This window comes from Cellulomonas sp. Root485, from assembly GCF_001426705.1.
Taxonomy (GTDB): domain Bacteria; phylum Actinomycetota; class Actinomycetes; order Actinomycetales; family Cellulomonadaceae; genus Cellulomonas.
The window spans coordinates 618,585-733,927 of sequence record NZ_LMFC01000001.1 but is presented as its reverse complement, the minus strand read 5'-3'; the positions used below and the strand labels follow the sequence as shown (position 1 = coordinate 733,927).

97 protein-coding genes and 2 pseudogenes (2 of these 99 cut by a window edge) are annotated in these 115,343 nt (G+C 73.0%); 45 read left to right on the top strand and 54 right to left on the bottom strand.

Translation table 11 applies throughout. The features are described from left to right. Nucleotides 1–572 carry the 3' portion of a glycosyltransferase family 1 protein gene (locus tag ASD16_RS03485; protein ID WP_200942829.1) on the top strand. 544 nt of this gene lie to the left of the window's left edge, so the window shows 572 of its 1,116 coding nt (coding positions 545–1,116); its start codon lies beyond the left edge, outside the window; it ends in the stop codon at nt 570–572. Here ASD16_RS03485 and ASD16_RS03480 read toward each other — a convergent pair. The 6 genes and pseudogenes from ASD16_RS03480 to ASD16_RS03460 all read right to left on the bottom strand — a co-directional run bounded on the left by ASD16_RS03480 (nt 551) and on the right by ASD16_RS03460 (nt 6,338). Then, complete coding sequence (locus ASD16_RS03480) at nt 551–1,630, bottom strand: glycosyltransferase family 1 protein (RefSeq protein ID WP_200942826.1); 1,080 nt, start codon at nt 1,628–1,630, stop codon at nt 551–553. The two genes, ASD16_RS03485 and ASD16_RS03480, sit on opposite strands and share 22 nt — an antisense overlap. Further along, nucleotides 1,623–3,014 (bottom strand): glycosyltransferase family 4 protein, encoded by a 1,392-nt coding sequence (locus tag ASD16_RS03475; protein ID WP_082570569.1) that lies wholly within the window; start codon nt 3,012–3,014, stop codon nt 1,623–1,625. The genes ASD16_RS03480 and ASD16_RS03475 overlap by 8 nt, the downstream gene beginning before the upstream one ends. Further along, a complete protein-coding gene (locus ASD16_RS03470) occupies nt 3,011–4,207 on the bottom strand; it encodes a glycosyltransferase family 4 protein (protein WP_055912853.1) in 1,197 nt (398 codons plus the stop codon). Before ASD16_RS03470 ends, ASD16_RS03475 begins: the two co-directional genes overlap by 4 nt. Next, nucleotides 4,204–4,602 (bottom strand): annotated as a pseudogene (locus ASD16_RS22425) (Wzt carbohydrate-binding domain-containing protein); the annotation flags it as partial. The pseudogene ASD16_RS22425 and the gene ASD16_RS03470, both read right to left, overlap by 4 nt. A 146-nt stretch (nt 4,603–4,748) precedes the next feature. Next, a pseudogene (locus ASD16_RS22420) lies at nt 4,749–5,307 on the bottom strand (ABC transporter ATP-binding protein); the annotation flags it as partial. A gap of 77 nt (nt 5,308–5,384) precedes the next feature. Next, nucleotides 5,385–6,338 carry an ABC transporter permease gene (locus ASD16_RS03460; RefSeq protein WP_055912846.1) on the bottom strand — a complete coding sequence of 318 codons (954 nt, stop codon included), beginning with the start codon at nt 6,336–6,338 and terminating at the stop codon, nt 5,385–5,387. A gap of 133 nt (nt 6,339–6,471) precedes the next feature. Between ASD16_RS03460 and ASD16_RS03455 the strand changes: the two genes are divergently transcribed. The 5 genes from ASD16_RS03455 to ASD16_RS03435 are packed head-to-tail and all read left to right on the top strand — an operon-like array spanning nt 6,472 to nt 11,480. Beyond that, the gene (locus tag ASD16_RS03455) at nt 6,472–7,482 is read left to right on the top strand and encodes a glycosyltransferase family 4 protein (protein WP_055912843.1); all 1,011 of its coding nucleotides are present in this window, start codon (nt 6,472–6,474) and stop codon (nt 7,480–7,482) included. Beyond that, complete coding sequence (locus ASD16_RS21915; RefSeq protein WP_055912840.1) at nt 7,479–8,339, top strand: hypothetical protein; 861 nt, start codon at nt 7,479–7,481, stop codon at nt 8,337–8,339. Before ASD16_RS03455 ends, ASD16_RS21915 begins: the two co-directional genes overlap by 4 nt. Then, the gene (locus tag ASD16_RS03445; protein ID WP_055912836.1) at nt 8,336–9,655 is read left to right on the top strand and encodes a class I SAM-dependent methyltransferase; all 1,320 of its coding nucleotides are present in this window, start codon (nt 8,336–8,338) and stop codon (nt 9,653–9,655) included. Before ASD16_RS21915 ends, ASD16_RS03445 begins: the two co-directional genes overlap by 4 nt. A 26-nt stretch (nt 9,656–9,681) precedes the next feature. Further along, on the top strand, nt 9,682–10,143 hold the full coding sequence (locus ASD16_RS03440; RefSeq protein WP_055912833.1) for a hypothetical protein: 462 nt from the start codon (nt 9,682–9,684) through the stop codon (nt 10,141–10,143). Continuing rightward, a complete protein-coding gene (locus tag ASD16_RS03435) occupies nt 10,140–11,480 on the top strand; it encodes a hypothetical protein (RefSeq protein ID WP_055912829.1) in 1,341 nt (446 codons plus the stop codon). The genes ASD16_RS03440 and ASD16_RS03435 overlap by 4 nt, the downstream gene beginning before the upstream one ends. A 7-nt stretch (nt 11,481–11,487) precedes the next feature. Here ASD16_RS03435 and ASD16_RS03430 read toward each other — a convergent pair whose 3' ends face one another. The 3 genes from ASD16_RS03430 to ASD16_RS03420 all read right to left on the bottom strand — a co-directional run bounded on the left by ASD16_RS03430 (nt 11,488) and on the right by ASD16_RS03420 (nt 20,551). Further along, nucleotides 11,488–14,820 carry a hypothetical protein gene (locus ASD16_RS03430; protein WP_055912826.1) on the bottom strand — a complete coding sequence of 1,111 codons (3,333 nt, stop codon included), beginning with the start codon at nt 14,818–14,820 and terminating at the stop codon, nt 11,488–11,490. 111 nt (nt 14,821–14,931) lie between these two features. Then, nucleotides 14,932–17,178, bottom strand: a complete 2,247-nt coding sequence (locus tag ASD16_RS03425; RefSeq protein WP_157453775.1) for a hypothetical protein — start codon at nt 17,176–17,178, stop codon at nt 14,932–14,934. 118 nt (nt 17,179–17,296) lie between these two features. After that, a complete protein-coding gene (locus ASD16_RS03420; RefSeq protein ID WP_055912820.1) occupies nt 17,297–20,551 on the bottom strand; it encodes an N-acetylmuramoyl-L-alanine amidase in 3,255 nt (1,084 codons plus the stop codon). Between the two features lie 115 nt (nt 20,552–20,666). Here ASD16_RS03420 and rfbD point away from each other — a divergent pair, with 115 nt between their 5' ends. Then, nucleotides 20,667–21,518: a dTDP-4-dehydrorhamnose reductase gene (rfbD, locus tag ASD16_RS03415; protein WP_055915643.1), complete on the top strand. Its 852-nt coding sequence runs from the start codon at nt 20,667–20,669 to the stop codon at nt 21,516–21,518. 18 nt (nt 21,519–21,536) lie between these two features. Here the strand turns inward: rfbD and ASD16_RS03410 are convergent, their stop codons facing one another. Both ASD16_RS03410 and ASD16_RS03405 read right to left on the bottom strand, forming a co-directional pair. Further along, nucleotides 21,537–22,400 (bottom strand): glycosyltransferase family A protein, encoded by an 864-nt coding sequence (locus ASD16_RS03410; protein ID WP_055912818.1) that lies wholly within the window; start codon nt 22,398–22,400, stop codon nt 21,537–21,539. Beyond that, on the bottom strand, nt 22,397–22,987 hold the full coding sequence (locus ASD16_RS03405) for a GtrA family protein (protein WP_235523092.1): 591 nt from the start codon (nt 22,985–22,987) through the stop codon (nt 22,397–22,399). The genes ASD16_RS03410 and ASD16_RS03405 overlap by 4 nt, the downstream gene beginning before the upstream one ends. Before the next feature lie 74 nt (nt 22,988–23,061). On the opposite strand from ASD16_RS03405, the gene ASD16_RS03400 reads away from it, so the two are divergent. From ASD16_RS03400 to rfbB, 3 genes are read left to right on the top strand one after another with little or no spacing between them, the layout of a single operon-like run. Next, a complete protein-coding gene (locus tag ASD16_RS03400) occupies nt 23,062–24,078 on the top strand; it encodes a glycosyltransferase (protein ID WP_235523091.1) in 1,017 nt (338 codons plus the stop codon). After that, nucleotides 24,075–25,016: an NAD-dependent epimerase/dehydratase family protein gene (locus tag ASD16_RS03395; RefSeq protein WP_055912815.1), complete on the top strand. Its 942-nt coding sequence runs from the start codon at nt 24,075–24,077 to the stop codon at nt 25,014–25,016. The genes ASD16_RS03400 and ASD16_RS03395 overlap by 4 nt, the downstream gene beginning before the upstream one ends. A 37-nt stretch (nt 25,017–25,053) precedes the next feature. Next, the gene (gene rfbB, locus ASD16_RS03390) at nt 25,054–26,049 is read left to right on the top strand and encodes a dTDP-glucose 4,6-dehydratase (RefSeq protein ID WP_055912812.1); all 996 of its coding nucleotides are present in this window, start codon (nt 25,054–25,056) and stop codon (nt 26,047–26,049) included. A 54-nt stretch (nt 26,050–26,103) separates the two neighbouring features. On the opposite strand, the gene ASD16_RS03385 is transcribed toward rfbB, so the two are convergent. Continuing rightward, nucleotides 26,104–27,924 (bottom strand): hypothetical protein, encoded by a 1,821-nt coding sequence (locus tag ASD16_RS03385; RefSeq protein ID WP_055912809.1) that lies wholly within the window; start codon nt 27,922–27,924, stop codon nt 26,104–26,106. Nucleotides 27,925–28,172: 248 nt separating this feature from the next. Here ASD16_RS03385 and ASD16_RS03380 point away from each other — a divergent pair, with 248 nt between their 5' ends. Together ASD16_RS03380 and ASD16_RS03370 are read left to right on the top strand one after the other, a co-directional pair. Then, nucleotides 28,173–29,423, top strand: a complete 1,251-nt coding sequence (locus tag ASD16_RS03380; RefSeq protein WP_235523090.1) for an LCP family protein — start codon at nt 28,173–28,175, stop codon at nt 29,421–29,423. A gap of 3 nt (nt 29,424–29,426) precedes the next feature. After that, nucleotides 29,427–30,821 carry an LCP family protein gene (locus ASD16_RS03370; RefSeq protein ID WP_082570568.1) on the top strand — a complete coding sequence of 465 codons (1,395 nt, stop codon included), beginning with the start codon at nt 29,427–29,429 and terminating at the stop codon, nt 30,819–30,821. Nucleotides 30,822–30,834: 13 nt separating this feature from the next. Here ASD16_RS03370 and ASD16_RS03365 read toward each other — a convergent pair whose 3' ends face one another. The 3 genes from ASD16_RS03365 to ASD16_RS03355 all read right to left on the bottom strand — a co-directional run bounded on the left by ASD16_RS03365 (nt 30,835) and on the right by ASD16_RS03355 (nt 33,825). After that, nucleotides 30,835–31,956 (bottom strand): acyltransferase, encoded by a 1,122-nt coding sequence (locus ASD16_RS03365; protein ID WP_055912800.1) that lies wholly within the window; start codon nt 31,954–31,956, stop codon nt 30,835–30,837. 71 nt (nt 31,957–32,027) lie between these two features. Continuing rightward, nucleotides 32,028–32,567 carry a 5-(carboxyamino)imidazole ribonucleotide mutase gene (gene purE / locus ASD16_RS03360; protein WP_055912797.1) on the bottom strand — a complete coding sequence of 180 codons (540 nt, stop codon included), beginning with the start codon at nt 32,565–32,567 and terminating at the stop codon, nt 32,028–32,030. A gap of 91 nt (nt 32,568–32,658) precedes the next feature. After that, nucleotides 32,659–33,825, bottom strand: coding sequence for a 5-(carboxyamino)imidazole ribonucleotide synthase (locus tag ASD16_RS03355; protein WP_055915636.1), 1,167 nt, complete (start codon nt 33,823–33,825; stop codon nt 32,659–32,661). Nucleotides 33,826–33,948: 123 nt separating this feature from the next. Here ASD16_RS03355 and ASD16_RS03350 point away from each other — a divergent pair, with 123 nt between their 5' ends. Beyond that, nucleotides 33,949–34,458 carry a GtrA family protein gene (locus tag ASD16_RS03350; RefSeq protein ID WP_055912794.1) on the top strand — a complete coding sequence of 170 codons (510 nt, stop codon included), beginning with the start codon at nt 33,949–33,951 and terminating at the stop codon, nt 34,456–34,458. A gap of 4 nt (nt 34,459–34,462) precedes the next feature. Here ASD16_RS03350 and ASD16_RS03345 read toward each other — a convergent pair whose 3' ends face one another. After that, complete coding sequence (locus ASD16_RS03345; protein WP_055912791.1) at nt 34,463–35,785, bottom strand: ATP-binding protein; 1,323 nt, start codon at nt 35,783–35,785, stop codon at nt 34,463–34,465. A gap of 3 nt (nt 35,786–35,788) precedes the next feature. Further along, nucleotides 35,789–36,487 carry a response regulator transcription factor gene (locus tag ASD16_RS03340; protein ID WP_055912788.1) on the bottom strand — a complete coding sequence of 233 codons (699 nt, stop codon included), beginning with the start codon at nt 36,485–36,487 and terminating at the stop codon, nt 35,789–35,791. 154 nt (nt 36,488–36,641) lie between these two features. Between ASD16_RS03340 and ASD16_RS03335 the strand changes: the two genes are divergently transcribed. The 5 genes from ASD16_RS03335 (at nt 36,642) to ASD16_RS03315 (ending at nt 45,976) form a co-directional block, all read left to right on the top strand. Further along, entirely contained in the window at nt 36,642–37,976 is a 1,335-nt protein-coding gene (locus tag ASD16_RS03335) for a sensor histidine kinase (protein WP_055912785.1), read from the top strand. Then, the gene (locus ASD16_RS03330) at nt 37,973–38,689 is read left to right on the top strand and encodes a response regulator transcription factor (RefSeq protein WP_055912782.1); all 717 of its coding nucleotides are present in this window, start codon (nt 37,973–37,975) and stop codon (nt 38,687–38,689) included. The genes ASD16_RS03335 and ASD16_RS03330 overlap by 4 nt, the downstream gene beginning before the upstream one ends. Before the next feature lie 104 nt (nt 38,690–38,793). Next, the gene (locus ASD16_RS03325) at nt 38,794–39,594 is read left to right on the top strand and encodes an ABC transporter ATP-binding protein (RefSeq protein WP_082570567.1); all 801 of its coding nucleotides are present in this window, start codon (nt 38,794–38,796) and stop codon (nt 39,592–39,594) included. 23 nt (nt 39,595–39,617) lie between these two features. Then, entirely contained in the window at nt 39,618–42,185 is a 2,568-nt protein-coding gene (locus ASD16_RS03320) for an ABC transporter permease (protein ID WP_235523089.1), read from the top strand. 110 nt (nt 42,186–42,295) lie between these two features. Continuing rightward, nucleotides 42,296–45,976, top strand: coding sequence for an FtsK/SpoIIIE domain-containing protein (locus tag ASD16_RS03315; protein WP_055912776.1), 3,681 nt, complete (start codon nt 42,296–42,298; stop codon nt 45,974–45,976). On the opposite strand, the gene ASD16_RS03310 is transcribed toward ASD16_RS03315, so the two are convergent. Next, a complete protein-coding gene (locus ASD16_RS03310; RefSeq protein ID WP_055912774.1) occupies nt 45,958–46,353 on the bottom strand; it encodes a hypothetical protein in 396 nt (131 codons plus the stop codon). The genes ASD16_RS03315 and ASD16_RS03310 overlap by 19 nt on opposite strands. 396 nt (nt 46,354–46,749) lie before the next feature. Here ASD16_RS03310 and ASD16_RS03305 point away from each other — a divergent pair, with 396 nt between their 5' ends. Further along, a complete protein-coding gene (locus ASD16_RS03305; protein WP_055912771.1) occupies nt 46,750–46,998 on the top strand; it encodes a WhiB family transcriptional regulator in 249 nt (82 codons plus the stop codon). Between the two features lie 157 nt (nt 46,999–47,155). On the opposite strand, the gene ASD16_RS03300 is transcribed toward ASD16_RS03305, so the two are convergent. Next, nucleotides 47,156–48,637: a sensor histidine kinase gene (locus ASD16_RS03300; RefSeq protein ID WP_055915632.1), complete on the bottom strand. Its 1,482-nt coding sequence runs from the start codon at nt 48,635–48,637 to the stop codon at nt 47,156–47,158. A 100-nt stretch (nt 48,638–48,737) separates the two neighbouring features. Here ASD16_RS03300 and ASD16_RS03295 point away from each other — a divergent pair, with 100 nt between their 5' ends. The 5 genes from ASD16_RS03295 (at nt 48,738) to ASD16_RS03275 (ending at nt 54,066) form a co-directional block, all read left to right on the top strand. Further along, complete coding sequence (locus ASD16_RS03295; RefSeq protein WP_055912768.1) at nt 48,738–49,268, top strand: DUF2505 domain-containing protein; 531 nt, start codon at nt 48,738–48,740, stop codon at nt 49,266–49,268. A gap of 287 nt (nt 49,269–49,555) precedes the next feature. Beyond that, nucleotides 49,556–50,857: an ABC transporter substrate-binding protein gene (locus tag ASD16_RS03290; protein WP_235523088.1), complete on the top strand. Its 1,302-nt coding sequence runs from the start codon at nt 49,556–49,558 to the stop codon at nt 50,855–50,857. Nucleotides 50,858–50,945: 88 nt separating this feature from the next. Next, nucleotides 50,946–51,953: a carbohydrate ABC transporter permease gene (locus ASD16_RS03285; protein ID WP_055912765.1), complete on the top strand. Its 1,008-nt coding sequence runs from the start codon at nt 50,946–50,948 to the stop codon at nt 51,951–51,953. Continuing rightward, nucleotides 51,950–52,864 carry a carbohydrate ABC transporter permease gene (locus ASD16_RS03280; protein WP_055912764.1) on the top strand — a complete coding sequence of 305 codons (915 nt, stop codon included), beginning with the start codon at nt 51,950–51,952 and terminating at the stop codon, nt 52,862–52,864. The genes ASD16_RS03285 and ASD16_RS03280 overlap by 4 nt, the downstream gene beginning before the upstream one ends. 161 nt (nt 52,865–53,025) lie before the next feature. Next, the gene (locus ASD16_RS03275; RefSeq protein ID WP_055912761.1) at nt 53,026–54,066 is read left to right on the top strand and encodes a LacI family DNA-binding transcriptional regulator; all 1,041 of its coding nucleotides are present in this window, start codon (nt 53,026–53,028) and stop codon (nt 54,064–54,066) included. A 64-nt stretch (nt 54,067–54,130) separates the two neighbouring features. Here the strand turns inward: ASD16_RS03275 and ASD16_RS03270 are convergent, their stop codons facing one another. Continuing rightward, nucleotides 54,131–57,412, bottom strand: coding sequence for a bifunctional proline dehydrogenase/L-glutamate gamma-semialdehyde dehydrogenase (locus ASD16_RS03270; protein WP_055912759.1), 3,282 nt, complete (start codon nt 57,410–57,412; stop codon nt 54,131–54,133). Nucleotides 57,413–57,631: 219 nt separating this feature from the next. On the opposite strand from ASD16_RS03270, the gene ASD16_RS03265 reads away from it, so the two are divergent. From ASD16_RS03265 to ASD16_RS03255, 3 genes are all read left to right on the top strand, one after another. Beyond that, the gene (locus tag ASD16_RS03265; RefSeq protein ID WP_055912756.1) at nt 57,632–58,057 is read left to right on the top strand and encodes a hypothetical protein; all 426 of its coding nucleotides are present in this window, start codon (nt 57,632–57,634) and stop codon (nt 58,055–58,057) included. 92 nt (nt 58,058–58,149) lie between these two features. Then, nucleotides 58,150–59,421: a Glu/Leu/Phe/Val dehydrogenase gene (locus ASD16_RS03260; RefSeq protein ID WP_055912753.1), complete on the top strand. Its 1,272-nt coding sequence runs from the start codon at nt 58,150–58,152 to the stop codon at nt 59,419–59,421. A gap of 42 nt (nt 59,422–59,463) precedes the next feature. Further along, nucleotides 59,464–60,516, top strand: coding sequence for an LLM class flavin-dependent oxidoreductase (locus ASD16_RS03255; RefSeq protein WP_055912750.1), 1,053 nt, complete (start codon nt 59,464–59,466; stop codon nt 60,514–60,516). Here ASD16_RS03255 and ASD16_RS03250 read toward each other — a convergent pair whose 3' ends face one another. From ASD16_RS03250 to ASD16_RS03210, 9 genes are all read right to left on the bottom strand, one after another. Next, nucleotides 60,517–61,014, bottom strand: a complete 498-nt coding sequence (locus tag ASD16_RS03250; protein ID WP_055912744.1) for a GNAT family N-acetyltransferase — start codon at nt 61,012–61,014, stop codon at nt 60,517–60,519. A 2-nt stretch (nt 61,015–61,016) separates the two neighbouring features. Further along, nucleotides 61,017–61,373, bottom strand: a complete 357-nt coding sequence (locus ASD16_RS03245) for an META domain-containing protein (protein ID WP_055912741.1) — start codon at nt 61,371–61,373, stop codon at nt 61,017–61,019. A 21-nt stretch (nt 61,374–61,394) separates the two neighbouring features. Beyond that, entirely contained in the window at nt 61,395–62,087 is a 693-nt protein-coding gene (gene hemQ / locus ASD16_RS03240; RefSeq protein WP_055912739.1) for a hydrogen peroxide-dependent heme synthase, read from the bottom strand. Nucleotides 62,088–62,112: 25 nt separating this feature from the next. Beyond that, a complete protein-coding gene (locus ASD16_RS03235) occupies nt 62,113–63,306 on the bottom strand; it encodes a ferrochelatase (protein ID WP_235523087.1) in 1,194 nt (397 codons plus the stop codon). A 90-nt stretch (nt 63,307–63,396) separates the two neighbouring features. Then, on the bottom strand, nt 63,397–64,365 hold the full coding sequence (locus ASD16_RS03230; protein ID WP_369817898.1) for a carbohydrate ABC transporter permease: 969 nt from the start codon (nt 64,363–64,365) through the stop codon (nt 63,397–63,399). After that, entirely contained in the window at nt 64,362–65,291 is a 930-nt protein-coding gene (locus ASD16_RS03225) for a carbohydrate ABC transporter permease (RefSeq protein WP_055912736.1), read from the bottom strand. Before ASD16_RS03225 ends, ASD16_RS03230 begins: the two co-directional genes overlap by 4 nt. A 115-nt stretch (nt 65,292–65,406) precedes the next feature. After that, complete coding sequence (locus tag ASD16_RS03220; RefSeq protein ID WP_055912733.1) at nt 65,407–66,801, bottom strand: ABC transporter substrate-binding protein; 1,395 nt, start codon at nt 66,799–66,801, stop codon at nt 65,407–65,409. A gap of 75 nt (nt 66,802–66,876) precedes the next feature. Continuing rightward, a complete protein-coding gene (locus ASD16_RS03215) occupies nt 66,877–68,562 on the bottom strand; it encodes a glycoside hydrolase family 13 protein (protein ID WP_055915624.1) in 1,686 nt (561 codons plus the stop codon). 207 nt (nt 68,563–68,769) lie between these two features. Continuing rightward, nucleotides 68,770–69,798 (bottom strand): LacI family DNA-binding transcriptional regulator, encoded by a 1,029-nt coding sequence (locus tag ASD16_RS03210; RefSeq protein WP_055912730.1) that lies wholly within the window; start codon nt 69,796–69,798, stop codon nt 68,770–68,772. A gap of 171 nt (nt 69,799–69,969) precedes the next feature. Here ASD16_RS03210 and ASD16_RS03205 point away from each other — a divergent pair, with 171 nt between their 5' ends. After that, nucleotides 69,970–70,830: a serine/threonine-protein kinase gene (locus tag ASD16_RS03205; RefSeq protein ID WP_055912727.1), complete on the top strand. Its 861-nt coding sequence runs from the start codon at nt 69,970–69,972 to the stop codon at nt 70,828–70,830. Here ASD16_RS03205 and ASD16_RS03200 read toward each other — a convergent pair. Continuing rightward, complete coding sequence (locus tag ASD16_RS03200) at nt 70,819–71,304, bottom strand: MarR family winged helix-turn-helix transcriptional regulator (protein WP_055912724.1); 486 nt, start codon at nt 71,302–71,304, stop codon at nt 70,819–70,821. The two genes, ASD16_RS03205 and ASD16_RS03200, sit on opposite strands and share 12 nt — an antisense overlap. Before the next feature lie 193 nt (nt 71,305–71,497). Here ASD16_RS03200 and ASD16_RS03195 point away from each other — a divergent pair, with 193 nt between their 5' ends. From ASD16_RS03195 to ASD16_RS03180, 4 genes are all read left to right on the top strand, one after another. Further along, on the top strand, nt 71,498–72,994 hold the full coding sequence (locus ASD16_RS03195) for an endo-1,4-beta-xylanase (protein ID WP_055912721.1): 1,497 nt from the start codon (nt 71,498–71,500) through the stop codon (nt 72,992–72,994). A gap of 67 nt (nt 72,995–73,061) precedes the next feature. Further along, nucleotides 73,062–73,637 carry an NYN domain-containing protein gene (locus ASD16_RS03190; protein ID WP_055912718.1) on the top strand — a complete coding sequence of 192 codons (576 nt, stop codon included), beginning with the start codon at nt 73,062–73,064 and terminating at the stop codon, nt 73,635–73,637. 249 nt (nt 73,638–73,886) lie between these two features. After that, nucleotides 73,887–74,558 carry a hypothetical protein gene (locus ASD16_RS03185; RefSeq protein WP_055912716.1) on the top strand — a complete coding sequence of 224 codons (672 nt, stop codon included), beginning with the start codon at nt 73,887–73,889 and terminating at the stop codon, nt 74,556–74,558. A 1-nt stretch (nt 74,559) separates the two neighbouring features. Further along, nucleotides 74,560–76,812, top strand: a complete 2,253-nt coding sequence (locus tag ASD16_RS03180; RefSeq protein WP_055912713.1) for a hypothetical protein — start codon at nt 74,560–74,562, stop codon at nt 76,810–76,812. A 50-nt stretch (nt 76,813–76,862) separates the two neighbouring features. On the opposite strand, the gene ASD16_RS03175 is transcribed toward ASD16_RS03180, so the two are convergent. The 6 genes from ASD16_RS03175 to nirB all read right to left on the bottom strand — a co-directional run bounded on the left by ASD16_RS03175 (nt 76,863) and on the right by nirB (nt 83,765). Continuing rightward, nucleotides 76,863–77,618, bottom strand: a complete 756-nt coding sequence (locus ASD16_RS03175) for an alpha/beta hydrolase (protein WP_055912710.1) — start codon at nt 77,616–77,618, stop codon at nt 76,863–76,865. A gap of 64 nt (nt 77,619–77,682) precedes the next feature. Continuing rightward, nucleotides 77,683–78,423 (bottom strand): sirohydrochlorin chelatase, encoded by a 741-nt coding sequence (locus tag ASD16_RS03170; protein WP_082570566.1) that lies wholly within the window; start codon nt 78,421–78,423, stop codon nt 77,683–77,685. Continuing rightward, nucleotides 78,423–79,538, bottom strand: coding sequence for a uroporphyrinogen-III synthase (locus tag ASD16_RS03165; protein ID WP_055912707.1), 1,116 nt, complete (start codon nt 79,536–79,538; stop codon nt 78,423–78,425). The genes ASD16_RS03170 and ASD16_RS03165 overlap by 1 nt, the downstream gene beginning before the upstream one ends. Continuing rightward, on the bottom strand, nt 79,535–80,797 hold the full coding sequence (cobA, locus tag ASD16_RS03160; RefSeq protein ID WP_082570684.1) for a uroporphyrinogen-III C-methyltransferase: 1,263 nt from the start codon (nt 80,795–80,797) through the stop codon (nt 79,535–79,537). Before cobA ends, ASD16_RS03165 begins: the two co-directional genes overlap by 4 nt. 5 nt (nt 80,798–80,802) lie before the next feature. Further along, on the bottom strand, nt 80,803–81,177 hold the full coding sequence (gene nirD / locus ASD16_RS03155; RefSeq protein ID WP_055912700.1) for a nitrite reductase small subunit NirD: 375 nt from the start codon (nt 81,175–81,177) through the stop codon (nt 80,803–80,805). Next, a complete protein-coding gene (gene nirB / locus ASD16_RS03150) occupies nt 81,174–83,765 on the bottom strand; it encodes a nitrite reductase large subunit NirB (protein ID WP_055912697.1) in 2,592 nt (863 codons plus the stop codon). Before nirB ends, nirD begins: the two co-directional genes overlap by 4 nt. Before the next feature lie 134 nt (nt 83,766–83,899). Between nirB and ASD16_RS03145 the strand changes: the two genes are divergently transcribed. The 3 genes from ASD16_RS03145 (at nt 83,900) to ASD16_RS03135 (ending at nt 86,638) form a co-directional block, all read left to right on the top strand. Then, on the top strand, nt 83,900–84,433 hold the full coding sequence (locus ASD16_RS03145; protein ID WP_055912694.1) for a DUF1697 domain-containing protein: 534 nt from the start codon (nt 83,900–83,902) through the stop codon (nt 84,431–84,433). 13 nt (nt 84,434–84,446) lie between these two features. Continuing rightward, nucleotides 84,447–84,893, top strand: a complete 447-nt coding sequence (locus ASD16_RS03140) for an HIT family protein (protein ID WP_055912691.1) — start codon at nt 84,447–84,449, stop codon at nt 84,891–84,893. 218 nt (nt 84,894–85,111) lie between these two features. After that, nucleotides 85,112–86,638: a molybdopterin-dependent oxidoreductase gene (locus ASD16_RS03135; protein WP_055912689.1), complete on the top strand. Its 1,527-nt coding sequence runs from the start codon at nt 85,112–85,114 to the stop codon at nt 86,636–86,638. Between the two features lie 7 nt (nt 86,639–86,645). On the opposite strand, the gene ASD16_RS03130 is transcribed toward ASD16_RS03135, so the two are convergent. The 6 genes from ASD16_RS03130 to ASD16_RS03105 all read right to left on the bottom strand — a co-directional run bounded on the left by ASD16_RS03130 (nt 86,646) and on the right by ASD16_RS03105 (nt 95,279). Then, nucleotides 86,646–90,764, bottom strand: coding sequence for a bifunctional nitrate reductase/sulfite reductase flavoprotein subunit alpha (locus ASD16_RS03130; protein ID WP_055912686.1), 4,119 nt, complete (start codon nt 90,762–90,764; stop codon nt 86,646–86,648). A 2-nt stretch (nt 90,765–90,766) separates the two neighbouring features. Next, on the bottom strand, nt 90,767–92,128 hold the full coding sequence (locus tag ASD16_RS03125; RefSeq protein ID WP_055912683.1) for an MFS transporter: 1,362 nt from the start codon (nt 92,126–92,128) through the stop codon (nt 90,767–90,769). 130 nt (nt 92,129–92,258) lie between these two features. Continuing rightward, a complete protein-coding gene (locus tag ASD16_RS03120) occupies nt 92,259–93,311 on the bottom strand; it encodes an ABC transporter ATP-binding protein (protein ID WP_082570683.1) in 1,053 nt (350 codons plus the stop codon). Next, entirely contained in the window at nt 93,308–94,111 is an 804-nt protein-coding gene (locus tag ASD16_RS03115) for an ABC transporter permease (RefSeq protein ID WP_055912677.1), read from the bottom strand. The genes ASD16_RS03120 and ASD16_RS03115 overlap by 4 nt, the downstream gene beginning before the upstream one ends. Next, nucleotides 94,108–94,878 carry a molybdate ABC transporter substrate-binding protein gene (gene modA / locus ASD16_RS03110; protein WP_055912675.1) on the bottom strand — a complete coding sequence of 257 codons (771 nt, stop codon included), beginning with the start codon at nt 94,876–94,878 and terminating at the stop codon, nt 94,108–94,110. The genes ASD16_RS03115 and modA overlap by 4 nt, the downstream gene beginning before the upstream one ends. Then, complete coding sequence (locus ASD16_RS03105) at nt 94,875–95,279, bottom strand: molybdopterin-binding protein (RefSeq protein WP_157453772.1); 405 nt, start codon at nt 95,277–95,279, stop codon at nt 94,875–94,877. Before ASD16_RS03105 ends, modA begins: the two co-directional genes overlap by 4 nt. A 99-nt stretch (nt 95,280–95,378) precedes the next feature. On the opposite strand from ASD16_RS03105, the gene ppk2 reads away from it, so the two are divergent. Together ppk2 and nhaA are read left to right on the top strand one after the other, a co-directional pair. Further along, on the top strand, nt 95,379–96,224 hold the full coding sequence (gene ppk2 / locus ASD16_RS03100; protein ID WP_055912669.1) for a polyphosphate kinase 2: 846 nt from the start codon (nt 95,379–95,381) through the stop codon (nt 96,222–96,224). Nucleotides 96,225–96,288: 64 nt separating this feature from the next. Further along, nucleotides 96,289–97,665 carry a Na+/H+ antiporter NhaA gene (gene nhaA, locus ASD16_RS03095; protein WP_055912666.1) on the top strand — a complete coding sequence of 459 codons (1,377 nt, stop codon included), beginning with the start codon at nt 96,289–96,291 and terminating at the stop codon, nt 97,663–97,665. Between the two features lie 18 nt (nt 97,666–97,683). Here nhaA and ASD16_RS03090 read toward each other — a convergent pair whose 3' ends face one another. Genes ASD16_RS03090 through ASD16_RS03080 form a run of 3 tightly spaced genes read right to left on the bottom strand, consistent with a single transcriptional unit; the run spans nt 97,684 to nt 100,929 of the window. After that, complete coding sequence (locus ASD16_RS03090) at nt 97,684–98,079, bottom strand: hypothetical protein (protein WP_235523085.1); 396 nt, start codon at nt 98,077–98,079, stop codon at nt 97,684–97,686. Continuing rightward, the gene (locus ASD16_RS03085) at nt 98,072–98,257 is read right to left on the bottom strand and encodes an SHOCT domain-containing protein (RefSeq protein WP_055912660.1); all 186 of its coding nucleotides are present in this window, start codon (nt 98,255–98,257) and stop codon (nt 98,072–98,074) included. Before ASD16_RS03085 ends, ASD16_RS03090 begins: the two co-directional genes overlap by 8 nt. Nucleotides 98,258–98,316: 59 nt before the next feature. Then, nucleotides 98,317–100,929, bottom strand: coding sequence for a LuxR C-terminal-related transcriptional regulator (locus ASD16_RS03080; RefSeq protein WP_055912657.1), 2,613 nt, complete (start codon nt 100,927–100,929; stop codon nt 98,317–98,319). Nucleotides 100,930–101,122: 193 nt separating this feature from the next. Here ASD16_RS03080 and ASD16_RS03075 point away from each other — a divergent pair, with 193 nt between their 5' ends. The 3 genes from ASD16_RS03075 (at nt 101,123) to ASD16_RS03065 (ending at nt 104,315) form a co-directional block, all read left to right on the top strand. Next, the gene (locus ASD16_RS03075) at nt 101,123–102,550 is read left to right on the top strand and encodes an anaerobic C4-dicarboxylate transporter family protein (RefSeq protein WP_055912654.1); all 1,428 of its coding nucleotides are present in this window, start codon (nt 101,123–101,125) and stop codon (nt 102,548–102,550) included. A 29-nt stretch (nt 102,551–102,579) separates the two neighbouring features. Continuing rightward, nucleotides 102,580–103,926, top strand: a complete 1,347-nt coding sequence (locus ASD16_RS03070; RefSeq protein WP_055912651.1) for a M20/M25/M40 family metallo-hydrolase — start codon at nt 102,580–102,582, stop codon at nt 103,924–103,926. Between the two features lie 107 nt (nt 103,927–104,033). Then, nucleotides 104,034–104,315: an isoamylase early set domain-containing protein gene (locus tag ASD16_RS03065; RefSeq protein WP_055915620.1), complete on the top strand. Its 282-nt coding sequence runs from the start codon at nt 104,034–104,036 to the stop codon at nt 104,313–104,315. A gap of 21 nt (nt 104,316–104,336) precedes the next feature. On the opposite strand, the gene ASD16_RS03060 is transcribed toward ASD16_RS03065, so the two are convergent. From ASD16_RS03060 to ASD16_RS03040, 5 genes are read right to left on the bottom strand one after another with little or no spacing between them, the layout of a single operon-like run. Further along, a complete protein-coding gene (locus ASD16_RS03060; RefSeq protein WP_055912648.1) occupies nt 104,337–106,055 on the bottom strand; it encodes a threonine/serine exporter family protein in 1,719 nt (572 codons plus the stop codon). Continuing rightward, complete coding sequence (locus tag ASD16_RS03055; RefSeq protein ID WP_055912645.1) at nt 106,052–106,477, bottom strand: SRPBCC domain-containing protein; 426 nt, start codon at nt 106,475–106,477, stop codon at nt 106,052–106,054. Before ASD16_RS03055 ends, ASD16_RS03060 begins: the two co-directional genes overlap by 4 nt. Next, entirely contained in the window at nt 106,477–107,265 is a 789-nt protein-coding gene (locus ASD16_RS03050) for an SDR family oxidoreductase (RefSeq protein WP_055912642.1), read from the bottom strand. Before ASD16_RS03050 ends, ASD16_RS03055 begins: the two co-directional genes overlap by 1 nt. Then, the gene (locus ASD16_RS03045; RefSeq protein WP_055912639.1) at nt 107,262–107,759 is read right to left on the bottom strand and encodes a thioredoxin domain-containing protein; all 498 of its coding nucleotides are present in this window, start codon (nt 107,757–107,759) and stop codon (nt 107,262–107,264) included. Before ASD16_RS03045 ends, ASD16_RS03050 begins: the two co-directional genes overlap by 4 nt. Before the next feature lie 18 nt (nt 107,760–107,777). Next, nucleotides 107,778–108,803 carry an NAD-dependent epimerase/dehydratase family protein gene (locus ASD16_RS03040; protein ID WP_055912636.1) on the bottom strand — a complete coding sequence of 342 codons (1,026 nt, stop codon included), beginning with the start codon at nt 108,801–108,803 and terminating at the stop codon, nt 107,778–107,780. 81 nt (nt 108,804–108,884) lie between these two features. Here ASD16_RS03040 and ASD16_RS03035 point away from each other — a divergent pair, with 81 nt between their 5' ends. The 4 genes from ASD16_RS03035 to ASD16_RS03020 are packed head-to-tail and all read left to right on the top strand — an operon-like array spanning nt 108,885 to nt 111,316. Beyond that, a complete protein-coding gene (locus ASD16_RS03035; RefSeq protein ID WP_055912634.1) occupies nt 108,885–109,343 on the top strand; it encodes a hypothetical protein in 459 nt (152 codons plus the stop codon). Continuing rightward, nucleotides 109,340–110,569, top strand: coding sequence for an NRAMP family divalent metal transporter (locus ASD16_RS03030; protein ID WP_055912631.1), 1,230 nt, complete (start codon nt 109,340–109,342; stop codon nt 110,567–110,569). The genes ASD16_RS03035 and ASD16_RS03030 overlap by 4 nt, the downstream gene beginning before the upstream one ends. Beyond that, the gene (locus tag ASD16_RS03025) at nt 110,566–110,958 is read left to right on the top strand and encodes a hypothetical protein (protein WP_055912627.1); all 393 of its coding nucleotides are present in this window, start codon (nt 110,566–110,568) and stop codon (nt 110,956–110,958) included. The genes ASD16_RS03030 and ASD16_RS03025 overlap by 4 nt, the downstream gene beginning before the upstream one ends. Further along, a complete protein-coding gene (locus ASD16_RS03020; RefSeq protein WP_055912622.1) occupies nt 110,945–111,316 on the top strand; it encodes a hypothetical protein in 372 nt (123 codons plus the stop codon). The genes ASD16_RS03025 and ASD16_RS03020 overlap by 14 nt, the downstream gene beginning before the upstream one ends. Before the next feature lie 3 nt (nt 111,317–111,319). On the opposite strand, the gene ASD16_RS03015 is transcribed toward ASD16_RS03020, so the two are convergent. The 4 genes from ASD16_RS03015 to ASD16_RS03000 form a co-directional block, all read right to left on the bottom strand. Beyond that, nucleotides 111,320–112,477 carry a serine hydrolase gene (locus tag ASD16_RS03015; protein WP_082570564.1) on the bottom strand — a complete coding sequence of 386 codons (1,158 nt, stop codon included), beginning with the start codon at nt 112,475–112,477 and terminating at the stop codon, nt 111,320–111,322. 80 nt (nt 112,478–112,557) lie between these two features. After that, complete coding sequence (locus ASD16_RS03010) at nt 112,558–113,109, bottom strand: methylated-DNA--[protein]-cysteine S-methyltransferase (protein ID WP_055915616.1); 552 nt, start codon at nt 113,107–113,109, stop codon at nt 112,558–112,560. 91 nt (nt 113,110–113,200) lie between these two features. Further along, nucleotides 113,201–114,019 (bottom strand): ABC transporter permease, encoded by an 819-nt coding sequence (locus ASD16_RS03005; protein WP_055912619.1) that lies wholly within the window; start codon nt 114,017–114,019, stop codon nt 113,201–113,203. Further along, entirely contained in the window at nt 114,016–115,011 is a 996-nt protein-coding gene (locus tag ASD16_RS03000) for an ATP-binding cassette domain-containing protein (protein WP_055915614.1), read from the bottom strand. The genes ASD16_RS03005 and ASD16_RS03000 overlap by 4 nt, the downstream gene beginning before the upstream one ends. Before the next feature lie 87 nt (nt 115,012–115,098). On the opposite strand from ASD16_RS03000, the gene ASD16_RS02995 reads away from it, so the two are divergent. Further along, nucleotides 115,099–115,343, top strand: partial view of a YafY family protein gene (locus ASD16_RS02995; RefSeq protein ID WP_055912617.1) — the beginning only. The gene runs 709 nt beyond the window's last position; 245 of the gene's 954 nt are visible here — the first part of the coding sequence; its start codon is at nt 115,099–115,101; the stop codon falls past the right edge of the window.

Here is a 115,343-nt window from a genome sequence, read left to right as displayed (position 1 = left end):
CGCAGGACGTCGCCGACTTCCGGACCCGGCACGGCCTCGACAGGCCCTACGTCCTGTGGACCGGGACGGTCGAGCCCCGCAAGAACCTCCCCGCGGTGCTCGCGGGCTACGCACTGCTGCGACGTACCCGGCCCGACGTCGACCTGGTGCTGGTGGGCCCGAGCGGGTGGGGGGACGTCGACGTCCCCACCGGCGCATCGGTGCACCGCCTGGGGATGCTGTCGCGCGTCGACCTGGCGCGGGCCTACGCCGGAGCCGCGGTGTTCTGCTTCCCGTCCCTGCGCGAGGGCTTCGGCCTGCCCGTGCTCGAGGCCATGTCGGTCGGCGTGCCGGTCGTGACGTCGGCGGGCACGTCGTGCGCCGAGGTCGCCGGGGACGCGGGGCTCCTCGTCGACCCGCGCGACCACCAGGCACTCGCCGCAGCGCTCGAGACTGCCTGCGGACCCGCCGGGCCAGGGCTCGCGGCGGCCTCACGGGCGCGGGCGGCCGAGTTCTCCTGGACGGCGACCGCCGAGCAGACGCTCGAGGTGTACCGGAGCGTGGCGGACCGTCAGCGGGCGGCGACGGCCTGACGGTAGGCCCCGACGGTCGCGTCGACGCAGCGGTCCCAGGTGAACGTCGTCGCCCACCGCCGGCCCGCCGCGGGGTCGTGTGCTGCGATCGTGCCGAGCGCGTGCGCCCAGGCGTCGACGTCGGTCGGCGGGACGGGCCGGACGTGGTCGCCGCCGACCTCGCGCAGCACGGCGATGTCGCTGCAGACGACGGGCGTACCCGCCGCGAGCGCCTCCAGCACCGGCAGACCGAAGCCCTCGTACAGGGACGGCATCGCGAGCGCGCGGGCGCCGGCGACCAGACCGCGCACCTCGGCGCCGGACAGGTGCGGGAGCACCACGGTGCCGGGGCCGGGCGACAGGTCGTCCCAGCCCGACGCGCCGACCAGGACGAGCCCGAGCGTGCCCCCGGCCGCGCGGTAGGCGGAGAACGCCGCGAGCAGCGTCGAGAGGTTCTTGCGCGGCTCCCGGGTGCCGACGAAGACGACGTACTCGTCCGGCAGGCCGAGCGCACGGGCCCGCACCGGGTCCAGCGGCGCGGCGTCGAACCACTCGCGCGCGACCCCCAGGGGTGTCACCACCACCCGGTCGGGGGCGACGCGATAGTGCTCGACCACCTCGTCACGGACCGCGGCCGACGGCGTGACGACGACGTCCGCGTACCGCAGCCCGCGCGGGACGAGGCTCCGGTACTGGCGGGACGCGGCCGCGACCAGCTCCGGGAACCGCTCGTAGCTGAGGTCGTGGATCATCACGACGCCCGCCGCACCCGTCGGAGGCATGACGAAGTTGGTGCCGTGGAAGACGTCGTGCCGCCCGGCGAGCCACTCGACCCTCGGCACGGGCGTGCGGAGCCACGAGGCCCGCAGCAGCCGGGCGGGGACCGCGCGGTGGCGCCACCCGACGGCAGACGGAAGACCCTCCGGACGTCGCGCGCGCCCGGAGAACGCCGTCAGGTCCAGCTGCACGTCCGCGCGCTCGGCAAGACCCGCCACGACATGGTGGACGTACGTGCCCACCCCGGTGCGCGCCCCGACCAGCGGGGTGGCGTCGAGGCCGACCCGCAGCGGATCAGCCACCCGGCCGGCTCTCCGGCGCCGGCGTCGGACCGTCCTGGCCGGCCTCCGAGGCGCGCTCGACCGACTCGACGGACGCGCGACGCACCGCGTTGAGCTGGTCCACCACCGGCTGCACCTGCCACGCCGTCACCTTCCGCACGACCTTGCGCACGAGCACGCGCAGGCCACGACCGTGCCCCGGGTCGGGCAGGTGGACGTCGCCCAGCCGGCGCAGCGGCGCGGAGACCGCACCCGTGCCCACGACCGTCGAGACCTCGTGGTGGTCCCCCATCGGCACGGCGTGCCCCCGACGACGGGCCGCACGGAGCACCACCTGCTCCTGGATCGCGGTGCGCCCGGCGGCCGCCGTGGGCCACGGCTGCACCTCGACCACGGCCTCGGCACCGCCGCCCGCCTCGCGGCGCATCGCCGCACGCAGGCCGGCGTCGTCGTCGACGATCGTGACACCGTCCTCCTCGTGCGCCTGCTCGACCAGGGCACCGACCCGGGTGGCGATGACGCGCCGGCCGAACAGCAGGGCCCGCTCCATGACGCTGGAGGACCAGATCTCGCGGTACGGCAGGACCACGACGTCGGACGCGACGATCCAGCGGTCGAACAGCTCGTCGCTGACGAAGCCCAGGTGCACGTGCGCGCCGGGGATGCGGGCCGCGAGACCCTCGAGGTCATCGGCGTAGCGGACGAACGCGGGGTCCTCGACGCGCACCGAGCCGACGACGTCGAGCCGCACGCCGCCGCGCCCCATGCCCGAGAACGCCCGGACGGCGCGGTCGAAGCCCTTGTGCGGCTGGATGAAGCCGATCGACAGGAACACCGTGGCGTCCTGCGCGATGCCGAGGCTCGCCCGGGCCTGCGCCTGGTCGAGCGGGGTGTGCGGGACGAACGTGGCGCCGGGGTCGACCACCCGGATGTGGGAGGACTGCACGCCGAACGCCTCGCGGAACGAGTCGACCTCGCTCTGGGAGTGCACGCTGATCTGGTCGACCCGCCGCCACAGCTGACGCGTGATCAGGGCCGCCGGGCTGGTGCCGCGGCCGTACCGGTAGTCGACCTCGTGCACGACGACCTCGACCCGCTTGGCACGGGCGAACGCGGCGCTCAGGGCCAGCCCGACTGCGGCGCGGTCCGACTGCCCGGCGCCCGGCGGGTAGAAGAAGTCCGGGTGGAACTGCACGATCACGAGGTCGTAGCCGACGACGCGCTTGGCCAGCGCCAGCGCCCCTCGCGGCCCGACCAGGTCGAGGTGGTAGTGCGCGGCCGACGGGCCCGGCGAGAGCACCTCGACGTCGTGGCCCTCGCGGCGCAGCGCAGCCACCTGTTGCTGCGCGTACGCGGCGATGCCGTCGCGCAGCGGCGGGTAGGGCGAGACCATCAGGATCCTCATGCGTCGACCCCCGTCCACGCCTCGATCTGCGCCTCGACCGCGTCGAGCACGGTCTCCCACTGGTAGTGGGACAGCACGTACTCACGGCCGCTGACGGCCAGGGCCGCGGCCTCCTCGGGAGCCTCGGCGACGAAGCGCAGCGCCTCCTCGAGCTCGAGGGCGTCGTCGTACGTCAGACCCGCGCCGGAGCGCTCGCAGTGCCACTTCACGACGTCGCTGCCCCCGTTGGCGATGACGGGCGTGCCCGCCAGCCAGGCCTCCATGATCGTGCGCGAGAACGCCTCGAACCGGCTGGGCTGGATGTAGGCGTCCGCGGCCGCGAACGCGTTGTCGCGCTCGTCGTCGTCGAGGAAGCCGACGTCGATCACCTTGCCCTCGAACCCGGCCGGCGGCCGGACCTCGCCGCCACCCATCGTGACCAGCGTGAACGGGAACTGCCCGCGCGCATCGATGTCCGCGAGGATCTCGAGCAGCTCGTCCCAGCCCTTCGCGCCCTCGCGACGGCCGGCGTACAGGAGGAACCGGCCCTCGATGCCGTAGCGCTCGCGGAAGCCCTCCGGGTCGTACGACGCCGGCACCTCGACGCCGCAGCCGACCACCTTGTGCGGGGCCAGCTTCGACGTGATGCGCTCGGCGAGGTCCTGCTCGGGGTCGGACTGGAACAGCAGTCCCGCGCTCCCCGTGAAGACCGGCTGGAACAGCTCGAGATACGCGTAGGGCTCGTCGTGCAGGCACGTCCACAGCACGCTCTTGTGCGGCACGATCTGCGAGCACGCGAACGTCACCCAGAACGGGTAGGGCGTGAACACGAACGCCCGGTACTCGTCCGAGCTGTCGAGGATGTAGTGGTACAGGTCGGGGGCCCGCATGCCGGAGTTCATCCAGCGCTGCTGCTCGGAGATGGTCAGCGGGTCACCCGTGAGGATCCGGTGCTCCAGGGCTCCTCGCTCGGGCAGGGCGTCGCCGTCCACCGTGAACCGGCGCACCGGCATGCCGTCCTCGACGGTGACGCCGGGCTCGGTCTCGTTCTTCCACGTGTGGTGGTCGAGGGCCGTCGTCGTGAGGATCTCGACGTCCCAGCCGCGCTTCTGCAGACCGAACGCCATGTGGCGCAGCACGATCTCCGCGCCGCCGACGATCCGGTCGCCGTAGCGCGCCGGGACGAACGCGACCTTGCCCTGCCGGCGGCTCATGACGCCGCCCCGGCGGAGAACCGCGGGGCGAGGTGGACGACGCCCACCTCGGAGGCCGTCGTGCGCACCCGGACGACCGCGGCACGGTCGACGCGGTGCCACTCCGCCCCCCGCTGCGGGTGCACCGCGGCGGTCACGTAGTACTGGCCCTCGACCACCGGCAGCCGGTCGACTGCGAACTCGACCCAGTGCTTGCCGTTCGCGGGCGGGACCGTGATCCCGAGCATGTGCGTGTTCGTGCCGTACACCAGCCGCTCCATGTTGTCGGTGAGCGCGAGTCCCACCACGTAGTCGTCGATGGGTTCGTGTGCCTCGATGCCGATGCGGAACCGGACGGGCTGGTCCGGGCCGATGGCCAGGAGCGGCGCACCGTCGGGGTCCGTCACCTGCACGTCGGTGATGCTCGCGGGGCTCTCGGTCGCGTCGTCGAGGAGCTCGGCGGCGACCTCGTCGTTCGCGTCCCGGAACGCCCGGATGATCTCGACGGACGTGCCCTGCAGGATCGAGTGGCCGTGGTCGAGCATGACGGCGTGGTCGCACATCTCGCGCACCTGGTCCAGCGAGTGGGTGACCAGCACGATGGTGCGCCCCTCCCCCTGGAACTGCCGGATCCGCTCGATGCACTTGCGCTGGAACGGCTCGTCGCCGACCGCGAGAACCTCGTCCACCAGCAGGATGTCAGGGTCGACGTGCACCGCGACGGCGAACGCGAGCCGGACGTACATGCCGCTCGAGTAGAACTTCACCTGGGTGTCGATGAACTCCTCGATGCCGGAGAAGTCGACGATCGCGTCGAAGTACTGCTCCGTCTGCTTCTTCGTCAGGCCGAGCAGGGAGGCGTTGAGGAACACGTTCTCGCGACCGGTGAGGTCGCCGTGGAAGCCCGCTCCCAGCTCGAGCAGTGCCGCGAGCCGGCCGCGCCGCTCGACGATGCCCGCCGACGGCGTCAGCACGCCGCCGATGACCTTCAGGAGCGTGCTCTTGCCGGAGCCGTTGTGCCCGACCAGGCCGATGGTCGACCCCTCGGCCACCGTGAGGTCGATGTCCTTGAGCGCCCAGAAGCTGGTCTCGTTGTCCTTCGAGGCGCGCCGGTTGACCAGCCGCTCCTTGAGGCTCTTGTCGTTGCGCAGCCGGAACTGCTTGGAGACGCCCTGCAGGCGGATGATGTCGCTCACGGTCACAGCTCCTGTGCGAAGTTGCCCTGGGCCCGAGCGAACACGCGCTGGGCGAACCACAGGAGGAGGAGGCTGACGGCGCTGATGATCACGAGCCGCAGCGCCAGCGGACCGTCGTAGTAGAACGGTGCACCCTGCTCGGTCAGCCCGCCCGGCCACAGCGCCCGCTGGAACGCGAGCACCACGTTCGCCATCGGGTTGAGCATGTACACGTCGAAGAGCCACGGGACGCCGGCGTCGGTCAGCGTGGACTGCACCTTCGTCCAGTCGTAGACGATCGGCGTCATCCAGAACCACAGGAGCAGGCCGACCTCGACCAGGTACTGCACGTCGCGCAGGAACACGTTCGCCGCGGCGAGCATGAGGCCGAGCGCCGTCGCGAACAGGATCAGGGTGATCAGCGCGAGCGGGACGAGGAGCAGGTTGCTCGGTGCCGGCCAGGAGCCGGTCACCACGTAGGCGCCCAGCAGGACCACCAGCTGGACCGCGAAGTTCACCGAGGAGGCGCCCACCACCGAGAGCGGGAACAGCTCGCGCGGCATGTACACCTTCTTGACCAGGCCCGCGTTGCTGATGATCGAGCCGGTCGACCCGCCGATGATGTCGGTGAACAGGGACCACGCCAGCAGGCCGGTGAAGAGGTAGACGCCGAACTCGGGGATCACCTTGCCGGAGCCGAGGAAGAAGCCGATCGCGACCGAGTACACGAGCAGCTGCAGCAGCGGGCGGACGAGGGTCCAGAAGAAGCCGAGGAACGAGTCCTTGTACTTGACCTTGAGCTCCTTGCGGACCAGGTTGCCCAGGAGCTCGCGGTACTGCACGACCTCCCTGACGTCCGCCCAGAAGCCGTGGAACCAGCGCGCCTGCGAGAACACCCGCGTCATCTCACCGGTCACGTGCCGGCGCTGGTCCTCCGGCGCGGCGTCGGCACCCAACGCCTGCTCGAGTCCGCTCATCGCGCGTTCCTGCAGTTGCTCACGAACGTCAGAGCGTACCGGGACCGCCGCGGTCACGGCTCCGGGCGACCGCTCGCGGGACGGCTAGCATGTAGCGCGCCGCCACCCCCGACCGGAACGAGGAACCACCCCGATGGATGTGATCGTGTGCGGCGCCCAGGTGCCCTTCGTGCGCGGAGGGGCTGAGCTGGCCACAGCGAACCTCGTCCGCGCGCTGCAGGAGAACGGGCACCGCGCCGAGCTGGTCCACCTCCCGACGGCGTGGGAGAAGGAGCGCGTGTTCGACGCCCCGCTCGCGTGGCGGATGCTGCCGCTCGACGCGGACGCTGTCATCGCCACGAACTTCCCCTCGTACTACGCGCGCCACCACCGCAAGATCGTGTGGCTCTTCCACCAGCACCGTGGCGCCTACGACGGTGCCGACGCCGCCTGGTCGGACATGGGCCTGGACGACGAGTCGCTCGAGATCCAGCGGCAGCTGACCGAGTGGGACACGAACGCGCTGCTCGAGGCGCAGCGGATCCACACCATCTCCGACGTGGTCGCGGACCGTCTCGCCCGGTACAACGGCCTCACGGGCACCACGCTCTACCACCCCCCGCCCCTCTCGGACGAGCTCCGGGTCGGCGAGTACGGCGACTACGTGTTCACGCCCACCCGGCTCGAGGCCAACAAGCGCCCCGAGCGGATCGTCGCCGCGATGCCCCACGTGAGCTCCGGCATCCGTGCGATCGTCGCCGGCCGTGGCTCGATGTCGGCGGAGCTGCACAAGGCGGTCGAGCGCGACGACCTGGCCGACCGCGTCGAGCTGCCGGGCTTCGTGCCCGACGACGCGCTCGTCGACCTCTTCGCGGACTCGCTCGGGGTCATCTACGACCCCCACGACGAGGACTACGGCTACGTCACGCTGCAGGCGTTCCTCGCCGGCAAGCCCGTCATCACCTCGCACGACGCCGGCGGAGTCCTCGAGTGGGTCGAGGACGGCGTCACCGGCATCGTGACCGACGGCACCCCGCAGGGCCTCGCCGACGCGATCGACAGGCTGGCGTCCGACAAGGCGGCAGCCGCGGAGATGGGCATGGAAGGTCGGCGGCGGGTCGCCCAGCTGTCCTGGCCGTCCGTCGTCGAGCAGCTCCTCGCATGAACCGACTCCGTATCGGTATCGCCACCCGTGCTCCGGTCGGTGACGACCTGCGGGCCGCCCTCACCCGGCTCGCGGAACGTGCCGATGTCAGGGCCGTGGTGGACGGTGGCCGGTTCGACACCGTGGTCCGGACCGCCGAGGCGCCCGGACCCTACGGCGAGCGCACGACCGTCTGGGTCGACGCCGACACGGACCTGACCGCACCCGCCGTCGCGGCGGCCGTGGTCGTCCTCGCGGCGCCGGCCGTCGCCCGCGAGGTGCGGACCCGCGTCACGGCACCCGTCCTCGCGCTCGGGCCGCAGGAGGCCCACACCAGCGCCCGCCCCGTCGCCCCGTTCACGCGCTCGCGGATCCGTCGCGCGCGTGGGCTGCAGGACGCGACCGCGGTCGCCCGACACGTCGCCGGTCAGTGGTCCTGGGACCACCAGCCGGTCGACGAGAGCGCGGCGGGTTCCGCCGCGGCTCTCGCCAGCGTCCTCGTGACGGACGACGCCACGACAGCCGTGCTCGGCGCGGCATGGGGGGCTCCCGTCGTGGCCCCGGTGGAGCTCGCTCGCGAGCTCGACCTTCCCCTCCCGAAGGAGAGAGCGTCAGCCACCCCGGACGAGGAGGCGGAGCGGCTGCTGGCCGACCCCGCCGCGCTCGCCCGGCACGCCCAGGGCTGTCACGCGCTGTACGCGCGCGAGCACAGCCCGGACCGGGCCGTCCTGCAGCTCGAGGAGATCCTCGGCTCCGCAGGTCGGCACCGGCCGCGGGACGGCTTCGCCCAACCCCTCGATCTCCTCGGCACACCCACGGACAGTGCTGTCCGGCTCCGCGCGAGCGGTGTGCTCGACACCCTCAGGAGTCCGTCATGACGCTCCCCCCCGAGCTCCGTTCCGACGCGACGCAGGTGCTGCGTCCCGCAGCAGCCGACCAGCAGCCCGTCGCTGACCCCCGTCCGGTCACAGCACCCACGCCGACCGCCCGCCAGTCGATCAAGCGCCGCGTGCGCTCCTCCGTCGGGCGCGTCGCGCGTCCGGCCCTGAACAAGATCGGGCCGGTGATCGAGCGCGCCCAGCGCGGCACCGAGACCCAGCGGCACGCTCTCGACGCGGCGAACCGGCGCATCGACGAGCTGGAGCGACGGCTCTTCGACCAGGCAGGGCAGCGGGTCGACCTGGCGCTCATGCAGCAGCGGCTGGAGTCGAACGAGATCAACCAGACGCTGCAGAAGGCCGACTTCGGCGACGTGCTCCGCCGGTTCGAGGCGCTCGGCGCCGCGATCGCGCCCGGTGCGGGCATCGACGCCGCCGCCGTCCGCCTGGCCGAGCAGCGCGAGCAGCTGCACTCGCTCGACCGCCGGCTGCGCGTGCTCGACTCGCGCGTGAACACCGCGCTCGTCGCGCCGCAGGGCGCTCCCCCTCTGCCCACCGCAGCACCCGCTGCGACACCCGCCGTCACCACCAGCGTCGAGCCCGCGGTGGCCGCACCCGACGTCGAGAAGCACTCGGCCGGGTTCGACTACGTCGGCTTCGAGGGACGCTTCCGCGGCGAGCCCGACGAGATCCTGCGTGTCCAGCGCGAGCGCTACATCCCGATCCTCACCGGCCACGGCCCGGTCGTGGACATCGGGTGCGGGCGCGGCGAGCTCCTCGACGCACTGCGCGAGGCCGGCATCGACGGCATCGGGGTCGAGCCCGAGCCCGGGATGGCCGCCGAGGCACGCGCGCGCGGGCTCGTCGTCGAGCAGACGGACGCCCTGGGCTTCCTCCGCGCGCAGGAGCCCGACTCGCTCGGTGCGGTGTTCTCCGCGCACGTGCTCGAGCACCTCGAGCTCGACTACCTGCTCGAGTTCATCCAGCTGTCGCTGTCCCGCCTCCGGCCCGGCGGCGTGTTCGTCGCGGAGACCCCGAACCCGGCGTCGCTCATCGTGCTCGGCAACAGCTACATCCTCGACCCGACGCACGTGTGGCCCCTGCACCCGTCGCTCACGTCCTTCCTGTGCGAGAGCGCCGGCTTCCGCGACATCCACCTCGCGTTCCACGCCCCGGCGACGGGGTACCACCTGCCCAAGGCGGAGCCGCAGCTCGGCGACCTGGCCCGCGTCGTGAACGAGGGCTTCAGCCGCCTGAACGACGTGCTCTTCGGGCCGCAGGACTACACGATCGTCGCCACCAAGGCCGCAAGCTGAACGCGCACCGCGGGACGGCCGCGCTGGTGCTCGCCGGCGTCCTCGTCGCCGTCGTGGGAGCCTGCACGGCCGGAGACCCCACGAGCACGCCCAGCAGCACCGCCCCGAGCGCCTCGTCGACCGCGCAGCCCGGAGAGACCACCGACCCGGGCCCGGAGCCGTCGAGCACGCCCACCGAGCCGGACGCCTCCGACCCGCCGGCCGACCCGAGCGCCGTCCCCGTCCTGGCCGCCGCGTCCCTCGAGGCGGACGGCGTGGAGATGTCCGGGTACGTCCAGGGCGTGATCGTCGACGACGGCACCTGCCGCTACGAGCTCACCGGTCCCGGCGGCACCACGAGCGTCACCACGCGCTCGCTGGCCGACGCGAGCGTCACCACCTGCCCGTGGGGAACGATCTCGGCCGCGGACCTCGCACCCGGCACCTACGAGGCGCGCCTCGTGTGGGAGTCGGAGGCATCGCAGCCGCTCACCGTCACGATCCCGTGACTCCGGAGCGACAGGCGACGGTCGACCCGGCGCTCGACCAGGGCGCGCCCCCGCAGGACCCGCACCGCTCACGCACCCGCGCGGCGCTGGCCTTCCTCGACGCGCAGCGCACCGCCGTGCTGGCGACCGCGACGTTGTGGATCGCGCTGATCACGGTCGCTCCGGTGGCGACGTCGCCGTACCGCTCCGACGACAAGACGAACCACCTGATCCCGAGCGAGGTGGCCGGCGACACCGCCCTGGACACGCTGCAGGGGTACTACCGCGTGTTCCGCGAGACCATGAGCTGGTGGATCACCCACGAAGGGCGCTTCTTCCCGGGGTCCACGCTCTGGACCTTCACCGTCTTCACCGTCTTCCCCACGCTCGCGTCCTACAAGGTCTTCATCGCCCTGCTGTGCCTGACGATGCTTGCCCTGACCGCCCTCGTCGCCGCCGTGCTGACCCGCAACGCCCTCGTGGTGCCCGTCGCCGTGGTCGCCCTCGGCTCGACGGTCACGATGCGGGCGTGGTTCGACCCCCTCGACTCGTTCTCGGGCGTGGTGATCCTGAGCATCTGTCTCGCCCTGGGCGCCACGCTGCTCCTCCTGCGCGGCACGGGGTGGCCGTCGATCGCGGTCGCCATCGCCATGTGGGCGTACGCGCTGATGACCTACGAGGTCGTGATCACCTTCACCCCGGTGCTGTGCCTGGTGGTGTGGTGGAGCCGTCGGTCCTGGAGCCGCGCCACCGCACTGCTCTGGCCGACGGCTGTCGTGGGTGCGGTCGTCGCGGTGCTGCGGAGCCGGGTGGAGACGCCCGTCGGCAACGCCTACGTGATCAACCTCGAGCCCTGGCGGGTGCTGGTCACCTACGTCAAGCAGGCCAGCAGCTCGCTCCCCCTGTCGCAGGTCTGGTACCCCGGGGCCGTGGCTCCTCCGTCGTTCGACCCGTACCTGACGCTGCTCATGGTGGTAGTGGTCGGGATCCCCGCGGCGGTGCTCCTCCTGTGCGTCGTGCGGGCACGGCCTGTACTGACCTGGCCCTCGCTCGTCGTGGTCGCCTTCCTCGGCGCGGCGCTCTGGCTGGCGCCTCCCGTGCTCGTGGCCATCAGCCTCGGCTGGCAGAACGAGCTCCCACCCGGCCAGGGCTACGTCAGCGTCGCGTGGGGCTACGTGGGCCTCGCCCTGCTGGCCACGAGCGCCTGGTCGGCGCTCGCCAAGCTCCACCTCGACCGCCCGTCACGTACGCGTGCCGTGCTGCTCGTCGTCGGGTCCGCCGTGCTGGTACTCCTCTGCGCGGCGACCCTCGCCGAGAGCATCACCATCGCGCGCTCCGCCGTCGTCGCGATCGGCTGAACCTCGATCAGACCGCTGCACCCAGCGGCAGGGTGTCCAGCACGGCCTGCTCGAGCGTGGCGATGACGACCGGGCCGCCTCCGGCCAACGCGTACACGGTGCTCATGCTGGTCACCGGTCGGCGCTGCCCACCCGAGGCCAGGTAGATCGTCGCCGACCCCGGGGACCGGACGAACAGCGGCCCGGTGTGCATCGCGGCCGTCCGCGGCAGCCCCGCGCAGGTCGACGGGTCGGTGACCACGAACGGCAGACCGGTCGCGGCCGCGGCGCCCGCGGACAGCGGCCGCAGGGAGCCGCCCGTCCCGACGTAGGCCTGCCCACCGCACGACCACAGCGTGCCGAGCTGGCCCGAGGCGGTGGTGTAGCCCGTGAGCGACGCCGCGGGCACCTCGGCGTAGGCACCCGCACCGAGCTCGGCGAGCACCGTGAACGAGGGCACGTGCCGGAGCGTCGACGCACCGTCCACGAGGTACAGGTCCGGACCGGCCACCGACTTCACGACTCGACCGGGCGTGAGGACCGCCGACCCTTCGGGCAGCGCGTCGAGCACGGACTGCTCGACGGTCGCGATGACGACCGGACCGCCGGCGGCGAGCGTGTAGACGGTGTCCATGCTCGTGATCGGACGGCGCTGGCCGCCTGCCGCGAGGTACAGGGCCGGGGACTGCGCGGAGCGGACGAACAGCGGGCCGGTCAACGTCGCCGTCGAGCGCGGCACGGCAGCGCACGTCATGGGGTCCATCGTCACGAACGGCAGCCCGGTGGCGTCGGCGGCGGCGGACGACAGCGGTCGCAGCGCGCCACCGGCACCGACGTACCGCTGGGCACCACACGCCCAGAGCGTGCCGAGCTGGCCGGTCGCAACCGTGTAGCCCGACAGGGACGCCGCGGGCACCTCGGTGTACCCCGAGACGCCCAGCTCCGTGAGCACGGCGAACGACGGCACGTGCCGGAGCGTGCCCGGCCCGTCGACGAGGTAGATGTCGGATGCTGCGCTCGACTTCACGGCCCTGCCCGGTTCGAGCACCGGTGCACCGAGCGGGAGGGCGGCGAGCGCGGCCGGCTCGAGCGTCGCGACGACCACCGGCGCACCGGCCGCCAGGCCGTAGACGGTGGTCATGCTGCTCACCGCGCGGCGCTTGCCGCCCGAGGCCCAGAAGAGCTCGGGCGACTGTGCCGAGCGCACGAAGACCGGTCCCGTGATCTCCGCGGTCGAGCGCGGGAGCGCCGCGCACGTCAGCGCGTCCGTGGGGACGAACGGCAGGCCGCTGGCGGTGGCGGCGGCGCTGGAGATCGGCCGCAGCGCGCCGCCGATCCCCACATAGTTCTGGGACCCGCACGACCACAGCGTGCCGAGCTCGCCCGCCGCGACGGCGTACCCGGTGAGCGACGCGGCAGGCACCTCGGTGTACCCGCCGACGCCGAGCTCGGACATCACCGAGAACGACGGGACGTGCCGGCGCGAGCCGAGCCCGTCGACGAGATACAGGTCGGGGGCCGTCGTCGACTTCACCACCTTGCCCGGGGTGAGCACGGGTGCACCCTGCGGGACGGCGTCGAGCACGGACTGCTCGAGGACCACGACAGTCACGGGCGCCCCCGCCGCGAGGGCGTACACGGTCTCCATGCTGGCGACGGGCCGGCGGGTGCCGGCGGTCGCGTAGAAGAGCGCAGACGACTGCGCGGAGCGGACGAAGATCGGCCCGGTCGTGGTCGTCGGCGCGAGCGCGGACAGGACCGGGGCCGAGACCACCGGTCCCGTGACCGAGGTCGGCAGCTCCGTGCCCAGGCGTACCGCACCCGTCCCCGTGAGCCCGTACCGGGTGCCGTCCGCGCCGCGCACGACGCCGGGCAGCGGGGTACCGCTGGTGGCGATCGCGGCGACGCTGCGGGTGTCGAACGTCCGCGTGGGCAGGACCCGGGTCAGGGCGGTCGCCGCGAGCATCGCGGCGCTGACCGGGGTGGACCCGGCGGCGTCGACGAGGACGCCGGCACCCGTCGACCCGTTGCGCACCAGCACACCCGGCCGGACCAGCGGCGCGTCGATCGGCAGGTCAGCGCCGGCGGCGTCGTTGAGGTGCGTGGTGGGCGTCGTCGGCGCGACGGGTGCGAGCGCCAGGGAGGCCGCGTCGAAGACCTCGCGGCGCTTGCCGTCGTGCACGTAGAACCAGGAGCCCTCGACCGTCGTGTACGACTGCGAGAGCACGCCGCCCGGCCGGAAGCGCGACATCTGGGAGTCGGAGAGCACGAGGGAGCCGTAGTTGGCGCACGACGTCCCCCAGTCCACGAGCATCGCGCAGTCGGGCACCGAGAAGAGCCATCCGCGGTCGAACAGGGAGATCGCCCCGTTGCGGTCACGGATGAACCTGCCGAGAGCGACGCCCGTGGGCCGCATGTCGAGCACGGACTGGGAGACGACGGCGATGCCGCCCAGGTCGCTCAGCGACTCGAGGATCACCGGGTTCTGCACCTGGTGCTTGCCGTCGACGGTGAGCAGGTAGACCGTCGGGTCGTTCGCCGCCTTGACCAGGTTGGCGCCGAACTGCGTCGACCCGAACCAGTCGCTGTACTCGCGGAAGAAGTTGCGGTTGCCGTACGACGAGCACGAGTCGCCGGTGGTGTACATGTTCGCCAGCGCCGAGCCGTTGGGCTGGTACGGCGTGTACGTGTAGAGGCCCGCCGTCGCCTGGTTCTCGATGTAGACGGGGCTGCTGCCGCACCGCGCGGAGTCCGGGTGGAAGAGGACGTTGACGGTGCGTCCGACGCGGTAGGTGTAGTTCTGCGGGTTCGCGGCGTAGCGCTTGAACTGCCGCGCTGCGCGGTAGACCTGGTTGAAGAAGCCGTAGTACTGGGCGTCGCACGGCGCGGTGTCCGGGCACGCGAAGCCCGTCGCGGACCGGTAGCGCGCGTCCGTGGGTGCCGTCGCGGTGACCAGGCCCTGCTCCTTCTGCAGGAGGACGAGCAGCACCTTCTGGCTGATCCCGCAGGCCGCACCCACGCGCGCGATGACCTGCGCCGCCGTCTCCTGCGCACGGCCCGAGTAGGCGTTGCAGAGGTTGGCCTCCGCGGGCTGGTCCGTCGTCGCGGTGACGTAGTCCTTCAGGCAGGTGTAGCCCGCGGTGCACGTCGGCCGCTTGATGTTGAGGAACGCCTGGACGTCGCCCTCGCTCATGGCGGCGCCGTCGAAGAAGAGCGCGTCGCTGATGATGTTCCCGGGCCGGAAGTCGCTCGCCGCCGCGGCGGCGGACGGTGGCGCGGTGGCGACGTCGGCCGCCACGAGCCCGCCGGTGAGCAGGGCGACGACGACGGCCGTCGCTGTCCACCACGAACCCCGCGCCATCTTCGAGACCTCCGTCGCGCCCACGCCCCCGGGCGTGCGCCGGTGCGCAGGCAGGCTACCCCGAAAGCAACAGCGCACCCAGGACCCCGGGTCAGGCGGGTCGGCGTGGCCTCAGCCGGCGGGCGGCGCCAGGACGGGACGGTCGAGCAGGGTCGCGCTCACCCCGAGCAGCTGGACCGGTGAGGTGTCCTGCGGGTCCACGTGCTCCACGTGCACGGTCGAGGCGCCGGACGGGGCCTCGATGGTCACGTCGACGAGCTCGCCCGGACCGGCCTCGACAGACTCGCCGTCCCACGTCACCCGCACGGGGGCACCCTCCGGTGCGACCGTGAACGTGAGCCGGACGCGCGCCGTCGAGTCCCGCGCGTTGTCGAGCAGGATGTCGAGGGTTCCCCCGGGGCCCACCCAGAGGTTGCGGTCGCCAGCGGTGCCGACCTGGACCTTCTCGCCGGGGTACGGGAGCGTCGGGCGCAGGATGCCGTCCGCGGCCTGGTCGACGGTCTCCTGACCGTCGCGGGCGACGAGCTCGGCCCGCAGGGGGCGCAGGTCGTACATCTCGTAGCGCCCGTCGGCACTGACGACCGCGGGCTCACCGACGACCGTGCGCCACGCGTCCGACACGTCGGCCGCCGTCTCGCCGAGCGCCTGGCGGTCGAGCACGACCCCTGCCGCGTCGGCTGCCGCGAGCTGCACGGCCGACGACGACGCGTCCTGCGGGTCGACCGCGACCATCCAGTCGCTGACGGCGCGGCCCTTGATCCCGCCCCCGGTCCAGCGCAGCGTGTCCGAGTGCAGGAACGGGCGCAGCTGGTCGGAGTCGAGGACGCCGTTGACCGGTGGTGTCTCGGGGAAGCCCGCACGCGGCAGCTGCGCGACCATCGCCCCGGGACCGAGCTCGGCCTCGACGTCCGCGACCCAGGCCGCGTCGGCAGCGAAGGCCGCCTGGTTGGCCGCGTGGTCAGGACGGCGGATCGGAGCGACCTGGTCGACGACCCCGACGAGCACGACGAGACCGGTGACGACCGCCGCGACGACGGTCGCGGTCCGCGCGCCGGAGCGGCGGGCGAGCCACTCGCGGGCGCCGTCGAGCATGAGGCCCACGGCGGCGAGCGTCAGCAGGGAGATGACGATCGCCATCCGGTTCCACCCGCGCACCGCGGGCGAGAGGAAGGAGATGAGGGTCGCGAGCCCTCCGACCGTGGAGAAGAGCAGAGCGATCAGGGTGATGCCGGCCAGCTCGACCAGGGTGGTGAGCCGCCAGCCGACACGCACGACGCTGTCCCTGGGCCGCAGCACCGCCAGCACCGCGATCGCGAGGAGCGCCACGAGGCCGGCAGCACCGACGGCACCCAGGACCGGCTGCTCCGACGCCAGCGGGTAGTTCGCGTCGTACCAGTCGCGCACGGACGCCAGGAAGGGGACCGCGTGACCGGGCTGAGGCAGGAGGAGCGAGGTGATCTTGAGCGCGTAGAACTCCGCGTCGCCCGCCGGACGGACCAGCGACCCCACGCTCTCCCCGTGCGTCGCGGCCCAGACGAGGTCCGGCAGCATGTTCGCGACCATGAACCCCAGGAACGCGACGCCCGCCGCCACCGCGCCGACCAGCCGGCGCCACTGCCGGCGGTGCACGAAGGCCGCGATCCCGCAGACGCCCAGGAGCACGACGGTGAACACGCCGTAGTACGAGGCGCCGGACGACACGAGCGCGGCGATGGCGACCGTCGCGACGGCCGGGCTGGTGACGACCGCGCGCACGCTCCCCCGGTTCAGGGTCCACAGGGGCTGGCCGCGCAGCACCCGCACCACGAGGATCAGACCGAGCGGCACCGGGTAGTACGACGCGAGGAACAGGTGGTCCTCGCCGCGCATGAAGTGGTACGGCGCCAGGGCGAACAGGATGGCCATCCCGGCCGACGAGATCCGGCCGAGGCGGACGGTGCGGAAGAACACCATGGCGGTCAGCGCTGCCAGCGGGAAGCCCAGCAGGAAGTAGACGTTGAGCGTGACGGCCCAGTCCTGGAGCACCCAGCCCATCATCTTCATGATGAGCAGGTGCAGGTTGTCGGCCGCCGGGTAGTCGTGATAGCTCTGCCCCGCCGGTGCACCGAGCAGCGGCTCGTGCTCGTACCACCCGGTGCCCAACGTGGTCTTGACGTGCGCGGACACCGCGATCGCGTCGCCGTAGTACCGGAAGGGCACGTGCAGGTCCGCCAGCCACAGGCGCTGCGCCCAGGCGGTGAAGCCGATGGTGCCCACCACGGCCGCGAGGTAGGCCAGGACGCTGCGTCCACGGTCGCCGAGCCACCAGCTGCGGCGCGGCGGCGCGTCGACGAGCGCGGCACCTGCGGGACCGCTCACCTCGACGTTGTGAACGGTGGACACGACAGCCTCACTCCAAGCGATCCGGTGACGAGCAGGTGCGAGCGTACCGTCCGGCCCCGGGCTCCCGTGCCTCGGGTCGTCCTCCGACCGGGCGTCAGGCGGTGGCCCCCACAGGCACGAGGTCGAGCGCTGCCTGCGGCACGACGGCCACGACGACCCCCGCCCCCGCGGCGATCGCGTACACGCGGTCCATGGTCGCCACCGGCCGACGCGTCCCGCCCGTGAGCCAGTAGAGCGCCGCGGAGGTGGTCGAGCGCACGAACACCGGCCCACCCCACGCTCCGCCGCGCGGTGCCCGGGCCAGCGTCAGGGCGTCGACCGCGCTGGCCGGCGCACCCGCCGAGGTGACCAGGCCCGCCGCGACCGGCGACATCCGCCCTCCGATCGCCACGTAGTCCTGCCCCGAGCTGCGCCACAGGGTGCCCAGCGGCCGGGCGGCCACCGTGTAGCCAGTGATCGCCGACGCGGGGACCTCCGTGAACGTCGTCGGCAGGCCGACCGCCTGCGCGACCTCGAACGACGGCAGGTGCACGAGCCCGGCGAGGCCGTCGACGACGTACACGGGCGCGGCACCGGCGACCTTGACCAGGGATCCGGGCGCGCCCACGAGAGTCTGTCCCGCGGGCACGGACGTGAGGCTCGCCGCGGGCACCTCGGCGAGGACGAACCGCGAGCCGGCGAGGGCGTAGGCGATGTCCATCGTCGGCACCGGGCGCTTGATCCCGCCCGCGAGCACGAAGAGCGCGGACGAGCCCGTGGCCCGGACGAACACCGGCCCGGTCCACCCGGGGCCACCGAGGGTGTGCGCGCAGGTCAGCGGGTCCATGACGGTCGCGGGCGTCCCGCCCGAGGCGACGACTCCCGCGGGGATCGGGGTCATCCTCCCGTCGAGAGCGACGGCGTCCTGCGCGCCGCAGCGCCAGATCGTCCCGAGCGGCTGGGAGGCGACGGCGTACCCGGTCACCGAGGCGGACGGCACCTCGCTGTACGACGTCGGCAGACCGGTGGCGCGGGCCATCTCGAAGGACGGCAGGTGCACCAGCCGCGAGAGCCCGTCGACGACGTACACCGACGGCGCTCCCGCCACCTTCACCAGCGTGGCCGGAGCCAGGAGGGACGGACCGGGGGTCACCGCGTCGAGGGCGGCCTGCGGCACGAGCGCGACGACGAGCGGCGCGCCGGCTGCGAGGGCATAGGCGACCTCCATCGTCGGCACCGGTCGCTTGACGCCTCCGGCCAGGACGAAGAGCGCGGACGACTCGACGGACCGCACGAACAGCGGGTTCACCGGTCCGCCGGGTGCGAGCGCCGCGATCAGGGACGCATCGACCGCGATGCCCGGGTCTCCCGGCACCTGGTCGGCGGCCAGCACCACCGAGCCGCCCATGGTCAGGGCGACGCGCCGCCCGTCCGGTGCGCGCAGGACCCCCGTCAGGTCGCCGCGGGGAGCGGGCAGCAGGGCGATGCTCGCGGCGTCGAGCTGGCGCAGCGGCAGCGCCTGACCGATCCGCGCCGTCGAGATGTAGGCCGCCGACATGCGCAGCCCCGACGTGCGGTCGAGCAGGACGCCGGACCCGTTCCCGCGAGCCTGGACCACGATCCCGGTGCGCACGATCGGGGCACCGAGCGGCAGGCGGTCGGCGACGGTCTCGCCGAGCGGCACGGAGGCACCGTTCGGTTGGATCGGTGACGCCTGCAGTGCGGTGCCGTCGGCGATCTCGTACCGGGTGCCCGCCGACACCACGAACTGGCGGCCCGTCGGTGTCCAGAACGCGGTGGACAGGTCCGGACCGCGTCCGAGCAGCGCGACCATCGGGTCCGGGAGCCCCATCGTCGAGAAGTCCGCACAGCTGGCTCCCCACGCGGCGAGCTCGTCGCAGTCCCCCGCCCGGTACAGCGTGCCGCGGTCGAACAGGTCGATCTCACCCTGCTGGTCGCGCACGAAGCGCCCCAGCCCGACCCCGGTGGTCCGGGCGTCGAGCGCCCCCTGCCCCACCACCGCGACCGGCCCCAGCGGCCAGAGCGCCGCCAGGACCTCGGGGTCCGCCACCTTGTACTTGTAGTGCGCCGTGACCAGGTACACCGCGGGGTTGTCCGGCGACTTGACCAGGTTCGCGCCCAGCCCGCTGGGCCCGTACCGGTCCCAGTAGCTCCGCGCGAGACCACGGATCTGGTCCATGTACTGGTAGCCGATGTCACCGGGGCACGCGGTGAGCCCGACGTCCCGGTGCGCGAAGATCGTCGGGAGGTTCACCGTGGTCCCTGCGGCGTACCGGGAGTTCTCCCCACCCAGCGTCGTGTAGGAGACCCGACCGGTCGGGTCGACGCCGTACGCGCCGAGCCGCCACGCCGCGACCCGGGCGACCGCGTCGATCATCGCGCCCGACGGCGCCTGCGACGTGTAGTTGCCGAGCATCGAGATGCCCACCGTCGCGGTGTTGAAACCGCCGGCGTGGACACCGATCACGGACCGGGTCAGCGAGCTCTCGCGGCCCTCGTAGATGTTGCCCCACTTGTCGACGACGAAGTTGTAGCCGATGTCGCACCAGCCGCGGGACTCGATGTGGAACCGCTGGTCGTTGCGCAGGGCCTGCATCGCCTCGGCGACCGAGCCGTAGTCCCCGTCGGCGGTGTGGTGCACGACGGCGCCGACCAGCCGCGAGGCGACGTCGGGCGTGCAGGCCGGCGCCCGCGCGCCCCACGCGGCACGGCTGACGATCGCGGGCTGCGACGAGACCGCCGTGGGGAGCACCGCGGCGCCCAGCATCTTCTGCCCGGCCGGCGCGGACGCTCCCCGCCCGCCGGTCGGCAGCGCCGCCGCCACGAGGTCGGAGCCCACGAGCGAGACCGAGAGGTCGTCCGGGTCGCCGGCGCCGGCCGCGAGCGACACCTGCACCGCGTCGGCATCACCGACGAAGAGCGAGTCGGTGCCGTCCCGCAGGGCCCGCCGGTCCTCGACGGTTCCGTTGTCCGGGGCCTCGTCCGCCGTCTCGAGCGGCATCCACTCGCTCCAGGTGTCCCCCGAGCGCGTCCGGACCTGCGCGTCGACGTCCGCCGCAGCGGTGCCCTCGACCCACGTGATGCCGACGGTCTGGAAGACGTCCGCCTCGATGACGTCGCTCACGACGCGCGCGGGCTCGTCCACCGACGCGTCGACCGACGGGAGCGGCGTGGTCACCTCCACCGGCACCTCGTCGACCGACACCTCCGGCGGGGCTGGTGCCGCGAGCACGGAGGATGCTGACGCGACGGAAGAGGCAGGTGCGGCGACCGCCGTCTGCGCGGGCAGCAGCCCGCAGCCGACCACGGCGAGCGCGACGACGGTGGCACGGGCTGTCTGGGCGAGCATCCGTCCAGGATCACCTGTCCGCCGCCATGGGCACAGGCCGACGCGCCGCCAGGCCCGACTCCGGTCACGGTGGCGACCGTCGGGCGGTCCCCGCTCGTGCACGTACTCTGTGCGGGTGCGATGGCTGGTGACCGGCGCGGCCGGCATGCTCGGGTCCGATGTGGTGGATGTCCTGACGGCTCGAGGGGAGACCGTCACGACGACCGACCGCCGCTCGCTGGACGTCACGGACGCCGACGCGGTCGAGCGGGCGGTCTCCGGTCACGACGTGATCGTGAACTGCGCCGCCTGGACGGCCGTGGACGACGCCGAGGCTCGGGAGCCCGAGGCGTTCGCGACGAACGCCCTGGCCGCGGGCTACGTCGCCCGCGCCGCGCGGATCCACAGCGCGACCCTCGTCCACGTCTCGACCGACTACGTCGTCGACGGCACCGCCGGGCACCCCATCCCCGAGGACGCCGTGCCCCGCCCGCTGTCCGCGTACGGGCGCACCAAGCTCGCCGGGGAGTGGGCCGTGCGGGCCGAGGCCCCCGGCCGCCACCTCATCCTGCGCACCGCGTGGCTCTACGGTGCCGGCGGGCCGTGCTTCCCGAAGACGATCCTGCGTGTCGCCCGCGAGCGCGGCGCCCTCTCGGTGGTCGACGACCAGGTCGGCCAGCCCACCTGGACGCACGACGTGGCCACGCAGGCCGTGCAGGCGGTCCTCGACGGTGTCCCGTCAGGGACCTACCACGCCACGTCGGCCGGGCAGGCGTCCTGGTACGAGTTCGCGCGCGCGGTGGTCGAGGCCGGCGGCCTGGACCCCGACATCGTCAGCCCCAGCACCAGCGGCACGCTCGACCGCGCAGCCCGGCGGCCCGCCTGGTCGGTCCTGGACCACGCCGCGAGCACCAGCGCCGGCCTGGCACCGATCGCCGACTGGCGCGAGCGCTGGCAGCAGGCGTCCGCCGCGGTGCTCGCAGTCTGACTCAGGCGTCGGGCTTACTCAGGCGTCGCTGGTCGCGGCGCTCGGTGCGGGCGCGCTCATGCGCCGGCCGAGCCACGCGTAGGCGAGCCGGCGGCGCAGCGCGGCCACCCGGGCCATGACGTTCCCGACGGTGACGTCGAGCCGTGACACGACCTCGGGGTGCGCCTCGTGCACCCGGGCGTGGAACTGCGCCGCCTGCCCGCTCTGCTCGTCGGTGAGCCGCACGCTCCACTGGCTGGCGCTGACCCGGAAGCCCGCGAGCGTCTCGGGCACCGCGACGAACGTCCCGCGCACCAGGGCGTGCGCGTAGGTGCCGAGGTCGATGTAGTACGGCTGGCGGTCGTCCCACCAGCCCACCTGCTCGAGCGTCTCGCGCCGCATCATCACGCACATCGGCTCGCCGAAGATGTTGCCGCCGGCCAGGATCGACTTGCGCAGCGCCTTCGCGCCGGACATCTCCCCCTGCAGGCGACCGAGGCCGCGCCCCTTGACCAGCACGGTCCCGTGGGCGTCGACGATGTCCCGGCGTGAGGCGACGACCTCCGCGCGGGGGTGCGCGCGGAACTGCTCGACCTGGCGCTCGAGCATCTGCGGGTACAGCACGTCGTCGCCGCAGACGAGCTTGATGAGCTCGCCGGTCGCGGCCTTGCTCACGGCGTCCCAGTTGGCCTTCGCTCCCCCGCCGGCGGGGGTGCGCAGCAGGCGTACCCGGGGGTCGTCGGCGAACTCCTGCAGCACGTCCCACGTGGCGTCGCTGGACGCGTGGTCCGCGACGATGAGCTCGAAGTCGGTGTACGTCTGGGCGAGCACCGAGCGCACGGTCTCGCCGACGAAGTCCGCGTTGTTGTAGGCCGGGACGACGACGGACACGGTGGGGGTCATGCCACACCCTCTCGAGGTGACGCGCTCTCGGGCGCGGTGATCGGGGCGCCGGGGGCGCCACCGGGGACGACGGGCGGGTTCGGTGCGACAGCCTCTTCCTCAGCGGCGTGCTTGCGACGGAACGAGAAGTCGCGGTGCCCGAAGTAGCTGATCAGCGCTGTCACGCAGGTCACCAGCAGCTGCGCCGGGATGGGCTGCAGACCGAGCACCTGGACCACGAACGGCAGGGCGAGCGCGTTGATCCCGAGCGCGCTGAGGTTCACCAGCTCGAACCGCCACAGGTCCAGCCACACGTGCCCCCGCACGCGGAAGACGAACCGCCGGTAGAGCACGAAGGCGGTGAGCACGGCGCACACGTGCGCGCACAGCAGGCTCAGCATGTAGGTGTACTGGCCGAACGTGTCGCCCAGCAGGGACTGGAACAGGATGAACCACGCGGTGCCCATCAGCGTGTTGATCCCGCCGACGATGAGGAAGGCGACCCGGCGATCGCGGACCAGCCGGAACAGCGGGCCGAGGTCGCCGTGCATGCCCGCCGGGGGTTCCGTCTCCGGTCCGGTCGGGTCTGCGGACGTGTTCTCCTGCACCCTGCTCTCTTCCTGTGGACCGGCGCTCGAGGGGACGTCCCTGGGCGCAACGCCCCACGACTATAGTCGTTGCAGTGACGAACCCCTCCGTGTCCCCCCTGTCGACGACGCACCGGATCTCGGTCGTCGTCCCCGTGTACCAGGGCGCGCAGACCCTCGCCGAGGTGGTCTCCGAGCTCGAGCCGCTCACCGACGAGTTCGGCACGACGGACGGGCACCGAGCGGTGATCGCCGAGGTCCTCCTGGTCCACGACCACGGACCGGACGGGTCCCCCGCGGTGATGCGCGAGCTCGCCGAGAAGCACTCCTGGGTCCGCACCATCTGGCTGAGCCGCAACTACGGGCAGCACGCGGCGACGCTCGCGGGCATGGCGTCCAGCGGCGGCGACTGGGTGCTGACCATGGACGAGGACGGCCAGCACGATCCCGCGTACATCGGTGACCTCCTCGACGCGGCGATGCGTCAGCAGGCGTCCGTCGTCTACGCCCAGCCGACCAACCCGCCCCCCCACGGCGCGTTCCGGAACGCCGCCTCCCGCGGAGCGAAGCGGCTGATCGAGATCGGCCTGGGCGGCACGGACACCTCGAAGTACCAGAGCTATCGGCTGGTCCTGGGCGAGGTGGCACGCAGCACGGCGGCGTTCGCCGGAGCCGGCGTCTACCTCGACGTGGCGCTCAGCTGGGTCGCCGGCGAGGCCGGCACGTGCCCGGTGGAGTCGCGCCAGGAGCTCGGCCGCGCGTCGGGCTACTCGACGCGGCGGCTCCTGTCGCACTTCTGGCGCATGGTCCTGTCCAGCGGCACCCGCGGGCTGCGCGCCGTGAGCTTTCTCGGCGTGACGTTCGCCACCGTCGGCCTCCTGTTCGCGCTCGGGCTCGCGGTCATGCGCCTGGCGGGCGGCGAGGCCCTCCCCGCCGGGTGGACCTCGATCATCGTCGTGGTCCTGATCGGCACCGGCGCGATCCTGTTCTCGCTGGGTGTGATCGCGGAGTACATCGGCGTGGCCGTCAACATGGCCATGGGCAAGCCCGCCTACCTCATGGTCAGCGACCCGGGCGCCGGCCCGCTCGGCCGTCAGCCCTCGACCCGGTGACCACCGGGCACGCGCTCGTCGTCGGCGGCGGAGGTCTGCTCGGCACGGCCGTCCGGCGCGCCCTGCAGGCCCGGGGCACGACGGTCACGCACCCGCTCGTCCCGTGGTCCGACCCGGAGCGAGCGGTCGACGCCCTCGCCTCCGCCGCCGAGCGCGTCGACGCGGACTCCGACGGCGACTGGTCGCTCGTGTGGTGCGCGGGCGCCGGGGTGGTCGGCGCGACGCCCGAGATCCTCGACGCCGAGGTGGCCACGATCGCCGGGCTCGTCGACCGGCTGCTGGCGTCCGCCCCGCCCCGCCGCACCTTCTTCGCCTCGTCGGCGGGCGCCGTGTACAGCGGGAGCGACCTGCCCCCGTTCACCGAGGACTCGGTGCCCGTCCCCCTCGGTGGCTACGGCCACGCGAAGCTGCGCGCCGAGGCCGAGGTCGGCCGGCTGGCCGCCGTCAGCCGCGTGGTGGTCGGCCGCATCTCCAACCTGTACGGCCCCGGCCAGGACCTGGCCAAGAACCAGGGCCTGATCTCGCGACTCTGCCTGTCCAACCTGCTGCACGAGCCCGTCGGCGTGTACGTCTCGCTGGACACGATCCGCGACTACGTGTTCGTGGACGACTGCGCCGCCCTCGTCTGCGACGCGCTGGACCGCGTCGAGCAGGAGGAGCCCGGCCGCGTGGTCGTCAAGATCCTGGCGTCGCAGCAGGCCGCGTCGATCGCGCACCTGCTGGGCGAGTGCCGACGGGTCTTCGGCCGCAAGGTGCTGGTCCGGATGGCCTCGTCGCCCCTGGCCACCCAGCAGGCCCGCGACCTCCGGCTGCGCTCCGTGGTCTGGCCCGAGCTCGACCGTCGGTCGATGACGACCCTCGTGCACGGCATCCACGCCACGTCCCAGAGCCTGCTCGCGGGGCTGGGCGAATACGCCCGGGCGAACCCCGGCCGATAGACTCGCTCGTCATCCCACGCCTCGGAGGTAACTCGTCGTGCATCTGCTCGTGACCGGCGGCGCCGGCTTCATCGGCTCCAACTTCGTTCACCAGACCGTCCGCGAGCGTCCCGACGTCCGGGTCACCGTGCTCGACGCGCTGACCTACGCGGGCGACGAGCGCAGCCTCGACCCCGTCGACGGGAAGGTCGTCTTCGCCAAGGGCGACATCGCGGACCCCGACATCGTCGACGCCTTGGTCAAGGACGTCGACCTGGTGGTGCACTTCGCGGCCGAGTCGCACAACGACAACTCGCTGCACGACCCGTGGCCCTTCGTGCGCACCAACGTCATCGGCACCTACCAGCTGCTCGAGGCGGTCCGCCGGCACGACGTCCGCTACCACCACATCTCGACCGACGAGGTCTACGGCGACCTCGAGCTGGACGACCCGGCCAAGTTCACGCCGGACACCCCGTACAACCCGTCGAGCCCGTACTCCTCGACGAAGGCCGCCTCCGACCTGCTGGTGCGCGCGTGGGCCCGCAGCTTCGGCGTCCGGGCCACCATCTCCAACTGCTCGAACAACTACGGCCCCTACCAGCACGTGGAGAAGTTCATCCCGCGGCAGATCACCAACGTGATCGACGGGGTCCGGCCGAAGCTGTACGGCTCGGGCGAGAACGTGCGCGACTGGATCCACGTCGAGGACCACAACAGCGCCGTCTGGGCGATCATCGAGCGCGGCCGCCTCGGCGAGACGTACCTCATCGGCGCCGACGGCGAGGAGAACAACAAGACCGTCGTCGAGACGATCCTGGAGATCATGGGCCAGTCGGCGGACGCCTACGACCTGGTCAGCGACCGCCCCGGCCACGACCTGCGCTACGCGATCGACTCCACCAAGCTGCGCGACGAGCTCGGCTGGGTCCCGCAGTACGAGAACTTCCGCGCGGGCCTCGAGGCCACGGTGGCCTGGTACCAGGCGAACGAGGCGTGGTGGCGTCCGCAGAAGGACGCGACCGAGGCGAAGTACGCGCAGCTCGGACGCTGACCTCCCCACCCTGCACGACGACGGGCCCGGCCATCTGGCCGGGCCCTTCTCGTGCTACTCGTCGAGCTTCCACAGCTCCCAGCTGCCCGCGCCCTCGACGTCTCGCGCCGCCACGCGGTGGGCGTCGAGACCCTCGGTGAGGTCGGTCTCGCAGGACGTGTCGACCAGGAGCCAGCGGATGCCGGCACGCATGGCCGCCGCCTGGTCCAGGTTGCCCGGCGCGCGGGCGTTGATCGCGATGTCGAGGTCGTCCTTGTTGTCGGGCCACGCCAGGCCCTTGTTGTAGTACCCGACCGGGCCACCCCACGTCGACTTGAAGATCATGGGGTCCACACAGGCGTCCGGGAGCACCAGGCCGCCGTCGGTCTCGTCCGCGAGGTCGACCTGGGCCTGGTAGCCGGGTCCGTCGAGCGGGATGTACCCCGCCGCGCTGACGGAGGACCGGAAGAGCCGGAAGTCGTAGCTCCACACGCCCGCGACGACCACGACGAGCGCAAGACCGCCGATCACGGCGAGACGTCCCGGACGTGACCACGGTCCGAGCACGGGCGCCGTCTGCTCCGGCTCGGCCGGCCGGTCCGCGAGACCCGGCTCCGCCGCACGTGAGCCGAGCGCCTCCGCGACGACCCACGCGAGCAGCGGGACGACCAGCGTGCCGATGATGACGTAGAGGTCGAGCCAGAACCGGTACGGCTCCTGGTTGGCACCCCACTTGTCGTTCGCGGCCAGGTACACCCAGAGCACCGCGAGCGCGGACGGCACTGCGACCCAGAGGACGCGTCGACGGCGGACGCCTGCGACGATCACGAGGACGATCGCGGGGATCACGGCGAGCGCTGCGAACACACCACCGCCGAGCGGGACCCCGAGCTGTGTCGACGAGGCCTCGCGGTACACCAGGAACGGGTCCTCGCCGGCGAGACCCAGCGCGGTCGCGGCGACCTGCGGCAGTGCGCCGAGCGCCACGAGGCCGACGCACCACAGAGCCCGCCAGCGCGTCGCGCGCAGCACGAGGAACACCCCGGGCAGCGCCGGGACCATGCCGTACACGAGGACCGCGAGCTGGCCGACCGCTTCCGCGACGAGCGGGCCGGTGGTGACCACCAGCACGAGCAGCACGCCGGTGAGTGCCAGCGCGCGCCACGACCGCGTGCGGACCAGCCCGACGGCCGCCGTCGCCGCGACGAGCGTGTAGCTCGTGGTGAGGAACGAGTAGGTCTGGATGTTCGCCAGGAGCCCGACCACCAGGCTCGCGACCAGCGCGACCGGCCACACGGCACGCTGCGGGACGCGACCCGCGGCGACCAGCAGCAGGGCGATCAGGGCCGTGCCACCGAACGAGAGGGCGACGGTCTCGCCGTTGAGCGTGTACAGCACGCCGAACGGCCCCCAGAGCACCGCGTGCGAGCTGAGCAGGTTCATCCACGACTCACCGCCGCTGAGCATCCAGCTGCCGGTGCCCAGCAGGAAGGGCACGAACCCGAGCACCCCGGTCCACCAGCGGCGGGTGAGCAGCACGCACGCGGTGCCGATCGCGCACACCAGCAGAACCTGCGCCGCGAGGCCCCCGAGCGTCCACATGGTCGCCGGGTCGGTGTTCGTCCAGCGTGCGACGGTGCCCAGCAGGAGGTACCAGCCGCGGGGGTAGTAGTTCGTGCCGGTCAGCGTGAACGGCTCGACGTCCCAGGCCTCCCCCTGCGACACGTTCCGCACGATCGACAGGTAGGCCAGCTGGTCGGACCAGAAGTAGTTCCGGAACGACGACAGGTTCCACCCGGGCCAGCGGAGCATCATCCCGGCCTGCAGGAGAAGGTGCAGGAGGGCGGCTACCAGGACGGAGAGCGTGGCGAGGGCGGCGCGGGCGCGGCTGGACACAGGGCGTCCCCTTCAATCGTTCAGGTGATCGGGCGCCCCGCGGTCCGGGCATGCACGGACACCGGGAGAAGCGGGCGCTCAGTGGCGCTGGAGCGCCTGCGGCCGCACTCTACAGGGATCCCTGCGACGTCCCTCGGCGCGTCCCAGGCCGGTCGACGCCCGCGTAGGACGCTGATCTGCACAGATCCTCCACGACGCCCCTGCGTGCGCTCCTCCGCACGAGCGGGTCGCTCTCCTACGATCGTCGCGTGACCTCCCGCCACGCTGCTGTTCAGCGCCCTCGTGCCGCCCGGCACTCCCGACGCCTGCGGACCCACGGCGTCCTGCGGGGGATCGCTCTCACGGTGGCGGCAGTCGTCGTCTTCGGCGCCAGCGGCGTCGCCGCGGTCGCGGCCAAGCTGAACGGCAACATGGACAAGGTCGACGTGTCGGCGCTGGTCGACCCGGTGGCGTCACCGACCAAGGAACCGGACCCCGACGACCCGAACGCCGGCCAGGCCGTCAACCTGCTGATCCTCGGCTCGGACCAGCGCGACGGCGTGAACGCCTCCATCGGCGGCGAGGCCGCGGGCATGCGCTCGGACACGACGATGGTGCTGCACATCTCGGCCGACCGGTCGCGCGTCGAGCTGGTCTCGATCCCGCGCGACTCCCTCGTCGACATCCCGTCGTGCACCATGACGAACGGCAAGACCACGCGGGCGACCCACGGCATGTTCAACTCGGCGTTCGCCACCGGCTGGGACAACGGCGGCGACATGACGTCCGCCGCGGCCTGCACGATCAACACGGTGCAGCAGAACACCGGTCTGACCATCAACCACTTCGTCGTCGTCGACTTCGCCGGGTTCCAGCAGATGGTCGACTCGATCGGCGGCGTGCCGATGTGCATCCCGACGGACATGAAGTCCGACCTGGCCGGCCTCGACCTCACGGCCGGCTTCCAGACGCTCGACGGCCCGACGGCGCTCGCCTACGCCCGTGCGCGCAAGGGGCAGGGCGTCGGGGACGGCTCCGACACCAACCGCATCGGCAACCAGCAGAAGCTCATCGCCGCCATGGTCCGCGAGGTGCTCTCGCGTGACGTGCTGACCAACCCGCAGAAGCTGCTGTCGTTCCTGAGCGCCGCGACGGGCTCCCTGACCGCGGACAGCGAGATGACGCTCGGCAACATGACCGGCCTCGCCTACAACCTTCGCAACATCAGCAGTGGCAACATCACCTTCATGACGATCCCGTTCGCTCCCGCGAAGTCGGACCCCAACCGCGTCGAGTGGACGTCCGAGGCCGACGCCGTCTGGTCGAACATGGTCAACGACCTCCCCGCCCTCGGTGAGGCCCCGACCCCGACCCCCACGGCGACGACGGAACCGCCCGCCCCGGGTGCCACGGCCACGACGCCCGTCGAGCCGGTGACGCCGGTGGAGCCCGCCCCGGTGGAGACGAAGAAGGCCGGTCACGAGGCGTTCAGCGTGGACGACACGACGGACGTCTGCTGAGGCATGGCTGCCGACGAGCGGACCTCCCGAACGCCACCCCCGAGCTTCGCGCCCGGGACGCCGGCGCGCCCCGTCCGTCCGGCGGACGCCCAGCCGATCGTGGTCGGCCGCCCCTCGCGCCCCACCGCGCCGCAGCGCACTCCCCGGCCGGCCCCGGGTGGGGACGCCCGGGCGTCCACGGGCCGCCCCCCGACGATCGCTCCCACCGCACCGTCCGCCCGGCCGCCGCGCACTGCGCAGCCCGTCGAGGTCTCCGGCCGTGACCCGAAGCAGGCAGGCCCGGCCGTACCGGCCGCCACGGCGCCCAGGTCGACGACCTCGCGGCCGGCGACGAGCCGCCCGCCGCAGCCGACGCGGCCGGCCGCCGCCCGCCAGGCCGCCGCTCGTCCGCCCGGGACGCCCACGGGACCCCGGACGCCGAGCGCGCCGGAGGCGGCGCCGGGAACGCGGCGCAACCGCAGGCTCCTGATCGGCGCGGTCGCCGTCGTGGTGCTCGGTGCCCTGCTCGTCTGGCCGATCGGTCTGACCCTCTGGGCGAACGGGAAGGTCCAGCACACCCCCGCGCTCAGCGGCGCCGCAGGCACCCCGGGCACCACCTACCTGCTCACCGGGTCGGACTCCCGCGCGGACGGCGGCATCGAGCAGGACGGCACCGAGGGCGCCCGCACCGACACGATCCTCCTGCTGCACGTGCCCGACAGCGGCCCCACGGCGCTCATCTCGCTCCCCCGTGACACGTATGTGGAGATCCCCGGGAACGGGTCCTCGAAGCTGAACGCCGCCTTCTCCTGGGGTGGTGCTCCGCTGCTCGTGCAGACGGTCGAGGGGCTCACCGGCCTGACCGTCGACCACTACGCCGAGATCGGCATGGCCGGCGTCGAGCAGATCGTCGACGCAGTCGGCGGCGTCAACCTCTGCTACGACGCCGAGGTCAACGACGTGGACTCGGGGATGGTGTGGACACCCGGGTGCCACGACGTCGACGGGACCCAGGCGCTCGCGTTCGCCCGGATGCGCAAGTCCGACCCGACCGGCGACGTCGGCCGGGCCCTGCGGCAGCGACAGCTGATCGGCGCCGTGATGTCGAAGGTGAAGCCCAGCCAGCTCGTCGCGCACCCCGGCCAGCAGGTCGCGCTGATCGACGCCGGCACCCGGGCGCTGACCGTGAGCGACGGCAGCGGCATCATCGACATGGCCCAGCTCGCGCTGGCGTTCCGCGCGGCCAACGGCGAGGGCGGGATCACGGGGACGCCCCCCATCGCCAGCATGGACTACCGGCCCGGGAACGGCGTCGGCTCCACCGTCCAGCTGGACCCCGAGACCACCCCCGCGTTCTGGGCTGCGATCCGGGACGGGTCCCTGCCCCCTGGGCCGGTCGGCGGAGTGCCGGGCACCTGAGCGGCCGTGACCTTCAGCGCATCGCCGCCACCAGGCGGGGTCCGCGCATGACGCGGTCGAGCACGACCCCGCGGACCTGCTCGAGCCTCGCGAGCGTCACGCGGCGCAGCCACGGACCGCACGGGACCTCGACCCAGCGGTGCACGGCCCAGGCCATCACGGTGACCAGCGCGAGCGCCGACCCGAGCGCCACAGCGGCGGGTACGTGCTCGGCCAGCACCCGGATCACGGCCAGCCCCCAGTACTCGTGCAGGAGGTACAGCGGGTAGGTGAGCGCACCGAGCGCGACGAGCCCGGTGTGCTCCCAGCGCGCGACCCGGGTGAGCACGACGACCGCCACGGCTGCGACGCACCCGACGACGGCGACACCGAGCAGTGCCGCCGAGGGGACGTACCCGGTGGTCCGCTCGAGCACGGCGGTACGCGACGGGACCACCAGCGCGACGGCGAGGCCGGTGTTCACGCCGACCGCCACCCACGGCAGGAGCCGCCTCTCCGTGGCCGCACGATCGCGGGTGAGCACGAACAGCGCCATCCCGGCGGCGAACAGCGGTGCGTAGTCGGCGATCAGCAGCGTGGCGAGCGCGGTCGCGCCGGCGTGCTCCGCGAGCAGCGCGACCCACGGCCAGAGGATCGCGACGCCGACGACCCGACGACGCGTGATGCCGACCAGCGAGAGCACGCCGAGCAGCAGGTAGAACCGCAGCTCGGTCCACAGGGTCCAGTACACGCCGTCCACGTGGTCGACGCCCACGGCGGACTGGAGCATCGTGAGGTTCACCAGGACCTGGTGCGGTGTGACCTCCTTGCCCTCCGGCCAGACCACCAGCAGGAGCGCGCCGGTCGCGAGGACCGCGACCCAGTACGCCGGGTACAGGCGCGCCACCCGGGACGCGACCACCTGGGCCGTCGGGCGCCCCCACGCCGTCATGAGGATGACGAAGCCGCTGATCACGAAGAACAGCTCCGGGCCGAGCGACCCGAAGCCCGTCCACCTGCCCACCCCGCCGAGCCGCTCCGTCTGCCCGTCGCCCCAGGCCGAGCTCGTGCGACCGGTGAAGTGGTAGAGCACCACGGCCGCAGCCGCCACGAAGCGGAGCGCGTCGAGCGCGGCGAGGCGCGGGCGGGGACTCATCCGATCGACGCTAGGTGCGCCCCACGACGCCTGCACGCCGAGCGGCGGGCTCTCACGCAGCCTTCACACGGTCAGACGCTGAACCCCACGCTCGGTCGCGCGCTGGTCTGGGCACGCAGCCGCTCGCCCTTGCCGTCCGCCTGACCGTGCAGATCCTCCTGGAACGCGGCCATCGCGGCACGCAGGCGCGTCGCCTGCTCGCCGTCGCCCGACGCGAGGATCCGGACGGCGAGCAGGCCGGCGTTGCGAGCTCCCCCGATGGACACCGTGGCCACGGGGACGCCGGCAGGCATCTGCACGATCGAGAGGAGCGAGTCCATGCCGTCGAGGTAGGCGAGGGGCACGGGCACACCGACCACGGGGAGCGTGGTCACGGCGGCGAGCATGCCGGGCAGGTGCGCCGCACCGCCCGCGCCGGCGATCACGACCTTCAGCCCTCGGTCCGCCGCGCTGCGCCCGTACGCGATCATCTTCTCGGGCTGACGGTGGGCCGAGACCACGTCGACCTCGACGGGGACGTCGAACTCGGCGAGCGCCTCCGCGGCAGCCTTCATGACGGGCCAGTCCGAGTCCGAGCCCATGACGATCCCCACCAGGGCCTGCGCTGCCATCGCCGTCTCCTCCACCTGTACCGAGGCCTCGCGACCGCGACGCCGCGCCCATCATGTCCCGACGCGCTCCCGCTCCGGGGCGATGTTCACGTCAGGCGGACGCGTCGCCCTGCAGGAGGGCCGCAGCGGCGACCGCGCGGCCGCGGACGTCGTCGAGGTCGTCGCCGCTGACGTTGACGTGCCCGAGCTTGCGCCCCGCCCGGACCTCCTTGCCGTACAGGTGCACCTTCGCCGCCGGGTCGAGCCGGGCGACGTCCGCCAGGGCCTCGGTCGGGTCCGCCAGCGTGCTGCCCAGGACGTTCGCCATCACGGTCCATCGCGAGCGTGCCGAGGTCTCCCCGAGCGGCAGGTCCAGGACCGCGCGCAGGTGCTGCTCGAACTGGCTGGTGACCGCACCGTCGATGGTCCAGTGGCCGGAGTTGTGGGGGCGCATGGCGAGCTCGTTGACCAGGACGCGCGGCGCACCGCCGGCAGCGTCCGCGACCTCGAACAGCTCGACGGCGAGCACGCCGGTGACGCCGAGCCCGTCGGCGATCCGGGTGGCCACCTCGACGGCCTCCGCGCGCGTCGCCTCGTGGAGGTCCGGGGCGGGGGCGACCACCTCGGCGCACACGCCGTCGCGCTGCACCGACTCGACCACCGGCCACGTGCGCATCTCGCCGCTCGGTCGACGCGCGACCAGGACCGCGAGCTCGCGGGTGAACGGCACCTTCTCCTCCGCGAGCAGCGGCGTCCCGGTGCCCGCCGCCGCGGCGGCGAACCAGTCCGCGACGTCGTCGGCGCCGCGCACCACGCGCACGCCCTTTCCGTCGTAGCCGCCGCGGGACGTCTTGACCACCGCGACGCCCTCGTGGTCGGCGAGGAAGGTGGTGAGCTCCGCGGCGGACGGGAGGACCGCCCACGCCGGGACCGGGATGCCGAGCGCCGTCAGCCGGGTCCGCATGACGATCTTGTCCTGCGCGTGCACCAGCGCGGCCGCGTCCGGGTGGACCGCGACGCCTGCGCCCTCCAGGCGGTCGAGCAGCGCGTTGGGGACGTGCTCGTGCTCGAAGGTGAGCGCATCGGCACCGTCGACCAGCCGCGTGATCGCCGCCTCGTCGGACGCCGCCCCGACGGGGGCGTCGACGACGACCTGCGCGGCCGACGACGTCGCGTTCTCGACGAGCACCCGCAGGTGCAACCCCAGCGCGGTCGCCGCGGGCGCCATCATGCGAGCCAGCTGCCCGCCACCGACCACTGCCACCACGGGTGCCGTCACGGGCGACGACACTAGCCGAGCGCCGCACGACGCCGAAACGCTTCGCACCCCGCTCGGTCCGATACCGCACAGATCGCCGGGCTATCCTCTCCAGACCGCTGTGTCCGACCCCCGAGGAGCTCCGTGAGCGCCAGCGACGAGCTGACCGACAACCGGGTCGTCAGCGTGCCGCCCGTCGCCCCGGCCGTCCGCGCCGCCGCCCTGCGGGCCCGCACCTACGAGATCGCCCGGTTCCTCTCGGTGGGCGGCATCGCCTTCGTCGTCGACCTCGGCCTGTTCAACCTGCTCCGGTTCGGTCCCGGCGAGGTGCTCGGGCACAAGCCACTCACCGCGAAGGTCATCTCCGTCATCGCCGCGACGCTGGTGTCCTGGCTGGGCAACCGGCACTGGACGTTCTCCCGGCAGCGCACCGAGAGGCGCACCCGTGAGCTCGCGGTCTTCGCGACGATCAACATCGTCTGCGCCGGGATCCCGCTGCTGACCCTGGCGTTCTCCCACTACACGCTCGGGCTGACCACCCCGCTCGCGGACAACGTCGCCACGGTCATCGGGATCGGGATCGGGACGGTCCTGCGCTACCTCGGGTACAAGCGCTGGGTGTTCACCGGCAGGGCCACTCCCCCGCCGGCCTGACCGGTCACCGCCGGCGACGGTCCATCCGCGCCGAGACCACCGCACCCAGCGGCAGCACGACGTCGGGCCGCATCGAGGCCGGCACCCCGGACAGGAACAGCGCGAACACCGCGGGCCGCCGCTGCGCCAGCTCCAGCCGGCCACCGTCGGCGGACGCCAGGTCGCGGGCCAGCGCGAGCCCGAGACCGGTGCCCTTGCCGGACGTCACCTCACGCTCGAAGATGCGGGGCGCGAGGTCGTCGGGCACCCCCGCACCCTCGTCGGCCACCTCGACGACGACCGCGCCCGACGGGCCGCTCGGCCGGGAGCGGATGGTCGTCGTGCCGGCGCCGTGCCGCAGGGAGTTCTCGATGAGCGTGGCGATCACCTGGGCGAGCGCCCCCGGCGTCGCGAGCACCTGCGTGGTGCGGTCGACCTCGACGACGAGCCGGCGGCCGGTCGCGAGGAACGTCGGCTGCCACTCCTCCTCCTGCTGGTGCACGACCTCCAGCAGCCGGACCGCCTCGGTGGTGCCACCCTGCAGCCGGCGGGAGCTCGCCAGCAGGTCGTCGACGACGCGTACGAGCCGTTCGACCTGCTCGAGCGAGATCCGCGCCTCCTCGCTCACGTCCGGGTCGTCCGTGGCGACCATGATCTCCTCGAGCCGCATGGACAGCGCGGTGAGCGGCGTGCGCAGCTGGTGGGAGGCGTCGGAGGCGAACTGCCGTTCGGCCGCCAGCCGCGCGGCCATCCGGTCCGCGCTGCGCGCGAGCTCGGCGGCGACCAGGTCGATCTCCTCGACGCCCGACGGTTCAAGGCGCGGACGCACCTGACCGGCACCGAGCTGCTCGGCCGACGCGGCCAGGTAGACCAGCGGGGCGGTCAGGCGGTTGGCCTGCCAGATGGCCATCGCGATGCCGGCCGCGAACGCGACCACGGCGGCGACCACGACGAGCGCGATGACGCGGGCGCTGAGCCAGAACACGTCCCACCACGACACGTACAGCGTGACGGTCGCGCCGGTGTCGGAGTCGACCTCCACCGACAGGCTGCGGCCCTGGATCCGCTCGCCGGCCTGGTACAGCTCACCGTCGGGGGTCCGGACGATCACGGAGGCCGAGACCTCCCCCACGTCGCCCGTGTAGTTCTCGAGCATCCGGTCGGTCAGGGCGATGTCCTGCTCGACGCGGAAGTCGACCGCCCGCGCGGCGGACTCCGCACGCGCGGACAGCGCCTGCATCTCGTTCTCGCGGACCAGCTGCGCGCCGAGGAACGCGAGGGGGAAGCCGAGCAGGACGACCGCGACGGTGACCGCCGCAATGGTCGCCTGCAGGACGCGACGGCGCAAGGCTCAGACCCGCTCGGCGCTCGCGCCGCCCGTCTCGAACCGGAAGCCCATGCCCCGCACGGTGGTGACGTAGCGCGGGGCGTTGGCGTCGTCGCCGAGCTTGCGGCGCAACCAGGAGACGTGCATGTCCAGCGTCTTGGTCGATCCCGTCGGGTCCGACCCCCAGACCTCACGCATGAGCGTCTCGCGTGCGACGACGGTGCCGGCCGCCCCGACGAGGACGCGCAGCAGGTCGAACTCCTTGGCGGTCAGGTGCAGCTCCCGCTCGCCCTGGAACGCGCGGTGGGCGGCGACGTCGACGCGGACGTTCTGCGCGTGCAACTCGTCCTCGTCGCCCGGGTCCCCCACGCTGCGGCGCAGCAGCGCCCGGACGCGTGCCAGCAGCTCGGCCAGCCGGAACGGCTTGGTCACGTAGTCGTCAGCACCGGCGTCGAGGCCCACCACGAGGTCCACCTCGTCGGCGCGCGCGGTCAGGACGAGCAGCGGGGTGGTCAGGCCCAGGTTGCGGATGGCGCGGGCGACGTCGAGGCCGTCCATGTCCGGCAGGCCGAGGTCGAGGACGACCAGGTCAGCCGCCGCTGCGCCGTCGATCGCACCTTGACCAGTACCTTGCACGCGCACGTCGTAACCTTCACGCCCGAGGGCGCGGGCCAAAGGCTCGGCAATCGCGGGATCGTCCTCGGCCAGCAGCACCTGGGTCATTCGCCCATGCTAGGTCATGGGACGGTCTTGACCGCCATAGGGGCGCGCGCACATGTTCACGTGAACCAGCTGCACCTGCGGGCGGACCCGGGGAGGGGTCTGCGTCGTCCTGCGGGGGCACGCCGCCGGGGGTCCCCGCGCCTACCCTCGTGGGGTGACGAGATGGGAACGCCTGCTGCGGTGGGAGGAGGCGCACCGGTTCGCGGTCGACGCGACCGGCACCGGGTTCCTGCTGCTGCTCATGGTCGCGACGTCGACGGACATCACGAGCGCGACGGCCAACGCCTCGCGGTCGTTCGCCACCCCGCTGATCTCCTTCGCGGTCGTCGCCCCCCTGGCGTGGCGCCGTGTGCGCCCGACCGCCTCCGCGGTCGCGGTCTACTCGTTCGCCCTCCTCCAGCTCGCGTTCTTCGCCCCGCTGGTCGTGCCCGCCGACTTCGCCGTCCTGCTCTCCCTGTACTCCGTCACCGTGCACGGACCCCGGTGGGCGCACCGCGTGGCGATCGTCGGCGCGCTCGTCGGCTCGGTCCTGCTCGGCGTCTCGATGAACGGCTGGTTCGACGCGCCCGGCGCCGCGTCCACCGCGATCTTCACCGGCCTCTTCGCCCTGTCCGTCTGGGCGTTCGGCCTGGTCCGGCGCTCGCGGCGGGAGACGATCGAGGCCCTGGTGGACCGCGCCGAGCGGCTCGAGGTCGAGCGGGACCAGCAGTCCCAGATCGCGACCGCCGCTGAACGGGCCCGGATCGCCCGGGAGATGCACGACATCGTCGCCCACTCGCTCACCGTGATGATCGCGCAGGCCGACGGCGGCCGGTACGCAGCCGACGCCGACCCCGCTGCGGCGACCCGGGCGCTCGGCACCATCGCCGAGACCGGGCGAGCGGCGCTCACGGACATGCGGCGTCTGCTCGGCGTGCTGCGGGAGGGCTCCGAACCGCCCATCGCCACCGGCGCGGTGCCCGTGCTCCCCGGCCCGGGCGGGCTGAGCCACGGCACGAGCCAGGGGTTCGCCCCGCAGCCGGCCGAGTCCGACATCGGCGCGCTGGTCGAGCAGGTCCGGGCGAGCGGCCTGCGCGCCTCGCTCGTGCGGATGGGCGAGCCACGCAACCTTCCGCCCGGTGCAGGTCTGACGGTCTACCGGATCGCCCAGGAGTCGCTGACCAACGTGCTCAAGCACGCCGGCCCGGACCCCAAGGTCACCGTGCTCGTCCAGTGGCTGCCCGACGCCATCGTGGTCGAGGTCAGCGACGACGGCCGCGGCGCGTCGGCCGACACGGACGGACTCGGGCAGGGGCTGGTCGGGATGCGCGAGCGGGCCACCATGTTCGGGGGGACCGTCAGTGCCGGCCCCCGCCCCGGAGGCGGCTTCCGGGTGCGCGCCCAGCTGCCCACCCCGTCCGACACACCGACCCACGCACCGACCCCCAGCACCTCCCCCGACGAGAGGACCACCCCCGTGCCGAGCAGCCAGGACGAGGCCACCCGATGAGCGACGACACGATCCACGTCGCGCTCGTCGACGACCAGCAGCTCGTCCGCGCGGGGTTCCGGATGGTCATCGACTCGCAGGCCGACCTCGAGGTCGTGCTCGAGGCGGGCGACGGGGCGCAGGCCGTGCGTGCCCTCGATCCCGCGGCGCGGACCGCCACCGGTCCGGTCGACGTCGTGCTGATGGACGTCCGCATGCCGACGATGGACGGCCTGACCGCGACCGCGCAGATCACCGCGCGCGCGACGCAGGACGCTCCGGCCCCCCGCGTGATCGTCCTGACCACGTTCGACCTCGACGAGTACGTGCTGTCGGCCATCCGCGCGGGTGCCAGCGGGTTCCTGCTCAAGGACGCACCGCCGGAGGAGATGCTCGCCGCCATCCGCACCGTGCACCGCGGCGACGCGGTCATCGCGCCGTCGAGCACCAAGCGGCTCCTGGAGCACCTCGTGACCGCGCTGCCCCCCGACGAGCCGGGCGGCCCCACCGACCCCGCGCGCCTCGCCATCGCCGACCTCACCGACCGCGAGCGCGAGGTGCTGGTCCTCATGGCGCGCGGCAGGTCGAACACCGAGATCGGTGCCGACCTGTTCGTCGCCGAGGCGACCGTCAAGACGCACGTCGGCCGCATCCTCGCCAAGCTCCGCGTCCGCGACCGGGTGCAGGCCGTCGTGCTCGCGTACGAGACGGGTCTGGTGCGGCCCGGCTCCTAGTCGGACCACGGGATGACGGACGACCAGCCCGCGGCCTGATGTGCCGCGCACGGGCCGGTCCGTAGCGTCGAGGACGTCATCACCGCACCGAAGGAGCCCCCCTCGTGGACACCACCGTCTTCCGCCCGATCGACGAGGACCAGCCGCGCGTGCCGGGTGGCTCACCGGTCGCCGTCAGCGCCCGGTCGCTCACCAAGGTCTACGGCCAGGGAGCTGCCGAGGTCCGCGCGCTCGACGGGGTCGACGTCGACTTCGCGGCCGGTGCGTTCACGGCGATCATGGGGCCCTCCGGTTCCGGCAAGTCGACGTTGATGCACGTCCTGGCCGGGCTGGACCAGGCCACGTCGGGCAGGGCTCGGCTGGGCGCCACGGAGATCACCGCGCTCGACGACGGAGCACTGACCCGCCTGCGCCGCGACCGTGTCGGCTTCGTCTTCCAGAGCTTCAACCTGCTGCCGATGTTCACCGCCGAGCAGAACATCCTGCTGCCGCTCGAGCTGGCCGGCACGACAGTGGACCGCGCGTGGTTCGACACCCTCGTCTCGACCCTGGGGCTCGGTCAGCGCCTCACGCACCGCCCGTCCGAGCTGTCCGGCGGGCAGCAGCAGCGGGTGGCGATCGCCCGCGCGCTCATCGCGAAGCCCGAGGTGGTCTTCGCCGACGAGCCCACCGGCAACCTCGACTCCCGGTCGGGCGCCGAGGTGCTGAGCTTCCTGCGCCGGTCGGTGCGTGAGCTGGGCCGCACGATCATCATGGTCACGCACGACCCGACGGCCGCCGCCTACGCGGACCGCGTGGTCCTGCTCGCCGACGGACGGATCGCCGGCGACATCGCGGACCCGACCCCCGAGTCCGTGCTGACCGGCCTGGAGGCCCTGCGCACGCTCGACCAGGCGGCCCTCTGATGCTGCGTCTCACCCTCGCGCAGATGCGCCGCAGTCTCGGCCGGCTGACCGCAGCCGCCGTCGCCATCGCGATCGGGACGGCGTTCCTCGCCACCACCCTGATCGCCGGGAACGTCATGACCCGCACGGGGTACGACGCGGTCACCGCCACGTACGCCGACGCCGACATCGTCGTCGCCGGCGACGTCACCGACAACCAGCTCGAGGCGGTGCGCGCCCTGCCGGACGTCCAGTCCGCCGACGTCCTCGCCCCCATCGGCCTCGAGGTCCGCAAGGGCGGCACCAGCCGCTGGCAGATCATGCTGCCGACGTCCGACGACCCGCGGCTGAGCTCGCTGGTGGTCGAGGACGGTGCGGCGCCCACCCGGACCGGTGAGATCGCCCTGCCCGCCGCCACCGCGGAGGCCTTCGGGGTGCAGGTCGGTGACCACGTGCAGGTCCGCTGGACCACGTCCGAGCCCGCCGAGACCCCCAGCGCCGACGCCACGGCGTCCACGGACCCGTCGGAGGAGGTCTGGCGAACGGTCGACGACGACGTCGTGGTGACCGGTATCGCCACCGACCCCGCGTCCGCGTGGTCGCAGAGCGGCGGCGCCGGTCTGGTCAACGCCGACGACCTCCTGCGCTGGAGCGACGCCGAGTCGGTCACGGAGCTCGCCTCGAGCACCCTCGTGGTGGCTCGGCCCGGCACCGGCGCAGAGGCGCTGCGGGACGCCGTCGCCCCGCTCGTCCCCGATGCCGAGGCCCTCACCAGGGACGAGGCAGCAGCGAAGTCGATCGAGGCGTTCTCCGACGGTGGCAACGTGCTGATCACGATCGTCCTCGGGTTCGCCGCCGTGGCGCTGCTCGTCGCCGCCCTCGTCATCGCCAACACGTTCCAGGTGCTCGTCGCGCAGCGCACCCGCACGTTGGCCCTGCTGCGCTGCGTCGGCGCGGGCAAGGGGCAGCTGCGTCGCTCCGTGCTGGTGGAGGCGGCGATCCTCGGGGCCGTCGCCTCGGTCGCGGGGCTGGTCCTCGGGCTCGTGCTCGGCCAGGGCGCCCTCTTCGTGCTGGGCAACCTCGATCTCGGCGTGCCGCTGCCGTCCACCATCGCGGTGACCCTGCCCGTCGTGCTGCTCCCGCTGCTGGTGGGCACCGTGGTCACGGTGCTGGCCTCCCTGGTGCCGGCCCGCGAGGCCACGCGGGTGTCGCCGATCGCGGCACTGCGTCCGGCCGACGCCCCGGCGGTCGGCGCCCGCGGCGGGCGCGTCCGGTTCGCGCTGTCGCTCCTGCTCACGCTCGGCGGTGTCGGGGTCATGCTGCTCGCGACGGTGCTGTCCAGCTCCGGCCGCGCCGACCCCACCCTGCTGCTGGGCGTCGGGGCGCTCGCGGGCGGGCTGTCGTTCGTCGGCGTGCTGGTCGGTGCGGTGTTCTGGGTGCCGAAGGTCGTCTCGTTCGTGGGGCGCGCGCTGGCCGGGACGGGGACCAGTGCGCGGCTCGCGGCGGCCAACACCGTGCGCAACCCGCGCCGGACGGCAGCGACGAGTGCGGCCCTGCTGATCGGAGCGACGCTGGTCGCCATGATGAGCACCGGGGCCGCGAGCGCCCGCGTGTCCCTCGCGCAGGAGCTCGACGAGCACTACCCGGTCGACCTCATGGTCGACGGCACGGTGCAGGGCGACGGTGCGAGCCTGGCGTCCGACGTGGCCGACGCCGTCGCCGCGGTGACCGGAGTCGGCACGGTGCTCGAGATGCGGACCGCTCCGGTGCTGCTGGGCGACGACTGGATCACGGTCGTCGCGCCCGTCGACGGCTCCACGACGGCCGTGCTGCGCGACCCTCGCACGGCGGACGGCCTGAGCGACGGCACGCTGCTGCTCCCGAAGCTCCTCGCCGAGCAGGCGACCGACGTGGCCACCCCCGTCACGGCGTACGCCACGCCCTGGGACGACACCGAACCGGCACCCGGCGGGTCCGAGGTCCCGCTCCGGACCGTGGCGACCGACCTGGGCGGGCTCTACGCACTGACCACCCTGACGACCCTCGAGCAGCTCGCACCGCAGGCTCCCGTCTCGATGCTCTGGGTCGCGCTCGACCCGGGTGCCGACGCGGCTCTGGTGCTCCAGGACGTCCGGGCGGCACTGCCCGACACCCCGGCCGAGGTGAGCAGCGCCGGTGCGGAGCGGGCCAGCAACGAGCTCGTCATCAACACGCTCCTCGCGATCGTCGTCGGGCTGCTCGGCGTGGCCGTCGTGATCGCGCTGATCGGTGTGGCCAACACGCTCTCGCTCTCGGTCCTCGAACGTCGCCGGGAGTCCGCGACCCTGCGGGCGATCGGGCTGTCCCGTCGACAGCTGCGCGTGATGCTCGCCGTCGAGGGGATGCTCATCGCCGGCGTCGGGGCGGTCCTCGGGGCTGCGCTCGGGCTCCTCTACGGCTGGGCGGGGGCGGTCATCACCTTCGGGGAGATCGGGGACGTCATCCTCGTGATCCCGTGGACCGACCTGGCGCTGCTGCTCGTCGTGGCCCTCGCCGCGGGGCTGCTCGCCTCGGTGCTGCCGGGTCGGGCCGCCGCCCGCACGTCGCCCGTGGCGGCGCTCGCCGTCGACTGACGTCCCGCCGCACCCACCGAGCCGACCGGCGGACCTGTGGACGGACCGGCCCGTCCCCCGAACCCGGGGGGCGGGCCGGCCCGTCGTCTCGGTCGCGGAAGGCTCGGGCGGTGCGCTTCACCCTGCTCCATCCCGACCCGTCCCGCGGCCACGGACTGGTCCCGACCGACGTCGAGGCGGACGTCGGCACCGCCTTGTCCGTCCTGCGCCCCGGGCTCGCCCGCGTGAGCGGGTACGCGGGGTGGGCGAGCGCCGGTGTCCGCGCCGCCGTCGCCGACGCGGTGCTCGACGAGCACCACGTCGTCGGCCAGCCGCCCCTGGTCGAGGGATGCGTCCTGCGCGTCGGCCCCGGGAGCCGCACAGGCTCGGAGCTCGCCGTCCGAGCCGACTGGCACGTCGCCGTCGTCGCAGGTCCGGACAGTGGCGGGCTCGCGGCGGTGCCCACGGACGGGACGCTGACCGTCGGCCCGGACGCGGGTGCCGCTGCTCTGACCGTCCACGACGCCGCCCTCCCGCGCGTGCAGATCAGGCGCCGCCGCGGCGACAAGGTGAGCGTGCGCGTGGGTGAGGGTCTGCGGTGGCGCCGCTGGCGATCCCACCGCACCCTCGACCTCGGCACCACGACCCTCGCGCTGCGTGGCCCCGCAGACGGCTCGGCAGCGGGGGCCCGCGCCCCGGAACCGGGCTACGCGTCCCGACCCGCGACGTGGCTGGCTCCGCTCCTCGGCTCGGTCGCCCTCGCGGTCGCGCTGCGTCAGCCGGTCCTGCTGCTCGTGGGTCTCGCCGTCCCGCTCGTCGCGCTCGCCACGGACGCGGTCGCGCGGCTGCGCCTTCGCCGCCGCAGCAGCGGGGACCCGTGCCTGCGAGACCTGGCCGCCCTGGTCGCGGCGACCGCCCGCGCCGGCGTCTCCACGACCGAGCCCGTCGTGCTCGACCAACCCTGGGACCCCGGCGGCTCCCTGGCGGTCGTCGGCCCCCGCGCCCTGGCGCTGCCCGTCGCGCGCGCCATCGCCCTGGGCGCGCTCGGCACCCACCTGACCGCCGCCCTCGCGGTCCGCACCCGGTGGACCGACGACTGGACATGGTGCGTCTGGGCGACCGCCCCCGACGCCCCGCTGCCGCTCGGTCCGGCCGACGGCCTCGTCGTCGCGGACGACCCGCCCGACCCGGCGGCGCTCGCCCGGTGGAGGTCGTCCTCCCCCGCGTCCCAGCGCCTGCTGCTCCTGGCGGACTCCGGCGCGGCGGTCCCCGCGTGGTGCCGGGCGCGGATCGAGGTGGGTGCGCGGTCCGTACGGCTGCACGGGGCCGACGGGAAGGTTCTCGAGCTCCCCCGGCAGGCCGCCGGCGCCGAGCTCGCCCTGACGCAGGTCCGCGCGGCGGCGTCGGCGCGCGCGCTGGCCGTCGCCGTCCACGACACGGCACTGCCCGTCCGGGCGTCGCTGGCCGGCCTCGACGGCATCCCCGCGCCGGACCAGGTGAGCCGCTCCTGGGCGACCCCCCGTCGCGGACTGGTGGTCGCGCTCGGGGTCGGGCCTGGCGGCCGGACCGTCTCGGTCGACCTCGTCGCCGACGGACCGCACGCACTGGTGGCAGGGACCACCGGCGCCGGGAAGTCGGAGCTGCTCACCACTGTCGTGCTCGCGCTCGCGCTGACCCACCCGCCGGACCGGCTCGCGATCCTGCTGGTCGACTTCAAGGGCGGCACCGGCCTCGGCCCGGTCGCCGGGCTCCCGCACGTGCTGGAGCACGTCACCGACCTCGACGCCGCGCACGCCCGGCGTGTCCTGGCGTCCTTGCGCGCGGAGCTGCGGCGGCGCGAGGCGATCCTCGCCGCGGCCGGCGCTCGGGACCTGCTCGAGCTCGACCCCGCCGACCCCACGACACCTCCCCGGCTGCTCGTCGTCGTCGACGAGCTGCGAGCGCTCACCGAGGACGTCACCGACGCCTCCGCGGCGCTCACCCGGATCGCCGCCCAGGGACGGGCGCTCGGCGTGCACCTGGTCCTGGCCACCCAGCGACCTGCGGGCGCGGTCGGCGCCGACCTGCGTGCCAACGTCGCGCTGCGGATCGCGCTGCGGGTGACCGACCCGGCCGACTCGACCGACGTGCTGGACGCCCCGGACGCCGCCCGGCTCGACCCGGCGACACCCGGCCGCGCGTGGGTGCGGCGCGGGACCCGGCCGCTCGAGCCGGTCCAGGTCGCTCGTGCGGTCGCGGCCGCCGCCGTGCCGCCCGTGCGCCTCGCACGCGCGTGGTCCGACGCGGGCACCGCCTGGTCACCGGCACCGTCCGCCGGACCGCACGACGACGACCTCCGCCCGGCCTGGCTGCGCGCTGCCGCACAGGCGGCGACCCGCCGACCCGCGGGGGGCGGCTGCCCGTGGCTCCCCGCACTGCCGGCCGTCGCCCGGGCGGCGGACGTCGACGACGGGCCAGGCCTGGCGCTCGCGGTCGCGGACGTGCCCGACGAGCAGCGCCGGGGCGCGGTGCGGTGGGATCCCGCCGACGGTCCGCTGCTCGTGCTGGGCGGCCCGCGCTCGGGCCGGACGACCACGCTGGTCGCCGCCGGGCTCGAGGCCCTCGACCACGGGTGGTCCGTGCACGCCGTCGGCCTGCCCCCAGCCGCGGTGCACCGGCTGCGTGCCGGCGACCGGCACAGACGGCTGGGCAGCACGCTGGAGACCGACGACGCGCGCGCGGTCGCCCGCCTCCTCGAGCTCCTCACGACCACGGGACGCCCGCAGGTGCTGCTCCTCGTCGACCGCCTCGACCTCCTGCTGGACTCGCTCGGCCGGCTCGCTCGCGGCGCGGGCGTCGACCGGCTGACCACCCTGTGGCGCAGCAGCACCGCCGCCACCGCGCTCGTCGCCGGGGCCGACGCCGGCGCCGCCGCGATGCAGCACGCCGGTGCGTTCGCGCACCGGCTGGTGCTCCCGCTCGCCGACGCGGCGCTCGACGCGCTCGCAGGGGTCCCCGCGGCCCTCGCCGGTCGCCGGACCACCCCGGGCAGGGCTGTGCACCTCCACGCGACGGGCGCGGAGCTCTGCCAGGTGGTCCTGCCCGAGCCGCCCGCCGCGGGTGTGGTCGCGAGGTCCGCCGAGGAGTACGCCTCGGGGTTGGCTGCCGGGCCCGCCGAACGGCACCGGGACCCGGCGGTGGTGCTCGTGCGACCCCTGCCGGAACGCGCGGACCTGCCCCCGGGACTCGGCGCCGGGCCGGGCCGCCTCGAGGTGCCGCTGGGGCTGGGCGGCGACGACGCGAGCGTCGTGCGGGTGGACGTGAGCCAGGGTCTGCTGGTCGCGGGACCTCCGGGGTCGGGCCGCAGCACGGCGCTGAGCGTGGTGGCCCGCACGCTCGTGCGGGGCGGGGTGCGCGTGCTGCGGGTGGTCGACCCTGCCGGGCTCCCGGTCCCCGCGCTGGCCGGCGTGCAGGACGTGGGCCCGGCGGACGTGGGGGTGGCGTGCGGTGCCGACGGCGCGGTGCTGCTCGTCGACGACCTGGACGATCTCCAACGGGCCCACCCGGGCCTCGACGAGCTGATCCCACCGACGGTGAGCCTGGTCGCCGGCGTCACGTCGTCGTCAGCGGCCCAGGCGTTCCGCGGCACGGTCGCGACGCTCGTCCGGCGCCGTCGCGTGCTCGTGCTGGACGCGCACGACCACGCGTCGGCCGAGCTGGTGGGGCCGCGCGCGGCGTGGTGCGTGGACCCGTCCCGTCGGCCCGCCGGACGAGGGGTCCTGCTGACGGGACGGGCCGCGATCGTCGTGCAGGTCTATGCGGGCGGGTCCTGATGGCGGGCGGTCGCGGCGACGGCCGACGGCAGCAGGAGCCCGACGCCGATCAGCACCGCGACGACGAGCACGACGCCGGCCCAGGCGGTCGGCTCCACGGTGAGCCAGCCGATCGAGAGCACCACGAGCAGGATCTGCCACATGATCACCGGGGATCGGGCCCACCGCTTGCCGCGCCACAGCCCTCGGGCGGCGAGCAGGAGCAGCAGCGCCACACCGACGCCGAAGGCAGCGAGGAACAGGCTCGCGCCCGGCATGGTCGCGGCGCCGCGCACGACGTCGGCGGTCCACGCGACACCCAGGCCGACGAACGCGGCGGCCTCGACGGTGACGAGCAGGCAGACGACGAGCAGCACGGGAGGACGGCGGTCGGTCACAGCAAGGAGCCTAGGCACCCGCGGGTGCGGTCCGTCGCCGTCGGGCGTCGGCGAGCACCTGACCTGCACCGACGCTCACTCCCCGATACCACGGATCTACGGTGACTCACGCCACCTCGTGACCCTGATCACCGCGTCGGAGACCGGTCAGGTACTGGACGTTTGTCCGACTATTGCCCTCACCTGCGGCAACATGCGGGACGCCTCCGGGCACAGCCCGTGCACAGGTGTGACGAACGCCTCAGTCGTTACGGATATGAAACCTCCCCGTAACCCTTGTGGAGTTCCCGGACCGGTGCGAGCCTTGATGCAGTACGTCCCCCACCCCCGATCTCGCGTCCAGACTCGCGCGCCCTGACCCCGGGCGCCTCTCGACGTGTGCCTAGGAGAGAACTCATGGATTGGCGCCACCGCGCAGCGTGTCTCGACGAGGACCCGGAGCTGTTCTTCCCCATCGGGAACACCGGCCCCGCGCTGCTCCAGATCGACGAGGCGAAGGCCGTCTGCCGCCGCTGCCCCGTCGTCGACACGTGCCTGAAGTGGGCCATCGAGACCGGTCAGGACGCGGGCGTCTGGGGCGGGCTCTCCGAGGACGAGCGCCGCGCGCTCAAGCGTCGCACCGCGCGCCAGCGTCGCGCCGGCTGACCTCACCGCCACCTCGTCCCACGACGAACCCGGCCCCGCTGCGCACCGCGCGGCGGGGCCGCGTCACGTCCGGCACCGGCCGGTTCCCCGTCAGCCGGCAGCGCTCGCCGCGCCGAAGCCACAGCGCTCGTCGGGACGCTCTGGCCCGAGGTCGCCGTCAGATCAGCGCGGCGGCGTCCCTCGGTCCACGCAACCGGGCCTCGATGACGACGGACGTCCCGCCGCCCTCCCGGCTCGCCCACTCGATGGTGCCGCGCATCTCGTTGGTCACCAGGGTCGACACGATCTGGGTGCCGAGGCCGGTGCCGGCGCCGCGCTCGGTGGGTAGCCCGGAACCGTCGTCGGCCACCTCGACCCGCAGCGCGTCGTCCGACCGTTCGACGATGACCTCGACCGTCCCGGACTCCCGCCCCTCGAACCCGTGCTCGACCGCGTTGGTCACCAGCTCGGTCAGGATGAGCGCGAGAGCCGTGGCGTCCTCCGCAGGGATCGACCCGAACGACCCGCGCACCAGCGTGCGCACGTGCGCACCTTCCGTGGCCACGTCCGCGGCGAGCCGCAGGCTGCGCCCGACGAGGTCGTCGAACGGGACGCTCTCGTCCAGCGTCTGGGACAGCGTCTCGTGCACGAGCGCGATCGTGGCGACGCGGCGCATCGCCTCGCCGAGCGCCTCCTTGGCCTCGGGCGAGGCCACGCGCCGGGACTGGAGCCGCAGCAGGGCCGCGACGGTCTGGAGGTTGTTCTTCACGCGGTGGTGGATCTCGCGGATCGTGGCGTCCTTGGTGATGAGCTCGCGCTCGCGGCGCCGCAGCTCCGAGACGTCGCGGCACAGCAGCACGGCCCCGACGCGCTGGCCGTGCTCGGTGAGGGGCACCGCCCGCAGGGAGAGCGCGACCCCGCGGGCCTCGACGTCGACCCGCCAGGGGGCGCGCCCCATGAGGACGAGCGGCATCGACTCGTCGACCGTGTCGTGCTGCTCGATCAGCTCGGCGGTGACCTCGACCAGCGAGCGACCGACGAGGTCACCGACCACGCCGAGCCGGTGGAAGCACGACAGGGCGTTGGGGCTCGCGTAGAGGACCTCGCCCTCGGAGTTGAGGCGCACGAGCCCGTCCCCGACGCGCGGGGCGCCGCGGCGTGGGCCGGTCGGGGCGTCGGGTGCCGGGAACTCGCCACGACCGACCATCGCGAAGACGTCGTCGGCCGCCTCGACGTAGTTGAGCTCGAGGCGGCTGGGTGTCCGAGCGCCCCCGAGGTTGGTCTGACGGGCGAGCACGGCGATCGCCTTGCCGCGCCGGACCACCGGGACGGCCTCCTCGCGCACGGCGTAGGAGCCGAACCAGCGCGGCTCGCGGGAGCGCTGTGCCGCGCGCTCGTCCAGGGAGCGCTGCAGCTGCGGACGCTGACCCTCGGGCGCGCTCGACCCGACCACGTCGTCGTAGTGGACGGTCGCGCCGGTCGACGGGCGCGCCTGGGCGATCGCGACGAAGTCGCCGCCCGTCGTCGGGAGCCACAGCACCAGGTCGGCGAACGCGAGGTCGGACAGGACCTGCCAGTCTCCGACCAGCAGGTGCAGCCACTCGAGGTCGTGAGCATCGAGCGCGGCGTATCGAGCGGCGAGGGTGCTCAGCGTGGACACGGGCACCAGGGTAGGTCGCGCCGGAGGGGCGGTGGGCAGGACGGCCAGGACGTGGGCGGCTAGCCTCGACCCACCGAACTCGATCACCGAAGGACCCATCGTGCGACTGAGCGTGACGCTCGACCTCCCGACGGACGCACGCGCCGCGGCGCAGCTCCTGGCGGACCCGGAGTACGTGCACCAGAAGGTCCGCGCCAGCGGCGCGCTCGAGCAGCACGTGGACGTGACGGGCGACCCGGACGACGCGTTCACCGTGACGACGCGCCGCGCGCTGCCCACCGACCAGATCCCGGCGCACCTGCGGAGCCTCGTCGGGAGCCAGATCGACGTCCGGCAGGTCGAGGCGTGGGAGGCACCTGCTGCCGACGGCTCACGCGTCGGGACCGTCGTCGTCGAGATCGCCGGTGCCCCGGTGCGGCTGAGCGGGCGGACGGCTCTGACCCCTACCGGTACAGGTGCCACGACGGTCACCTACGACGGCGACCTGCGCGCGACGGTGCCCCTCTTCGCGTCCGCGATCGAGCAGGCGACCGCCGGGGCGATCCGGTCCGCGCTGGAGGTTGAGCAGGTCGTGGCACGCCGATGGATCGACGACCACGCCGATGGTCACGGACAGGCGCCGCAGCCGTAACGATTCGGTAACACGGACCGATGTCCATATCGCTCTGACCTGCAGAAACGTTGGTGTGGGATCGCTACCACGGCATTTACACCACTCGGCGTCCTTGACACTCGCTGAGGCGCCGACGACAGTACTCCGCAGCGCGTGGGAACGCTCCCGCATCACTGCGGAAGGGAACGTGACCGCGCCGGGTCCACACGGCCCAACCCGATGTCCGTATCGCCCCCTTCGGCGCGCGGACGACGGGTGCCCTAGGGGTACGGCGAGGACGCCGTCCGACTGACAAGGGAGTCACAGTGCGCAAGACCACCAGCAAGATGTGGGCAGCCGCGGCGGGGGTCACGGGCATCGCCCTCCTCGCCACCGCCTGCTCCGGCAACGCGGAGACGCCCAGCGACGAGGGTTCCGACGCCGGTTCCGAGAACATCACCCTGACGCTCGGCACGTTCAACGAGCCCGGCTACACGGACGAGATGTTCGCGGAGTACGAGGCCGCGAACCCGGGCATCACCATCGAGAACAAGAAGGCCGCGACCTCGAACGAGGCCCGCGACAACCTGAACACGCGCCTCGCGTCGGGTTCGGGCGCCTCGGACATCGAGATGATCGAGATCGACTGGCTCCCCGAGCTCATGCAGTACCCGGAGAAGTTCACCGACCTGACGGACCCGGCCCTCGACGGCCGCTGGCTCGACTGGAAGGTCGCGCAGGCCACGACGCCCGACGGCGTCCTGCTGGGCTACGGCACGGACATCGGCCCGGAGGCCATCGCGTTCCGCGGTGACCTGCTCGCCGCCGCCGGCCTGCCGTCCACCCGTGAGGAGGTCGCTGCTGCTCTCGGTGGCGCCGACGCCACGTGGGACGACTACTTCGCCTTCGGCAAGCAGTACACCGAGGCCACGGGCAAGCCCTTCTTCGACGCTGCTGGTGCCATCTACCAGGGCATGATCAACCAGGTCGAGAACGCCTACGAGGACAACGACGGCACGATCATCGCCGCCACGAACCCCGAGGTGAAGGACATCTACGACTCCGTCACCACGGCCTCCGTCACCGACAACCTGTCGGCGCACCTCGGCCAGTGGAGCGACGACTGGACCGCCTCGTTCCAGACGGACGGCTTCGCGACCATGCTGGCCCCGGGCTGGATGCTCGGTGTCATCGAGGGCAACTCGGCCGGCGTGACCGGCTGGGACATCGCGGACGTCTTCCCCGGCGGCGCCGGCAACTGGGGCGGCTCGTTCCTGACCGTCCCCGCGCAGAGCAAGCACGCTGAGGAGGCCAAGAAGCTGGCCGCCTGGCTGACTGCGCCGGAGCAGCAGATCGCGGCCTACAAGAGCAAGGGCACGTTCCCGAGCCAGGTCGAGGCGCTCGCCTCGGACGAGCTGCTCTCGTCGGTCAACCCGTTCTTCAACGACGCCCCGGCCGGCCAGATCCTGGCCAACCGTGCCGTCGGCATCGTCGCCCCGTTCAAGGGCCCGAACTACTTCGCCGTCAACGACGCGATGCAGTCGGCTCTGACCGAGGTCGACGTCAACGGTGGTGACGCCGCTGCACAGTGGGACACGTTCGTCTCCGCGGTCAACGCACTCGGCTGACGCACGCCACGGGGCCGGGCCGATGGGTCAATCCATCGGCCCGGCCCTGCCCGCGTAGGCTCCTGACCACCGCCACGAAGGACACCTGATGGCTACCTCCACCACCCCACCCCAGCTCGACAGCGGTCGGCAGCGGGACCCCGAGCGTGCCGTGCGCCGGGTCGGCTTCAGCCAGACCCTCGGTCGCTGGGACGTCAAGGTCTCGCCCTACCTCTACATCTCGCCGTTCTTCCTCCTCTTCGCGCTCACGGGTCTGTTCCCCCTCGTGTACACGGCCTACGTGTCCGTGCACGACTGGAACCTGATCGGTGGCAAGGGTGCCTTCGTCGGCTTCGAGAACTACCTGTTCGTCGTCCAGGAGCCCAACTTCTGGAAGAGCCTGCGCAACACCTTCAGCATCTTCTTCCTGTCGACGGTCCCCCAGCTGATCATCGCGATCGTGCTCGCGGCGCTCCTCGACGCGAACCTGCGCGCGCGCACCTTCTGGCGCATGGGCGTGCTGCTGCCCTACGTCGTCGCGCCCGTCGCGGTCAGCCTCATCTTCGGCAAGCTGTTCGCCGACAAGTCCGGCCTCATCAACACGGTGCTCGGCTACGTCGGGATCGACCCGATCGGCTGGCACGCGCAGATCCTGCCCAGCCACATCGCGATCGCGACGATGGTCGACTTCCGGTGGACCGGCTACAACACGCTGATCCTTCTCGCGGCGATGCAGGCCATCCCGAAGGACCTGTACGAGGCAGCCGTCCTGGACGGCGCCACCCGCGTGCGGCAGTTCTTCTCCGTCACCGTGCCGATGCTGCGCCCGACGATCATCTTCGTGGTCATCACCTCCACGATCGGTGGCCTGCAGATCTTCGACGAGCCGCGTCTGTTCGACCAGACCGGTCAGGGCGGCCCGAGCCGCCAGTGGATGACGGCCACCATGTACATCTACGAGCTGGGCTGGGGCAACCAGAAGAGCTTCGGACGTGCGTCCGCGGTCGCCTGGATCCTGTTCCTCATCATCGTGATCATCGGCCTGATCAACTTCTCGATCACGCGCAAGATCTCGTCCGACTCGTCGACGACCAAGCGGAAGAAGGTTTCCCGATGAGCGCCCCCTCGCTGCCGGTCATCCGGCAGACCGCCGGCCGTGGCGCGGCCCGCGCCGCCGGACGCAGCCGCTCGACGGCCGCCGGTTCCGACCGTCGCCCGGGCTGGGTCACGTACACGCTGCTCGGGGTCGCGATCGTCCTGGCGATCGCACCGCTGTACTACGCGTTCCTGCTCGCGTCGTCGAACTCGGCGTACATCGCGCAGAACCCGATCCCGTCGCTCATCCCGCAGGGCGAGTTCTTCACGAACGTCGGCAAGGTGCTGAACGGCGAGATCCAGTTCTGGAAGGCGCTGGGCAACTCGATCATCGTCGGGACGATCACGGCGCTGTCCGTGGTGCTCTTCTCCACGCTGGCCGGGTTCTCGTTCTCCAAGCTGCGCTTCAAGGGCCGCAACGCCCTGCTCGTGTTCGTCATCGCCACGACGGCCGTGCCGACGCAGCTCGGCATCGTCCCGCTGTTCATCGTGATGTCCCAGCTCGGGTGGACCGGCAAGCTCGTCGCCGTCATCGTCCCGGGTCTGGTCACCGCGTTCGGCGTCTTCTGGATGACGCAGTACCTCGAGTCGGCTCTGCCGTACGAGCTCGTCGAGGCCGCCCGCGTCGACGGAGCGTCGATGATCCGGACGTTCTGGCACATCGCCCTCCCGGCGGCGCGCCCGGCGGCCGTCATGCTCGGCCTGTTCACGTTCGTCGCCTCGTGGACGAACTTCTTCTGGCCGTTCATCGTCCTCGGACCGCAGAACCCGACGCTGCCGGTGGCCATCCAGCTGCTCCAGGCGTCGTACTTCAAGGACATGTCGCTGATCATGGCGGGCGTCACCGTCTCCACGATCCCGCTCATCATCCTGTTCTTCATCGCGGGCCGTCAGCTCGTCGCCGGCATCATGCAGGGTGCTGTCAAGGGCTGACCCGCGCACACTGGTTCGTGGCACGCCCCGGGCGGTCATGGTCGTCCTGACCGTGACACCAGCCCGGTCGATGGATGGGCGGGGTGCTCCCCGAGCACCCCGCCTTTCCCATCACCAGCTCGTCATCGCTGCTTCGGCAGCCACAGGAGGGAAGACCAACGGTGGTCGACAACATCCCGGTCCACGTGGACCCCGCGCGGCCTGCCGCGCCGACGCTCGAGCAGGTCGCCGAGCGCGCAGGTGTCTCACGCTCAACGGCCTCCCGCGCCATCAACGGCGGTCTGCGCGTGTCTCCCGAGGCTCTCGCCTCGGTCGAGGCCGCGGTGACCGACCTCGGGTACACCCCGAACCGCGCTGCACGCTCGCTGGTCACCAAGCGCACGGACTCGATCGCCCTCGTGGTGCCCGAGCCCGACGAGCGTGTCCTGTCCGACCCGTTCTTCGCGGGCACCCTGAACGGCCTGAGCTCCTCGCTCGCTGACTCGGACATGCAGGTGGTGCTCGTCATCGCCCGACCCGGCGAGAGCGAGCGCACCGTCCGCTACCTGCGCAACGGTCACGTCGACGGCGCGATCGTCGTCTCGCACCACGCGAACGACGAGCTCGACCGGGCGTTGCAGCTGTCCCACGTGCCGAACGTGTTCGTCGGGCGGCCGCTGTCGGCCGACGAGCGGGACGTGCAGTACGTGGACACCGACAACGTCGAGGGTGGCCGGCTGGCGACCCAGCACCTCATCGACCGGGGCTGCCGACGCATCGCGACGATCGCCGGTCCGGCGGACATGTCCGCCGGCATCGACCGGCTCTCCGGCTGGCGCAACGCGATCCACGCCGCCGGGATGTCGGACGACGCGGTGGTGCGCGGGGACTTCACCATGGCGTCGGGCACGATCGCGATCCGCGAGCTGCTCGCGCGGTTCCCCGACGTCGACGGCATCTTCATCGCCTCCGACCTGATGGCGGCCGGTGCGCTCAGCGTGCTGGCGGAGCACGGCAAGGACGTCCCGCGGGACATCGCCGTGGTCGGTTACGACAACCTCGGGGTCGCGGCGTCGACCACTCCCCCGCTGACCAGCGTGATCCAGCCGGTCGTGGCGATGGCCCGTGCCGCGGGCGCTCGCCTGCTGGACCAGCTGAACGGGGCACCGCCGTCGCCGCCGCTGATCTTCGCGCCCGAGCTGGTGATCCGCGAGTCCGCGTAGCTCGGACCGCACGTGCGGAAGGGCCCGACGGGACGTCCCGTCGGGCCCTTCCGCACGGCGCGCGTCAGTCCGTCGGCGGCGGGACGTGACCGAACCGGTGCAGCGTGCGGCTCACGGCCTGCTCGCGCACGACGGTGAGCAGCTCACGCGCGCCGCTGGCGAGCACGGGCCCGTCGAGGACGGTGACCGCGCCGACGCGGCTGGTGGCCGCCTCGCGCAGTCCGGGGGCGGACCCGATCACCCGCACCCGGCCGGTCACCTCGCCGGACCGGACGCGCGCGGCGAACGCCTCGTGGGACTCGCCCGACACGTCGCTCAGGGTCACGCGGATCCCGGCGGTCCGGGCGGCGTGACACACCCGGTCGACCTCCCGTGCGGGCGCGTCGGAGCCGGTCCGGACGGTGAGCTGCGGCACCGGCCGGTAGCGCAGGACGTTGGCCTCGACGCGCAGCCCTGACGGGTCGTGCTCGCGCGAGAGCTCGTCGGCCCACACGCGGACGTCGTCGGCCTGCGCCCAGGCGAGCCACGCGTCGTCGTCCTGCGGCACGTCGGCCGAGTCGTGCCAGTCGCCGATCTGCGCCACGTAGTGCGGGCCGCCGGCCTTGGCACCGGGTCCGACTGTCGACGCCTTCCAGCCACCGAACGGCTGGCGCTGCACGATCGCCCCGGTGATGTGCCGGTTGACGTACGCGTTGCCGACCTCGACGCGGTCCAGCCAGTGCTCGATCTCGGCCTCGTCGAGCGAGTGCAGCCCGCCGGTGAGCCCGAACGCGACGGCGTTCTGCAGGTCGATCGCCTCGTCGAGGGTCTCGACCCGCATGATCCCGAGCACGGGGCCGAAGCACTCGGTGGTGTGGAACCACGACCCGGGTGCGACCCCGAACTTCACCCCGGGGGTCCACAGCCGGCCCTCGTCGTCGAGCTGCCGCGGGGCGACCAGCCACGACTCCCCCGGGTCGAGCGTGGTCAGGGCGCGCAGGAGCTTGCCGGACGCCGGCTCGGCCAGCGGACCGACGGCCGTGCCCAGGTCGGTCGCGCGACCGACGCGCAGGGACGCGACGGCGTCGGCGAGCTGGCGGCGCAGCCGGTCGGAGCGGCCCGCGGAGCCGACGAGGATCGCGAGCGACGCCGCGGAGCACTTCTGCCCGGCGTGCCCGAACGCGGACCGCACCAGGTCGGCGACGGCGAGGTCCACGTCCGCGGACGGCGTGATGACCAGGGCGTTCTTGCCGGAGGTCTCCGCGAGGACGTCGAGGTCGGCCCGCCAGCCGGCGAACAGCTGCGCGGTCTCGATGGAGCCGGTGAGGATGACGCGGGCGACCTCCGGGTGGGTGACGAGCCGGCGTCCGACGTCCCCCTCGGGGCTCAGGACGACCGTGAGGATGCCGCCTGGCGCACCGGCCTGGTCGAGCCCGCGCTGGATCGCCGCCATCGCGACCTGCCCGCACCGGGGTGCCTGCGGTGCGGGCTTGACCAGCACCGGGCTGCCCGCGGCGAGCGAGGCGAGGACCGAGCCGACCGGGATCGCGACGGGGAAGTTCCACGGCGGTGTGACCACCGTGAGCCCGGCTGGCCGGTGCACGGCGCCGGGGACGACTCCGTCCGCCAGCTCGGCCGCACGGTCGGCGTAGTAGCGCGCGAAGTCGACGGCCTCGCTCACCTCGGGGTCGGCCTCGGCGACGGTCTTGCCGGTCTCGTGGACCATGGTGGCGACGAGATCGGCCCGCGCGTCCTCCAGCGCGGCCGCGACGGCGTGCAGGGCCCGGGCACGGTCTGCGGGCGGTGTCGCGGCCCAGGCAGGCTGTGCGGCAACGGCCCGCGCGACGACGGCGTCGACCTCGTCGGTGGTGGACACCGTGACCGCGCCGGGCGGGACCGGCACGTCCCGGTCCACGAGGCTCTGGGCCCAGACGCGGGCCACCGCGACGGCCGGGTCGGTGTCCGGGGTGTTGGCGAACGGGCCGGTCCCGGGTGCGTCGGCGTACGGGCGCGCGGTGCGCCGGGCCGCGGTCGACGGCTCGTCGCGCTCGCGGAAGGCGATGCGGAACGCCTCCTCCTGAGCGTCCATCGCGGCGCCCTCCGCGAACAGGGCGTGCAGGAAGTTCTGGCTCGCGGAGTTCTCCTCCAGGCGCCGCACCAGGTAGGAGATCGCGACGTCGAAGTCGTGGCGCGCGACGACCGGTGTGTACAGGAGCACCGCGCCAACCTCGTCACGCACCGCACGCGCCTGGGCGGGTGCCATGCCCTGGAGCATCTCCACGTCGAGCGCCTCGCTGACACCCCGCCGCTGGGCCAGCAGGTGGGCCGCGGCGACGTGGAACAGGTTGTGGCTGGCGACGCCCACCCGCAACGCGGCCGTCCGAGCCGGGTCGAGGGCCCGGTCGACCAGCCGCAGGTAGGCCGCGTCGACCTCCGCCTTCGAGCCGTAGGGAGCCTGCGGCCACCCGTGCAGCTCGGCCTCCACCTGCTCCATCGCCAGGTTGGCGCCCTTGACCAGGCGGACCTTCAGCCGGGCGCCCCCGGCAGCGCGGCGGGACCCGGCGATGGCCGTCAGCTCCTCGAGGGCGTCGGCCGCGTCCGGCAGGTAGGCCTGCAGCACGATGCCCGCCTCGGCGCCCAGGAGCTCGGGGTCCGAGACCAGGCGCTCGAACACCCGCACCGTGAGGGCGAGATCGCGGTACTCCTCCATGTCGAGGTTGAGGAAGGTGCCGTGCCGCGCTGCGGTCAGGTACAGCGGGCGCAGCCGCTCGACCACGCGCTCCACGCTGCCGTCGGTGTCCCACGTGGACAGCTGGCTGGCCACCGCGGAGACCTTGACGGACACGTAGTCCACGTCGGGCCGCTCGACGAGGGCCGTCACGCGCGCCAGCCGGGCGGCCGCCTCGCGCTCCCCCAGCACGGCCTCACCGAGCAGGTTGAGGTTCAGCCGGAAGCCCTCCGCGCGCGTGGCCGCCAGGTGCGCGGCCAGGCCGGGGCCGTCGTCGGCGACGAGGTGGCCGACGAGGCTGCGCAGACGCAGCCGGGCAGCGGGCACCACGACGTCGGGGAGCACGGGCGCGACGAGCGCTCCGACCCCGAGCATCGCCCGGTCGAGCGGACCCAGGAAGCCCGCCGCCGCGCCCGACGTGAGCCCGGCGAGCTCCCGGGCGGCGACGCGGACGTCCTGCGGGCGAGCCACGCGGTCCACGAACCGCACCGCGAGCTCGAGACCCGCCGGGTCCGCGACGAGTGCCGCCAACCGCCCCGTGGTGCGTCGTTCCTTGGCCGTCTGGCCCTCCGCCGTCGCCGAGAGCCAGGACCGGGCGAGCCGGGTCGCGTCCTCGGTGACGTCGTCAGTCGTCGACATGCTGCTCCTTCGTCTGCGGGCCGGCCGGGTCGCGGCCGCACCACACTGTGCTCGTCGGCCGGGTCCGGCCTGGGCCCAGTCTGGCTGTCAAGGGCCTTCTGTGCGACGTCCGTCGCCCGGATGCCGGTTGACCACTCGTACGGCAGTCGTCAGGGTGAACCCGATCCGTCCTCCGTCGCGCAGCTGAGCCGACGCCGCCGTCGTCCCGAGGGAAGTCCCATGCCCGCACCTGCCCGCACCCGCCGCGTCCTCGCGTCCGTCCTGAGCGCTGCGGCCCTCCTCGTCGGCGGCCTCGTCGCCGCCACGCCGTCCGTCGCCGCCGACGGCCTCGACCCGGTGCTGCTCGGGACGCAGCAGCGGCTCGACCCCGCGCTGCTGGACGCACAGCGGGGTACCGGCGGTGTCGTGCAGCCCTACGCCACGATCGAGGGCGAGGAGGAGTTCTGCCGATGGCTGACCGGGGTCTACGTCAACCACCCGACGTACTACACGGTGCGGGTCTACAACTGCCGCCAGACCGACATCTTCGTCAAGGCCGTGTACCTCAACGGGACGTTCGGCACCTGCGTCCTCGTCCCCGCACGGCACTCCCGGCACCTCGGCGGGTCGGTCGTGAAGCCGGTCGACGACGCGCAGATCTGCTGACGGCCCGTCCGGAGCTGTTCGCTGGTCGGACACGCCCGGCTCGCCTGTCGGTCCTGACGTGCTCCGCGGGCGCGTGATGCGACAGTGAGCACGTGACGGACCTCACAGCGGAGACCCCGCAGCAGACCACGCCCCTCGCCACCGCCAAGGCACAGCTTGCCGGTGCGGTCGAGATCCTCGGCTACACCGAGGGGCTCCACCTCATGCTCGCCACACCCCGGCGCGAGATGAACGTCGCTGTCCCCCTGCGTCGGGACAACGGCGAGATCGAGCTCTTCACCGGGTACCGGGTGCAGCACAACATCTCCCGCGGACCGGGCAAGGGCGGGCTGCGCTACTCGGCCGGCGTCGACGTCGACGAAGTCCGGGCGCTCGCCATGTGGATGACCTGGAAGTGTGCGGTCGTCGACGTGCCGTACGGCGGCGCCAAGGGTGGCGTCACCATCGACCCGCGGCTGTACAGCCAGGCGGAGCTCGAGCGCGTCACCCGCCGCTACACCAGCGAGATCATGCCGATCATCGGCCCCGAGCGAGACATCATGGCGCCGGACATCGGCACCAACGAGCAGACCATGGCGTGGGTCATGGACACGTACTCCGTGAACCTCGGCTACACCATCCCCGCGGTCACGACCGGCAAGCCCCTGGCGGTCGGTGGCTCCCTCGGCCGCGCGACGGCCACCTCCCGCGGCGTCGTGCACGCCGCCGCGGCAGCCCTCGGCGACGCGGGCGTGCAGCTGCGTGAGGTGAGCGCCGCGGTGCAGGGCTTCGGCAAGGTCGGCTCGCACGCCTCCCGCTTCCTGCACGACGCCGGCACCCGGGTGGTCGCGGTGAGCGACGAGCAGGGCGGCGTCATGCACAGCGACGGACTCGACATCGCCGGGCTCGAGCGGCACGTCGCGGTGACTGGCACCGTCGTCGGCTTCGAGGGCGGTGAGCCGATCGACAACACCGAGCTCCTCGCGCTCGACGTCGACCTGCTCATCCCAGCGGCCGTCGAGGGCGTGCTGGACGCCGAGGCGGCCGGCCGGGTCAAGGCACGGTGGGTGGTCGAGGCCGCCAACGGTCCGACGACGCACGAGGGCGACCGCGTGCTCGCTGAGCGCGGCGTCGTCGTCGTGCCGGACATCCTGGCGAACGCCGGCGGTGTGGTCGTGTCGTACTTCGAGTGGGTGCAGGCGAACCAGGCGTACTGGTGGACCGAGCGCGAGATCGAGGACCGTCTCGAGCACCGCATGGTCACGGCCCACCGCGCGGTGGCCGCCCTGGCGAGCGCCGAGGGGATCTCGCTGCGCGACGCGGCGCTGACCATCGGGGTGCGACGCGTCGCCGAGGCGCACCAGATCCGCGGCCTGTATCCCTGACCGTCCGGGAGTACGGACGGGGGCACGGGTGTTGCTGACGGGGTGACCCGTCGTAACTCCGTGCCCCTGTCCGTGCTCGACACCTCACCCGTCGCCGTCGGGCAGACCTCCGGCGACGCCCTCGCCGCGACGACCGCGCTGGCCCGCGTCGCCGACGCGGCCGGCTACGCCCGGTTCTGGGTGGCCGAGCACCACGCGATGCCGGCGGTCGCCTCGACGTCCCCCGGTGTCCTCCTGGCGCACCTCGCGGCGTCGACGGAGCGCATCCGGCTCGGGTCCGGTGGCGTCATGCTGCCGAACCACCCCACGCTGGTCGTCGCGGAGCAGTTCGCGATGCTGGAGGCGCTGCACCCCGGCCGCATCGACCTGGGCATCGGCCGGGCCCCCGGGGCGGACCCCATGACCGCGGCGGCGCTGCGCCGCACCGTGGAGGGTCTGGGGGCCGACGACTTCCCCGCGGAGGTCATCGACGTCCTCGCGCTGCTGGGCCAGGACCTGCCCGGCCGCGCGCCGTCGCTGCGGGCCTCCCGGCTGTCCGCGACCCCGGTCGCGACCTCGTCGCCGCAGGTCTGGCTGCTGGGCTCCAGCACGTTCAGCGCCGAGCTCGCCGGCGCCCTGGGGCTGCCGTTCAGCTACGCCCATCACTTCAACACCGGCCACACCCTGCAGGCCGCGGACGCCTACCGGCGCGCCTTCCGCCCGTCGCCCGTGCTCGACGCGCCGCGGCTGATGGTGTCGGCGTCCGTCCTCGTGGCGGACTCCGACGAGGAGGCGCACTACCTGGCCGGACCCAGCCGCGTGATGGCGCTGTCGCTGCGGACCGGCCGCCCGCTCGGGCCGATCGTGTCCCCCGAGGACGCCGCCGGCGAGCTCGGTGCCCTCGATCCCGCGGCGGCGGCCGACTTCTTCGCGCGCGTGCCCGGGACCCAGGTGGCGACCACCGCCGACCGCGCGGTCGAGGAGCTCGCCGCCCTGATCGAGCGCACGGGCGCCGACGAGCTGATGATCACCGGCACGGCGTTCGACGTCGCGACGCGCGTGCACACCCTCGAGCAGGTCGCGGCGCGGTGGCCGTCGGACGTGGTCGCCGCCTGACTAGGTGCGCAGCCGGACGCGCCACACCACGTCGAGCGTGTCGTCGCCGTCGGCACTCGGAACGGTCCGTTCCACGGTGAAGCCCTCGCGCTCGTAGAACGCCCCCGCCCGCGCGTTGCCCGCGAAGTGCTCGACGCACAGCCGGACCGCGTCGGGCGGCAGCCGGTGCTCGAGAGCCTCGATCAGCCGGGGTCCGAGCCCTCCGCCCCGGTGACGCGGGTCGACGTAGAGCTTGTAGATGACGTGGTCGGCGCCGTCCCACCCGCGCTGTCCGACGCCCACGATGCCGCTCCCGGCTTCGGCGACGACGACCAGTCCGGCGGACACCGCGGGACGGATCTGCTCCTCGGTCCACCACCGGGACACCTGCGCGTGGGCGGCCTGCACCCCGATGAGGGGCGCGTAGTGGGGCGGGACGTGCGTGGCCCCGAACGCGCAGATCGCCGGGACGTCGTCCGTGCCGGCGTCCCGGACGACGACCGAGGCTCCCCCGGGCATCCCTACGACGGGTCGCCGTCGGCGTGCGGGTCGCGGACGAGGCTCGCGTGCACGACGCCGTCGAGCTCGAGGGTGTCGCCGTCGGGTGCCGAGACCTGCACCGGCTCGCCGAGGAGGCGGAGCACCTGGTGCTCTCGCGTCATCGCGTCCGGCGGTCCGGCCATGAGCGTGGACACGACCGGGCCGAACGTGAGCGTCGGGCCGTCCAGCCGCCAGGTGCCCCGGACGCGGTTCACGCCGGCCAGGCCGAACACCTGTCCGTCACCGTCGAACGTCAGGAACGGGGTCGAGCGCTCCGCCCCGTCGAGCTCGGCGCCCTCGAGCGCCGTGAACCGCCAGGTACCCGCGAGATCGACCATCGGTCGATCATGGCACGGGTGTCAGCCGCGGGGCTGGCGGTCCGCCCACGTCTCCAGCGTCACGCGCGGGCCGGTGTAGAACGGCACCTCCTCGCGCACGTGCAGGCGGGCGTCGGTGGCGCGCAGGTCCCGCATCAGGTCGACGATCCGGTGCAGCTCCTGCGCCTCGAACGCGAGGATCCACTCGTAGTCGCCGAGCGCGAAGGCGGAGACGGTGTTCGCGCGCACGTCGGCGTACCCGCGCGCGGCCTGGCCGTGCTCGACGAGCATCCGGCGGCGGTCGTCCTCGGGCAGCACGTACCAGTCGTAGGAACGCACGAACGGGTACACCGTCATGTAGTCGCCTGCGGGCTCCCCCGCCAGGAAGGCCGGGACGTGCGACCGGTTGAACTCCGCCGGCCGGTGCAGGCCCACGACGGACCAGACGGGCAGCAGGTGCCGGCCGAGGTCGCTGGCGCGCAACCGCTGGTAGGCGCCCTGCACCTCCTCGATCGTCTCCGCGTGCCACCAGACCATGAGGTCCGCGTCGGCGCGCAGGCCCGCGACGTCGTACCAGCCGCGCACCACCAGGCCGTCGTCGGCGACGGCCGCCTGGGCCGCGGCGATGAGCTCGGCGCGCTCGTCGTCGTCCTCGGGCAGCACCTCTTCCAGCGCGAAGACCGTCCACATCGTGTAGCGGACGGTGGCGTTGAGGGTCTCGGCGTCGTGCGTCATCGCAAGGGCTCCAGCAGTGTGGTGGTCAGGACCAGGGGTCGGACGAGCAGGCGGCGGGGATGCCGGTCGGGGTTCCGGCCCGCATCTGGCAGCAGCCGGGCCGGCACAGAGAACGGAACGGCGGCAGGTCACCGACGGTGGCCTCCGGCACGGGCGTCTCGCCCGGCTCCATGACCGGCGCACCGAGGCCCGCGTCGAGCGCCCGGGCGAGGGCCGCCCGCTCCAGCACCAGGTCGACGAGCCCGCGCACGAACGGCTCGCGCGTCCCGACGGAGTCGGCGCGCACCGCCACGAGGCCGAGTCCGGCCGCGGTCTCCAGCGCCTCGGTGTCGAGGTCGAAGGCGACCTCCATGTGGTCGGAGACGAACCCGATCGGCGACAGGACCACGGCCTGCACCCCGTCGGCCGCCAGCGCGGTGAGGTGGTCGTTGACGTCGGGCTCGAGCCACGGCTGGCTGGGCGGGCCGGAGCGCGAGCAGTACGTCAGGTCCCAGGTCACGGGCCGCCCGAGGCGCTCCTCGACGGCCGCGGCGACCGTGGCGGCGACGTCGAGGTGCTGCGCGCTGTACGACGCGCCGGCGAGCTGCGAGGCCTCCTCCATCGTGTCGGGGATCGAGTGCGTGACGAAGACCAGGCGCGCGTCGCGGCCGATCGACTCGAACGCCTCGGTCACCGCGTCGACGTTCGCCTGCACGAAGCCGGGGTGGTTGAAGTAGGACCGCACCTTGTCGACGGTCAGCGGGTGCTCGCCCTCGCCGAGACCGACGTCGGTGCCGAGCTCGTCGAGCGACGCCCAGAGGTTCTCCCGGTACTGCCGGCAGCCCGAGTACGACGAGTAGGCGCTCGTGACCAGGGCGACCATCCGGCGGGCGCCGTCGGAGTACGCGGCCGACAGCGCGTCGGTCGTGTACGGCTCCCAGTTGCGGTTGCCCCATACCACCGGCAGGTCGATACCGCGGCGGGCGAGCTCGTCGACGAGCGCCTTCTGCAGCGCCAGGTTCTGGCCGTTGATCGGGCTCGCGCCGCCGAAGTGGTGGTAGTGCTCCGCGACGACCGCGAGCCGCTCGTCGGGGATGTTCTTCCCGGCGGTGACGTTGCGCAGGAACGGCAGGACGTCGTCGGGACCGTTCGGCCCTCCGAACGAGAAGAGCAGCAGCGCGTCGTACGGGGCGACGATGCTGCGGTCGGACGAGGTGCGCACGGCAGTGTCGGGGGCCACCGAACGATCATCGCACCGGGTGCACGGCAGTCTCGCGGTGAGCGGTCCGGTCGGCCCGTGAGATTGACCGGACGCTTTGTCAGAAAAGCGTCAGCCCTTGACCGCTCCCCCCAGGCCCGCGCCGCGCAGGAACATGCGCTGGAAGACGAGGAACATGAGGATCGGGATGATCGTCGCGATCGCGTAGGCGGCCATCAGCGTGCCCTTGTCCGTCGTCGCCTCCAGGGACGGCAGGCGGACCGACAGGGGCTGCAGGTCGGGGTTGCGCAGCACCAGCAGCGGCCAGAGGAAGTCCTTCCACGACGCGATGACCGCGAACACGGACACGACGCCGAGGATCGGCTTGCTCATCGGCAGCACGATCGACCAGAACAGCCGGAACGGACCGGCGCCGTCCACCTTGGCCGCCTCGAAGATCTCCCGCGGCAGGTTGTCGAAGAACCGCGTCACCAGGACCACGTTGAACGCGCTCGCCCCGGCCGGCAGCCAGACCGCCCAGAAGGAGTTGACCAGCGAATGATCGACCAGCGGCGGGTGCAGGATGATCAGGTACAGCGGCACGAGGAGCACGACCGCGGGGACGAACAGGGTGGCGAGCACGAGGGCCTGCGCGTACTTCGCCCAGCGCGGCCGCAGCACGGAGAGCACGTACCCGCCGGTGGTCGCGACGAGCATCTGCGACACCCACGACCCGGCCGCGAGCACGACCGTGTTGACGAAGTACTTGCTGATGTTGATGTCGAACCACGCCTCGTACAGGTTCGACCACTTCACGCCGTTCGGGAAGATCGCCAGGGGCGTGCGCAGGATGTCCTGCGTCGGTGTGATGGCGAACTTGCCGAGCAGGAGCAGCGGACCGACGCACCAGACGACCAGCACGACCAGCAGGACGACGTGCATCGTGTTCCAGGTGCGGCGCACGCGCGGGCGGCGCCAGTCGGACACGGACAGGGCCGTCCGGTCCGCCGTCGGAGCGCTGGAGCGCCGGGAGCGCGCGGGCGGGTTCTCGAGCACGTCGGGCAGCACCGCCTCCGGGAGCTTAGGGGTGGTGGTGGTCACGAGGTGCTCCAGCTGCGCGTGAGGCGGAAGTAGACGAGGGACATCACGGCGAGGAACGCGGCGAGCATCAGGCTGAGCGCCGTCGCCATGCCGTAGTTGCCGCCGAGGCTGTTCTGGAACGCGTACCGGTACACCAGCAGGAGCACCGAGACCGTCGCGTTGGCGGGCCCGCCGCCGGTGAACAGGTAGGGCTCGAGGAACACCTGCGCGGTCCCGATGATCTGCAGGATGAAGGTGATGAGCAGGACGCCACGCAGCTGCGGCATCGTGACGTGCCAGACCTTCCCCCACACCGACGCGCCGTCGACCTCGGCCGCGTCGTACAGCTCGGTGGGGACGGCGGTCAGCGCGGCGAGGTAGATGATCACCGTGCCACCGGCCGCGGCCCAGGTGGCCTCGAGCACGAGCGACGGCATCGCCGACGTCGCGCTCTGCAACCAGGGTTGGGGTGGTATCCCGACGTAGCCGATGATCGTGTTGAACACGCCCTCCGGCCGCGGGTCGTAGAAGAACTTCCAGAGCAGGACCGCGACCACCGGCGGCACGACGACGGGCAGGTACGCCAGGGCCGAGTAGAGGCCCTTGGCCCGCCGCACCTCGCTCATGAGCACGGCCGCGATCAGCGGCACGGGGTACCCGAAGATCAGGGCCAGCAGCGCGAAGTACGCGGTGTTGCGGACGGCCATGGGCAGCACCGGGTCGGCGAAGACGCGCTGGAAGTTCTCCAGCCCCACCCACTCGGTCACGATGAGGTTCGTCTTCTGGAAGCTCATCACGACGGCCTTGACGATCGGCGCCCACGAGAAGACCCCGAAGATCACCAGCATCGGCAGCGCGAACACCAGGGTGGTCAGGCCTCCGCCGCGGACCCAGCTGACCGGGGTGCGTCTCCTGCTCGGGCGGTCGACGAGGGCGTGGGAGGTCATGCGGTCCTTCTCTCGGGGGTGCGTGCCGTCGTGGGTGCGACGTGATGACCGGTCACTGCGGGAGCAGCCGGTGGTGCCCGACCCGGACCTTCCCGGGCCGGGCACCCTCAGCGGGTCAGCCGGCCTGGTCGATCAGGGCCTGGGACTGCGTGTTCGCCTCGGCGAGCAGCGCGTCCAGGTCGACGCCCGGGTCCGTCATGACGGCCTGGACGATCGGGAACAGCAGGCCGTAGGTCTCCTGCGTCGCGCGGGCAGCCTCGGGGATGACGGGCTGCTCGAACATGACGTCCGTGTAGCCGGCCATGTGGTCGAGCGGGACGTTGACGTAGTCCTGGATCCAGCCGAGCGAGGTCTCGTACTGCTCCTTGCTGAAGATCGGGAGCGTCGGGGTGCCGACGGCCTGCGGGGGCGTCTGCTCCGCGAGGATCTTGGCGTCGGCGACGGCCTGGTCCTGGTCCACGAGCTTGGACAGGTACCAGAAGTCGATCCACTTGACCGCGGCGTCCTTCTCCTCGTCGGTCGCCTGGGGCGCCACGGCGGCGTAGGTGCCACCGCCGAGCGTGCCGGAGTCGTCGCCCTCGTTGGGCAGCGCCGTCAGGCCGTAGTCCAGGTTCTCCGCCGTGACGCCGTTGTTCTGCACCAGCGCGGTGTAGATGTCGGAGCCCGAGGTGTACATCGCGAACTGGCCGGCGGCGAAGCCGGCGTTCACGTCGCCCCAGCCGAGCTGGGTGTTCTCCAGCAGCGAGCCGTCCTTCTTGAGGTCACCGAGGAACTGCAGCGACTCCTTGACCGCCGGGTCCGTCAGCGTGGCCTCGTACGTGTCGCCGTCGACGACCTGCGTGCGGCCGCCGCGCGAGTAGGCCGCGGCGGTGAGCTGCCAGCCGCCCGCGTTGTCGAGCGCCATCATGGCGTAGCCCGGCACACCGGTCGCGTCGTGGATCGTCTTGGCCGCCGAGCGGACCTCGTCCCACGTCGTCGGCGGCTTGTCGGGGTCCAGGCCGGCGTCGGTGAAGAGCTTCCGGTTGTAGTGCAGCGCCACGGCGTAGATCGACTTCGCGGGGACGGCGTAGACCTTGCCGTCGTCACTGAGCCCCGCGGCGAGGACCTCCGGGTTGAAGTCCTCGGCGTAGGAGAGCTGCTTGACCTGCTCGTCGATGTCGGCGATCTGGCCGTTCTGGATGAGCACCTTGGTGTCCGTGGCGGGCACCTCGAAGACGTCGGGCAGCGTGCCACCGGCGAGGTCGGCCGCGAAGGTCGACGCCAGCCAGTTGTACTCCTGCGTCTCGATGTCGATGTCCGGGTACTTCGCCTCGAACTGCTCGACGCGCTCGTTCAGCGCGTCGACGGCCGTCTCCTCGGCGCCGGGCTGGAGGCCGGCGACCGTGATGGTGACCTTGCCGTCGGCGGCGGACTCGTCGCCCGACGGCTCGTCGTCCGTGCTGCACGCGGCCAGCAGGCCGAGCGAGAGCACACCGGCCATGGCGAGCGCGGTGGTGCGTGAGGACCTCATCGTCACTCCTTCGTGAGGGAACGCGCCGGACGGGGTGCCAGGTCGCGATCAGGTGCTGCGGTCGGGTGGTGCGGATCAGGCGGGGGTGCGCAGCCACGCGGCGGTGTCGCGCGGCAGCAGGCCTGCCTCGAGCGGGGCGCTCGAGAGCAGGACGTCGGTGTGGGCGGGCAGGGTGGCGGGCTCGTCGCCCAGGTTGACGACGCACACGAGGTCGCCACGGGCGAACGCGAGCACGTCGTCGGAGCTGTCGATCCACGTCATCGGTCCGTCGCCCAGGGCGGGCTCGGCCCGGCGGACCGCCAGGAGGTCGCGGTAGAGGTGCAGGGTGGACGCGGGGTCGGCCTCCTGCGCCGCGACGGTCAGGTCCGCCCAGCCGGCGGGCTGCGGGAGCCACGACCCGCCGGACCCGAACCCGTACGGGGCCGCGGAACCGGTCCAGGGCAGCGGCACCCGGCAGCCGTCGCGCCCGGGGTCGACGCCCTCGGAGCGGAAGTGCATCGGGTCCTGCAGCAGGCCCAGCGGCAGGTCCTCGACCTCCGGCAGGCCCAGCTCGTCGCCCTGGTAGATGTAGAGCGAACCCGGCAGGGCCGCCGTCAGAAGGGCCGCCGCACGCGCCCGGCGCAGGCCCACGGCCAGGTCGGTCGGGGTGCCGAAGCGCTTGGCCGTGAACGCGAACGACGTGTCCTCGCGGCCGTACCGCGTGACCGGGCGCGTGACGTCGTGGTTGGACAGTACCCACGTGGCGGGGGCGCCGACGGGGCCGTGCGCGGCGAGCGTGATGTCGATCGACTCGCGTAGCTGCTTGGCGTCCCACGGGCGCGCCATGAAGTCGAAGTTGAACGCGGTGTGCATCTCGTCGGGCCGCAGGTACTGCGCGAACCGTGCCTTGTCCTGGAGCCAGACCTCGCCGACGAGGACGCGCGTGCCCTCGTAGGAGTCGGCGACCGCGCGCCAGCCGCGGTACACGTCGTGCAGCTCGTCGCGGTCGACGTGCGGGTGCTCCCCCGGTCCGGGGTGGTTCGGCACCTCCGGCAGCGTCGCGTCCTTGACCAGCAGCGCGGCCGAGTCGATCCGGATGCCGGCGACGCCCCGGTCGAACCAGAACCGGAGCACGGACTCGAACTCGGCGACAACCTCGGGGTGGGACCAGTTGACGTCGGGCTGCTGCGGGGCGAAGAGGTGCAGGTACCACTCGCCGGGCGTGCCGTCCGGGTTCGTGGTGCGGGTCCACGTGCTGCCCTGGAAGTCGGAGACCCAGCGGGTCGGGATCTGCTCGCCGTGCTCGCCCTTGCCGGGGTGGAACCAGAACCGCTCGCGCTCCGGCGAGCCGGGTCCTGCCGCGAGCGCGGCCTGGAACCACTCGTGCTGGTCGGAGACGTGGTTCGGGACGACGTCGATGATCGTGCGGATGCCCACCTGCAGGGCCTCGGCGATGAGCTGCTCGGCCTCCTCGAGGGTGCCGAACGCCGGGTCGATGGCCCGGTAGTCGGCGACGTCGTAGCCGCCGTCCGCGAGCGGGGAGACGTACCAGGGGGTGACCCAGATCGCGTCGACACCGAGGTCGCGCAGGTAGGGCAGCCGGGAGCGCAGGCCCGCGAGGTCCCCGGTCCCGTCGCCGTTACCGTCCGCGAAGCTGCGCGGGTAGACCTGGTAGATCACCGCGCCGCGCCACCACTGCGGGTCGGTCTCCGGCTGCGCCTGCGCCACTCGCGTCTCGTCTCTCGTAGGCCGCCGTCGACGTCGACGGGGCCGGGCTGTCATGTACGTCACCCGACGAGGAAGGCCCTGCGGGACGCCGTCGTCGCGATCCAGACGCTAAAGGACACGACTGGATCAACGCAAGAACCCGACAGAGTAGTTATCGAAGTGTGACCGTCGCGTCCGTGAATCTCGATAAGTGCCCACGCACGACACAGGCCCCGCACCCGCCGAGAACGGCGGGACGGGGCCTGGGGAGCGCGGCTGGGATCAGTCGGCGAGCGTCACCGGCTGGGTCGGCGCGGGCCCGGTGGAGCCGCGCACGACGAGCTCCGGCTCGAAGAGCAGCTCGTCCTGGGGCACCACGGCGCCGTGGATCTGGCTGACCAGCAGGTCGATCGCCGCCCGGCCCATCGGCTCGATGGGCTGCCGGACGGTGGTCAGGGGCGGCTCCGTGCAGCTCATGAACGCGGAGTCGTCGTAGCCGACGACCGAGATGTCGTCCGGGACCCGCAGCCCGGCCCGCCGAGCCGCGCGGATCACGCCGAGCGCCAGCGGGTCGCTCGCGCACACGATGCCGGTGACGCCCTCGCGCAGCAGCCGGTTCCCCGCGGCCTGCCCGCTCTCGAGGGAGTAGGCGCTGCGGACCACCTGGCGCTCCCCCAGCTCCAGGCCGAGGCGCTGCATCATCGCCTGCGCCGCCCGCAGCTTGCGCTCGGAAGGCACGTGGTCGACCGGGCCGAGGACCAGCCCGATGGTGGTGTGGCCCAGCGACGCCAGGTGCCCGATCGCCTGCTCGATGGCCACCTCGTCGTCGCAGGACACCCGCGGGAAGGGCAGCTCCTCGATCGAGGCGTTGATGAGCACGACCGGCAGGTTGCGCCCGGCGAGCCGCTCGTAGTGCCCGTGCGTCGCGTCCCGCTGCGCGTAGTGACCGCCGGCGAAGACGATCCCCGACACCTGCTGCCCGAGCAGGAGCTCGACGTAGTCCGCCTCCGACACGCCGCCGGCGGTCTGCGTGCACAGCACCGGCGTGAACCCCTGCTGCGCCAGCGCGCCGCCGACCACCTCGGCGAACGCGGGGAAGATCGGGTTCTGGAGCTCCGGGAGCACGAGGCCGACGAGCCGTGCGCGCTCGCCGCGCAGCTTGGTCGGTCGCTCGTAGCCGAGGACGTCGAGGGCGGTGAGCACCGCCTCCCGCGTCGACTCCGCGACGCCGGGCTTGCCGTTGAGCACGCGGCTCACGGTCGCCTCCGAGACGCCGACCTTGCGTGCTACCTCTGCGAGTCGCCTGGACATGGGTGTCAGCGTACTGCCCACCACTGCAAGTGGCTTGCAGGACGCTGCAAGCCATTTCACCCGCCCGAGATCACCCGTTTCGCCGTACTTCCGCTGCCACCGAGGTGCGGTCGCGCCCGCAGGCTTCTACCGTCGTACCGCCCCGCTGCCCCCGCCACAGACAGGACTCCCGTGCCCCCGACCGAGTCCCGCACGCCGGAGCGCTCGGCACTCGGCCGCCGGTACCAGCTGGAGCAGCAGCTCGGGCGCGGCGGGTCGGGCGAGGTCTTCCGGGCGACGGACGTCCGGCTGCAGCGCGCGGTCGCCCTCAAGCTGTTCTCGATCGGCGCCGCCACCCCGCAGGACATCCGGCGCTATGCGCACGAGGCCCGCGTGCTGTCCTCGCTCACGCACCCGAGCCTGGTCGCGCTCCTCGACGTCGGCGCCGACGTCCTGCCCGACGGCGGTCCCGTCGCGTTCCTCGTCATGGAGCTCGTCGACGGTCGCACCCTGCGCGACACGATCGCCGACGGCCCCCTCACGCCGTCGGTCACGGCCGACGTCGGACGGCAGCTCGCGCTCGCGCTCGGGCACGCGCACGGTGCGGGCGTCGTGCACCGCGACGTCAAGCCGTCGAACGTCCTCGTGGCCGCCGACCGTGCCGACAGCGGGCGCCTGGACGCGCCGTGGATGCCGGTGGTGCTCGCCGACTTCGGCATCGCCGTCACCACGGCGAGCGCACCGGAAGCGCCCCGAGGCACGTCCGGGACGGCGGGCTACCAGAGCCCGGAGCAGGCGCTCGGCCACCCCGCCGGGCCACCGAGCGACGTGTACTCCCTCGGCCTGGTGCTGCTCGAGTGCCTGACGGGGGTGCGCGCGTACCCCGGAGACCCGCTGGCCAGCTCGCTCGCCCGTCTGCTCGACCCCGTCGAGGTCCCCGCGCGGTTCGGCCGGGACTGGAGCCGGCTGCTCCTGGCAATGACCGCCGAGGACCCCGCCGCGCGCCCGGCGCCGGCCGTGGTGGCCGCGGAGCTGCGGGCGCTACGCGTCTGAGCCCGCGTCCGGGATCCCCGCCTGGGCCGTACGCAGCTTGTCGGTGAGCGCACGCAGCGTCGCCAGCTCCTGGGTGTCCAGCGCGCCGCCGACGAGCCGGCGGATCGTCCGCACGTGCCGCCGGCCGATCTCCCGCTGGACACGCCAGCCCTCCGCGGTCAGGCCGACCGCCACCCCGCGCGCGTCCCCTTCGACCGGCCCCCGCCGCACCAGGCCCGCCACCTCGAGACGCTCGACCATCCGGGAGAGGCTCGGCTGGGTCAGCAGGCTGTTCTCCCCCAGGTCGCGCAGGCGTGCCGTGCCGTCCGGGCAGCCCGAGAGGGTGAACAGGACGTCGTACTCGCGGATGGTCAGGTCGCCCCACACGTCGTCGCGCTGGAAGCGCCGCATGAGCGCGACCTGCGCGCGGAACAGCGACTCCCACGCCTCCGCGGCCTCGCGGGTCCCGGGAAGCTCGCGCGCACTGTCGGTCATCGACCCCACCCTCCAGGGTTCATGCATACGTATCGATCACCGGTCTCAACCACGCCGCCACCTGGGGTGTTCCTCGCGCTGCGCTATCGAAAGTGTCGAGCGCTCCGGGACTGAAATGTTTCGGTACCTCGCGGCGACGACCCCCGACGACCACTCTGCGATCCGGCACCTGGCTCAACGAGGAGGAACCCCCATGGCCGTCACACGCCCACCTGCACCCCACCGGCGCCGAGCCGCGACGCGCACCGTCGCCCTCGCGCTCGCCGCCACGATCGCCGTCGGCGCCGCCGCGGTCGCGATCCCCGCCGCTCAGGCGGCGACCACCCTGAAGGACCTGGCGACCGCGGCCGGCAAGGACATCGGCTTCGCGCTCGACCCCAACCGGCTCTCGGAGTCGGCCTACAAGTCCATCGCCGACAGCGAGTTCAACCTCGTCGTCGCGGAGAACGCGATGAAGTGGGACGCCACCGAGCCGTCGCAGAACTCGTTCAGCTACGGCTCCGGCGACCAGGTGGCCAGCTACGCCGCCAGCACGGGCAAGGAGCTGTACGGCCACACCCTCGTGTGGCACTCGCAGATGCCGCCCTGGACCAACAACCTGTCGGGGACCGCCCTCGAGTCGGCGATGAAGAACCACGTCACCAACGTCGCGACGCACTTCAAGGGCAAGGTGTCGTCGTGGGACGTGGTCAACGAGGCGTTCGGTGAGAACGGCGAGCGCCGCACCGACTCGCCGCTGCAGCAGAAGATCGGCGACGGGTACATCGAGACGGCGTTCCGGACCGCGCGGGCAGCGGACCCGAACGCGAAGCTGTGCATCAACGACTACAACACCGACGCCATCAACTCCAAGAGCACTGCGATCTACAACCTGGTCAAGGACTTCAAGTCCCGCGGCGTGCCGATCGACTGCGTCGGGTTCCAGTCGCACCTGATCATCGGCCAGGTCCCCTCGACCATGCAGCAGAACCTGCAGCGGTTCGCCGACCTCGGCGTGGACGTGCGGATCACCGAGCTCGACATCCGCATGACGACCCCGGCGGACTCCACCAAGCTGGCGACGCAGGCGGCCGACTACAAGAAGATGTTCCAGATCTGCCTCGCGGTCAGCCGCTGCCAGGGCGTGACCATCTGGGGCATCACCGACAAGTACTCGTGGGTCCCCGGCGTCTTCTCCGGGCAGGGTGCCGCCCTGGTCTGGGACGACAGCTACACCAAGAAGCCCGCCTACAACGGGATCGTCTCGGCCTTCGGTGACCTCCCGACGCCCACCGTCACGCCGACGCCCACCGTCACCCCGACGGTCACGCCGACACCGACCGTCACCCCGACGGTCACGCCGACGCCCACGGCCACCCCGACCACGCAGCCAGGCGGCTGCCAGGTGAGCTACGTCGTCAACCAGTGGAACACCGGCTTCACCGCGAACGTCACGGTGAAGAACACGTCGTCGACCGCGATCAACGGCTGGACGCTGACGTTCAGCTTCCCGTCCGGCCAGACGGTCACCCAGGCGTGGAGCTCGTTGACCACGCAGTCCGGCTCGGCCGTCACCGTGAAGAACGCGGCCTGGAACGGCTCGATCCCTGCGGGCGGCAACCAGCAGTTCGGGTTCAACGGGTCGCACACGGGCACGAACACCGCACCGAGCTCGTTCAGCCTCAACGGCACGGCCTGCTCGACGGCGTGACGCACTCGGCCCGGGACCCGTACGGGGTCCCGGGCCGTCGTGCGCGACCTGCGGATACGCTGTCGCGATGACGACCGAGGCCGCACCGCGCACCACGTACCTGCTGGTCGACGGCGAGAACATCGACGCAACCCTCGGCTCGTCCATCCTCGGCGGCCGCCCCACCCCCGAGCAGCGGCCTCGCTGGGAACGCGTGCTGACGTTCGCGCAGCAGACGTGGGACCAGCCCGTGAAGGCGCTGTTCTTCCTCAACGCCTCCAGTGGCTCGCTGCCGATGTCGTTCGTGCAGGCGCTCCTGGCCATCGGCTTCCAGCCGATCCCGCTGTCGGGCGAGTCGTACGAGAAGGTCGTCGACATCGGCATCAAGCGCACGCTGGACGCCATCGCGGGCCGCGGGGGCGACGTGCTGCTCGCCAGCCACGACGGCGACTTCGCACCTGAGCTGGAGACGCTGGTCGACGACGAGGACCGCCGCGTCGGTCTCCTGGCGTTCCGCGAGTTCACGAGCACCCAGCTGTCGGCGCTCGTCGCGAAGGGCCTGGAGACGTTCGACCTCGAGAGCGACGTCGCCGCGTTCAACGTGCAGCTGCCCCGTCTGCGGATCATCCCGCTCGACGAGTTCGACCCGCTGCGCTACCTCTGAGGACCCCGCGCGTGACGCAGGTCACGGCGCCATAACGATGTACCTGCTACCGGTGCGGTTTTACCTAGTACCGCGTGGCTCAGATGCTTCGTGCGCTGGTAGACAGTGCGCTGGTCCCGCCGGAGAAGTCTGCTGACCTGCCTCGTCAACGGCGACGGTGCAGGTCAGCAGACTTCTCCGGCGCGCCACTCACCAGCCGCACTGCTCGGACGGTCTCCCGTCCGGACCAGTCACCACGACGAGGTGGTCATGAAGCGTCACATCTTGGCGGGGCTCGTCCTCGCGCTCCTGACGACGGCGATCGTCCTGTTCTCCGGTCCCGAGCTGCAAGGGGTCGCCCTGCTCGGCGCCGCGCTCGGCGGCGCCTTGGGCCTCGTGCCCGACCGCTCCCCCGCGCAGCGCGCCGCCGGCTTCGGCGTCGGGTTCGTCGCCGCCTGGCTCGGCTACGCCCTGCGCGCCGCGGTCCTGCCCGACGCAGCCGCGGGCCGTGCGATCGCCGTGCTCGTCGTCGTCCTGGTCTGCCTCGGTGTCGCCGCCCTCACGCGCGGCCGGCTCCCGCTGTGGTCCGCCCTGCTCGGTGCGGCCGCGATGGCCGGCGCCTACGAGGCGACCTACGCCGCCGACCCGTCCTCGTTCGTCACCTCGTCGGCCACCACAGCGACGTCGATCCTGCTCGCCGCCGGGGCCGGCTTCCTGGCGACGTCCCTGCTCGGTGTCGTCGTCGTGCAGGACCGCGAGGAGGAGCGCGCCGCCGAGGCGGCCGCCGAGGCGCCCCTGTTCGCGCCGACCGAGCCGCCCGTCGGGCAGTACGAGGGCGCCGGCAACCACGCCCCCTCCACCGCGTCCACCGTCGAGGCGCCGCGCGCGCCGCGGCGCGGCCTGCCCGCCACCCGTCCTTTCGACCCCCAGCCGGAGGCCTGACGTGCGACGCACGACCACGACCGCGACCGCCGCACTCGTCCTCGTCCCCCTCCTGGTCGGCACCGGGGGCTCCCCCGCGCTCGCCGCCGACTCGGGCGACGTGGCCGTCACCAACACCGAGACCGTGCAGGCCCGCCTGTCCGCGACCGGCGCCTTCCAGGGTGCCCGCGTGTACGAGCAGCTCGCCCTGACCGGCCACGGCACCGCGACCATCGAGAACCCCGTCTCCACCGACGGGCTGCGCAACCTCGACGGCTTCGGCGGCTACACGGTCGTCGACGGCAAGCTCGTCAGCACGCTGGCCGTCGACGGCGAGCGCCGCGAACGCACCCTGAGCACCTACGACAAGGACCTCCCGCTCACGGTCGAGGTCACCTACACCTTCGACGGTGAGCCCGTGCAGCCCGGCGCGGTGATCGGCAAGACCGGCACCCTCGGCGTGCACTACAAGGTCACCAACGTCACCGGCAAGACGCAGGACGTCACCTACGACGACGGCACCGGCACCATGGCCACGGCCTCCGCCGAGACCGTCATCCCGATGATCGGCCAGCTGGTCACCGTCCTGCCCTCCAGCTTCACCGACGTGCGGTCCGACGAGGCGGGCATCGCCGGCGACGGCCGCGGCGGCACCCGCATGCAGTTCCAGATGACCCTCTTCCCGCCCATCGGGTCCCCGACCGCCGAGTTCGGCTACACCGCCCAGGTCAGCCACGCGGTCGTCCCGAAGGCGACCCTCACGTCGATGCCCGTCTCCCCGCTCGAGTACCCCTCGTTCAAGGGCGGCGCCGCCAGCTACCAGGCCGGCGCGCAGAAGGGCGTCGACCTCACCGGCGCCGGGATCAAGCTCGACGACAGCGTGCTCCGTCTGCACGACGGCTCCGCCCAGCTCCTCGCGGGCCTGCTCCAGCTCCGCGACGGCGCCACCAAGCTGTCGGCGGGCCTCAACGAGACGGCGGTGCCCGGTGCCGACGAGCTCGCCACCGGCCTGAACAACGTCGCCGCGCCCGGTGCGCTCAGCCTCGCGGACGGTGCTCGCCGGATCGACGAGGGCGTCGCCGAGATGCGCGGCAAGGCACCCGCACTCATCGACGGGCTCGCCCAGGTCGACGGCGGGCTCGCGCAGGTCGATGCCGGCCTCGTGAAGCTCTACGGCGACATCGGGACGCTGCCTGCCCAGGCCAAGGCGTTGCACGACGGCATCGCCTCGCTCCAGGCAGCGACCGCCACGCTGGCCGCCGGTGTCGACCAGGTCCGGCAGGGCGTCGCGGGTGCCGCGGCATCGGCCTCGACCCTCTCGGCGGGCTCGGTGACCCTCGGCAACAAGCTCAACGCGGGGGTCGACGCCCTCACGCAGCTGCGGGCCGGGATGAACCCGGCGTACCTCGCCCAGTACGACGCGGTGCTCGCACAGCTCGCGGCAGGTGTCCCCGTCCTCACGGACACGACCGTCCCCACCACGATCGCGGGCGGCACGGCGGCACTGTCCGTCGGGCTCGCCGGGGCGGCCGGGAACCTGACCAAGATCGAGTGCGGTCTGAGCTCGGCGTCGCTGCCCGGCGTCTGCGACTCGACGAAGCCGGGTGTCCTGCAGGGCCTCGCCGGTGTCGACGCGGGCATCACCGCGCTGGTCAACGGTGTGGTGACCAAGGTCCAGGCGGCCGTGGGCGACGCGGACGACACGAAGGCGGACGTCACCCTCCGCGGGGGCATCCACTCCCTCCAGGCCGGGACGGACGAGCTGAGCGCCGGGGGCGAGAGGCTCTCGTCCGGTCTGGCGCAGCTGGGTGACGGCGCGGGAGACCTGCACGACGGCGCCGGCAGGCTGGCCACCGGCATCGCCAAGGCGGCTGCCGGTTCGCAGCGGCTCTCCGACGGTCTCGGCACCGCCGCGGACGGGTCGACGCAGCTGTCGGACGGGCTCGTCACCGCCTCGGAGGGGGCGCCGAAGCTGGTCGACGGGACGCAGCAGCTGTCCGACGAGGGCACCTCGCAGGTGGTCGTCAGCGGGCAGGGCACGGCGGAGGACTTCGGTGTGAAGTACGCGGTGCTCAGCGCCGGTGCCGAGCGGGCGCAGACCGAGGGCATGGCGTACGGCGCACCGGACGGTGCGGTGGGGTCCACGGCCTACTCGATCGAGATCGCCGGCGTCGACGGCACCGGGGCCAGCTCGGTCGGGCGCCTCATCCTGGCGATCGTCCTGTTCGCCGGCGGCATCGGGCTGGCGACGCTCGCGCGGCGCCGCTTCGTCTGACCCACCACCGACGGCGGGCTCCCCACACGGGTGGCCCGCCGTCGGCGTGCCTAGCCTCCGAAGCCCGAGGCGAGCGCGTCGTCGATGAGCTGCTCGACCTGCTCCCGGTGCTCCCCGTTGAGCAGCTGGACACCGTGCGCGCTGCCGGTGAGCTCGACGAACGTGGCGGGGTCGTCGGCGCGGGAGACCAGCTTCGACGACAGCGCGGGCACGCTGCGGTCCTCGGTGGAGGCGACCACGAGGAGCGGTCCGGTGTAGCTGCTGGCCGTCGCGTGTGCGTCGTGGCCGTCGTACTCCACCGGCGGTCCGAGAGCGACGACGGCGACCGGGTCGAGCTCGTCGGCGAGCGCGGCGGCGTACATGCCGCCCTTCGACGCCCCCACGAACGCCACCTCCGTGGCGCCGACCCCGCGCAGCACGTCGACCGCGTCGGTGAACGAGCGCTCGCCCACGTCGGACCAGCTGAACGTCGCGACGAGGTAGCCCTCCTCGACCAGCCGGACGAGCTCGCGCGCCCACTGGCAGACCTGGCCGTCGCTCTGCGGGGCGAGCACCACGCCGCGGGTACCGGAACCCGCGAACGCGACCAGCGTCGGGTCGTCCTCGGGGCCGGTGGTGACCGCAGCCGCGCCCTCGGGCAGGCAGGTCGGCCGGTCCGCGGGGCGCATCGACGCGACGATCCCGGCCGGTCCGGTAGGGGTCGCCGTGGGCTCCGCGGTGTCGTCGCTCGGTGCGGTGCAGGCCACCAGACCGAGCAGGCAGGCGACGGTGGCGGCGGCGGCGACGGAGGACCGGAGGGTGGGCATCCCTCGTTCCTAGAGGTACGGAACGGTTCGGGGCAACCCGCGTCTCACGTGCGGGAACGTCCCGTCAGGTCGCGGCGTCGTACCTGTCGAGCACGATCTGTACCAGCCGCTCGTCCGGGGCGAGCGGGGCGGCGACCACGTCGGCCCCCGCCTCCATCACGCGGTCGTAGAAGTAGCCGGGTGCGAGCAGGTAGGAGGCCACGACGACCCGGCCTCCGGGCGGCGCGTCGGCGCGAGCGGCCGCGACGGCGGCGGGCACGCGCGGTTCCGCGCCGGCCCCGTAGCCGATGGTCACGGGCTGGTCGAGGCGGTCGGCCAGTCCTGCCGCGACCGACTCCACCGCGAGGGCGGCCGCGGGGTCCGTGGACCCCGCCGCGGCGAGCACCACCGAGTCGTCGGGGGCGAGGCCCGCGGTCTCCAGGCGGTCCACGAGGATGTCGACGAGCCGCAGGTCCGGCCCGAGGGGCGCTGCGGCCGTGGCGCCGGGCTGGTCGACCGCTGCGGCGATGTCGACCTTCACGTGGAAGCCGACGGACAGCAGCAGCGGGACGACGACGGCGCCGGACGCGTCGCTGTCGAGGGCGTGCGAGACGACGTCGGCGACCTCGGGCTCCTGGACGTCCACGAACGCCTCGCGCACGTCGAGCTCGGGCCGGTAGGCCGCGACGCCCGTGAGGATCGAGCGGACGGCGGCGCGCCCGTCGGGGTCGTCGGTGCCGTGGGAGCACCCGACGAGCACCGGAGCGTCGATGTCCCCGCGCGGGCCGTCAGGAGCAGGGCCACGGGCGTGCAGTGCGTTCGTCATCAGACCTCCTCCAGCTGGAGACGGTAGCCCCTCTTGACCACCGTGCGGATGAGCTGGCGGCTCCCGGTCGCGTCGCGGAGGCGGGCGATGGCCACCTCGGCGGCGTGCGGGTCCTGCGAGTCCCCCGGCAGCGCGGCCAGCACCTGGTCCCGCGGCACCACGGCCCCGCCGGCGGCGGCCAGCAGCCGCAGGACCTCCAGGCCCGTCGGGGTCAGCGCAAGCACGTGACCGTCGAGCACCGCGGTCCCGCGGTGCACCTGGAGCGGGCCCGCGATCGTCTGCAGGGCCTGGAGCCCGCCGTAGTGGCCGACGAGGGTCCGGACCAGCGCGCCCAGCCGGCCGCGCTCGGGCACGAGCGGTTCGATGCCCCGGTCCAGCAGCGGCTTGGCGGTGATGGGTCCGACGGCCGCCATCACGACGCTGCCGCGCCGCGCGAGCGCCGCGATGTCGTCGGCGACACCCGCCTCGTCGGCGGCCTCGAACCAGGCGTGCGCACCGGGCGCGGACGTGAAGACGACCGCGTCGATCTCGCCCGCGGCGACGCCACGCACCGAGGCGCTCACCACGGACGGGTCCGGGGGCGGACCCCAGCGGTACACGACGAGGCTGCGAACCCGGGCGCCGGCGGCGGCGAACGCCTCGTCGAGACCGTCCGCGCCGGCCCCGTGGTGCTGGACGGCGATGTCGCGACCGGCGACCCCCTCGTCGAGGAGCACCTCGGCGATCTCGGCGCTCGTCTCGGACTCCGCGACCCAGTCGGCGGTGAGGCCCGCGGCCTGGATCGCACCGCGTGCCTTGGGGCCGCGCGCGACGATCCGGGTGCCCTTGAGCATCTGCACGAGCGGCTCGTCGAGCCCAGCGGCGTCCGCGGCCTCGATCCAGCCGCGGAACCCGATACCGGTGGTGACCACCACGGTGTCCGGCGGGTGGGCCAGCAGCGACCGGGTGCCCTCGAGCAGCCGGGCGTCGTCGATGTGGGGCACCATGCTCAGCGCCGGGGCGTGCCGGACGGAGGCACCTCGGCGACCCAGTGCGGCGGCGAGCTCGGCCGACCGGCGGTCGGCGGTGATGAGCACGACGAGTCCCGCGAGGGTCTGGTCGATAGGTTCGCTCACGTGGCCATTGTGACGGCCCCGGAGGCCGATGCGTCCGGCGACTCGGTCGTGTGAGCGGCGTCACCATGGTCCGGCTCGAGCAGCCCGGCCGCAGCCACGGCACCCAGGACGATCACCGCGGGGGCTCGCACGCCCGCGGCTGCGGCGACGTCGACCACGTCGTCCAGGCGCGCCCGCGTGACGCGCTGGCCGGGCAGGGTGCCCTCCTCGACCAGGGCGACCGGCGTGGCCGGGTCCGCGCCGGCGTCGAGCGCCTCCGTCGCCAGGGTCGCCAGCGCGCTCACGCCCATGAGGACGACGACCGTGCAGGACCCGTCCCGCAGGCCCGTGAGGGCCGCCGACGACCAGCCGTCGTGCCCGTTCATCACGTGCACGGCACCGACCGTGCCGCGGTGGGTGAGGGGGATGCCGGCAGCGGCGGGTGCGCCGAACGCGCTGCTCACCCCGGGGATGACCTCGACGGGCACGCCGGCCTCCCGGCAGGCGAGCACCTCCTCGCCGCCCCGGCCGTAGACGAACGGGTCCCCACCCTTGAGCCGGACCACCACGCGGCCGCGCTGGGCCTGCTCCACCAGGATCCGGCCGATCTCGTGCTGCGGCACCGGGTGGTGACCGGGCGTCTTGCCGACGTCGATGATCTCGACGCCCGGCGCCAGCTCGTCGAGCACGGCGACCGGTCCGAGCCGGTCGGTGACCACGACGTCCGCCTCGGCCAGCGCCCGGCGACCGGCCAGCGTGAGGAGGCCGACGTCGCCCGGTCCCCCGCCGACGAGCACGACACGGCCCGGGTGCGCGCGGTGCGACCGCAGGTCGACCTGACCCTCCCGCAGCTGGGACGCGACGGCGTCGCGCACGGCGATCGTGCGCCGCGGGTCTGCCGCACCCGTGGAGACCACGCCCACCAGGACGTCGCCCTGCTGCGTGGTCGCCGGTGTGCGTGCCGAGCCGTCGGTGCCGGAGCCGGCGTCGACGCAGAACGTCTGGCGCGCGGTGGCCCACGCGAGCACGGCCGCGTCCGTCGAGCGGTCACCCGTGGCGGTGTGCACCAGCCAGGCGCCGTCGAGGTCGGACTCCTCGACCTCGCGGACGCGCCACTCGATCAGGCCCCAGCGGTGCAGGTCGAGGAGCACCTCGCACAGCTGCGGCGCGACGACCACCACCTTCGCGGCGTCGGCGAGCAAGGACTGCACGCGGCGAGCGGCCACGGGTCCGCCGCCGACGACGAGTACCCGCCGTCCGGTCAGCTGGAGCCCGAGCATCGTGGTCACGAGCCCACCTCCACGAGGCCGTCGCGCACCCGGACGGGCCAGGTGCGCAGGTCAGGGGCCAGGTCCCGCGCGGGTGTCTTCCCGGCGACGTCCAGGCAAAGGCCGGTCGTCAGGTCGAACACCTGCTTGTACATCGGGGAGGCGACCGTCGGTACCTCCGCGTCCTCGACGTGCCGGGAGCCGACGATGCCCCGCGAGATCACGAACGCGTCGCTGAACGGGTCGTGCTGCTGGACCGCGAGCACACGGCCGTCGACGAGCCGGAACAGGGCGACCTGGTCGGCGCCGAGGAGCGCCGCGGCGCCACGCTCGGGAGCGAGGTCGTCGAGGCGGCACACCGTGGTCCACACGATCGTGTCCAGCGCGGTCATGAGCGCACCTCCAGTCGGGCTCCGGCGACGAGAACGGGTTCGTGGTGCGGCGTCGGGCTGGCGCCCTCGCGCTCGTCAGCCGTGGCGGGGCGCGACTGGCCGCGCTCCGGCACGTACGCGAGCGACGGGTCCGGGGTGTCGGGGGCGTTGACGAAGGACGCGAACCGGCGGAGCTTCTCCGGGTCCTCGAGCGTGGCGCGCCACTCGTCCTCGTACTCGACCACGTGCTGCGCCATCTGCTCGTCGAGGTCCGCCGCGATGCCCAGCGAGTCCTCCATGACGACGGCACGGACACCGTCGAGACCGCCCTCGACGTCCTCGATCCACGGCGCGGTGCGCTGCAGCCGGTCCGCGGTGCGCACGTAGTAGAGGAGGAACCGGTCGATGGTGCGGACCAGCGTCTCGGTGTCCAGATCCTCCGCCAGCAGCTGCGCGTGCCGCGGCGTGAAGCCGCCGTTGCCGCCGACGTACACGTTCCAGCCCTTGTCGGTCGCGATGACACCGACGTCCTTGCCGCGGGCCTCCGCGCACTCCCGCGCGCAGCCCGAGACGCCCAGCTTGATCTTGTGCGGCGAGCGCAGGCCGCGGTACCGCAGCTCGAGCATGACCGCGAGGGCCACCGAGTCCTGCACGCCGAACCGGCACCACGTCGAGCCGACGCAGGACTTCACGGTGCGCAGCGACTTGCCGTAGGCGTGGCCGGACTCGAACCCCGCGTCGACCAGGCGCTGCCAGATGAGGGGCAGCTGGTCGATGCGGGCGCCGAACATGTCGATCCGCTGGCCGCCGGTGATCTTGGTGTACAGGCCGAAGTCCTTGGCCACCTCGCCGATCGCGATGAGCCCCTCGGGCGTCACCTCGCCGCCGGCGATGCGCGGGACCACCGAGTACGAGCCGTCCTTCTGCAGGTTGGCCATGACGTGGTCGTTGGTGTCCTGCAGCGTGGCCCGCTCGCCCTCCAGGACGTGCGCCGGTGACGTCGTCGCCAGGATCGACGCGACCGTCGGCTTGCAGATGTCGCAGCCGCGCCCGTCGGCTCGGGTGCCGAACCGCTCGATGACCTGCGTGAACGACGAGACGCCACTGACCCGCACGGCGTCGTAGAGCTGCGCGCGGGACAGGGCGAAGTGCTCGCACAGCGAGGTGCTGACCTCGATGCCCTGTGCCGCGAGCTCGGTGGTGACCAGCTTCTTGACCAGCGGGAGGCACGAGCCGCAGCTGGTGCCGGCCTTGGTGCACGCCTTGACCGCGCCGAGGTCGGTGCACCCGTGGTCGGTGACGGCGCCGCGGATGGTGCCGGCCGAGACGTTGTTGCACGAGCAGACGGCCGCGTCGTCGGGCAGCTCCAGCTCCGGCGCTCCCCCGCCACCCTCGGGCAGCAGGAAAGCGGCCGGGTCACCGGGCAGCTCGCGGCCGAGCATCGGGCGCAGGCTCGAGTACGCGCTGGCGTCGCCGACGAGGACGCCGCCGAGCAGGGTGCGGGCGTCGTCCGACATGACGAGCTTCTTGTAGACGCCGCCCACCGGGTCGGCCCAGACGATCTCCAGGGCGCCCGGCGTCTCCCCGAACGCGTCACCGAAGCTGGCGACGTCGACGCCGGAGAGCTTGAGCTTGGTCGCGGTGTCCGCGCCCGGGAACTCCGAGGTCCCGCCCAGCAGACGGTCGGCGGTGATCTCCGCCATCGCGTACCCGGGGGCGACGAGCCCGATCGTCGCGCCCTGGATGCAGGCCACCTCGCCGACGGCCGAGATGTCGAGGTCGCTGGTCAGGCACGTGTCGTCGACGACGATCCCGCCGCGCTCACCGATCGCCAGGCCCGACGCGCGGCCCAGCTCGTCGCGCGGCCGGACCCCCGCGGCGATCACCACGACGTCCGCGTCGACCCGGCCACCGTCGGCCAGCTCCAACCGACCCACACCACCGCGCCGGTGGGGGCGGATCTTCGTCGTCATCGCGTTGAGGCGGACCCCGACACCCAGGTTGTTGATGAGCCGACGCAACGCCTCGCCGCCGCCGAGGTCGACCTGCGTCGACATGAGGTGCGTGCCCACCTGCAGGACGGTCGTGCGGGCACCGAGCGCCTGGAGCGCGCCCGCGGCCTCGAGCCCGAGCAGACCGCCACCGAGGACCGCGCCCTTGACCACCCGGTCCTCGGAGAGCTTCTCGACGTAGCCGCGCAGCTCCGCGACGTCGTCGACCGTGCGGTAGACGAACACGCCCGGCAGGTCCGTGCCCTCGATCGGCGGGACCCAGGCCGACGAGCCGGTCGCCAGCACGAGGTGGTCGTAGTGCTCCGTGCGGCCGTGCGCGGTGGTCACCGTCTTGGCGTCGCGGTCGATGTGCGTCACCGCGTCGTCGCGGACCAGGGTGACCAGCGGGTCCGACCACAGCTCCGGGTCGCCGAGGGCCAGGTCGTCGGCGTCGCGGCCCGAGAAGTAGCTGGTGAGGGCGACGCGGTCGTACGGGCGACGCGGCTCCTCCGCCAGGACGGTGATGCGCCAGGTGCCGGCGGTGTCGCGGTCGCGCAACGCCTCGACCAGCCGCTGGGCGACCATGCCGCCGCCGACGACGACGAGGTGCTGGTTCATAGGGTGCTCCGTCGGGCTGGGGGGTGGGGCACGTCCCACGGTAGGAACCGGTTGTTTCCCCGATGGCGTCGCTCGGTTACCTGGGAGGAACCTTTCCCGCACACGACGTCGGTGCCTGGTGTGAGAGTGAGGGCATGAGCCCCGTGATCGCCCTGCTGCGTGCCGTCAACGTCGGCGGCCGCACCGTGAAGTCCGCGCAGCTGCGCGAGGTCGCCGAGAGCCTCGGCCACACCCAGGTCACCACCTACGTGAACAGCGGGAACATCGTGCTGGTCCCCTCCGGAGCAGCCTCCGCCGTGGGACCGGGGCTGGCCGAGGCGCTCGTCGCGGAGCTCGGCTTCGACGTCCCCGTCGTGACCCGGTCGCTGACGCAGTGGGACGCCATCGTGCAGCGGCTCCCGTACCCCGACGAGGCGTCCTCGGACCCCTCGCACCTCGTCCTGTACTGCTGGGACGGCGCCCCCGCGGGCACCGACTTCGACCCGTCGCCGTACGGTCGCGAGCGCGTCGCGTTCGCCGGCCACGAGACCTACGCGTACTACCCCGACGGCATCGGCCGCTCCAAGCTCACCCTCCCCGTGCTCGAGAAGGCTACCGGCCGGCCGGGGACCGCCCGCAACTGGAACACCGTCCTCGCGCTGCAGCGGCTCGCCCGCGAGCGTGCCTGACTAGCGTGGCGTCATGAGCACCCTGTTCACCCAGATCATCGCCGGGGACATCCCCGGCCGGTTCGTGTGGGCCGACGACGTCGCGGTCGTCGTCGGCACCATCGCCCCGATCACTGAGGGCCACATGCTCGTGGTCCCCCGCGCCGAGATCGTGCAGCTCACCGAGGCGCCCGACGACGTGCTCACGCACCTGATGCTCGTCGCGAAGACGATCGGTCAGGCGCAGCAGCACGCCTGGTCCGCACCGCGCGCCGCGCTCCTGATCGCCGGGTTCGAGGTCGACCACCTGCACCTGCACGTGCTGCCCGCGTGGGGCGAGGCGGAGCTGTCGTTCCGCAACGCCCGCACCGACGTGCCCGCCGCGGAGCTGGACGCCGCCGCCGAGCGGATCCGCACCACGCTGCGCGACCAGGGCCACGGTGCCCACGTCCCGGCGACGCTGAGCTCCCCCGCCCTCTGACCCTCCCGGACGTCCGCGCATCCGAGCGTCCTGGCGACCGAATGTGCGGACGTCGTGCATCTACCCCGGCGACGTCCCAGGAAGTGCGCGGTATCGCGGCCGGATGCTCGGACGTTGTGATGTCAGATACACAGGGTCGGCGCGGAAGATGGGTGACGACATCCGTCGTGCGTCAGGGCAGAGTCGGGGCTGGCCGCCCACCAAGGAGGACGCAGCAGATGTCAACACGCCGGGACACCGGGCTCGCCGCGCTGGCGGGGCTCGCCGCGGGCGCCGTGACGCTCGGCGTCGGGTCGCTCGTCGCGCTGCTCACCGGGCCGAGCACCGACCCGCTCGTCGCCGTCGGGTCCGCGTTCGTCGATGCGACCCCGGCCTGGCTCAAGGACTTCGCCGCCTCGACGTTCGGCACCGCGGACAAGGTCGTCCTCGGGATCGGCGAGGTCGTCGTGCTGCTCGCGCTCGCCGCGCTGGCCGGGGTGCTCGCGGCACGGCGCTGGGCGTGGGGCGCCACGCTCGTCGTCGTGCTGGGGGCCGTCGCGGGGCTGGCGGCGATGGGTCGACCGGACGCGGGCACGCTCGCCGCCCTGCCGGCCGTGGTCGGCGCGATCGCGGGTCTGCTGACCCTCCGGGAGCTGGTCCGTCGCCTGCCCGGGGCGCCCGCGCGGCCGCGTCCCGAGGGCGTCCAGCGGCGGGCGTTCCTGCAGGCCACAGCCGCTGCGGGAGCGCTCGGCGTGGTCGGCGTGGTGCTGGGCCGTGCCATCGGTGCGGGTGCCCGCGGCGCACAGTCGGCGCGGTCCGCGGTCAGGATCCCCCGTGCCGCCACGACGGCGGCACCCGTGCCCGCAGGGGTCGACATCGGCGTCGACGGCGTCGGGCCGTGGCAGACGCCCGCCGGCGAGTTCTACCGCATCGACACCGCCCTGGTGGTCCCGCAGGTGGACCCGAGCACCTGGAGCCTGCGCGTGCACGGCATGGTGGAGGAGGAGGTCACCCTCACCTGGGACGAGCTGCTGGCGTCCGACCTGGTCGAGGCCTGGGTGACGCTGGCGTGCGTGTCCAACCCCGTCGGCGGTGACCTCATCGGGAACCAGAAGTGGCTGGGCATGCCCATCGCGGACCTGCTCGCCCGGGCTCGACCCACGGGCGACGCCGACATGGTGCTCTCGCGCAGCGTCGACGGGTTCACCGCGTCGTCGCCCCTGGCCGCCCTGACGGACGGTCGCGACGCGCTCCTGGCCATCGCGATGGACGGTGAACCGCTGCCTGTCGAGCACGGCTTCCCCGTGCGGATGGTCGTGCCGGGCCTCTACGGGTACGTGTCCGCGACGAAGTGGGTGACCGAGCTGAAGCTGACCCGGTTCGCCGACGAGACCGCGTACTGGACCGACCGCGGCTGGTCGCCGGACGGACCGATCAAGACGCAGTCACGCATCGAGGTGCCGAGGCCCGGCACGTCCGTCCCCGCCGGGCCGGTCGTCGTGGCGGGGACCGCCTGGGCGCAGCACCGCGGCGTCACCGCGGTGCAGGTGCGCGTGGAGCAGGGCCCCTGGAGCGACGCCACGCTCGCCGACGACGGCGGCATCGACTCCTGGCGCCAGTGGACGTGGACCTGGGACGCCGAGCCGGGCGAGTACCAGCTCTACGTCCGCGCGTCCGACCCGCAGGGGTACCAGACGGGCGCCATGGCCGGCGTCATCCCGGACGGCGCCACGGGCTACGACACCGTCCGCGTGAAGGTCACCTGATCGCGCGTCAGTAGACGTCGCGCACGTACCGGCGCTTCGCGACGAGGTCCTTGACGTAGGAGTCGGCGGCAGCGGCGCTGAGCCTGCCGTGCGTCGCGACGATCTCCCGCAGCGCGGCGTCGACGTCCTTCGCCATGCGCGAGGCGTCACCGCACACGAAGAACGACGCCCCCAGCTCGAGCCACTCCCACAGCCGGGCGCCGTGCTCGCGCATCCGGTCCTGCACGTAGATCTTGGTCCGCTGGTCCCGCGAGAACGCCGTGGCGAGGCGGTCGAGCGTGCCCTCCGACAGCAGCCGGGACAGCTCGTCGCGGTAGTAGAAGTCGGTGGCCTGGTGCTGCTCGCCGAAGAACAGCCAGTTGCGTCCGGTGTGCCCCGCCGCGGCACGGTCGGCGAGGAACCCGACGAACGGCGCGACACCTGTTCCGGGGCCGACCATGATCGCGGGCACGTCGGGGGCCGGCGGGCGGAAGTGCGACGTGGGCTGCACGTGCACGGGCACGAGCGTGCCGAGGGGCGCGTCCGCGAGGAACGTCGAGCACACCCCGCCCCGCCGCGCGCCCGACGGCGACGTGTACCGGACGACGGACATCGTCAGGGCGACCACGTCCGGCGTGACGCGCGAGCTCGACGAGATCGAGTACTGCCGCGGCGCCAGGCGGCGCAGCACCCCGACGAGGTCCGCGGCGGGCAGGTCGGGGGTCAGCTCGGCGACCACGTCGACCGCCTGCCGGCACCAGGTCCAGCGCGCGAGGTCGCTGCTGTTGCCGGGTCGCAGGAGGTGACGCAGCTCGGCGCTGCCGGATCGTTCCGCGACGAGTGTGAGCAGGTCGGTCGAGATGCGGCTGATGTCGAGCTCGGTGGTCAGCGCGGCGCGCAGCGGGTGCGGGTGCCCGTCGACGTCGACCCGCTGGTCCGGGTCCCACCCGGTGACGGCGAGCCACTCGGCGACGAGCTCCGGCGAGTTCGACGGACGCACGGCGATCGCGTCGCCCGCGCGGTAGGCGACCTCGCGCGGGCTGTCGGTGACGTCCAGCAGGATCTCGCGCACCTCCTTGCCGGAACCCGGCAGGGACAGCAGGCGGTTCCCGATGATCTTCGCGACGCCGGGGTGCTGCCGTGTGGCGTGGGCGGGTTCGTCCGAGACGGCAACAGTGTCCGGCTCCTGCGAAGTCCCCGTGAGAGCCGACGCCACCGCCTCGATCCACGCGTGCGCCCGGCCGTCCTCCCCCGGCTCGCAGTCGACCCGCTCCACGAGTCGCGTCGCCCCGAGCTCCTCCAGGCGGTGGTCGAGCCGGCGCCCGTGCCCGCAGAACCGGTCGTAGCTCGAGTCACCCAGCGCGAGCACCGCGAACCGCGACCCGTCGAGCCGGCGTGCGTCGGCGGCGGCCACCGACTCCCAGAACGCGGTGCCGTTGTCGGGGGCGTCGCCGTCGGAGAACGTGCTCGTCACGACGACGAGGTCGGCGCCCGTCGGCAGGTCCGCCGGGAGGCAGTCGTCCATCGCGACGATGCGCGGCGCTAGCCCGGCACCCGTCAATCGCTGGGCCGCTGCGGTCGCCAGGTCCTCAGCCGAACCCGTCTGGGACGCCCAGAGCACGACCACCTGACGCACCGCGACCTCGCGCGAGGGGGCGCTCCGGCGGCCGTGGTCAGGCTCCGGGGTGCGCGAGAACAGGCCCGCCAGGAGGCCGTCGACCCAGAGGGCGTCGTCGGCGTCGAGCGGTGCGTTCGGCGGAAGCACCGGGGTGCCCGGCTCGCCCCCGCCGAGCCCTGCGAGGAACCCCGCGAGGTAGCGACGTTCGCGGTCGCCCAGACGAGGCGGCTCGAGCGCGTCGAGCCCGAGCGTCGCCCCCAGGGCGCGGATCGCCACCGCGCCCGGCGAGAGGCCGTCGGGCACGACGGTGGGCACCGGATCCACGGACGACGCGACCGGGGTGAGCGCCACCGCGCACACCTTGAACTCGGGCTGGAACGAGATCGGGTCGACCGCGTCGTTGGTGACGGCGTTCACGGCCAGGTACTCGCCGAACAGGTCGTTCCAGTGGAAGGGCGCGAAGAGCGCACCGGGGAGAACGCGGTCGGTGATCGTCACGGGCAGCACGGCACGACCGCGCCGGGACGCGACCTCCACGGACGCGCCGTCGACCAGGCCGAGCGCCCTCGCGTCGGACGGGTGCATCTCGACGAACGGTCCCGGCGCCAGCTTGTTCAGCTTGGCGACCTTGCCCGTCTTGGTCATCGTGTGCCACTGGTGCTGCACGCGGCCGGTGTTAAGCACGAACGGGAAGTCGTCGTCGGGGAGCTCGGCGGCGGGCAGGTGGGGGCGGGCGTGGAACCGGGCCCGACCCGACGGCGTCGGGAACGCCAACCGCGGACGCGTGCCGTCCGGGCGCTCGAGCAGCTCCTGGCTCACGCCGTCGTTGACGTAGCGGACAGGGTTGCGGCGCGGCCCGTCGGGGGCGGCCGGCCACTGCACGGAACCCGAGCGCAGCCGGTCGTACGTCACGCCGCGCAGGTCGTAGCCCGTGCGGGGGTTCGCGAACGCGCGCAGCTCGTCGAACACCTCCTCGGACGAGGCGTAGTCGAAGCCGTCGTACCCCATGGCCGTCGCGACCCGCGCGATGAGCAGCCAGTCCGGGAGCGCGTCGCCCGGCGGCCGGAGAGCGGCACGGGCGAGCGTGAGGTTGCGCTCGGAGTTGATCATCACGCCGTCGGACTCCGACCAGAGCGCGCCCGGCAGCACGACGTCGGCGTACGCGTTGGTCTCGGTCTCCGCGAACGCGTCCTGCGTCACGACGAGCTCCGCCCGCTCGAGCCCCTCGATCACGGTGCGCCGGTTCCCCACCGATGCCACCGGGTTGGTGCAGACGACCCAGCACGCCTTGATCTCGCCCGCCGCCATGCGCTCGAACATGTCGACGGTGCCGCGGCCGGTGAAGTCGGCGCGCAGCGTGCCCGGGGCGAGGTCCCACACGTCCTCGACGAACGCGCGGTCGTCGGCGCCGAGGACCGTGCGCTGCCCCGGCAGGCCGGGGCCCATGTAGCCCATCTCCCGGCCGCCCATCGCGTTGGGCTGACCGGTCAGCGAGAACGGGCCGGAGCCGGTGCGGCAGATCGCGCCGGTCGCCAGGTGCAGGTTGACCAGGGCGTTCGTGTTCCAGGTGCCGTGCGTCGACTGGTTGAGCCCCATCGTCCAGCAGGACACCCAGTTCTTCGCCCCCGCGAGCATGGCGGCGGCCGTGCGCAGGTCGGTCTCGGCGATGCCGGTGAGTCGTGCGACCTCGTCGGCCGGGTAGTCCCCGAGCATGGCCTGGAGGTCGTCCCACCCCTCGGTGTGCTCGGCCACGAACTCGTCGTCGAGCCCGCCCGCCTCGACGATCAGCCGCAGCAGCCCGTTGAGCAGCGCGATGTCCGTGCCGGGCGCGACCTGGAGGAACAGGTCGGCCTTGTCGGCCGTGGCCGTGCGACGAGGGTCGACGACGATGAGCTTGGCGCCGGCCTTGACCCGGTCGAGCATGCGCAGGAACAGGATCGGGTGGCAGTCGGCCATGTTCGCCCCGATGACGAGGAACACGTCCGCGTGGTCGAGGTCGTCGTAGGACCCGGGCGGCCCGTCCGCGCCGAGGGAGAGCTTGTAACCCGTCCCCGCGCTGGCCATGCACAGCCGCGAGTTCGACTCGATCCACTGCGTGCGCACGTAGCCCTTGGCGAGCTTGTTGGCGAGGTACTGGGCCTCCAGGCTCATCTGGCCGGAGACGTAGAGCGCGAACGCGTCGGGTCCGTGCGTGTCGACCACCTCGCGCAGGCGCCGGGCGACGAGCTCGATCGTCTCGTCGAGGTCCGCCCGCACCGGCTCGGCGCCGCGCTCGGCGCGCACGAGCGCGTGCGTCGCCCGGCCACCCGCCGCCAGCATGTCCGCGCTCGTCGCACCCTTGGTGCACAGCCGGCCGGCGTTCGCCGGGTGCGACTTGTCTCCGCGGGCGCCGCGCGCGACCCGGCGGCCCTCGTCGTCGCACGCGACGTCGAGGACGATCCCGCAGCCCACCCCGCAGTAGGAGCACACCGTCGCCACCTGCTCGACGGACGTGGTGCTCCCCTGCGGGGCGGGCGTGGTGGTGGTCAAGATCAGATGACCGTCGAGCCGTAGGTGCCGCTGCGACGCTGGTACACGGCCCACGTGGTCAGGCTCATGACCAGGTACAGGCCCACGATCACCCAGAGCGCGGCCTGGATGTTGCCCGTCGCCGTCGTGGAGATGGCGAACCCGCGCGGGATGAGGAAGCCGCCGAACGCCCCGATCGCCCCGGCGATGCCGAGGCAGCCGGCCGCGGCCTTCGCGCGCCGGGCGCTGTCCTCGGCGTCCGTGGCCCCGAACCGGAAGACCGCGGGGATCATCCGGTAGACCGAGCCGTTGCCCGCGCCGGTGGCGATGAAGAGCACGAGGAACGAGGCGAGGAACGGCCCGAACGCGTGGGCGCGCAGGGAGAAGATCGCGCAGACGACGCCGATCGCCATGACCGTGAACGCCCCGATGGTGACGCGGGCGCCACCCAGCTTGTCCGCGAGCGTCCCGCCGAACGGTCGGGCGATGGAGCCGACGAGCGCACCGGCGAACGCGATCGTGATGGTGACCTCGGGGAACGTCTTCGACAGCAGCAGCGGGAATGCCCCGGAGAACCCGATGAACGAACCGAAGGTGCCGATGTAGATGAACGAGATGATCCAGGTGTTCCGGGACCGGGCGGCGACGCCGTAGGCCCGCGGGTCCGCCTTCGCGTTCGACAGGTTGTCCATGTAGCGGAACGCCAGGACCGCCGCGATGAGGACGAGCGGGACGAACATGAAGCCGGCCCACTGGAGCTGCATGCCGGCGCCGATGACGACGACGATCGGCACCGCCCACTGCACCGCGGCGGTGCCGAGGTTGCCACCCGCCGCGTTGAGGCCGAGCGCGCGGCCCTTCTCCTTCTCGGGGTAGAAGAACGAGATGTTCGCCATCGACGAGGCGAAGTTGCCGCCGCCGACGCCCGCGAGCGCGGCGACCACGAGCAGGACCGGGAAGCCCAGCTCGGGGTTCTGCACGGCCACGCCCAGCGCGACGGTCGGGACGAGGAGCAGGAGGGCGGACACGATGGTCCAGTTGCGGCCACCGAAGATCGGCACCGCGAACGTGTACGGGATCCGCAGCGTGGCACCGACGAGCGTGGGCAGCGCGATCAGCCAGAACATCTGGTCGACGGTCAGGACGAACCCTGCGTCGGGCAGCCGCGGGACGACGATGCTCCAGAGCGCCCAGACGGCGAACCCGAGGAACTCGGCGAAGATCGACAGGCCCAGGTTCCGGCGGGCGATCACCCGGCCGACGGAGGCCCACTGGCCGCCGTCCTCCGGGTTCCAGCCGTCGATCCAGCGTCCGGGGCGGTGGGTGAGCGGCGCGGCGTCGAGTACGGGGGCAGTGCTGGCGTCGGTGATGACCTGTGGCGCCATGGGGACCTCCGGGTGGACAAGGGGGGCTCGGTCGACGCCGACGCTAAGGAGCGGATGTTTCGGCCGACCTGTCGGAACGGTTGCGCGCACGGTTCATTTCGCGCACGGGGTCCGTCGCGACCCTGTGAGATCAGCCGAGCGGACGCACCCGGACGTGCTCGGCGGCCACGCTCAGCCGGAGCTCGGCGCCCGCGTGCAGGGCGAGGGCCGCAGCCTGCGCGGGCGGGAGGTCGACGAGCACGTCCCCGCTGGTCCGGACGCGCACGCCCGTGGTCCCGGGCTCGAGGTCCACGACCCGTGCCGGCCAGCCGTCGCCGACCACGACCGCCCCTGGCGGGAACGTCACCTGTGCCCGCCCACCCGGTTCGCGGGCGCCGCACGGGACCAGGACGCCGCCGGGCCCCTCCAGAGCAGTGCTGCCGTCGGGCTGGGCCACGAGCCGGCCGACGACGAGGTTGACGCCCGCCAGCGCGGCTGTGAACGGGTGGACCGGGTCGGTGAGCACGTCGAGCGGGCGCCCCTGCTCGACGACCTGCCCCTCGTGCAGCACGACCACCCGGTCCGCGAGGGTCACGGCGTCGAGCACGTCGTGCGTGACGAGCACGGTGGCGGTGCGCGTCCGGCGGACCTGGTCCCGGACCACGTCGCGCAGCCCGGCCGCGGTGCGGACGTCCAGCTGCGCGAACGGCTCGTCGAGGAGGAGGACGGTGGGCTCGGCCGCGAGCGCCCGGGCGAGCGCGACCCGCTGCCGCTGCCCGCCGGACAGCGCACCGGGACTGCGCTCGGTGAGACCGTCCAGGCCCACGGAGGTCAGCCACTCGTCAGCGGCCCGTCGCGCCTGCGCCGCGGGCACCCCGGCCGCGCGCGGGCCGAACGCCACGTTCTCCCGGGCGCTCAGGTGCGGGAACACCAGCGGGTCCTGCCCGAGCAGGCCGACCGAGCGCCGCTCGGGGCGGACCGCGGTCTCCACCCGGTCGCCCCGGACGGCGGTCAGGGTCCGCTCCCCCACCCGGACCACGCCGTAGGACGGCACGAGGTGCCCGGCGAGCACGGCGAGCAGCGTGGACTTGCCGGCACCGTTGGGCCCGAGGATCGCGACGATCTCGCCGGGGTGCGCCGCGAAGGTCACGTCCAGCGTGAACCCCGGCCGGCGGACGACGACCTCCGCGTGCAGCGACGTCATGCGGCACGTCCCGGTCGCCACGCCCGCGCGGCGAGCAGCACGGCGACCGCGGCGACCACGAGCAGCAGCGAGAGGGCGACCGCGGTCCCCTGGGTCACCCCCGCACCGTTGAACGCCGAGTAGATGGCCAGCGGCATGGTCTGCGTGACGCCCGGGGAGTTGCCGGCGAACAGGGCGGTCGCGCCGAACTCCCCCAGCGCCCGCGCGAAGCACAGGACTGTCCCGCTGATCAGTCCCGGCATCACGAGCGGCAGGGTGATCCTCCGCAGGACGGTCCAGCGTCCGGCGCCGAGGCTTGCCGCGACGACGTCGAACCGCGTGCCCGCCGTGCGCAGCGATCCCTCGACGCTCAGCACGAGGAACGGCATCGCGACGAACGCCTGCGCGATGACGACGGCCGCCGTGGTGAACGGGATGGTGATCCCGAACCAGGCGTCGAGCGACTCACCGACCAGGCCGCGCCGGCCCAGCAGGTAGAGCAGGGCGATGCCGCCGACGGTCGGGGGCAGCACCAGGGGCAGGGTGACCAGCGCACGCAGCACGTCGGCAGGCCAGCCGTGGGCGCGCGCGAGCACGACGGCGAGCGGTACCCCGAGCAGCAGGCACACACCCGTCGCGACGACCGAGGTCGACAGCGAGAGCCACAGCGCATCCAGCGCGGCGGGTGTCGTGATGTCCGCGGGCAACGTCGACCAGTCCGCGCGGACCACGAGCGCGACGATCGGCAGGACGAGGAGCCCGGCCGCGAGCGCTGCGGGAGGCCACAGGAGGCGCGGGACACCACCGCCGCTCGCCCTCACGGCGCGGTGAACCCCAGGTCACCCAGGATCCGCTGTCCGTCGGCGGAGAGCACCAGGTCGACGAACGCCCGCGCGACCTCACCGTCCTCGAGCACGACCACCGGGTACTCGTTGACGGCCGAGGCCACCTCGGGGAGCTCCACGCCCTCGACCGTGGTGCCCGCCGCGAGCACGTCCGTCCGGTACACCAGCCCCGCGTCGGCGTCGCCGGTCTGCACCTTGGTCAACACCGCCTTGACGTTCTGCTCCTCGCTGACCGGGGTGAGCGTGAGCCCGTCGAGCACGCGGTGCGCGGCCGACCCGCACGGCACCTGCGCCGCGCAGAGCACGACCTTGCCGCCCGACGTCGACAGCGCCGCGAGATCTGCCAGCGAGCCGATCCCCAGCGGGTTGCCCGGCGCGACGACGATCTCGAGGGAGTTGGTGGCGAACACCGTCGCGGTGCCGTCCGCCAGCCCCGCGTCCGTCACCGTGGCCATGGTCGCGATGTCGGCGGACGCGAACACGTCCGCGGTCGCCCCGTCGACCAGCTGTGTCGCCAGGGTGGACGAGCCGTCGTAGGTGATGGGGCGCACGGTGACGCCGGGGTTCTGCTCGGCGAGCTCGGTGGCGATGGCGTCGAACGCGCCCTGCAGCGAGGCGGCGGCGAACACGGTGAGCTCACCCGTGAGGCCTGTGGGCGGCTCGGCGGCCGGTGCCGCCGACGAGCAGCCGGCGAGGGCGAGCAGGACGGCGGTCCCCGCGACGAGCGCGCGGCCGGCCCTCATCGCACCGCCCGCGGCGTCTCGACGAGCACCGTGGTGGCCTTGACGACGGCGACCGCGCGGGAGCCGACCTCGAGCCCGAGCTCCCGCACCGCCTCGGTGGACATGAGCGAGACCAGGCGGAACGGACCCGCCTGCAGCTCGACCTGCGACATCACGGTGTCGGACACGATCCGGGTCACGAGGCCGGGCAGCCGGTTGCGCGCGGAGCTGGAGCCCGCCGCGGGGTCGTCGGGCGTCTTCGCGCGCTCGACGGCCAGCGCCGCCAGGTCGGTCCCCGCGATCACGCTGCGCCCCGCGTCGTCGTCGGACGCGGTCAGCACGCCGGAGTCCACCCAGCGGCGCACCGTGTCGTCGCTCACGCCCAGCAGCTCGGCTGCCTCGCTGATCCGATAGGTCGTCACCTGGGCGATGATAGTGCCGCAGATGCGGCTGAAAGAAGCCATCCGATCCGCGGATACGGACGTCGCGCGCCGGTCCGGTCCGGGCGGTAGCGTCCGGACATGGCGAAGAAGTCCGGCAAGAAGAAGAACAAGGACAAGATCCCGAACGCGGTCTACGAGGCGGAGCTGTTCCGCCTCCAGGCCGAGCTGGTCAAGGTCCAGCTGTGGGCGAAGGCCACGGGAGCCCGGGTGGTCGTCCTCTTCGAGGGGCGCGACGCGGCCGGCAAGGGCGGCACCATCAAGCGGATCTCGGAGTACCTGAGCCCGCGCGTCGTGCGCATCGCCGCCCTCCCGACGCCGACCGAGCGCGAGAAGACCCAGTGGTACTACCAGCGCTACGTCGCGCACCTGCCCGCCGCCGGCGAGGTCGTCCTGTTCGACCGCTCCTGGTACAACCGCGCCGGGGTCGAGCACGTCATGGGCTTCTGCACGCCGCAGGAGTACAGCCGGTTCATGCGGCAGACGCCGATCTTCGAGCAGATGCTCATCGAGGACGGCATCCTGCTGCGCAAGTACTGGTTCTCGGTCTCCGACAGCGAGCAGCTCAAGCGGTTCCGCTCCCGCCTGAACGACCCGGTGCGGCAGTGGAAGCTGAGCCCGATGGACACCGCGTCCCTGAGCCGCTGGGAGGAGTACTCCAAGGCGAAGGACGAGATGCTCGTGCACACCGACGTCCCCGTGAGCCCGTGGTTCATCGTCGAGTCGGACATCAAGAAGCACGCGCGGCTCAACATGATCAGCCACCTGCTCTCGACCATCCCGTACACCGAGGTGCCGCACGAGAAGGTGGTGCTGCCCGACCGGCCCGCCGCCTCGAACGGGTACAAGCGCCCGCCGCGCGAGCTCTCGACGTACGTCCCCGACCACGTCGCCGCGCTGATGGGTGACCCGGAGAAGCACCTCTGACGACCGCTGTGCCGTCAGTGAACTGGCGTTGCGTCCCGCTCGATCACCTGCGACCTTGAGCGGCATGTCGGCGACCTCCACCAGCCCGGGGCCGAACCTGCGCGTCTCGCTGCCCGGCCTGCAACCGTCGGTCAAGGACTTCCTCACCAACGAGGCCGGCAGCGCCGTCTACCTGCTGGCCGCCACGGTGGTGGCGCTGGTCTGGGTCAACTCCCCGTTCGCCGGCTCCTACGAGGCGCTCTGGCACACCACGGCGGGCTTCCACATCGGGACGTGGGGCGTCGACCTCGACCTGCACCACTGGGTCAACGACGCCGCGATGGCGATCTTCTTCGCGGTGGTCGGACTCGAGATCAGCCGCGAGGCCACCACGGGAGACCTGCGGGACAAGCGGACCGTCGCGGTGCCCGCGCTCGGGGCGATCGGCGGCCTGCTGGTCCCCGTCCTGATCTTCCTGGCGTTCAACGGGGGGACCGACGCCGCGCACGGGTGGGGTGTCGTGATGTCGACGGACACCGCGTTCCTCGTGGGGATCCTCGCGCTGTTCGGCCCCAAGTGCCCGGACCGCCTGCGCCTGTTCCTGCTGACGCTCGCGATCGTCGACGACATCGGCGCGATCACCGTGATGTCGATCTTCTACACCGACGAGGTCGACATGGCCGCGCTCGCCCTGGCGGCCGCGATCGTCGTCGGGATCATCCTGCTGCGGTGGCTGAACGTCTGGCAGCTGGCCCCGTACGTCGTCGCGGGGATCGCCCTGTGGTTCGCCGTGCAGGCCTCCGGCGTGCACGCGACGCTCGCCGGGGTGATCGTCGGCCTGCTCGTCCCGGCTCGGCCGGCGTCACGGGAGACGATCGAGGAGGTCGCGGGCTACGGCCGCAAGCTCATCGACGACGCGACGGCCGAGCGCGAGCACCTGGCCGAGCTGGCCGCACGCGCCGCGGTCCCGACGAACGACCGGCTGCAGCGCCTCCTGCACCCCTGGAGCGCGTTCGTCGTGGTGCCCCTGTTCGGCCTGGCGAACGCGGGGATCACGCTCGACCTGGAGTCCCTGCAGACAGCCGGGCAGTCCCGCCTGGCCATCGGGGTCGCCGTCGCGCTCGTGCTCGGCAACGCGATCGGCATCACCGGCGCCGCCACCCTGGCGCTGCGGCTGGGTCTCGGGGAGCTGCCAGGCCGCGTGCGCTGGGGGCACCTGCTCGGCGGCGCCGTGCTGGCCGGCATCGGGTTCACGATCTCGCTGTTCATCGCCGAGCTCGCGTTCGACGACGCCCAGCAGCTGGAGAACGCGAAGATCGGCATCCTGGCCGGGTCGCTCACGGCTGCCGTGCTCGGGTCCGTCCTGCTGCGGTGGCTCGGCGAGAAGCTGCCCCTGTGCTCCCCGCTCAGCGACGCGCCCCCGCCCCTGCCGCCGCTGCCGTGGCGGGCACCGGCGGGGTGAGGGCGCGTCGACAGCGGCTCACTCCGCGACGATGTCCCGCCCGTGCAGCGTCAGCGCCCAGATCACGAAGATGTCGAGGGCGATGATGATGATGGCCCACCACGGGTAGTACGGCAGCCAGACGAAGTTCAGGACCAGGCTCAGGCTGGCGACGAGCACACCGACGATCCGTGCCCACACGGCGCCGCTGAGCACGAAGAAGCCGGCGACGGCGACCAGCAGGCCGATGAGGATGTGGATCCAGCCCCAGGTCGTCACGTCGAACTCGAACACCCACTCGGCGCCGACCACGTAGAACGTGTCGTTGAAGACGGCCACGAACCCTTGGAGCGCGTGCAGGACGCCGATGACGATCAGCATCGTCGCCGCGAAGACGGTCATGCCGACGGCCAGCGGACTGCGTTGTTCAGTCACGATCGGTTTCCTTCCGGAACGGTGGTGAGGTCTCGGCGTCGCCGATGACCTTTCTGCGCTGGAGCTCGAACTCCTCCGGCGACACGAGCCCGCGCGCGACCAGGTCGGCCAGCTCGGCCAGCTGTGCGGCCGAGTCGATCAACGGGTCCTCACCGGGGCCCTGGCTCGCGGGGGGCATGCGGGCATCGTCGCGACGCACCGGGTGGTCGCACACCACCCTGCGCGGGGTGAGCCGGCTCAGCCCCGTGAGGCGACCTGGCGCGCGAGGTCGGCCGCCTCGCCCCGCGAGCCGACCGCGAGCTTGCGGTAGACGACCTTGAGGTGGAACTTCAGCGTGTTCACGGAGATGGACAGCTCGTCGGCGATCTCCGGGAGTGTGAGCCGGCTGGGCAGCATCCGGAGCACCTCGAGCTCGCGCTCGGTCAGGTGCTCACCGGGGACGCTCGGGTCCGCCATCCTGGCCGCGGCGAGCGGCGACGCGGCCCGCCGGACCCGGTCGAGCCAGGCGGTGGGCGCCAGGAAGGCGTTCACCTCGACCAGCTCGAGGACCTCCGCACCCTCGGAGGCGACCGTCTGGACGAGCCCGACGCCGGTCGCCCGGCCGACGGCACGCGCGACGAGGTCGAGCGCGTCCTGGTGGTCCACCGCCGCGCGCGCGCGGAGCAGGTCGAGGACCACGTCGTGCCGCGGGCACCGTGGCCGGACGTGGTCGAGGATCGTCGCCGCCGCGGCACGGCGACCCTCGTGGAGCTCCACGCGCGCCCTCGACGCACCGCCCCAGAAGGGGTCGTCGACCTGGTCCGCCCACCGGCGCGCCTCGACCGGACGGTCGGCCGCGAGCGCGACCAGCGTCCCGGTGCGTGCCAGCCACATCAGCCCGCCGGGTCCGGCGAACTCGGAGCGGACGAACGCGTGCGCGCGCTCGAAGCAGGCGTCCGCCGCCTCCAGGTCCCCTTCGTCGAGCCTCAGCTCGGTCAGCTGCAACATCGCGAAGGCCTCCGCGTGGGCCACCGGCTCGAGCCAGCGCGGGGCCACGGAGACGAGCTCGGTGACGGCGCGCGCACGGTCTCCGAGCTCGCGGTGGGCGACCGCCTCGGCCAGGCTCACCTCCGCGCAGAGGATCGCCATCGACGCCACCGCCTCGACGCCGCGGATCCCGGCGGCCACCCGCAGCGCATCCACCGGACGGCCCGCGAGCGCCTCGCCGACGGCCCGGGTGCCCTCGAAGCCGAGGCGCCGCTCCGGGTCCCACCCCAGCTCCTGGCGGACGTCCTGCACCTGCGCGGAACCGTCCTCCCACCGCTCGGACAGCGCCACCTCGCGCGCGATCATGTTCCAGCCGAACCGGCCCACCAGGTCCACCTGGCTGTCGTCGGCCAGCAGAGCGAGAGCGTCGGTGGCCAGCGTGGCGCTCGTGCGCCAGTCACCCGTGAGCGTCGCCGCGATCGACTGCAGCATCAGGAGCCGCCCGCCCTGCGGCCGACCCCCGGCGGTGTGCCGTGCGCGGCTCGCCGTCGCGGCGCCCACGGCCGCGAGGAACCGGCGCTTGTCCACGAGCAGGTGGCACCACGCGAACTCGATCATCGCGTCGAGGTCGCCCGAGGCCACGTTCAGCGGGATCTGCGCGATGGTCCGCTCGATGGTCGCGGTCCGGCCGGAGTCGTAAAGCTCCCCGACCTTCCCGGCGAGCAGCCGCAGCGCCTCGCGCGGCCGGCCGGCGAGGAGCCACTGCTCGAGCGCGCTGGTCACCTCGCCGACGTCCTCGAACCAGCTCGCGGCGCGCGCGTGCAGGACGGCGACGCGCTCCGGCGAGCGTCGCGCGACCTCGGCGACGAGCTCCTGCCGGACCACGTCGTGCACCTCGAACCACCCGGACGGGCCGAGCCGGGTGATGAACAGCCCGCGGGACTCGGCGTCGGCGAGCAGGTCGCCCGCGTCGGCGCGGCCGGACAGGGCCGCGGCGAGCGGGCCGTTCATCCGGACGACGACGGAGGTGTCCAGGAGGACGTCGACCACCTCCGGCCGCTCCGCGGCGAGCACCTCGCGCCAGACGTAGTCGGCGAACAGCAGGCCCCGGGCGTCGACCCGGGGAAGGGAGACCGGCTGCGCACTGTCGGAGCGCGACGCCAGGGCGGTGAGCTGCAAGCCCGCGGCCCAGCCCCCCGCCCGGTCGACCGCCGCGCTGACCTCGTCGTGCTCGAGCGACGCGTGCAGGCAGGCCAGCAGGTCCTCGGACTCCTCCGGCGAGAACCGGAGCTCGGCGAAGTGCACCTCGACCAGCTGCCCCCGGGCGCGCAGGCGGTCGATGGGGAGCTTGGGGGTGCGGCGCGTGAGCAGGACGACGTGCAGCCAGTCCGGCAGGGCCGCGAGGAAGTGCGCGAGGGACTCGACCAGGGCGTCGTCGGCGTCGATCAGGTGGATGTCGTCGAGGACCAGCACCGCGGACGGCGGGTGCTCACTGCGCTCGAGCCGCGCGACGAGCCCCGGCACCACGTCCGGGCGCGTGGCCGGCCGCCGGGTGGACGAGCGGACCTTCCCGAGATCGACCAGCTCGCCCAGGGCCGCCGTCACGGCCGACCAGAACTGGCCGCCGTCCCGGTCGGACTCGTCCACCGACAGCCACGCCGTCGGGACCGCGGCGATCGACCGCCAGTCGACGAGCAACGACGTCTTGCCGGATCCGGCCGGTGCCACGACCACCGTGATCGGGACGGACGCGGTCTGCGCCAGGAGCGAGATGAGTCGCGGCCGGCGCAGGTAGTGGACCGGGTTGGCGGGTGCGCGCAGCCGCGACGCGAAGAACGACGACGACCCGTGGGACGTCCTGCCACCCGGCCCGTTCTGCGTCACGCGACCCCTCCTGGATCGACGGTTGCACAGCACCCTGACCAGGATCATTGCGGATCAACCGGGCGCGGGACCAGCACCGCCACGCGCTTTCACCACCCCGCCGAGGATGGGGACCACCCACCCTTCCCGGTGCGATGCTGCGAGAGGCACCGACGCCGCGCCGCGTGCCACGGTCGAGCACCGAGGAGTCGCCATGAGCGTCAGCTTCGTCCTGGAGGCGCTGGTGGTGCTCGGGTGCATCGTCATGGGCACCCGAGCGGGTGGCGTGGGCGTCGGCCTGTGGGGCGGCCTCGGCACGTTCGTCCTGGTGTTCGTGTTCGGTGAGGCTCCGGGCGCTCCGCCCGCCGCGGCGGTGGCCATCATCCTGGCGGTCGTGACCACCGCGGCGCTGATGCAGGCTGCCGGCGGCATCGACTGGATGGTGTTCGTCGCGGCGAAGGTGATCGAGAGCCGTCCGAAGCAGATCACCCTGATCGCGCCGCTGACCGCGTTCGCGTTCTGCGTGGGCGCCGGGACCGGCAACATCATCTACCCGCTGATGCCGGTGATCTACGACGTCGCCTACCGCAACCACATCCGCCCGTCCCGACCGCTGACCGTGACGGTGGTGCAGTCGGGGATCGCACTGGCAGCCTCGCCGGTCTCGGCCGCGATGGCCGCGATGCTGACGCTGACCGACGTCGCCCCGTACAACCTGGGGCTGACCCAGATCCTCGCGATCACCCTGCCGGCGTGCGTGATCGGGATCATCGTGACGTCGCTCGTCGTGAACCGGATGTGGGCGGAGCTCGACGACGACCCGGAGGTGCAGGCCAAGATCGCCTCGGGTGAGCTGGTGGCGCCCGCGGCTGTCCTGGCCACCGCGGGCGCGCCGCGCACGTCCGCGGGCGGTGGCGCCTCCGACGACGCGAACCCGGTGCCGGTCGGCGAGGCTGCCGCACCGGCCTCCGCCGCGCTGACGTACACGCCGGCCGGACGGCGCTCCGCGCTGGCCTTCTTCGGCGGGGTCATCGCGATCGTGCTGCTCGGTCTGTTCCCCGGTCTGCGCCCGTCGTTCACCGTCGGCGAGGAGACGGTGGCCCTCGACATGACGAACACGATCGTGCTGGTGATGTTCGTCGTGGGCGTCCTGATCCTCTTCGTCGGCAAGCCGGACGTGCGCGAGGTCCCGGAGATGTCCGTGTTCAAGGCGGGCATGATCTCCGCGATCGCCCTCTTCGGCATCGCATGGCTCACGGCCACCTTCATCGCCGCGCACGAGACGTTCATCGTCGAGACGGTCGGCGCCTGGGTGACGAGCTGGACGTTCCTGTTCGCCCTGGCGGTCTTCATGGTCGCCGCGCTCACCACGAGCCAGTCGACCGCGACGCGGACGATCGTGCCGATCGGGCTCGCGGCCGGGCTCGCTCCCGGGGTCGTGACCGGGATGTGGGCGGGAGCCCTGGGCGGCGTCTACACGCTCCCGGCCAACGGCACCCAGATCGCCGCCGCGAACTTCGACCTGACGGGCACGACGAAGCTGGGGACCAAGCTGCTCGACCACAGCTTCTTCGTCCCCATGCTCGTGCTGTCGGTGACGACGATCGTCGTCGGTGCGGTCATCGGCGCCGTCTTCTTCTGACCCTCGACCTCGACCGGACGGAGCACACGATGGAGCCGCACGAGATCGCGAGCCGGGCGTCCGCGCTCATGCCCCAGCTGCTCGAGGACCTGGGCGCGCTCGTCGCGATCCCGTCGATCGCGTTCCCCGGGTACCCGGCCGAGCCCGTGGTGCGGATGGGCACCGAGACGCTCCGGCTGTTCCAGGAGGCCGGCTTCACCGACGCGCGGCTCATGGACGTCCCCACCGGGTACCCGCCGGTCTACGGGGAGATCGCAGGCCCCGAGGGGTCCCCGGTGGTCGTGCTGTACGCGCACTACGACGTGCAGCCGGCGCCGCCCGAGCAGGGCTGGACCAGCGATCCCTGGACGGCCACCCCCAAGGACGACGGACGGATCCACGGTCGGGGTGCCGCCGACGACAAGGGCGGGCTGGTGGCCCACCTCGGCACGCTGCGGGTCTTCGACGGGCAGCCGCCGTGCACGGTCAAGCTCGTGCTCGAGGGGATGGAGGAGACCGAGAGCAACCTCGAGGCCTTCGTGCTGGCCCACCCGGAGCTGTTCGACTGCGACGTGTTCCTCATCTGCGACATGGGCAACCTGCGCGTCGGCGAGCCGGCCCTGACCACCGCGCTGCGGGGCGACGTCGCCTGCGTCGTGACCGTCAGCACGCTCGAGCACCCGCTGCACTCCGGGGTCTTCGGCGGGCCGGCGCCCGACGCGATGATGGCGCTCGCGCGTCTGCTGGCGACCCTGCACGACGACGCGGGCACGGTCGCGGTCGCGGGCGTCTCGTCGGGCACCTGGGACGGCGAGGGCCTCACGCCGGAGGACTTCCGCTCCAACGCCGACCTGCTCGACGGGGTCGACCTGACCGGGACGGGGACCATCGGCTCACGGCTGTGGGCGCAGCCGTCGATCAACGCGATCGGGCTCGACATGACGAGCATCGCCGGGTCGTCGAACGTCCTGATCCCCCAGGCGAGGGCGAAGATCTCGATGCGGATCGTGCCCGGGGCGGACCCCGAGCAGGAGCTCGACGCGCTCGTCGCCCACCTGGAGAGCCACGCACCGTGGGGTGCGCACGTCGAGGTGCAGCGCACGAAGACCGCCCCGCCGTTCAGCTGCGCGACCGACGGTCCCGCCTACGTCGCGGCACGCGCCGCGCTCACGGAGGCCTTCGGCGGGCCGGTGGCCGAGGCGGGGAGCGGCGGCTCCATCCCGCTGCTGCGCACGCTCGCGTCCGTCTCCCCCCGCGCGGAGTTCATCCTGTGGGGGCCGGAGGACCTCGCCGGGTCCCGCATCCACGCCTCCGACGAGAGCGTCGACCCCAGCGAGATCGAGAAGCTCGTCGTGGCCCAGTCGCTGCTCCTGGTGAAGCTGGCCGAGCGGGCCTGACGCGCGCTGTTCGTCACGTCGTGATCACCCGTCCGTAGCCCTCCCGGAACATGGGTGCGCCACGATGCGCCTGTCTCACCCGTTCGAGGGAAAGTGTGGCCCCACCCGTGCTCAAGAAGTCCCGCTCCGCCGCCTCCGCCACCTGCACGCTGACGTTCTCGCTGCCGACGACCGCGCTCGACGGGCCGGTCAGCGTGGTCGGCTCCTTCAACGACTGGACGCCGGGGCTGCACCCGCTGCGTCGGCGCTCCAACGGGACGGCGAGCACGTCCGTGACCGTGCCCGTGGGCGAGACCGTCCGGTTCCGCTACCTCGGCGAGCAGGGCCGCTGGTTCGACGACGCCGACGCGGACGAGATCACCGCGGACGGATCGGTCGTGCACGCCTGAGGGACGGCGGCCCGGGGCTGGTCAGAACTTCTCGACGGCCAGCCCCGCGCGCCGCCCGACGGCGGTGCCGAGCGCGATGCCCGCGAGGACCCCGAGCGAGATCGCGACCATCGTGGTCCCGGCCGTGACGACCGTGCTGAGCGCCTGCGCCCCGTCGCCGAGGATCGAGGTCACGCCGACCAGGCCGAGAGCACCGGGCACCAGGAGCCAGAACCCCGGCAGGAACCCGACGAGCGCGGGCGGTCCGGTCGGGCGGGTGGCCGCGAACATCGCGACCGGGGTCATGAGCAGGGCACCGATGAACGCGGAGAACACCCCACCGAAGAACAGCCCGCCCACGACCTGACCGGCGTAGGCCACGACGAGCACGAGCAGGATCCACGGCAGCGCGGGACGGCGTGCGCAGTTGTGGAACACCACCCCCGTGCCGTAAACCAGCACCCCGATCCACGGTCCCGCCCAGCCGAGCGGCTGGTACGCCGCGGAGCCGACCTCGGACGCCGGGACGCCCACGAGCGCCGCGGCGCCGACGATGCCGAGCGCCAGCAGGACCAGCTGCATCACGCCCGCCGCCAGGCGCGCCGAGCCCGCGATCATCTGCCGGGTGGCCAGGTCGATCGCCGCCGTGGTGAGCAGGGCGCCCGGCAGGAACGTGACGAGGGGCGCGACGAGCGGGGCGAGCATGCCGACGTCGATCCCGGTGCGGGACAGCAGGAACACCGCACCGGCGACGACGAACGCGCAGCTCAGCACCACGAGCGCCTGGTACGCGGCGGGCAGCCGGACCGTGGCGACCTGCAGGCACGCGATCGCAGCGCCGAGCACCGCGGCGACCAGCACGTCGACCAGGCCGCCGCCGAGGATCATGGCCAGGCCCGCGGAGACGCCGACGTACCCGAGGATGCGCGTCGCACCGCCGTACAGCGGAGGTGCCGCGACGGCCGTCTCGATCCGCTGCGCACCCTCGACGGGTCCCACCCGCCCGGACTCGGCGTCGTCGGCCACGCCGAGCACGTCCTGCACCTGGTGCAGGCGCAGCTGTCGCCAGCCCGCCGACGACGCGGCCGTCTGCGTCGTCGTGCGGCCCGGCACCGAGACGAGCAGCGCGGTGGGCAGCGCGATCACCTCGACGTCCGGGGCGCCGTTGATCGCCGCGACACGTTCGAGCGTCCTCGTCACCTGGACCACCGGGGCGCTGGAGTCGATCATCGCCTCGCCGAGCAGCATGAGGAACCTGACCGTCTCCACCGTGTCGCCCGGGACCTCCCCCGGGATCGCGACGGCGTGCGCGTCGTCCAGGACGCCGATCTCCGTCGTCGTCGCGCCGGGTTCCAGCGCCGCGGCGGCGATGGCGCCCATCGGCCGCACCCCGCGGTTCCGACGGAGCGCCAGCACCAGGGCCGTCGCCGCGACGACCAGCACGACCAGTGCGGTGATGACGGCGCCGAGCGGGATCGTGGAGCCGGCGGAGGCGGGCTCGTGCGTCCACGGCACCTCCACCACGACCGTCTCCGTGGGCGCCGGCGTGGGCGACGCCGGCTCCTGGGTCACGGTCACCGTCGGCACCGGCTCCGGCTCCGCGGAGGTCGTCTCCGTCGGGGCCACGGTCGGGTCGGCCGCCGGGGTGGTCGGCGCGTCCGTGCTCGGCGTCGGCTCCGGGAGCGTCTCCGTGGGGCCGGGGGTCACCTCGGACCCGGTCACCCCGGGGTCGGGCACCGCCGCCACCACGCTCCCGGTCATCGCGCCACGAACGCCGCGTACCGGTCGAGGATCAGCGGCCACTCCGTGAACTTGTCCCGGAAGGAGGCGTTCCCCTCGTCCCAGCCGCCGTGCACGAGCTCGACCCGGGTGCCGCCCTCGTCGAGCGGCACGAACTGGACCGAGAGCTGGCTCGGGTGGTCGGCATCCTGGCCGAGCGTCGAGGTGTGCACGACGATCGCGCCGCGGGCGATCGCCAGCACGCGCCCCCACTCGACCTCGCCGAGGGTGGCGTCGACCAGGTAGACGCGTCCGCCCACGCGGGGCTCGATCCCCGCGCCGCGGAAGCCGGCCGGGTCGGGCGTGTAGTCGGGGTGCCACCACTGCCCGAGGTGGTCGACCCAGGCGTCGAACGCCTCGACGGGCGTGCACGCGACGACGAGCTGGTGGCGGATCGGCTCCATCACGCCACCGGGTCCTCGTCGCCGTACACGCCGAGGCGCAGGGTGCGCGCGTCGGTGGCGAGGATCTGCGGCAGGGCCGCCAGCAACGACTCGACGGTATCCGTCCCTGCGCGCACGAACCGGCCCGAGAGAGCGTCGAGCTCCCCGTCGCCGAACGCCCGGACCAGCTCGGCGACGGCCTCGACGGGGGTCCACTCGGTGCGACCGTCGTGCATCGCCATCGACGTGGTCATCGCCGTCTCGACGTGCCCCGGGGCCAGGTCGAGCACACGGATCCCCTGGTCGCGGTACTGCGCGTCGAGCTGCGTGGTGAACCGCGCGAGCCCGCCCTTGCTGATGGCGTAGCCGGTGTAGGCGGTCATCGCACGGTGGCCGGCACCCGAGTTGAGGTTCAGCACCCGGCCCTCGCCACGCGCGAGCATCCCCGGCAGCACCGCGTGCGTGACCAGCAGCGGGCCGCGGACGTTCGCCTCGATCACCCGCCAGGAGTCCTCGACGTCGTCCTCCACGAACGGCACCTCCGCGCGCTCGATGACGCCCGCGTTGTTCACCAGCAGACCGATCCCACCGAGCTCCTCCTCTACGCGGGCGACCGCGTCGAGGACGGCCGTGGCATCGATCAGGTCGGCGGCCGCCACGCACACGTCGCCGCCGATCTCGTCCGCGACGGCGTCCAGGTTCGCGCGGGTCCGGCCCACCAGCCCGACCGCGTACCCCGCCTGCGACAGCCCGAGCGCGATGCCACGCCCGATCCCCCGCCCGGCTCCGGTGACCAGAGCGGTCCTCATGCCATCGCCTCCCGCAGCCGCTCCAGGGTCACCTTCCCGTGGAACCGGGTCCCGTCCACGAAGATCGTCGGCGTCCCCCGCACGCCCGCCTCGATGCCCGCGGTGTAGTCGGTGGAGACCGCGGCAGCGTGCACCTGAGCGGCGTCGCCCGCCACGGTCGCCGGGTCGAGCCCGAGCCTCTCGGCGGATGCGCGCAGGTCGGGCTCGGTCAACCGGTCCTGGTGGCTCATCAGCTCGTCGTGCATCTCCCAGAACCTGCCCGCAGCGCCCGCCGCTTCCGCAGCCAGCGCCGCGGACAGGGCGTACGGGTGCACCTCGAACAGCGGGAAGTGCCGCCACACCAGCCGCACCCGCCCGTCGGAGGTGTCCACCAGCTCGCGCAGCACGGGCGCCGCCGCGCGGCAGTACGGGCACTCGAGGTCGCCGAACTCCAGCACGGTGATCGGGGCGTCGGGGCGGCCGTAGACGTGCCGCTCAGCGAGGTCGTCGGTCATGCGTCGAGGATGCCAGGCTCAGCGGCGACGAGGCCGCAGCGGCGGGCTCGCCGTCCCGGTGCCCGACGCGATCCCCGCGACGAGCTCGCGCACGGTGTCGATGCCGGACCGGGTGGGCCGCCAGTCGAGCTCCCGCTCGGCACGGGAGGTGTCGAGCAGCGGCGCGGCGAGGGCCATGTCCAGCCAGCCCGGGCCGACGGGCACCGCGCGCGCGTGCCACCCGACCGCGACGGCCGCACGGGCCTGCGCCACCGGCACGTCGACCAGCCGCCCGCGGGCGACCACGTCGGCGATGTCCTGGCCTCGGAGCACGTCCGGGGCCGCGACGTTGAACGGGCCGCGCACGCGACGGACCACCGCCTCGCGGAACGCCGCGGCGACGTCGTCGGCGTGCACCACCTGCAGGCGCAGACCCTGCGGCCACGGCAGTGCCGACAGGTACCCGCCGAGGGCGCGCTTCGGCACCCACGGGCCGAGGAAGTACCGCGAGATCTCGTGCCCGGCGGAGCGCTGGAACACCAGCGCGGGACGCAGGCGGGCGATCGCGAGATCCGGGGACGCGGCCTCCACCTCGTCCAGCACCCGCTCGACCGAGGCCTTGTCCACGCTGTACGACGACGACCGCACCCCGTCGGTCGCCCAGCCCTCACCGCGCGGGACGTCGTCCGGCGCCGGCGAGTACGCGCCGACGCTGGAGGCGACCACGACGTGCGGCACCCCGGCGCGACGGGCCGCGTCGAGGACCCGGCGCGTCCCCGCGACGTTCACCTCGTGCAGCCTCCGGCGGTCGTGGCTCGGCTGGATCGCCCACGCGAGCTGGACGACCGCGTCCGCCCCGGCGAACGCGTCCGTCAGGGTCTCGATCGCCCCGCCGTCGGCGAGGTCGCACGCCACCCACGTCGCGACGTCGTACGGGGCCGGCGGGGTGCTCCGCGGCACCCGGCGCGCGACCCCCACCACGGAGGTCACCGTGCCGTCGTCGGCGAACCGGCGCAGCAGGGCCGTGCCGACGTTTCCGCTGGCACCCACCACGACGACCCTCATGCGCCCACGCTCGCACCAGTTGCGGGTGCCCGCATCCCTGCTCGACGGGCGGCGGCGCGTCCGGCGCGCCACGATGCGTCCATGCAGGTGGTTCGCGCGCTCCTCGGGCTCACCGCGCTCGCCGTGGTGGCGGGCTGCGCCGTGGGTTCACCCGCGACGACCGTCGACGAGGCGCGCGCGCTCACCGCCCCGCTGGAGCAGTCCTCGTCCGCGGTGGGGACCGCGACGCTGGCCACCGAGCTCCTGGGTGACGACCGCACCACCGCCGCCGTCACCGACACCGCGCTGCTCGACCAGGTGCACGTCCTGGAGGAGGCCGCCGACGCCGTCGCGACGTTCGTCCCGGCCGACGCCACCGGCGCCGGGTGGCAGGCCGACGCGCTGACCGCCGTCCGGGACGCGCAGCTGGCGGTCGCGGACGCGCGCGGGTGGGCCAACGGCGCGGGTTCCGACGAGGCGTCCGTGGTCGCGGCGCTGGACGCGAGCGCCGAGACGCTGGAGGACCTCACCGCCACGCTCGACGAGGTGACGGGCCAGTGAAGAGGCTCCTCGGTGTCGCGCTCGGCATCCTCACCGCGATCGGCGGGTTCCTCGACATCGGGGACCTCGTCACCAACGCGGTCGTCGGCAGCCGGTTCGGGCTCTCGCTCGCGTGGGTGGTCGTCGTCGGCGTGATCGGCATCTGCCTGTTCGCCAGCATGTCCGGGCGGGTCGCGGCGGTGAGCGGCCGGGCGACGTTCGAGATCATCCGCGAGCGCCTGGGACCTCGGGCCGCGGGAGCGAACCTCACGGCGTCGTTCCTCATCAACCTGCTGACCCTGACCGCCGAGGTCGGGGGCATCGCGCTCGCGCTGCAGCTGGCCAGCAGCGTGGAACCGCGGCTGTGGATCCCCGTCGCGGCGTTCGCCCTGTGGCTGGTGGTGTGGCGGACCAAGTTCTCGACGATGGAGAACGTCACCGGCCTCGTGGGGCTCACGCTCGTCGTGTTCGCGGTCGCGGTGTTCCTGCTGGGACCCGACTGGTCCGAGCTCGCCGACCAGGCGCTCTCCCCCACCGTGCCCGCCGCGGAGGGCCACGCCGTCTACTGGTACTACGCGATCGCCCTGTTCGGCGCGGCCATGACCCCGTACGAGGTGTTCTTCTTCTCCTCCGGCGCGGTCGAGGAGAAGTGGACCGTCAAGGACCTGGCGCAGTCGCGGCTCAACGTCCTGGTCGGCTTCCCGTTCGGGGGCGTGCTGTCCGTCGCCATCGCCGCGTGCGCCGCCATCGTGTTCCTGCCCGCGGGCATCGAGGTGTCGTCGCTGTCCCAGATCGTGCTGCCGGTCGCGCTCGCCGGCGGCAAGCTGGCCCTGGCGGTCGTCATCGTCGGGATCGTCGCCGCGACCTTCGGTGCCGCACTGGAGACGTCCCTGTCCAGCGGCTACACGCTGGCGCAGTTCATGGGCTGGTCGTGGGGCAAGTTCCGCCGCCCGGCACAGGCGGCCCGGTTCCACCTGACGATGATCGTCTGCATCCTGGTGGCGGGCGCGGTGCTCATGACGAGCGTCGACCCGATCAAGATCACGGAGTTCTCCGTGGTGTTCTCCGCGATCGCACTGCCCCTCACGTACCTGCCCATCCTGCTCGTCGCCAACGACCCGGAGTACATGGGCGAGCACGTCAACGGCAAGGTCACCAACGCCCTCGCGCTGGTGTACCTGGTCATCATCGTGACGGCGTCCGTCGCCGCGATCCCCCTGATGATCGCGACGGGAGCCGGCTCATGAGCCTTCCGCCCGACGAGCACCCGCCCGGGCTCGTGCTCGACGCCCGGCTGCACCTGCTCGACCGGCAGGTCCTCGACGTCGACGGTGTCCCCGTCTGCACCGTCGACGACCTCGAGGTGCACGGCGTCGACGGCAGCGACCTGCCCGACGGGACGCAGACCGCGTTCGTCACGTCGCTGCTCAGCGGCGCCGTGCTGGCCACCCGCGTGTTCGGCGGGCGGCCGCCGTCGTCGCGCTGGCACCGCATCCGCTGGACCCACGTGGCCGACGTCGGCACCACCGTGGCGCTCGGCGTGCGCGGCGACACGCTCGACGTGACCTGGACCGAGCGCTGGGTCCGCGACCGCGTCATCGGCCGGCTGCCGGGAGGTCGTCATGATCCTGGGTGACCTGCTCGACGCCCCTGTGCGCGGACCCGCCGACGACCCCCTGGGCTACGTGGTGGACGTCCGGTTGGTGCTGGACGGCCCGCTGGACGGGACCCTGGCCGCACCGCGCCTGCACGGGCTGCTGGTCAGCCCCCGCACGGGCACGTCGTTCCTCGGCTACGAGCGCACGGGGGTGCGGTCCCCCGCTCTCGTGGCTCGCTGGCTCCGGTGGCGCCACCGCGGGACGTTCCTGGTGCGCTGGTCGGACGTGGAGGCCGTCGCACCCGGTGCGGTCCGGCTGCGCGAGGGGTACCGACGGTTCTCCCCGGACCTGCCCGGCCGACCGTCGCAGCGCCCTGACCTGCACCGGGCCACGTGACGGCTACGCGCAGAGCACCGCGTCGACCGCCTGGTTGATCCGCTCCCACGCCACCTCGGGGTCGGCCAGGGCTGCCGGCAGCGCGGTCACCGCGACGGTCACCGACGTGCCGTCCGGGCCGACGCCACCGCCGGTCTCGTACCCGGGGATGCTGCCGCCGTGGCCCCAGGCGACGCCGCCGCAGCTCAGCGGGGTGCTGAAGAGTCCCAGCCCGTACCGCAGGCCGTGCAGCTCCGGCGCCGTCTCCACGGTCGTCTGCATCTCGGCGAGGAGGTCGGGCGGGAGCAGCTCGCCTCCGAGCAGGGCGACGAAGAACGCGTCGAGGTCGCTCGGCGTCGACACGATGTCGCCCGCACCCCAGGCCCACGACGGGTCGAGCACGGTGATGTCCCGCAGCTCGCCGCCCGGCTCCGACGCGTGGTACCCGAGCGGGTGGCGCTCGCGGAGCTCCTCCTCGCCCCGGTCCGGCACGTACGTGTCCCGCAGGTGGAGCGGCTCGATGACCCGGTCGGTGACGACCTCGGCCAGCGGCCGGCCGGTGACCTTCTGCACGATCAGGCCGGCGATGACGTAGTTGGTGTTGCTGTAGGCCCACGCCTGCCCCGGCGGCGTGCCGGGCTGGGTCAGCGCGAGGTCGAGCAGCTCGCGCGGCTCGACGTAGTGGTGCCGGGTGGCGAAGAAGTCCAGGTTCATCACCGCGGTGTAGTTGGGCACCCCGCTGGTGTGCTGGAGGACCTGGCGGACGGTGATGACGCTGCCGTCCACGCCGTCGCCGTGCACGAGGCCGGGCAGGTACGTCTCGACGGGCGCGTCGAGGTCGACGGATCCCTCGTCCACCAGCTGCAGCAGGGCGACCGCGACGAAGGTCTTGCTGTTGCTGCCGATGCGGACCTGGCCGTCGAGCGGCACCCGGGCACCGGTCTCGAGGTTGCCCACCCCGGCGGTGTAGTCGCGGCTGCGTCCCCGGGAGTCCTGGGTGGTGGCGAGCGCCGCGGGGAAGCCGGCGTCCCGGACCAGGGCGTCCAGCTCGCGCTGCACGACGTCGCGGTGCGCACGGTCCCCGGAGTACGCGGGGATGCCCGTGATCACGGCGCTGACCGCGACACTGCACGCGGCGGCGATGGTGAGGGCCAGGCGGGCGTTGCTCTGTGGTCTGGTCATGAGACCAGCCTGCTGTCGCGCCGGATCCCCCCACCAGGGAGCCCTCCCCCGAGCGACGGTGGGGTTGACCCCCGTACGCCTCAGAAGAGCAGGTGCTCGCGCGGCCGGCCCTTGGCCTCGTGGCCGAGCAGGAACCGCTTGCGGTCCAGGCCCGCGGCGAAGCCGGTCAGCGACCCGTCCGCCCCGATCACACGGTGGCAGGGCACGACGATCGCGATCCGGTTGCGCCCGTTGGCCGCGCCGACGGCCCGCGACGACGTGCGCGGGTCGAGCCCGATCTCCGCGGCGACGTCGCCGTAGGACCGCGTCTGCCCGTACGGGATGCGCAGGAGCCCCTCCCACACCCGGCACTGGAACGGGGTGCCGACGAGGTGCAGGCGCAGGTCGAACTCGGTGCGCGTCCCGGCGAAGTACTCGTCGAGCTGCGTCTGCACCTCGTCGAACTCGTCGTCCGCACGCTCACCGAACGGACCCTGCACGGCCTCGTACTTCGAGCTCTGCAGCAGGAGCGCGGAGAGACCTCCGTCGTGGGCGACGAGCGTGATCGGGCCGAGCGGTGACGGCACCACCGTGTGCACCACGCGGACGTCCGCTCCGACACTCTCGGGGACCTCGAGCTCCTGGACGGTCATGGTCGTCATCATTCCCCCACCCACTGACATGCCCGCCCGTCGCGCGCCTGCTCGAGAGGAAGACGCGCGACGGACGGGCGATGTGAGGTGCTCAGTCGGTGCTGCGCAGCAGGGTCCGCACCCCGACCGCCAGTCCCACGACCGCCGTGAGCACCGCCGCGAGCCACCCTGCAGCCACGGCACTGCTGGTCAGGTCACCGGCGAACAGCGCACGCTCGGCCTCGACCACCCACCGCAGCGGGTCGAACGCGGACGCGACCTTCATCCACTGCGGACCGGTCTCCAGCGGCAGGAGCATCCCGGACAGGATGAGCAGCGGGAAGAGTACGGTCTGCTGCACGGCCCAGAACATCCACTCCTGCTTGCGCACCGCGATCGCCAGCGCGTAGCTCAGCGAGCCCAGCCCGACGCCCAGCACCGCGAGCATCGCCAGGCCGATCGGCGCCCCGACGGGGTCGGCGCGGAAGCCGAACGGCAGCATGACCAGGATCAGGATGACCGCCTGCGCGACCAGCGGCACCATCTCCTTGAGCGACCTCCCGACCAGCTGGGACGACCGCGACAGGGGCGTGACCAGGAGGCGCTCGTGCGCACCGGTCTGCATCTCGAACTGCAGGTTGGACCCGGTGGTGGACGTGCCGAACAGCGTGGTCATCACCAGGATCGACGGCACGAACCACTGCCACACGTCGGTGGAGCTCAGGCCCCCGGTCTCCCCGACCGACCCGACGAGCAGCGGCCCGAACAGGCCGAGGAACACCAGCGGCTGGATGAGGCCGAACACGACGGAGAACGGCTCACGGACCACGGGCCGCAGCTCGCGGGTCATGACGAGCCACACGTCCGAGAACCAGGACCGGCGGACGGGGGTCAGAGTGCGGATCGGGGCGTCGACGGTGATGGTGCTCATGCTGCGGCCTCCTCGGCTGCCTGGTCGGTGGCGCGCGAACCCTCGTCGCGCAGGCTGCGGCCGGTGAGGGCCAGGAAGACGTCGTCGAGCGTGGGTCGCACGGCGAGCGCCTCGAGCAGGGGCGCCCCGGCGCCTGACGCCGCGAGGACCAGCTCGGGCACGGCCGCGCCGGCGTCGGCCACCCGCGCCTCCACCCGGTCACCGGCGACCGTCACGTCCCGGGCGCCGGGGAGGTTCTCGACGATCGACGCCACGCGCGACGCCGTCCCCCCGACCGCGACCCGGAGCACCACGCGGTCCCCGGCGAGCGTGCGCTTGAGCCCGTCGGCGGTGTCGTCGGCGATGACCTGCCCGTGGTCGACCACGACGACGCGCTCGGCCATCGTGTCGGCCTCGTCGAGGTAGTGCGTGGTGAGCACGATCGTCATGTCGTGCTCGGCGCGCAGCCGGGAGATGTGATCCCAGAGGTTGGCGCGGTTGTGCGGGTCGAGGCCGGTGGTGGGCTCGTCCAGGAACAGCAGGCGGGGCGCGTGCACCAGGCCGAGGGCGACGTCGAGCCGCCGCCGCTGACCGCCGGACAGGTCCGAGACCTTGCGCCTCGCCAGTGCGGTGAGGTCGAGCGCGTCCAGGAGCTCCGCCGTGCGACGCCGGGCCGCCGCACGGTCGAGCCCGTAGACCTGGCCCTGCATCGTCAGCTCGTCTGCCGCGCGCTGCTGGTGCCCCGCGCCGTTGCCCTGGCCGACGTAGCCGATGTGCCGGCGGACGGTCGCCGGGTCGGCGACGACGTCCACCCCCGCGACCGTCGCCGTGCCGGAGGTGGGCCGGATCAGGGTCGTGAGCATGCGCATCGTGGTCGACTTGCCGGCGCCGTTGGGCCCGAGCACGGCCACGAGCTCGCCGGGGGCGATGTCGAGGTCGATGCCGCGCACGGCGTGCACCGTCTCGGTGCTGCCCACCACGAAGTCCTTGGTGAGTCCTCGGGTCTGGATCATGGGTTCTCCCTCGTCGAGTGGGTACGGCACCAGCCTGTCGCCCATAGCGGTCAGTTCCTGTCCTCTACTGCGTGGCATCCTGAGCACATGTCCACGCCGTCGTCCCGACTCCTCGCCCTCCTGTCGCTGCTGCAGGCACGCCGCGACTGGCCGGGCGAGGCGCTCGCGGACCGGCTCGGCGTGAGCCCCCGCACGGTGCGTCGCGACGTCGACCGCCTGCGTGAGCTGGGCTATCCCGTGCACGCGAGCAAGGGGCCCGACGGTGGCTACCGGCTCGACGCCGGCACCCAGATGCCGCCGCTCCTGCTCGACGACGAGCAGGCGGTCGCGCT

Bases quoted from the DNA above. Each gene is read 5' to 3' on its own strand.
- ASD16_RS03475 (WP_082570569.1), bottom strand. From the start codon at position 3,014: ATGAGGATCCTGATGGTCTCGCCCTACCCGCCGCTGCGCGACGGCATC.
- ASD16_RS03470 (WP_055912853.1), bottom strand. From the start codon at position 4,207: ATGAGCCGCCGGCAGGGCAAGGTCGCGTTCGTCCCGGCGCGCTACGGC.
- ASD16_RS03460 (WP_055912846.1), bottom strand. From the start codon at position 6,338: ATGAGCGGACTCGAGCAGGCGTTGGGTGCCGACGCCGCGCCGGAGGAC.
- ASD16_RS03455 (WP_055912843.1), top strand. From the start codon at position 6,472: ATGGATGTGATCGTGTGCGGCGCCCAGGTGCCCTTCGTGCGCGGAGGG.
- ASD16_RS21915 (WP_055912840.1), top strand. From the start codon at position 7,479: ATGAACCGACTCCGTATCGGTATCGCCACCCGTGCTCCGGTCGGTGAC.
- ASD16_RS03445 (WP_055912836.1), top strand. From the start codon at position 8,336: ATGACGCTCCCCCCCGAGCTCCGTTCCGACGCGACGCAGGTGCTGCGT.
- ASD16_RS03430 (WP_055912826.1), bottom strand. From the start codon at position 14,820: ATGGCGCGGGGTTCGTGGTGGACAGCGACGGCCGTCGTCGTCGCCCTG.
- ASD16_RS03420 (WP_055912820.1), bottom strand. From the start codon at position 20,551: ATGCTCGCCCAGACAGCCCGTGCCACCGTCGTCGCGCTCGCCGTGGTC.
- ASD16_RS03410 (WP_055912818.1), bottom strand. From the start codon at position 22,400: ATGACCCCCACCGTGTCCGTCGTCGTCCCGGCCTACAACAACGCGGAC.
- ASD16_RS03370 (WP_082570568.1), top strand. From the start codon at position 29,427: ATGGCTGCCGACGAGCGGACCTCCCGAACGCCACCCCCGAGCTTCGCG.
- ASD16_RS03365 (WP_055912800.1), bottom strand. From the start codon at position 31,956: ATGAGTCCCCGCCCGCGCCTCGCCGCGCTCGACGCGCTCCGCTTCGTG.
- purE (WP_055912797.1), bottom strand. From the start codon at position 32,567: ATGGCAGCGCAGGCCCTGGTGGGGATCGTCATGGGCTCGGACTCGGAC.
- ASD16_RS03340 (WP_055912788.1), bottom strand. From the start codon at position 36,487: ATGACCCAGGTGCTGCTGGCCGAGGACGATCCCGCGATTGCCGAGCCT.
- ASD16_RS03330 (WP_055912782.1), top strand. From the start codon at position 37,973: ATGAGCGACGACACGATCCACGTCGCGCTCGTCGACGACCAGCAGCTC.
- ASD16_RS03320 (WP_235523089.1), top strand. From the start codon at position 39,618: ATGCGCCGCAGTCTCGGCCGGCTGACCGCAGCCGCCGTCGCCATCGCG.
- ASD16_RS03305 (WP_055912771.1), top strand. From the start codon at position 46,750: ATGGATTGGCGCCACCGCGCAGCGTGTCTCGACGAGGACCCGGAGCTG.
- ASD16_RS03285 (WP_055912765.1), top strand. From the start codon at position 50,946: ATGGCTACCTCCACCACCCCACCCCAGCTCGACAGCGGTCGGCAGCGG.
- ASD16_RS03280 (WP_055912764.1), top strand. From the start codon at position 51,950: ATGAGCGCCCCCTCGCTGCCGGTCATCCGGCAGACCGCCGGCCGTGGC.
- ASD16_RS03270 (WP_055912759.1), bottom strand. From the start codon at position 57,412: ATGTCGACGACTGACGACGTCACCGAGGACGCGACCCGGCTCGCCCGG.
- ASD16_RS03265 (WP_055912756.1), top strand. From the start codon at position 57,632: ATGCCCGCACCTGCCCGCACCCGCCGCGTCCTCGCGTCCGTCCTGAGC.
- ASD16_RS03250 (WP_055912744.1), bottom strand. From the start codon at position 61,014: ATGCCCGGGGGAGCCTCGGTCGTCGTCCGGGACGCCGGCACGGACGAC.
- ASD16_RS03245 (WP_055912741.1), bottom strand. From the start codon at position 61,373: ATGGTCGATCTCGCGGGTACCTGGCGGTTCACGGCGCTCGAGGGCGCC.
- hemQ (WP_055912739.1), bottom strand. From the start codon at position 62,087: ATGACGCACGACGCCGAGACCCTCAACGCCACCGTCCGCTACACGATG.
- ASD16_RS03225 (WP_055912736.1), bottom strand. From the start codon at position 65,291: ATGACCTCCCACGCCCTCGTCGACCGCCCGAGCAGGAGACGCACCCCG.
- ASD16_RS03220 (WP_055912733.1), bottom strand. From the start codon at position 66,801: ATGAGGTCCTCACGCACCACCGCGCTCGCCATGGCCGGTGTGCTCTCG.
- ASD16_RS03215 (WP_055915624.1), bottom strand. From the start codon at position 68,562: ATGACAGCCCGGCCCCGTCGACGTCGACGGCGGCCTACGAGAGACGAG.
- ASD16_RS03210 (WP_055912730.1), bottom strand. From the start codon at position 69,798: ATGTCCAGGCGACTCGCAGAGGTAGCACGCAAGGTCGGCGTCTCGGAG.
- ASD16_RS03200 (WP_055912724.1), bottom strand. From the start codon at position 71,304: ATGACCGACAGTGCGCGCGAGCTTCCCGGGACCCGCGAGGCCGCGGAG.
- ASD16_RS03195 (WP_055912721.1), top strand. From the start codon at position 71,498: ATGGCCGTCACACGCCCACCTGCACCCCACCGGCGCCGAGCCGCGACG.
- ASD16_RS03190 (WP_055912718.1), top strand. From the start codon at position 73,062: ATGACGACCGAGGCCGCACCGCGCACCACGTACCTGCTGGTCGACGGC.
- ASD16_RS03185 (WP_055912716.1), top strand. From the start codon at position 73,887: ATGAAGCGTCACATCTTGGCGGGGCTCGTCCTCGCGCTCCTGACGACG.
- ASD16_RS03175 (WP_055912710.1), bottom strand. From the start codon at position 77,618: ATGCCCACCCTCCGGTCCTCCGTCGCCGCCGCCGCCACCGTCGCCTGC.
- ASD16_RS03170 (WP_082570566.1), bottom strand. From the start codon at position 78,423: ATGACGAACGCACTGCACGCCCGTGGCCCTGCTCCTGACGGCCCGCGC.
- cobA (WP_082570684.1), bottom strand. From the start codon at position 80,797: ATGCTCGGGCTCCAGCTGACCGGACGGCGGGTACTCGTCGTCGGCGGC.
- nirD (WP_055912700.1), bottom strand. From the start codon at position 81,177: ATGACCGCGCTGGACACGATCGTGTGGACCACGGTGTGCCGCCTCGAC.
- nirB (WP_055912697.1), bottom strand. From the start codon at position 83,765: ATGAACCAGCACCTCGTCGTCGTCGGCGGCGGCATGGTCGCCCAGCGG.
- ASD16_RS03145 (WP_055912694.1), top strand. From the start codon at position 83,900: ATGAGCCCCGTGATCGCCCTGCTGCGTGCCGTCAACGTCGGCGGCCGC.
- ASD16_RS03140 (WP_055912691.1), top strand. From the start codon at position 84,447: ATGAGCACCCTGTTCACCCAGATCATCGCCGGGGACATCCCCGGCCGG.
- ASD16_RS03135 (WP_055912689.1), top strand. From the start codon at position 85,112: ATGTCAACACGCCGGGACACCGGGCTCGCCGCGCTGGCGGGGCTCGCC.
- ASD16_RS03125 (WP_055912683.1), bottom strand. From the start codon at position 92,128: ATGGCGCCACAGGTCATCACCGACGCCAGCACTGCCCCCGTACTCGAC.
- ASD16_RS03120 (WP_082570683.1), bottom strand. From the start codon at position 93,311: ATGACGTCGCTGCACGCGGAGGTCGTCGTCCGCCGGCCGGGGTTCACG.
- modA (WP_055912675.1), bottom strand. From the start codon at position 94,878: ATGAGGGCCGGCCGCGCGCTCGTCGCGGGGACCGCCGTCCTGCTCGCC.
- ppk2 (WP_055912669.1), top strand. From the start codon at position 95,379: ATGGCGAAGAAGTCCGGCAAGAAGAAGAACAAGGACAAGATCCCGAAC.
- nhaA (WP_055912666.1), top strand. From the start codon at position 96,289: ATGTCGGCGACCTCCACCAGCCCGGGGCCGAACCTGCGCGTCTCGCTG.
- ASD16_RS03085 (WP_055912660.1), bottom strand. From the start codon at position 98,257: ATGCCCCCCGCGAGCCAGGGCCCCGGTGAGGACCCGTTGATCGACTCG.
- ASD16_RS03075 (WP_055912654.1), top strand. From the start codon at position 101,123: ATGAGCGTCAGCTTCGTCCTGGAGGCGCTGGTGGTGCTCGGGTGCATC.
- ASD16_RS03070 (WP_055912651.1), top strand. From the start codon at position 102,580: ATGGAGCCGCACGAGATCGCGAGCCGGGCGTCCGCGCTCATGCCCCAG.
- ASD16_RS03060 (WP_055912648.1), bottom strand. From the start codon at position 106,055: ATGACCGGGAGCGTGGTGGCGGCGGTGCCCGACCCCGGGGTGACCGGG.
- ASD16_RS03055 (WP_055912645.1), bottom strand. From the start codon at position 106,477: ATGGAGCCGATCCGCCACCAGCTCGTCGTCGCGTGCACGCCCGTCGAG.
- ASD16_RS03050 (WP_055912642.1), bottom strand. From the start codon at position 107,265: ATGAGGACCGCTCTGGTCACCGGAGCCGGGCGGGGGATCGGGCGTGGC.
- ASD16_RS03045 (WP_055912639.1), bottom strand. From the start codon at position 107,759: ATGACCGACGACCTCGCTGAGCGGCACGTCTACGGCCGCCCCGACGCC.
- ASD16_RS03040 (WP_055912636.1), bottom strand. From the start codon at position 108,803: ATGAGGGTCGTCGTGGTGGGTGCCAGCGGAAACGTCGGCACGGCCCTG.
- ASD16_RS03035 (WP_055912634.1), top strand. From the start codon at position 108,885: ATGCAGGTGGTTCGCGCGCTCCTCGGGCTCACCGCGCTCGCCGTGGTG.
- ASD16_RS03025 (WP_055912627.1), top strand. From the start codon at position 110,566: ATGAGCCTTCCGCCCGACGAGCACCCGCCCGGGCTCGTGCTCGACGCC.
- ASD16_RS03020 (WP_055912622.1), top strand. From the start codon at position 110,945: ATGATCCTGGGTGACCTGCTCGACGCCCCTGTGCGCGGACCCGCCGAC.
- ASD16_RS03015 (WP_082570564.1), bottom strand. From the start codon at position 112,477: ATGACCAGACCACAGAGCAACGCCCGCCTGGCCCTCACCATCGCCGCC.
- ASD16_RS03010 (WP_055915616.1), bottom strand. From the start codon at position 113,109: ATGACCGTCCAGGAGCTCGAGGTCCCCGAGAGTGTCGGAGCGGACGTC.
- ASD16_RS03005 (WP_055912619.1), bottom strand. From the start codon at position 114,019: ATGAGCACCATCACCGTCGACGCCCCGATCCGCACTCTGACCCCCGTC.
- ASD16_RS03000 (WP_055915614.1), bottom strand. From the start codon at position 115,011: ATGATCCAGACCCGAGGACTCACCAAGGACTTCGTGGTGGGCAGCACC.